Source organism: Streptococcus downei MFe28, from assembly GCF_900459175.1.
Classification (GTDB): Bacteria; Bacillota; Bacilli; order Lactobacillales; family Streptococcaceae; genus Streptococcus; species Streptococcus downei.
The window spans coordinates 1,842,746-1,958,088 of the sequence record NZ_UHFA01000002.1 but is presented as its reverse complement, the minus strand read 5'-3'; the positions used below and the strand labels follow the sequence as shown (position 1 = coordinate 1,958,088).

Sequence of the window (115,343 nt, the reverse complement as noted above, 5' to 3'; positions counted from 1 at the left end):
TGAGGCCTACCAAGCTGAAGTTGGCCACCCAACAACGCGTGAAGACTTCTATGCCTTATTAAAGAGGCATGGCTGGCGTAAAGCAACTCCTCGTCCCGAACATCCTAAGAAGGCAGACGCCCAAACTATTGAAGCGTCTAAAAATAAAATCTCTATTCAGGAAGACTAGAAAGCGCTTTAAACACAGTCGTCGGTATCGAAAAGTCCGTCTGATGTATCAAGATGAGGCGGGATTTGGCCGTATCAGTAAACTAGGGGCATGTTGGGCCCCTAAAGGTTATCGGCCTCACGTTGCTAGCCACTATATCCGAGAGTACCGTTATTGTTATGGAGCGGTTGATGCTCATACTGGTGAGTCTTTCTTTATTATTGCAGGTGGCTGTAATACTGAATGGATGAATGAATTTCTAAAACAGCTGAGTTGTGCTCACCCAGATGGGTACATTCTTTTAGTCATGGACAATGCCATTTGGCATAAGTCTAAAACTTTAGAAGTTCCTAATAATATTGGTTTTGCCTTTATACCGCCCTATACCCCTGAAATGAATCCGATTGAACAAGTTTGGGCTGAGATAAGAAAGCGTGGCTTTAAGAATCGTGCGTTTAAAACATTAGAGGCAGTGATTGACCAACTGCAAGAAGTAATTCAGGGATTAGACCGTTTCACTCTGAAAAGCATCGTTCGGAGAGATTGGATAACTTTCTGATTTTGATTTTTAAATAGTATAAGAAAGGCATCTGCCATCAATCCACTAGATGCAGCGACTTTTTGTCAAACCTACTTGGAGGTATAAAATGAGGACTGGTTCTTAGGGTCCCCCTCCCAATTTCGTATAATCTCGGCCTTGCAGGATTTCTCTGATTATCTTTTTTACAATCTCTAAATTCTTTACTATAATGAAGCTATGACAAAAGCATTAGAACTCAATCAAGAAATTCTTGACCAGCTGGACTTGCAGGAGGGGGAGACGGTCAAGGCAGAGCTTTACGCCGATCGCTTGGTCCTCCATAAGCAGGATGAACTCAGCCCCAAGTCTCTCCCCTTCTGGCACTATCTGGGGGCTAGCTCTCTTGCTGCCTTGATTTTTTATCTAGCAAGTTGGCTCCAGCACTTGCATCAGGTTCCCTTGTCAGGTGACTATTCCATCATCACCTTTTTGCTGGCCTTTGGGGGTGGTCTGGGAATTCTCTTTTTTACGGCTACATTTATTAAAAATCGTCGCATCTTCCTAGCTGGCAATGAAAATATGGTTTTCTGGCGAAATCTACCTGTCATTGTCCTAGCCTTCTCAGTTATCCTGCTACTGGTCCTCTTGGGCTTTTCTTGGCTACTCAGTCAGATTTTTAAGGGAGCTTCCTTTGATAAATTTACCGCTGCCTTGATTTTTGGGGTCAGCCTTAATGCGGTGATTATTGTTTGGGGGCAGATGGCCGAGCGAATTCGGGCGACCTGGCTGACTAGTGTTTTTACGGTGATTATGATTAGCGGGGTTCTGCTAGCCATGGCCACCAATAGTAACCGTCACTGGTGGCAGTTTAACCTCAGCTTTCTAGGAACCAAACGGGCGGCCAATAGCTGGCAGTTCAACCTCACCTTGATTTTGGCGGCACTAGTCCTGATTGCCCTGGTGGATTATACCTTTGTGGCTCTCAGACAGAAGTACGGCAAAAGTTGGCGGTTGACCAGCTTAAGAATCCTTTTGACCCTCCTAGGTCTGGATTTGGCAGCCGTTGGTTACTTTCCCAATGATGCTACTTATCATAGCCTGCATACCAAGTTTGCAGGTTATCTGGTTTATATCATCATCGCCTTGATTATCAGCGTTCCGGTCCTCTTGCCCAAGGTGACCAAGGACCTGCTCTTGACCTCCTTTGCTATCGGTGGTGTCTTGGTCGGACTGCAGTTCGGCTTTCAAGAGGTTCACTATCTTTCTTTAACAGCCTTTGAAATGTCAGCCTTTATCCTGGCCTTCACCTGGCTAGTCTTGCTCTTCAATCATTTGGAAGGCCTCTTAATTCCTGAAAAAAGGAAGATTGAGCTCAGGCTCCGTTAATGGGTACAGGAAAATACTAAATTTGTAGACAAGATTCTAGGTTTCTTGAAGGTGGAAGAAGTCTGAGAAACTAGCGCTAATACTTAATGAAAATCGAAATTAGTTGAGACGGAGAACTGCAGGCAGTACTGGAGTATGGCAAGGTGAGTTAGTGACGGAAAATTTTGATTTTCAAAGAGTATAAATCAACGGAATTCAGTCCCAAACTAAGTTCTGTTTTTTTATTTGGAAAAGTCATTTCATCCTTCCTAACCAGAATAAAGCTTGAAGTAGGTAGGCGGAAAACCTAGTTGAAGGAAAATTTTTCAAAAAGTTCAAAAAATTCTTGACATCTAAAAATAATGGCGTTAAAATATGAACTAAATCAGAAAGTACTTCTCTTAAGTTTTCAGGGAGCTTGTGGTGACTGCGAACAAGTAGCGGCGGCGAAGGAAATTGGGCTGATTCTTATCAATTGGAAATAAGACATAGTTTTCAGGTTGGCACCCCTTACCGTGCAATTCCTTGTTAGAGGAGTTAGAGATGACGATTATTGATAATCGTTAAGTTGAGGTGGCACCGCGTTACAAATCTGACGCCCTCGCACAGATGTTTTTTTCTGTGCGAGGTTTTTTGATGTAAGTCATCATAATTCGATAATAATTATAATGACTTACTAATGCGGGAAGTAGGAAAAGTCCTCTAGGATTTTCCGTTAGTTTCTCGCAGCGAGTCGTAGATTCCAATTCAAATTGTTGAATTTTAAGATATAAAAATTCAGGTCAGCACTCCTTACCGTGCAGCTCCTTGCTAGAGGAGCCAGAGATGACGATTGTAATAATCGTTAAATTGAGGTGGCACCGCGTTACAAATCTGACGCCCTCGCACAGATGTTTTTTTCTGTGCGAGGTTTTTTGACGTAAGTCATCATAATTCGATAATAATTATGATGACTTACTAATGCGGGAAGTAGGAAAAGTCCTCTAGGATTTTCCGTAGGTTCCCGTGGACGTTGAGAGAAAAAGTTCGACGATAACTTTTTCCTAATACTAATGCAGTGAGCAGAGAAGGCCCCCTAGGGCTTCTCGTAGCGAGTCGTAGATGTTTTCCAAACAAAAATTCAATAATTAAGCAGCCGTTTTTTAAGGAGGAAGCTATGGCACAAACATTAGCTGAAGTTCGCCAGGAAATAGACCTTTTAGACCAGAAGATGGTTAGATTATTAGCCGAGCGTCAAAAATTGGTTGAGGCGGCAGGCCGTTTAAAACCTCGTCAGGATGCTGCAGCGGTTGCTGCGCCTGATCGTGTTGCTCAGATAATCCGTGAACGTCGCAATCAAGCAGCGGAAGTGAACTTATCGCCAGACCTTGCTGAAGCTGTATGGCGGTCAATGATAGAGGCTTTTATTCTATTAGAGAGCAAAGTTAACGAACAAGGTGAGTCTTGATCACGAAAACAGTCCATAAAATCTTCAAAAGACTGATGAGATAGTTTAGAAAGGAAATACCATGCAAAAGATTTTAAATGCCGATACCTTGACACCAATTTTAGCCTATATGCGGGTGCAAGGTGAGCACAAGGTCATTCTGGAATCCATTCCCCGAGAAAAAGAGAATGCCCGTTTTTCAATCGTCGCCTATAACCCTGTTTTTGAATTGTCCTATCAGGATGGTAAGCTCTATAAGAATCAGCAAATTCTTGATGGAGTGGATCCCTTGGATTATCTCAGTCAATTGACCACAAGAGGTAAGGAGGCTGCTAAGTCAGACCTACCTTTTGCTGGCGGAGCTATCGGTTTTGTTGGCTATGATATGATTGGCCTCTATGAAGACCTGGGTCAAATTCCCCAAGACACCATAGGAACGCCGGATATGCACTTTTTCATCTATGAGTCCTACCTGATTTTTGACCATAAAAAAGAGAAGGTCTATGTTGTGGAAGATAGGATTTATAGTGGGCGGGATAATGATAAGGCCCGCCAGGCTCTTGGACAGGTGGTTAAGGATTTACAAACCCAAGCTCCAAATGAATTTAGCCCTCAGGAATTACGGCCTCTGGACTTTCAAAACCATCTAGAAAAAGAGGCCTTTGAGGCCATGGTGAATAAGGCTAAGAGTTTGATTCGCCAGGGAGACATGTTCCAATGTGTGCTTAGCCAACGCTTCTCAAGTGATTTTTCTGGCGACCCATTAGATTACTACCGCAATCTGCGGGTAACCAACCCTTCAAATTACCTCTATTTTTACGACTTTGGTGACTACCAAATCATCGGAGCCAGTCCTGAAAGCCTAGTCTCTGTCAAGGGAGACCGTGTGGTGACCAATCCCATAGCTGGCACAAGACCTAGAGGTAAAGATGAAGCTGAAGACCAACAATTGGCTCAAGACCTCAGCACAGATGTTAAAGAAACGGCTGAGCACCGGATGTTGGTTGACCTGGGTCGCAATGATATTGGCAGGATTGCCCAGACCGGCAGTGTTCTACTGACCAAGTATATGGAAGTTGAACATTTCCGCTATGTCATGCATCTGACCAGCCTAGTGCAAGGACAGCTTAGGCCGGATTTGGCAGCTATAGATGCCTTGAAATCAACCTTGCCAGCCGGTACCGTTTCCGGAGCTCCCAAAATTCGGGCCATGCAAAGGATTTATGAGCTAGAGAAGGAAAAGCGCGGCGTCTATGCAGGAGCTATCGGCTACCTGTCGGCGACCGGCGATATGGATTTTGCCATTGCCATTCGGACTATGATTCTCAAAAATCAAAAGGCCTATGTTCAGGCAGGGGCTGGCATTGTTTACGACAGCCTTGCAGAAAATGAATTTTATGAAACCCTTAACAAGGCCAAGGCCATGACCAAGATAGGAGAAGCTTGATGATTTTATTAGTTGATAATTATGATTCCTTTACTTATAACCTCCTACAATATCTGGGAAGCTTTAGTCAGGTTCAGGTTGTACGAAATGATGCTCCAAATCTATTTGAACTAGCCCAGAAAGCTGATGCCCTGGTTCTCTCCCCAGGACCTGGTTGGCCAGCCGAGGCTGGCCAAATGGAGGACCTAATTAAGGATTTTGCCAGTCAAAAACCTATTTTAGGTATCTGTCTAGGCCATCAGGCCATTGCTGAAAGTTTTGGTGGCAGGCTCGATCTAGCCAAGAGAGTCATGCATGGCAAGCAGTCCTGTCTGGACTTGGCCAGCCCATCACCAATCTTTAGGGGGCTGGAAAATGGGATAGAAGTCATGCGTTACCATTCCATCGTGGTTGAAGACCTGTCCCAGGAGTTCCAGGTGACAGCTAGGTCCAAGGATGACCAAGAAATTATGGCCATCCAGCACCGTCAGCTTCCCATTTTTGGCTTGCAGTTCCATCCTGAGAGTATTGGCTCTCCCAGCGGTCTAAAGATGTTGGAGAATTTTGTTAAGTTAGTAAAGGAAAGGGTTTAGCCCGCTAATGATGAGGTGAAAAATATGAAAGAAGTCTTTAATAAATTAGTTGCACGTAAGGATTTAACTGCTGAGGAGATGGAAGCCATCTTTGATCAAATTTTACAGGGGCAGATCTCAGAAAGTCAGATTTCAGCCCTGCTTTTGGGCTTAAAAATGAAGGGAGAAACCGCTGAGGAGATTGCAGGTGTGGTCAGGGCCCTACGCTCTCACGCCCAGACTTTTGAGAATCTTCCCCAAGGTCTCATGTGTAACTGTGGCACAGGGGGCGATCAATCCTTTACCTTCAATGTCTCAACGACAGCCTCCTTTGTGCTAGCGGCTGGAGGCATCCCTATCGCCAAGGCTGGCAATCGTTCGGTATCGTCAAAATCAGGCTCTGCTGATGTTTTGGAAGCCCTAGGCATCAACATTTCTGCTGAACCTGAGAAGCTAGAGCATGCCCTTAAGGAGGTGAGTCTGGCCTTCATCTTTGCCCAATCGGTCCATCCAGCCATGCGTTTCATCGGCCCTGCCAGACAGGCTCTAGGAATTCCGACTATTATGAATCTGGTTGGTCCCCTAGCCAATCCTGTGGACTTGGAGAGTCAGTTGATGGGCATCTATCGGGAGGACCTGCAAGAAGTTGCGGCTGAAGCTATGAGGGCCCTAGGTCGCAAGCGGGCCATTGTTGTCACAGGTCCCGACCAAATGGATGAAGCAGCCCTTTATGGCGAGAATACCTACACCCTCTTAGAGAATGGTCAGCTGAGCCAGCATCGTTTTTCCTATAAGGATTTAGGGTTAGCCAAGGTAAGCTTAGAGGAAATCAGGGGAGGCGATGCCAAAGAAAATGCTCAAATCTTACTGAGTGTCCTAAAAAATGAACCCAGTCCTTTTCTGGAAACAACGATTCTCAACGCAGGTCTAGGTTTCTATGCTAACGGGAAGGTAGACAGTTTGCAGGCTGGTGTCGACCTAGCCCGTCAGTTATTAGCTTCGGGTCAGGCCCTAGCCAAACTAAGAGCCCTACAGGAGGTGCAAGTATGAGTCAAACCTTTCTTCCAAAAATTTTAGAGCAAAAGGCAAAAGAAGTTTCTGCCATGGAATTAGAGAAGTTGGGCAGCTTACGTCAGACTTATTCCTTTTACGACTACCTCAAAAGCCACAGCCAGCAAATGCAGGTCATTGCTGAGGTCAAGAAGGCCAGCCCCAGTTTGGGGGATATTAATTTAGGGGTGGATATCGTTTCCCAGGCCAAGGCCTATAAGGTAGCCGGTGCCGCCATGATTTCGGTTTTAACCGATGAGCACTTTTTCAAGGGGAAGATTGATTATCTCCGTCAGATTTCCAGTCAGGTCAGCATTCCAACCCTGGCCAAGGATTTTATCATTGATGAGAAGCAGATTGTTCGGGCTCGCAATGCTGGAGCAACAGTCATCCTCTTGATTGTGGCGGCTCTGACTAGGGAACGCTTACAGGAGCTCTATCAGTATGCGACTGGTCTGGGACTAGAAGTCCTGGTTGAAACCCACAATGCTGGCGAATTAGCGGTTGCCCATGCCCTAGGTGCCAAGATTATTGGGGTCAATAACCGTAATCTGGTCACCTTTAAAACCGACCTGCAAACCAGTCTGGATCTGGCCGACCATTTCCATGAGGAGCCCGTCTACATTTCCGAATCTGCCATCCAAAGTGGCCAAGATGTTTCCAGAATCGCCCCCTACTTTGATGGTATTCTAGTGGGTACAGCCCTGATGACGGCTGCTGACCCGGCCCAGAAGTTAAAGGAGTTGCGTGTTGACAAAGGTTAAAATATGTGGACTATCTAGTCCAGAGGCGGTTGCGACCGCAGTCAAGTCTGGGGCAGATTTCATTGGTTTTGTCCTTGCCAAAAGTCCCAGGCAGGTCAGCTTGGCTCAGGCCCATAATCTAGCCAAGGATCTCCCTGCCTCCACTCAGGCCGTTGGTGTCTTTGTCAGCCCCAGCCTGGCTAAGTTGGAGGAGGCTATCGCTCAGATTCCCCTGGACTTGGTTCAGATTCATGGCGAATTTGCAGAAGACCTGATTCCTCAGGTATCAGTGCCCGTAATTCGGGCTATAAATATCTCTCAAGAGCCGGCTAGTCTCTCGAGCCAAGCAGCCCACCTCCTCTTTGATGCCCCCTTAGCAGGCTCCGGCCAGACCTTTGACTGGCAAAGTTTAGACACTAGCCAGATTAAACAGCCCTTCTTTATTGCTGGCGGGCTAACTAGCCAGAATGTCGCCCAAGCTATTAAGACATTTGAGCCCTATGCCGTCGATGTCTCCTCGGGCGTGGAAACAAATGGACACAAGGATTTAAGAAAGATAAAAGTATTTATAGAAAGTGTGAAACGATGACTTATCAGCAACCTGATGCCAAGGGATTTTACGGAAAATTCGGTGGCCAATTTGTACCAGAAACTCTGATGACAGCTATTTTAGAGTTGGATCAGGCCTACAAAGAGGCCAAGCAAGACCTTAGCTTTCAAGCGGAATTAGATGCCCTCTTAAAAGATTATGTTGGGCGTGAGACCCCACTTTACTACGCCAAACGGTTGACCCAGCATATCGGTGGGGCCAAGATTTACCTCAAGCGTGAGGACCTCAACCACACGGGGGCCCACAAAATCAATAATGCCCTGGGGCAGGTTCTTTTGGCCCGTCGGATGGGCAAGAATAAGGTGATTGCCGAGACAGGTGCTGGTCAACACGGAGTGGCCACGGCCACCGCAGCCGCCCTCTTTGATATGGACTGCACCATTTACATGGGAGAAGAAGATGTCAAACGCCAGTCCCTCAATGTTTTCCGCATGGAGCTTCTGGGAGCTAAGGTAGAGGCTGTCAAGGACGGTTCGCGTGTGCTCAAGGATGCCGTCAATGCAGCGCTTAGGGCTTGGGTGACCAATATTGAAGATACCCACTATATTATGGGCTCAGCCCTAGGACCAGCCCCCTTCCCTGAAATTGTTCGGGATTTCCAATCGATTATCGGTAGGGAAGCTAAGCGACAATTTGCGGAAATTTCCGGTGGCCAGCTACCCGATGCTGTCATGGCCTGTATCGGTGGTGGTTCCAACGCTATCGGTATGTTTTATCCCTTCGTCAATGATACTAGCGTTGCCATGTATGGCGCTGAGGCCGCTGGACATGGTCTGGATACAGACCAGCATGCAGCTACCTTTGCCAAGGGACGGCCGGGCGTTTTGCATGGCTCCTTGATGAATGTTCTTCAGGACCGCCACGGTCAAATTATGGAGGCCTTCTCGATTTCTGCTGGCCTTGATTATCCAGGTGTTGGCCCTGAACATTGCCACTTTAAGGAAATTGGCAGGGCTAGCTACCAGGCCATTACAGACCAAGAAGCCTTAGAAGCCTTTAGTCTCTTGTCCCGCCTGGAAGGTATTATTCCTGCCTTGGAATCCAGCCATGCCATTGCCCTAGCCCAGAAGGTCGCCAAGGATATGAGTCCAGACCAGAGCCTCCTTATCTGTTTATCGGGTCGAGGGGACAAGGATGTCATCCAAGTTAAGGAACGTTTTGAAGCTGAAAAAGAAGGGAAGTAAGCCATGACAAAAACATTAAGCAAACATCTTCAAGCCATAAAATCTTCAGGTCAGGGTTTGGTCATTCCCTATATCATGGCTGGGGACCACGAGCGAGGTTTGGACGGTCTCTTTGATACGATTAACCTGCTAGCAGATGCTGGAGCTTCCGCTATTGAAATCGGTGTTCCCTTTTCCGACCCTGTTGCCGATGGCCCCATCATCGAAGAAGCAGGCCTGCGAAGTCTGACCAAGGGGACCAATCTTGAGGCCATCGTAGAGGAGCTCCAGCGTCAAGCAAGCCCTATCCCCCTTGTTCTCATGACCTATTTTAATCCTATCTACCAATATGGCCTTGAGAGATTGGTCAAGGACTTGAGTGGAACTTCTGTCAAGGGTCTGATTATTCCCGATTTGCCCCATGAACATACGGACTTTGTCCTTCCCTATCTGGAAAATCATGACCTCTGCCTGGTTCCCCTCATCAGCCTAACAACCGGCTCTGAGCGCCAGAAAGAATTGTTAGCAGATGCCCAAGGCTTTGTCTACGCTGTAGCGGTCAATGGGGTTACGGGTAAGGCCAGCAACTATCGCTCAGACCTAGACCAGCACTTACAAAACTTAAAAGACCTGACCTCCCTACCAGTTCTGACAGGCTTTGGCATTTCCAGTCAGGAAGACGTGGAGCGTTTCAATCAGGTCTCCGATGGCGTCATTGTTGGCTCTAAGATTGTCCAAGCCCTCCACCAAGGTCAGACAAGTCAGGTCCAAAACTTTATCCGCCAAGCCAGCCAAGTGAAAAAATAAAACGTCAAGATGTTTGATAGTAAAAAAGTAAGGAGTTAAGGACTTTTGTCCCTAACTCCTCTTTAGGTTAGTATCAAGCGCTCACTCTAGCTAATTTTCAAGCTATCCCCCTCATCAAATGAGGCAAAACGTGCTATAATAGGACTACTATGGCAAAATCGAAATCGACAAAAGCAAGTAAAAAATCCAATAAACAGAAGGCGCAAAATAAACGCCCAACTAAGAAGGAAAGAGAGCACAAAAAGGCCGTTCGAAAAATGATGGTCGCCTTTTTGATGGCTTTTATCCTCTTTTTCGCCATTATCCGCCTAGGTGTCTTTGGGATTACCGCCTACAATCTCGTTCGGGTAGTGGTTGGTAGCCTAGCCTACCCAGCTATCTTTGGTCTCCTCTTTTACCTCTTTGCGGGCAAGTGGTTGCAGAAGCACACGGGTTTTATGTCAGGCTATATCTCTGCCATGGCTGGTCTCATGCTGATTTTCCACGCCTATCTCTATTCCATGGACGTTATGAAAGAGCGCTCTATCATTGGGGGAACCTTCCGTCTAGTAACGGCCGATTTAAAAAATGTGGCTGTCACCCATTTCCTAGGGGGTGGCATGATTGGTGCTGTCCTTTATAAGCCAATTGTTTTCCTCTTCTCTAACATCGGTTCCTATCTGGTCGGTGGTCTTTTCATTATTTTGGGCCTCTACCTCATGAGCTCTTGGGATGTCTATGATGTCATGAATTTCTTCAAGAAGACTGGTAGCAATCTCAGCGACAAGATTGACCAAACCAGCCTGCAGATGGAATCCCGTCGGGAGCAAAAGCGTCAGGCCAAGGCTCAGGCTAAGGCTCAAGCACAAGAAGATCAGGAAGAAGCTCAAGCTGGGGAAACTCCATCAGACTTTGATGGCCTAGTTGACCCAGAAACAGGGGAAATCCTATCCGCCAGCCCAGCTCAATTAGCTCCGAGATCCGAGCCAGAAATTCTGGGCGGCTATGATGAAGAAGAGGCTGAGGATGGCTATTCTCAGCAAGACTTCAAGAATTATCATTTTCATTATCCTGACGAGGAAAATGAGGTTGAGGCACCGACTTCCTCACCAGCTGAGACAGCTCCAGCCAGTCCAAATCCAGCCCAGAACCAAGAAGACGATGATGAGCCTGTGCAGGTGGATTTCACCCCTAAACAGCACCTGCTCTACAAATTGCCAACCATTGACCTCTTCGCCCCTGACAAGCCTAAGAACCAGACCAAGGAAAAGAAGATTGTCCGCAAGAACATCAAGATTTTGGAAGAAACCTTTGCCAGCTTTGGCATCAAGGCCACAGTCGAACGGGCTGAAATTGGCCCTTCTGTCACCAAGTATGAAATCAAGCCGGCTGTCGGCGTGCGGGTCAATCGGATTTCTAATCTGGCTGACGATTTAGCTCTGGCTCTGGCTGCCAAGGACGTGCGGATTGAGGCGCCTATTCCTGGGAAATCTCTGGTCGGTATCGAAGTGCCTAACTCAGAGATTGCTACCGTCAGCTTCCGCGAGCTCTGGGAGCAGGCCAAGACCGATGCCAACAAGCTTTTGGAAGTGCCTCTGGGTAAGGCGGTCAATGGCTCTGCCCGTAGCTTTGATTTGGCCCGTATGCCCCACCTTCTGGTGGCTGGGTCGACTGGTTCAGGGAAATCCGTTGCCGTCAATGGCATCATTGCCAGTATCCTGATGAAGGCTAGACCTGACCAGGTTAAATTTATGATGATTGATCCTAAAATGGTCGAACTGTCAGTTTACAATGATATTCCCCACCTGCTCATCCCCGTCGTGACCAATCCGCGTAAGGCCGCCAAGGCCCTGCAAAAGGTGGTTGATGAGATGGAGAATCGCTATGAGCTCTTTAGCCATGTCGGTGTCCGCCATATCGCTGGTTACAATGCCAAGGTAGAATCCTTCAATGCTGACTCTGAGGAGAAGAGGATTCCCCTGCCTTTGATTGTAGTCATTGTGGATGAGTTGGCTGACCTCATGATGGTGGCCAGCAAGGAAGTAGAAGATGCCATCATCCGCCTGGGACAAAAGGCTCGGGCGGCTGGTATCCACATGATTCTGGCGACGCAACGACCTTCGGTTGATGTCATCAGCGGTCTGATTAAGGCCAATGTGCCTTCTCGAATTGCCTTTGCCGTTTCATCGGGTACCGACAGTCGGACCATTCTGGATGAAAATGGAGCAGAAAAACTGCTGGGGCGTGGGGACATGCTCTTCAAGCCCATTGATGAAAACCACCCTGTCCGCTTGCAAGGCTCCTTCATTTCTGACGATGATGTCGAGCGCATTGTTGACTTTATTAAGGATCAGGCTGAGGCCGATTACGACCACAGCTTTGACCCTGGGGAAGTCTCTGAAAATGAAGGTGACTCCGGATCAGCTGGTGGTGATTCGGAAGGAGACCCACTCTTTATTGAGGCCCGTGCCTTGGTACTTGAATCACAAAAGGCCTCGGCTTCTATGCTTCAAAGACGGCTTTCCGTCGGCTTTAACCGAGCTACCCGCCTCATGGAAGAACTAGAAGAAGCTGGTGTTATCGGCCCAGCCGAAGGTACCAAACCCCGCAAGGTCCTTATGCCACCAGAAGGGTAAGATATTAAAATATTAACAAGACTATAATTTTCAAAAGCCATTCGGACGGTAATAAGTCAGAATGGCTTTTTAGCCTCCTAATAGAAGCATTTTTCAGTCAAAATATAGTCTATTGAAACAAGGCCAAGACAAAAATACTTCGAGGAAAGTATCGCAAGCTGGCCATACTTTTTTGAGATGCTTTTTTGTAGTACAACCTCTTCGTTCACAATAGTCGAGAACTTTTTGATGAAATCCACTGAATATACTGCCATAATTCCATTACAACCTCTTCGTCCTGCTTTTAATTCAGGTTACTATACTTTACTAACTTTTTAAAATAATTAAGTAATTCTGAGACTATATTTTTAGTTCAAAGATTAAAGGATGAAAGCGGTTAATTTATGTTAAAATAGCGACGAATTAAAGATTAGGGGGTTGCTCATGGATGACTTTAAAAACTTTAATAAAGCCTTGGAATTTATCGATAATCATTTAGATTCTGAAATTACTGAAAGGGATATCTATCAACTGACCTCTTATTCTTATAATGTTTTTTCTAGAATTTTTTCAGTATTAAGTGGTATTCCTCTGGGAGAATATATCCGCTCTAGAAAATTAAGTGCAGCAGCTATTGAATTACAGGAAGAACATACCAAAGTTGTGGATGTAGCAATGAAATATGGCTATCAATCTTCTGATGCTTTTTCCTATGCTTTTAAAAGTTTTCATGGTTGCTCCCCATCAGAAGTGAAAAAAGGAGAGGGGTTCCATATTGCCCAACCGTTAAGATTTTCTTTGACAGTCCGCGGAGGCCAATTTAAAACAAAAATTGAGGTGAAAGAGGGTTTTCGTTTGGTTGGCATATGCGCCGATGTTCGTCCTGAGCAAATGTCTGTCGAAATTTGGAAGGAACTAAGTAATCAGTTGGTGATGAAATGTCCGCGAGACTGGGCTGAAAACAATCAACTTTATGGCTTATTTTTTCATGGAGAGTCTGAGGGAACAATTCATTATATGATAGGATTTAGGATTTCAGATTCTATTGAGGAGGTTGATATACAAAAGTTGGGCTTAGATAGGATTGATATCCCAGAAGAAAAATATGCGGTTGTCAATCTTGGAGGAGAACTTCCTAATAATATTCATCAAGCTTGGAGCTACTTATTAGGGATTTTCTTGCCACAGGAGGGATATAGGCATGCTGGCAGCTATGATTTCGAGCTATACTCCGGTTACGAAGTGAATTCTCCTGATTTTTCTATTGAACTATGGGTTCCCATTGTAAAGCAAGTTTAGGAGGAGTAGAAATGACAGAGATTATTATAACCGTGGAAAATTTAACAGTCAATTATAAAGAAATATCCGTACTTAATCACATTAGTCTTTCGTTAGAAAAGGGGAAGGTCTACGGTTTAGTAGGAGAAAATGGTTCAGGAAAATCAACCTTAATCGGCTGTATGTTGGGACTTCTACCTTGGGAGCGAGGAAACATCACTCTATTTAATAAACCGATTAGCTTCTCTAAAGATAAGAATTATGTTTTCTCTAGGTGCAGTGCTGTACTACAGGATGTTGCCTTACCCAAGAGATTAACTGTTAAAGAATGTCTATCCTTATTTTCTGTCCTTGGAAATGGCCAGAAGGACATGTTTGAGATCATTCATTTGTTACATCTTGAGAATCAAATTGATAAAAAATTTGGGGATTTATCTTTTGGACAGAAACAACGAGTATTGATTGGAACGGCACTCCTGCAAGAATTTGATATTCTATTTTTGGATGAACCAACCAATGGTTTGGATAAAGAAACAAGAGAGAACATATTTTCTATCATAGAAACTTTAAGAGGTCAAGGAAAAACGATTATTTTTATCTCACATCGTGAAGAAGAAGTGAACCGCATTTGTGATGAGATTTTACTGATTTCACATGGAAAGATTCGTATTCATAAGGAGGAAGCTTCATGAAAAAACTACAAGCAATGACCTTATGTGAACTAAAGACTTTTATACGTGAACCAATGGGAGCTAGTTTTATTATTTTTTTCCCTTTAATCATGTTTATTAGTACTTTGATTTTACAGGGTCAAAAGGTTTTATCTAGTACCTTGCCTGGGAACCTTGGAATGACGATAGCGGCAGCAGGGCTACTTGGGGTTACCATTAATTTAGCAGTCAACCGTGAGAACAGAGTTTTAAAGAGATTTCAAACAACATCAGTGTCGGCCTTGTTGATTATTATTTCTGATTTTATTGTTTTATGCATTTTCTCTTTAGCAGGTATTGTTTTACAAGTACTCCTAGCTTTTCTTATCAGTCCTAAAGATTTAATGATTAACTTAACACTGTTTACAATAGATTTGTTGATAGCATCAGTTTATTTCTTTTCCTTGGCATTTTTTATCAGTTCCTATATAAAAAATGTTAAGTCAATTCATGCTATAACTTCAAGCTTGTTTACCATTATGCTTATTTTTAGTGGCACAACTTTCCCACTGGATAGTATGCCTCTTTTTACTAGGTGCGTATCAAGCATTTTACCTTTAACACAGGTTAATCTGCTGTTCAGAAATGATCTTTTAGCAATTCCTTATCAGTACAGATGGATTTCTTATTTATATATAGTCATTAGCAGCTTACTATTTTTGATTATAGGAAAGAGAACTTTTAAGTGGGAGTGACAATATGTTGATACAAACAAACTACCTAAATAATTCTAGTACATTACTAAGATATTTTACTAGTGAGGAGGATGCAAAGTCTACAGAGGTATTTCACAAATGTACGCATTTTTTGGGTCTCGTCAAGTATTTGAAAAATTAAATAGTGAGTTGAAACTGGTAATGCAGCTTGCTGGTACAAAGAATATTGAGGATATAAAGAACTATAACCTTAGAGTTAATGACTAGGAATTTAGAAAATTATTTCCTACTGAAAATTTGGAAATAAGTCCGGAAATCAATATCAGCTCTCGTCGAATAGAAGTTGAAGATAATATTAATACTCTTAAAGACTGTTTAATTTTCAAGTAGCAAAAAAGCTAATCTATCATTGCCTATTACTGGTTAGAGCAAGTAGAAAATTGTTAAATTTTTATAGATGTACTAACTCATTCAATAGAAAACTCCATCCAAATATTCAGTTCGGATGGAGTTTTTCTACGGATAGGGATTGCTAGTCCATATCATGGTCTTTCAGCCAGCTTTGATATTTTTCAACCAGATTGACGGCATACTGAGTTGCCAAGGCTAGCGAAAAGGCCTCTGTGCCTTCGGTTTCTTCATCGGCTACCTCGATTTTGGTCTCGTCATAGATGGCTTTTAGGTTCTCGGTTGATAAGGTGTTTTTGAAGGCTTCGAATCCTTTATTCATTGATTTGTCCTCTTTCTATCATTATCTTTAGTTTCCTATATTATACCATGGGCAGGGTCTGGTTTTTCTACAGAAACTGTAAAAAGTTGACGCTCTTTGCAAAAATTGGGCTCCTTTGTTATCATAAGACCATGGTTCAAACATACAGTAAAAATGCTAATCATAATATGCGCCGCCCCGTGGTCAGAGAAGAGGTGGTCAGCTATATGCGGACCCACCAGAAGCAGGAAGTTGGGCACTTAAGAGAGTTGGCAGACTTTGCCCGTCAGGAGAATATTCCCATCATCCAGCCAGAGGTGGTAGCCTATTTCCGTCTTCTCATGCAGACCCTGGCACCCAAGTCCATCCTAGAAGTTGGGACAGCTATTGGCTTTTCAGCCCTGCTCATGGCTCAATATGCTCCCCAGGCGAAAATTACAACCCTGGAGCGCAATGAAGAAATGCTGACTTTGGCTAGAAAAAATCTGCAACGCTACGATAGCCGAAAGCAAATCAAGCTAGTAGAAGGGGAAGCCCTTGATATCCTACCGACCTTGGAGGACAGCTATGATTTCGTCTTTATGGATTCGGCCAAGTCCAAGTACATTGTCTTTTTACCCCAGGTTCTGGAGCGCCTTCGGGTCGGTGGCCTTGTCCTGATTGATGATGTTTTTCAAGGGGGCGATTTGGCTAAACCAATCATGGAAGTCAAACGCGGTCAGCGAACCATTTACCGAGGGCTACAAAGACTCATGGATGCTACCTTAGACAATCCAGATTTGACAGCCAGCCTCCTACCGCTTAGCGATGGTCTCTTGCTGATTCGCAAAAACGTCCCAGATGTCACTCTACCAGACTAGGCAAGATTGAAAAAAGTATGTTATAATGGATAAGTTAATGATAAGGACAGTAATGTCCTAACAAGAAGGAGTAGAATATGGCTAATAAGCGAGCATTTCAGGATGAAGTGAAAAACAAAAACCGACGTGCTAGAAAAGACCAGAGAAAGAAGAAAAAGAAAACCCAAGGCAGCTTTTCAAATTCAATGGCTACCATCTTTGGTAGCAAGATTTTTAGGAGCCTGCTTGTCTTTGTCTTAGCAATGGCTATCGGTGGGGTTGGCACCTATCTTTATATGAATAGTCGTCCATCTGAGAAAACCGTTTTGGCTAGTATGAAGGGCAAGGAAATCACCGTTGCTGACCTTTACAATCGTCAAAAAGGAAATCAAGCGACCAAGGAAGCCCTTCTGGAAACCATTTTGTCAGACATTTTGGAAGATAAATATGGTAAAAAAGTCAGCCAGGATGAAGTCAACAAGCAATACCAAGAATCAGCTCAAAAGGCAGGCTCAAACTTCTCTAGTATGTTGGACCAATATGGCTACACCCAAGATAGCTATAAGAACCTGATTCGTCTGCAATTGTTGCAAAACTATGCCTTGAAGACCGCTGCTAAGAAGGATTTGACCGAGAAGAAACTCAAATCTCTCTACAAGGACTACAATCCAGATATCACAATCAGTTTTGTTAAGACTGATGATGAAAGCAAGGCGAATTCCCTCCATGACCAAGCGACAGCTGACGGGGCTGACTTCAGCCAAATCGTCAAGGATAATAATGGTCAAGAAAATGTCAGCTTTGACTCTGGGGACAAATATGATTCCAATAAGTCAAGTAGTCTGCCACCAGAAGATGTGCAAAAGGCTGCCTTTAAGCTAGACAAAGATGGCGTGTCTGATACCATCAAGGTTCAAGAAACCGACAACTCAACCTCTTACTACGTTGTCAAGGTGACTGCTAAGAATGAGAAGAATCCTGACTGGAAGAACTATAAGAAACGTTTGACAGACATCTATGTTAACCAAAAGAATAGCAACTCTAGCTTCAAGACTCAGGTCATTTCTGACCTTCTGAAGGAATACAATGTAACGGTCAAGGATAAGACCTACAGCTCACTCTTCAGTCAATACGGTCTCAATGGCACATCAGCTTCAAGTTCTAAAAAATAAGTAACAAAGAATAGCCTAAGTAAACCTTTGTGTTTCAGAAATCTGGCGGTTGCTGTGAGCCAGACCAAGGACTCAGGCTTGCTACTTTGTTAATAGACAATCGCATAATCAATGAAGAATGACAAGTTCATTAAATGGAGGTGGTACCGCGGCCATGTTCGCCCTCCCCATTCTTGAACTTGTCTTTTTTCTCGTTTGATTGTTAAGGAGCATCGTCCCAAAGAGGAGGTCTTTATGTCTCAATACTCGATTCAACTATCAAATTTCAGGCCCAATCAGAATCTTTCCTTCTCCTATGAAATAGTGGATGAGGCTGGGAATCTTGTCTGTACTTTTCAGGGCAATCGTAAGGAAGACAGGCTGATTGATAGCCAAACAGGTCAGGTACTTGCCCAAATTCAAAGAGAGAAGAAGGGCCTAGCCAAGCCGACTTATCACATCTTGATGGCGAATGGCTACCAGTTTGATTTGCTGGTCACGGGTAGAACTCGTTTGGAGTTGGGAAATTCAGTCCTAGGCCTGACAGGAAATCTCTTCAAGATGAATTTTCAGATTTTCAACGGTCAGGAGATGGTTTCCTATGTTGGCTCCTCTGTCAATCTATTGAAAACCAGCTACCTGATAAACGTTTTGAATGAAGCCTATCGGGATGTTACCCTGACTGACCCTTGCCACCACAACGCTAATGGCCATCACCGCAGGCTATAATGAAGTCCATTTTGAAGCTAGATTTTAAATGGTGACCCCATACTCAATAAAAATCAATCTAGCCAAGGCAAGGAGCAATGACATCAAGTCACTAAAGTGACTGATGTCAAACGGCATTCTCCATAGCGATTGCCTAACTCCCTTACTAACCTCACAAAGTTGGTGAAATTGACCAACTTTGTGAGGTGTCGCACGAACTGCAGGCAGCTCAAAAGGTCTGGGAGACCCTTTGAGGTTGGAAATAGGAAAGCTTTGCTTTCCTCAGTAAGTACGGCAAAGTGAGTTAACGACGGATAGTTTTGATTTTTGAAGAGTATCAGGAAGCACTTTGAAAAGCTCCTAAAGATTTCTAGCTACCGGATCTATTACAAAAGGGAAACAGAAAACTTGGGGGATCCCATTTGCTTGAAAATTCTGGGGTCTGTCCCTATCCGACTAGAAAGGTAGAAAAATTGGTATGAAAACTTTTAAAATTAAACAAAAACTTTTTTCGCTGGGAGGCAAGTTCACCATCAGCGATGAATTGGGCCTGCCCTGCTATCAGGTTGAGGGCAGCCTCTTCAAGATTCCCAAGACCTTTAAAATCATGGATATGCAGGGTAATCTGGTTGGCCAGATTGATAGGCAGTTCTTTAGTCTTCTGCCCAAGTTCCAAGTTAACTTGGCCAATGGCCAGTCTTTCACTATCAAGAAGGATTTGACCCTTATCAAACCTCACTATTCCATTGCCAACCTAGGCATGGAGGTGCAGGGTAATTTCTGGGATATGAATTTCCAGCTCTATCAAAATGGTCAGGCGATCGCTCGAATTGACCAGGAGTGGCTGAAATTGACTTCTACCTACAATATCCAGGTCTTTGATGACGCATACTGTGATCTAGTCATTTCCCTAGTTATCGCCATTGACTATGTCAAAGAGCAGCAAGGAAGGGCTTCGGCTGCCTCAGTTAACTAGATAACTTTTAACACTCTTAACACTTCACAACTTTCAACTTCCAGTTCTAACTTTGCTAAATCTTGCTTCAAATCCCCTAGAATTTAGCCGTAAGGATAATATGATACTTTCGCTAAAGTGGTATTCTTAGCAACAACCGTAGGTGTTGCTAAGAACGGAAATTTTCGAGACAGAGGCTCGAAAATTAGTGATGAAACGCCATTTGGCGTTTGCTTGCGTCCGCACTTTTTAAGAAAGTATCAAAATTGAAAGTTCTGACTTTAGCTTAATATAACTACAAGATTATAAACAATCAGAGAGGAATATATTTCAATGAAACAACTAAGCTCAGCACAAATTCGTCAAATGTGGTTGGATTTCTGGAAGTCCAAAGGCCATGCCGTGGAACCATCCGCTAATCTGGTTCCAGTCAATGACCCAACCCTACTCTGGATTAACTCTGGTGTTGCCACCCTCAAGAAATACTTTGATGGCTCTGTCACTCCTGAAAATCCCCGGATTACCAATGCCCAGAAGTCTATTCGGACCAATGATATTGAAAATGTCGGGAAAACAGCCCGCCACCATACCATGTTTGAAATGTTGGGGAATTTCTCAATCGGGGACTATTTCCGTGATCAGGCCATTGAGTGGGGCTATGAACTCCTGACCAGTCCTGACTGGTTTGATCTGCCTAAGGATAAGCTCTTTGTCACCTACTATCCAGACGATAAAGATACCTATAATCGCTGGATTGCCTGCGGTATGGAGGCCAGTCACATGGTGCCGATTGAGGATAACTTCTGGGAAATCGGTGCTGGCCCTTCAGGACCTGATACGGAAATCTTCTTTGACCGCGGTGAGGACTTTGACCCAGACCATGTCGGTCTTAAGCTCTTGGCGGAAGATATTGAAAATGATCGCTACATTGAAATCTGGAACATCGTTCTTTCCCAATTCAATGCGGATCCAAAATTGGACCGTAAGGACTACCAAGAGCTGCCAAGTAAAAACATTGATACGGGGGCTGGTCTGGAACGTCTGGCTGCCGTTATGCAGGGGGCTAAGACCAACTTTGAAACCGACCTCTTCATGCCTATTATTCGCAAAGTTGAAAAGCTGTCTGGCAAGACCTATGATCCCGATGGCGACAATATGAGCTTCAAAGTGGTGGCTGACCACATTCGGGCCCTCAGCTTTGCCATCGGTGATGGGGCCCTACCAGGAAATGAAGGCCGAGGCTATGTTCTCCGCCGTCTCCTTCGCCGGGCAGTCATGCACGGTCGCAAGTTGGGCATCAAAGAAACCTTCCTCTACAAGTTGGTGCCAACGGTTGGAAAAATCATGGAATCCTACTACCCAGAAATTCTGGAAAAGCAAGACTTCATCCAAAAGATTGTCAAACGTGAAGAGGAAACCTTCGCCCGAACCATTGATGCGGGTACCGGTCACCTCGAAGAGCTCCTGGCCCAACTCAAGGCAGACGGCAAGGACACCCTAGAAGGTAAGGACATCTTCAAACTCTACGATACTTATGGTTTCCCGGTTGAATTGACCGAAGAAATGGCCCAGGATAAGGGCTATAAGATTGACCATGCTGGTTTCCAAGCAGCCATGAAGGAACAGCAAGAACGGGCTCGGGCAGCCGTTGTCAAGGGTAGTTCCATGGGGATGCAAAATGAGACCCTAGCAGGAATCGTAGAAGAGTCTACATTCAGCTATGAAAAAGAGGCTCTGGACTCCAGCCTTTCAGTCATCATCGTTGATAATAAGCGTGTCCAAGAGGCTGAGACGGGACAAGAGGCCCTCCTGGTCTTTAAGGAGACCCCCTTCTATGCAGAAATGGGTGGTCAGGTAGCTGACAAGGGTGACATTCAGGACAAAGCTGGCCAAGTTCTAGCTCGTGTCCTCGATGTCCAAAAGGCCCCAAATGGTCAAGCCCTTCACAAGGTTGAGCTCTTGGCTGACTTACAAGTTGGTCAAACCTACCACTTGGAAATTGACCACAAGCGTCGCTATGCGGTTGAAAAGAACCACACGGCGACCCACCTCCTCCACGCCGCCCTCCACAAGGTTATCGGCAACCATGCTACCCAAGCTGGTTCCCTCAATGAGGAAGAATTCCTGCGCTTTGACTTCACCCATTTTGAAGCTGTGACTGCTCAAGAGCTCCGTCGCATTGAAGAAGAAGTCAACCAGCAAATCTGGCAGGCCGTAGCGGTTAAGACCATTGAAACCGATATTGATACCGCTAAGGAAATGGGTGCTATGGCCCTCTTTGGTCAAAAATATGGCAAGGAAGTCCGAGTGGTTATGATTGGCGACTATTCCATTGAGCTTTGTGGGGGTACTCACTTGGGTAATACCTCGGAAATTGGCCTCTTCAAGATTGTCAAGGAAGAAGGTATCGGTTCAGGGACCCGTCGGATTCTAGCCCTGACTGGTCAGCAAGCCTTTGAAGCCTTCCGCAAGCAAGAAGATGCCCTCAAGAAGGTAGCAGCTACCCTCAAGGTCCCTCAGTTAGAACAAGTACCAGCCAAGGTTGCCAGTCTCAATGAAGCTAACCGTGACCTGCAAAAAGAAGTAGCAGAGCTCAAAGAAAAGGCAGCTGCAGCTGCTGCAGGCGATGTCTTCAAGGATGTTAAGGAAGCAGCTGGCCACCGCTATATCGCCAGCCAAGTCCAAGTCTCTGATGCCGGAGCCCTACGGACCTTTGCGGATAAGTGGAAGCAAGCCGATTACTCCGACGTTCTCGTCCTGGCTGCAGCTATTGGCCAAAAGGTTAATGTCCTGGTTGCCAGCAAGGACAAGGCTGTACCAGCTGGTAAGCTGATTAAGGAGCTGGCTCCAATCGTCAGTGGCCGTGGTGGCGGTAAACCAGACATGGCCATGGCAGGTGGTTCAGAGCCTTCTGCCATCCAAGCCCTCCTGGACGCCGTAGCCGACAAGCTTTAAGTCTATTCTTAATATGAAATAGAGACTAATGACCAAGTTCAATCGAGCTTGGTTTTTCTATAGCTCTTAACGAGGTGAGTTGATTTCAACGAAGGCGAGAGATATTGATGCAGTTCGAGCAGTGGCGAGAACTAGGTTCCGTAATTTGACAAAGTTCTATTAAAACTATATAATCAGTTTTACTGATAATCAGAAAGGGTGATTAAGTTTTGATAGTAGAAAATTCTTGGGGTTATAACTTGAGTAAAGTTGCACAGAAAATGGACAGTCAGTTTGCTCAACAGCTGGAAAAGATTGGATTAAACTACCGAGATTCTCGCTATTATGGGATTCTTCTCGCTATTCATAGCTATCCTAATTTAACTCAGGTAAAACTGGGAGAGGAGTTGAACCTAGATAGGACGACGATTGGGCAGTTGATTGACCAGCTTGAAGAGAAGAACTTTGTTGCAAGGGAACGTAACCCTAAGGATAGACGACAAAATATTTTGGTCTTAACTTCCAAAGGAAAAAAGGCCGTGAAGGAGATGTGGCAAGAAATGCGTGCCGTTGAAATGGCGGTTATTGCCAATTTAAGTGATAACCAAAAGGCAACCTTCTTAGCCATCGCTAAAGCCATAAGGAGGAAATAAAATGACAAAACTTGAACTATTAGAAACCTACCTAAGCCTTTATATTAGCCATTTTGAAGTGCTGAAAGCTATGGAAGCAGAAGAATCACCCTACGTTATTTTAGATGTACGAAATGCACCAGCTCAGGTCAAAAAAGATCAGATTAAAGGAGCACTGGCGATTCCTACCAAAGACCTAGCTAATCAACTGGAGAGTTTAGATAAAAGTAAAACCTATGTAGTTTATGACTGGAATAGTGGGACGACTCTAGGTAAGCAAGCGCTTTTCATCTTATTATCAGCTGGCTTTGAGGCTTATGAACTCTCAGGTGCCCTTGAAGGTTGGAAAGGTATGAATCTACCAATTGAAGCAATCCAGTAATTTTGAACCAAGCCTGGATGAGCTTGGTTTTTTCTATGTGCCTTAGCGAAATAAGGCAGTAATGCCGAAGTAAAGCTTAGGCACATTGATGCAGATTTCACATTGTGAAATCTACGTTCCGAAACTTCCTTAGCGACTGCGGAGCAGAGCTTAGGGGCATTGACCCAGTTCGAGCAATAGCGAGAACTAGGTTCCTTAATATTCTTAATGAAGCAATCTAGAGTGGCGAAGCAAAAACTCTGCCCCGAATACCTATTAGACCTTGTCAGGAAAGCCGCAATAATATACAATAAAATTGAAAACGTTTACTAAAACTCTTTGCCCGACTGTAAGAAATACTGACTTTAAAATCTCATGCAACTTCAACCTCCCCCCCAAAAAGTTCATTAGAAAAGGAGGACATTCCTATGACCCTACTCCAAGAAATCAATGTTAGGGATAATAAGTGGCTGATTGTGGGCCTGAACGTCGCTGCTTTCCTGGCTGTATTCCCTTTTATCTTTTTCTTTCTTTGGATTTACAGTCTGATAACTGGCAGTCCAGAGATTCGTTTTAGCTTTAATCTCTGGGATCCCTTCCTGCTCCTTTTTCTCTTGGCTCTTATCCTCATTTTGCATGAAGGTATCCATGGTATCTTTTTCAAGCTCTTTCAACCTGATAAGACGGTCAAGTTTGGTGTCATTTGGCAATCCTTCATGTTCTATGCCACCAGCCCAGGTTCCCTCTATTCTAGAGGTCAAATGATGGTCATCGGTTTGGCACCTTTCCTTGTCAATAGCCTCCTCCTAACCCTTCTTCTAGCTCTAGGCTGGCTGACGGCTCCATTCTATCTCTTCCTAGCCACCTTTCATGCAGCCGGTTGTGTCGGTGATTTTTACTATGCTTATGTCTTGGCATGGAAGCATCGCCAGCATAAGATTATTGCAGAAGATACAGAAAATGGCCTCAAAATTTTTCAAGCCTAGACAAGTCTAATTAGATAGCACGGACCAAGTTCATGAGAGCTTGGTCTTCTTTAACAGAAAATTTCCAGTTTTTTTAAGTTCAGAATAATCAGACAATATATTTTGTGCTAAAATAGAGGCAAGTTTGACCTGAAGGGTGGTATTCTATGCGTATTTCTCTGATTCAGATGGCTATTTCTTTTGGCCAGCCCTCAAAAAACTTTCAGCAGGTTTTGGAGCTCCTACATCAGGCAGTCCAAGAAAGTCCTGATGTCATTGTTCTGCCCGAAATGTGGAATACGGGCTATGCCCTGGCTGACCTCTCCCAGCTGGCGGATAAGGAGGGTCAGCAAACTCAAAGATTGCTCAGCCAGTTTGCCAGAGAGCATAAGGTTGCTCTTGTTGGTGGCTCGGTGGCTGTCGAGGAGAATGGTCAATTTTTCAACCGAACATATGTTTATGGCAAGGACGGTCAACTCCTGACCAGCTACGACAAGGTCCACCTCTTTGGCCTGATGGCGGAGGACCGTTACTTGGCAGCTGGTCAGCAAGAAAGCCATTTTCAAGTGGACGGCGTCAAGGCCAGCAATGTCATCTGCTATGATATCCGTTTTCCTGAATGGCTGAGGACCCTCATGGCTGACGGGGCCAAACTTCTCTTTGTCGTTGCCGAGTGGCCGGAGTCTAGGGTCCAGCAGTGGGAGATACTTCTTAAGGCTCGGGCCGTGGAAAATCAGGCCTTTGTAGTAGCGGTCAATCGGGTAGGAGATGACCCTGATAATCATTTTAATGGTCACTCCCTAGTTATTGACCCTCTGGGGCGGGTCATTCTGCAGGCCTCCGATGATGCGGAAGGTATCTTTACGACAGACGTAGACCTAAGCCAGGTGGAGCAAGTTCGTGGTCACATCCCTGTCTTCGACGACCGTCGGCCAGATCTCTACCATTGAGGAGGAAGCTTATGAAATTTGAAGAATCTGAATTATTAAAGGGGCTACCCAAGCAATTTTTTGCCAATCTAGTGGCTAAGGTTAATGCCAAGATTGCTCAGGGGGCCGATGTTATCAACCTGGGTCAGGGTAATCCCGACCAACCCACCTATGATTTTATCGTGGAAGCCTTACAGGCCTCAGCAGCCAAGCCAGCTTCCCACAAATATTCCCTCTTTCGGGGCAATCCACCTTTTAAGAAGGCGGCTGCTAGCTTTTACAAGGAAAATTATGGGGTTGACCTTGACCCAGAAAAAGAAATCTGTGTCTTGGCTGGCTCAAAAATTGGTTTGGTTGAACTGCCCTGGGCCTTGATGAATCCTGGCGACCTCCTCTTGTTGCCGGATCCAGGCTATCCCGACTATCTTTCAGGCGTGGCTTTAGGGAAGGTAAATTACCAGACCTTTCCTCTGCTGGCTAAAAATGACTTTCTGCCAGATTTAGCGGCCATTCCTGAAGAGACTGCCCGTCAGGCTAAGTTTATCTATATCAATTACCCCAATAATCCAACTGGGGCCGTTGCGACAGCAGAATTCTACCAAGCCCTGGTCGCTTGGGCTAAGAAGTACCAAGTGGGTGTCGTCAGCGACTTTGCCTATGGTGCCCTGGGCTACCAGGGCTATGAAAATCCTAGCTTCCTGTCTACACCGGGGGCCAAGGAAGTCGGCATTGAGCTCTATACCTTTTCTAAGACCTTTAACATGGCAGGTTGGCGCCTAGCCTTTGCGGCTGGAAATGCGGATATGATTGAAGCCCTTAACCTCATCCAAGACCACCTTTTTGTCAGTGTCTTTCCTGCCATTCAGGATGCAGGAGTAGCTGCCCTCTTAGATCCGAGAGCCAAGGAAGCCATCGCCCAGCTCAATCATCTCTACGACCAAAGACGAGAGGCCTTTGTATCGGAGGCCGTTAAAATCGGCTGGCAGGCCTTTCCTTCCAAGGGTTCCTTTTACGCCTGGATGCCAGTTCCTAAAGGTTACACCAGCCAAGGCTTTGCGGATCTCCTGTTAGAAAAGGCCCATGTGGCTGTCGCACCAGGACTAGGCTTTGGTCAAGCAGGTGATAGCTATGTCAGAATCGGTCTCTTGGTCGAGCCAGAACGCTTGACTGAGGCTGTCCAACGGATTGCGAGTTTGGACCTGTTTTGACAAATATCTGAAAAGTCACCAGGTTTGAAACTCTAAGCCAGCCTTTTCACCCCTACTCAGCCAATCTCTATATCCGGCCACGTTTGCTCGAGCTTGGCTTTTTCTTGAGAAATCAAGCAAATACTGGCTTAAAATCAAAACCTGAAAATTCCTAAAGAAAAATTTCGTCAATCATTCAGATTTTAATTTTTGTTGAGTGCAAAGTCCTTACTCATTCACTGGCCTCTGAAAAAGAAAATGTAAAGCCGGTTTTCACATTTTTTGAAAGATTCTTGCTCTGAATTTCAATCTAAGATTGGCAAAATAGCAGGGACGTGATACAATAAAGGAGAATTATTAAAGAACGAGTGAGTTCCCAAAGGGTAGAATTGAAAAGAGAGATGTGGCGGGAGATGCCCAGATGAAATTGGTTGAGGATTTAAATTTATTACAAAGAAAGGCGTTATCAATAGGGCTTTGTCTAGGGAGCCTTTTTCTTTGTCTGCCCTTTTTTCTCTTTTTCTCTTGGTTGGCCAAACTGATTATTGGGGTGTCAAATACTTATCTGAACTACTGGTGGGAGCCCTTTTTCGCCCACTTTGCCCTAGCCCTCTTATTGGTTATTCACGAAGGGATTCACGGCTTTTACTTCAAGCTTTTTCGGCCTGAGAATCCTCTCAAGTATGGAACCAGCTGGCGTTTAGGTCTCTTCAATGCGACCAGCCCTGGCTCTCGTTATCCTAGGGGGCAGATGCTGATTATCTACTTAGCCCCCTTTGTCTTGACTAGCCTGCTTTTGACCCTGCTTTTGGCCCTAGGGAGCCTGTCTCCCCTAGCCTTTATCTTTTTGGCAGTGGTTCATACAGCCATTTGCGTGGGTGATTTTTATTTCTCCTACCTCTTACTTTGGAAATACCGTAGGCATAAAATTCTCGTCGAAGATACAGAAGAAGGCCTGAAAATATATCAACTGGACTAAGGCTGGTGCCTCTATCTGAGGAGCCCAAGATATAGAAAGCCCCTGGCATGAAAAAGAATCATGTCAGGGGTTTTTTATACTCTTCGAAATCAAAATTTTCCCACGGATAAAGTCACTCTATGATTTCTCATTAGAGTGACTATGGAGCTGGGCAAAAACTCAAAAACCCACTAATTTTCTCAGATTTTAAAAATAAGAAATTGCATGAAATCAGCGTTTTTAAACGAAAGATTTCATGCGATTTTGTTAATTCAGGACTTTTTGCCCAGCCCCTTCTTTTAGTTTGCCATCAAAAAGCGTTTGATAAAGGGGTAGAGTAGAAATAAGGCAATCAGGCAGGCCAGGGTCTCGCCTAGAAAAGATGAGCCATTGATGATAGCTGAATAAACAAGAGCAGATTGTCCCTTAGGAGCATAGCTACCCCAAAAGAGTAGGCCCGCTATAAAGTGGATAGTATAGCGAGTTAGGCTACCAATGAGGGCTCCTAAAGCCATGAAAGTCAGGCTTTGCAGGGTTCTTTCTTTTCTCAAAGATTTGTTGAGCCAGGGCTTGATAAGGCCAGCCAGCCCAATCAGGCTAAAGGCGACAAAATATTCTAGGAAGCCCTGCCATAAATTGAGCCAGCCCCCAGCCGCTTGCCCAAGAGCAACCTGTAAAATTCCCCAGATAAAACCAGCCATCATGGCAGGTCTGGTTCCTCGGCGAAAGGCAAGCAGAAAGATGGGAGTCATCTTAAAGGACAGGGAAATCCAAGGGCCAATGGCTAAGGGTTGGGTGAAAACATCCAAAACCATAGCTAAACCTGCAAAAATAGCGATTTCCGCCAACGTCGCAACATTTGATTTTTGCATAAAAATCCTTCCTAACCCAGTTGGACTGGGCAAATGTAAATTGATTTGCCACAATCAAAACTGGGATGAAGAAGGTTGTTTTTTCATCTCTGGTTTGCACATCCCTTACGCAGGCATTATCCTGTTCAGGTTCAAAGAGTTTAGGCGATTCCTGGAAGTTTTTCCCAAGGTTCAAACAGGGATAAACCTCACAGTCAGCCATTCTCAGCAAAAGCTCCTCTTGTGACATAAGTCCATACTAGCAAAAATAGCTAGAATGAGCAAGTCTATCTTAACTGCGATGACCAGTGAAGTTTCTGTCTATTTGATAAAAATATGGCCAGTAACCAACTAATAGTTCTTTCTGTCCCTCATAATTTCTCCCTAACTTTTGCTATCTTAGAAAATAGCAAAAAGGTTTCTGATTTTAATTCAGTATAAAATAGGCGGACAGGTTCATTCAAGCTTTTGATTAGGAGCACATCCATTTGAGAAGCCAGGAGCATTAGTCAACTCAAATTCGCCTAATGAATTGGCGATTATTCTCAGATTGAGAATAGTCCCCTGTGTTAATATAGGATTAAAAAACGAATTAAACACAAAACATTAATTTAAACTTAATAAACGAAGGAGGTGATAAGCATTAATTGACTAAGATTAGAAAAATTGGTAACATAATAATAATGTGACGTATCATTTGCGAAATGTTACAGAAAAAATACTAAAAATAAAGAGCAGAGAAATGAGAGAAAAACGAGAAACTTTCGGGTTTCGTAAGAGTAAAATCAGTAAGACCCTTTGTGGCGCCCTCTTGGGAACTGCTATTTTAGCTTCAGTAGCAGGCCAAAAGGTACTTGCTGAGGAAACCAGCACAACTAGCAATGTCGACACCGCAGTCGTTGGGATGGAGACTGGGAATCCCGCAACCAACCTGCCAGAAAAACAGGACAATCCGAGTTCGCAAGCTACTACTAGTCAGGAACAAGCCGGTCAAAAGACAGGTTCCATGTCAGTTGATGTACCCACAAGTGAGCTTGACGAAGCTGCTAAGAGTGCTAAGGAAGCTGGCGTGACCGTTTCGCAGGATGAGACAGTCGATAAAGGGACAGTAGAAAGTTCTGACGAAGCTAGCCAAAAAGAAAGTGAAATCAAGGATGACTACAGCAAGCAAGCCGCAGACATCCAAAAGACAACAGAAGACTACAAGGCAGCTGTGGCTGCTAACCAAGCCGAAACAGACCGAATCACTCAAGAAAACGCGGCTAAGAAGGCCCAATACGAACAAGATTTGGCGGCCAACAAGGCAGAAGTGGAACGCATTACCAATGAGAATGCGCAAGCCAAGGCTGATTACGAAGCTAAGCTGGCTCAATATCAAAAGGACCTAGCAGCCGTTCAACAAGCTAATAATGACAGTCAAGCAGCCTACGCTGCGGCCAAGGAAGCCTACGACAAAGAATTGGCTCGGGTTCAAGCTGCTAATGCCGCTGCTAAGAAAGAATACGAAGAGGCTCTAGCTGCCAACACCGCTAAGAATGAGCAAATCAAGGCAGAAAACGCCGCTATCCAGCAACGCAATGCCCAAGCTAAGGCAGATTACGAAGCCAAGTTGGCTCAATATAAAAAAGATTTAGCCGCAGCCCAGTCTGGTAATGCTACAAATGAAGCGGACTACCAAGCTAAGAAGGCAGCTTATGAACAAGAGTTAGCGCGCGTGCAAGCCGCTAATGCAGCTGCCAAGCAGGCCTACGAACAAGCTCTAGCTGCCAACACGGCCAAGAACGCCCAAATCACGGCCGAAAATAAGGCTATCCAGCAGCGCAATGCGCAAGCTAAGGCTGACTATGAAGCTAAATTAGCCCAATATCAAAAGGATTTGGCCGCAGCTCAATCTGGTAACGCCGCTAATGAGGCAGACTACCAAGAAAAATTAGCAGCCTATGAAAAGGAACTGGCTCGTGTGCAAGCAGCCAATGCAGCTGCTAAGCAAGAATATGAGCAGAAAGTTCAGGAAGCTAATGCTAAAAATGCCGAAATTACGGAAGCCAACCGTGCTATCCGTGAACGCAATGCCAAGGCCAAGACAGACTATGAACTCAAACTGTCTAAGTACCAAGAAGAGCTTGCTCAGTACAAGAAGGACCTAGCGGAATACCCAGCTAAACTCCAAGCCTATCAAGATGAACAAGCCGCAATCAAGGCAGCTCTGGAAGAGTTGGAAAAGCACAAGAATGAAGATGGGAACCTCAGTGAGCCCTCAGCCCAGAGTCTGGTCTATGACTTGGAGCCCAATGCTCAGATTTCCCTAGTGACCGATGGGAAGCTACTGAAAGCCTCCGCCCTTGATGAAGCCTTTAGCCACGATACTGAACAATATAACAAACACAACCTGCAGCCAGATAATCTAAATATAACCTATCTGGAGCAGGCTGATGATGTGGCCTCCTCAGTAGAGCTCTTTGGTAATTTCGGTGATAAGGCTGGTTGGACAACCACTGTCAGCAATGGTTCAGAAGTTAAGTTTGCCTCTGTCCTCCTCAAGCGTGGCCAGAGTGCTACAGCCACCTATACCAACCTGAAAAACTCTTACTACAATGGTAAGAAAATTTCTAAGGTGGTCTACAAGTATACGGTTGACCCTGACTCCAAGTTTCAAAATCCTACTGGTAACGTTTGGTTAGGTATCTTTACTGACCCAACCCTAGGGGTCTTTGCCTCAGCCTATACGGGTCAAAACGAGAAGGATACCTCTATCTTTATCAAGAATGAATTCACCTTCTACGATGAAGACGGTAATCCCATCGACTTTGATAATGCCCTCTTGTCAGTTGCCTCCCTTAACAGGGAACACAATTCCATTGAGATGGCCAAGGACTACAGCGGTACCTTCGTTAAGATTTCTGGCTCATCCATTGGTGAAAAAAATGGCATGATCTATGCGACCGACACCCTCAACTTTAAAAAGGGTGAAGGCGGTTCCCTTCACACCATGTACACCAGAGCAAGTGAGCCTGGTTCAGGTTGGGACTCTGCTGATGCTCCTAATTCTTGGTATGGTGCTGGTGCTGTCAGAATGTCCGGCCCCAACAACTACATCACTTTGGGGGCAACCTCAGCGACCAATGTTCTCAGCCTAGCTGAAATGCCACAGGTACCTGGTAAAGATAATACTGCTGGTAAAAAACCAAATATCTGGTATTCCCTTAATGGTAAGATTCGGGCAGTCAATGTCCCTAAGGTGACCAAGGAAAAACCAACCCCACCAGTTGAGCCAACCAAGCCAGACGAGCCAGTCTATGAAGTTGAGAAGGAATTGGTAGATCTGCCAGTTGAACCAAGCTACGAAAAGGAACCAACACCACCAAGCAAGACTCCAGACCAAAATATCCCAGACAAACCAGTAGAGCCTACTTATGAAGTTGAAAAGGAGCTGGAACCGGCACCAGTTGAGCCAAGCTACGAAAAGGAACCAACCCCACCGACCAAGACTCCGGATCAATCCATTCCCGAGAAACCCGTTGAGCCAACCTATGAGGTTGAAAAAGAGTTGGAACCAGCACCGGTAGAACCAAGCTACGAAAAGGAACCAACCCCACCTCAGTCTACCCCAGACCAAGAGGAACCGAAAAAACCCGTCGAGCCAAGCTACCAAAGCTTGCCAACCCCACCAGTTGAACCTGTTTATGAGACTGTCCCTGGCCCCGTCAGCGTGCCAACGGTTCGTTACCACTACTATAAACTAGCGGTCCAACCCGGCGTCACCAAGGAAATCAAAAACCAGGATGACCTGGATATTGACAAGACCCTGGTGGCTAAGCAGTCGACGGTTAAGTTCCAATTGAAGACAGCAGACCTGCCAGCCGGTCGTCCAGAAACGACCTCCTTTGTCTTGATGGATCCTCTGCCAAGCGGTTACCAACTTAATCTGGAAGCTACCAAGGTCGCCAGCCCAGGCTTTGAAGCTAGCTATGATGCCATGACCCATACGGTAACCTTCACAGCGACCGCTCAAACCTTGGCTGCCCTTAATCAAGATCTGACTAAGGCCGTGGCGACTATCTACCCAACAGTTGTGGGACAAGTCCTCAACGATGGCGCTACCTACACCAATAACTTCACCCTGCTGGTCAATGATGCTTACGGTATTAAATCCAATATCGTTCGCGTGACCACACCAGGGAAACCTAACGACCCAGACAACCCAAGCAACAACTACATCACCCCGCACAAGGTCAACAAGAATGAAAACGGTGTGGTGATTGATGGTAAGTCCGTCCTAGCTGGTACCACCAACTACTATGAATTGACTTGGGACCTGGACCAATACAAGGGCGATAAATCGGCCAAGGAGACCATCCAAAAAGGCTTCTTCTATGTGGATGACTATCCTGAAGAGGCGCTGGACTTGCGCACCGACCTGATTAAGCTGACCGATGCCAACGGCAAGGCGGTCACTGGTGTCAGCGTGGCTGACTACGCCAGTCTGGAGGCCGCACCAGCAGCTGTTCAAGACATGCTCAAGAAGGCCAACATTACCCCTAAGGGAGCCTTCCAAGTCTTTACCGCTGACGATCCTCAGGCCTTCTACGATGCCTATGTGGTTACCGGAACTGACCTGACCATCGTCACTCCAATGACGGTCAAGGCTGAGATGGGCAAGATCGGTGGTAGCTATGAAAACAAGGCCTACCAGATTGACTTTGGTAATGGCTATGAATCTAATATTGTGATTAACAATGTGCCGCAAATCAATCCTGAAAAGGATGTGACCTTGACCATGGATCCAGCGGATAGTACCAATGTGGATGGACAGACCATCGCCCTCAATCAGGTCTTTAACTACCGTCTCATCGGTGGTATCATTCCAGCGGACCATGCCGAAGAGCTCTTTGAGTACAGCTTCAACGATGACTATGATCAGACTGGTGACCAGTACACGGGCCAATACAAGGCCTTTGCCAAGGTTGACCTGACCCTCAAGGATGGTACAATCATCAAGGCGGGTACTGACTTGACTTCATATACAGAAGCGCAAGTTGATGAAGCTAATGGCCAAATTGTTGTGACCTTCAAGGAAGATTTCTTGCGGTCTGTGTCTGTAGACTCGGCCTTCCAAGCGGAAGTCTACCTGCAGATGAAGCGGATAGCCGTCGGGACCTTTGCCAATACCTATGTCAATACGGTCAATGGAATTACCTATAGCTCTAATACGGTAAGGACCAGCACACCAGAGCCGAAGCAGCCAAGTCCAGTGGATCCTAAGACCACTACTACGGTAGTCTTCCAGCCTCGTCAGGGCAAGGCTTATCAGCCAGCGCCGCCAGCAGGAGCTCAATTGCCAGCCACAGGGGATAGTAGCAATGCTTACCTGCCACTTTTAGGCCTCGTAAGCCTGACTGCTGGCTTTAGCCTGTTAGGACTGCGCCGGAAGCAGGACTAAGAAAAACTGAAAAACAAAAATGGGAAAGCCAGTCTTTCTCATTTTTTATATTCCCAGCTAGCTGAAGTAGTCGAGAAGTACTCTTAGAAAACCCTAGAGAACATTAGCTAACTTTTCCAAACCGATAGACGTTTATTTTAGTCTAAGTATGGTATAATAAGTAGGTTGCACAAGTGGGTGTAACCTATTTATAATTTATACTCCTAAGGGCTGGACAGGCTTAGGTGGACACGGTTCCTCTGAAGGTCTCTACCTCCCCTTTAAAGAGTATCAAGCTTGATAAGGTGGCCTCGCACCACCTTTTAGAAAGAAGAATTCATTGAAATTTACTGAATTACATTTAGCAGAAGATATTCTGCAAGCCGTTGAAAAAGCTGGTTTTGTTGAACCATCCCCAATTCAAGAAATGACCATTCCCCTAGCCTTAGAAGGCAAGGATGTTATCGGTCAAGCCCAGACAGGGACGGGTAAAACGGCGGCTTTCGGTCTTCCAACCCTAAATAAAATTGCTATTGACAATAATGTCATCCAGGCCTTGGTCATTGCCCCAACACGGGAATTGGCTGTGCAAAGCCAGGAAGAACTTTTCCGCTTTGGCCGTGAAAAGGGCGTTAAGGTTCGCTCAGTTTACGGTGGCTCTAGTATTGACAAGCAAATTAAGGCCCTGCGCTCTGGTGCCCACATTGTTGTCGGGACACCAGGTCGTCTCTTAGACTTGATTAAACGCAAGGCTCTCAAGCTCAATCATGTTGAAACCTTGATTTTGGATGAGGCCGATGAAATGCTTAATATGGGCTTCTTGGAAGATATTGAGGCCATCATCAGCCATGTTCCTGATGAGCGCCAAACCTTACTTTTCTCAGCTACCATGCCTGATGCCATCAAGCGAATTGGTGTCAAATTCATGAAAGAGCCTGAGCATGTCAAGATTGCGGCTAAGGAGTTGACCAGCGATAATGTTGAGCAATTCTACATCCGTGTTAAGGAACGCGAAAAATTTGATACCATGACCCGACTGATTGATATCGAACAACCAGAATTGTCGATCGTCTTTGGTCGGACCAAACGTCGGGTGGATGAATTGACCCGTGGCCTCAAGTTGCGGGGTTACCGAGCAGAAGGAATCCATGGCGACTTGGACCAAAACAAGCGTCTGCGGGTTATTCGTGATTTTAAAAACGATAATCTGGATATCCTCGTGGCCACCGATGTGGCTGCCCGCGGCCTCGATATTTCTGGCGTAACCCATGTCTACAACTATGATATTCCCCAAGACCCTGAAAGCTATGTCCACCGGATTGGTCGGACAGGTCGTGCCGGAAAGTCTGGTAAGTCCGTGACCTTCGTTTCTCCAAATGAAATGGGCTACCTCTCCATTATTGAGAATCTGACCAAGAAACGCATGAAGGGCCTCAAACCAGCGACAGCTCAAGAGGCCTTCCAGGCTAAGAAGGCCGTTGCCCTCAAGAAGATTGAACGGGATTTTGCGGATGAGACGATTCGCTCTAATTTTGACAAATTCAAGGGTGATGCCATCAAGCTGGCAGGCGAGTTTTCTCCAGAAGAATTGGCCCTCTACATCCTTAGCCTAACCGTTCAGGATCCAGAAACCATGCCCGAGGTTGAAATCTCACGGGAACGTCCTCTGCCATTTAAACCATCAGGTTCTAACCGTGGTGGCGGAAAGGGCGGTCGCAATAGTCGTGGTCGTGGTGGTCGTGATCGCTACCGCCGTGACAATCGGGATGGTAATGGCCGTCGCGACTTCAAACGCAAGTCCAACAAGAACTTCAAGGACTTCGACAAGAAGGACAATAAGCGTCCCCACCGCACCTCCAGCGAAAAGAAAAATGGTTTTGTCATCCGCAACAAGGGTGACCGCTAAACCAGTATTGAATTGGAAGTAAAAGGCCCGACCATTTTCCGGTCGAGCCTTTTTCCTTTTCGAAAACCACTAGCAATGCTTTTGATTTTCTTTGTCTGATATAGAAAAAGTGGTCCTATCAAGCGATAGGGCTACTTTTAGAGATGTGTAATAGTTATAGTCAATAAAAGTCAAAAATAGCCAAGGCAACGAACTGCAGGCAGTACTTGGGTACGGCAAAGTGCGTTAACGATGGATAGTTTTGGTTTTTGAAGAGTATTAGCTAAAAATCTGTACCAGGATACCACCCAAAATCAGGACGATAGCACCCCCTAGACGGTTGGCCATTTGGGCGAAGGCAATCATTTCCATCCGGTCAGCAGCTGACAGGACGGCGATATTTCCGGTACCACCCATGGAGTTGTTAATCATACCGGCACCGATGGCTGTTTCAACAGGGAAGAGGCCAAAAATCTTGCCCAGGAACCAGCTGGCCAGTCCCATGGAGACAACAGATGTCAGGCTGAGAATGGCAAAGCTAGGCGTCATGGTCTTGACCAGGATACTCAAGTCCATCATAGCCAGCCCGATACCAGCCAGAACCGCATGGGTTAGGTTAGTCATGATGACCTGGTTGAACATGACCACGCAATCTTCCAAGGATTTTGGCACGGCATTAGTGGCCTTGAGGATGAAGACAACAATAATCATGAAGGCATAACTGTGAACCTTAGGGACAAAGTTATTGAGGATGACTCCCACCAGAGCAATTCCAAAGGCAAACATGAGACCGACTCCGATTTTGCTGGCATCCAGCTCCATTTTTGGTTTTTCTAGCTCCGACTTGTCTACATCAATCAAGACACCGTGGCCATTGTACTTGGTCTTGGCAAAGCCTCGGGCTAGAATGATGGCTCCGATGATAGCAAAGAGGTTACCCAGGGTTGTAGCAGGAGCTAATTGACTAAAGATAGACTGGCTACTAGTGTGGAGAGCACTAGAGTAGATTTGCGATAGAGGGGTAATCCCAGCCCCAACACCACCAGCCATTTGCGCCATAGAGATATAGAGGACGGAGTGGCCAAAGCCCTGGCCTAAGAGGACCCCCATTCCACCAGTTGCTAGAAAACCAATGACCATGGTAACGAGAGAGATGGGAATAAAACGAGCAGAGGCCTTGACTAAAAGGTTGCGGTTCATGCCCAGAATAGCGCCACAGATGAGGGCCGCAATGTAGAAGTCTAGGAAGCCTCCCCCATTCATAAAGGTATTGGTAGCTGTTACTACATTTTTTGGAATAATGTGAAAGCTATTGAGCAGGGCTGCTAGAAGCAGGGTCATGACTGATCCGCCACCGAGATAGGTGTTGAAGATTGGTGTTTTTTGGCCAATCCAATAAAAGAGGTGACCTAGCAGCACTAGCATAAAGGTGATGCCCAGCATATTTAGGGGCAACTTACCAAGAGCGATGGCGATAGCCAGGATTAGGACTAAACCAGCGTAGAGGGGTAGACTGATACCTGAAATTTTAATCTCATTAAGTTTTTTCATAATGGGTCGCAACCTCCAGCTTAGTATTGAGGATACCACTTGAGGTCACGCACGGCCTTGGCCATATCGGTTTCTTTAGCCTGTGCTAGTCCTTGTTCTTGAGCCATCTTAGCGACAGCTTCGGCCACCTTGATAGAAACTTCAGCCACGTATTGGAATGGTGGAAGCACAGGAGCCCCTGCTTGGCCTGGGTCAACCAGACCACTGAGGGAATGAGCTGCTGCCCCGATCATTTCATCGGTCAGGAGCTTGGCTTCAGATGCCAACATACCAAGCCCAAGGCCTGGGTAGATGAGCGCATTGTTGGCTTGACCAATTTGATAGTCAACACCCTTGTAGGAAACCGTTCCAGAAGGCACACCTGTTGCGACAAAAGCCTTACCGTCAGACCATTGAATCACTTGCTCAGCCGTAGCTTCCAATTTCTTGGTTGGGTTAGAGATTGGGAAGATAACTGGGCGCTGCGTATTTTGACACATAGCCTCAACCACTTCCTTGGTGAAGGCACCAGCATCGGTAGAAGTGCCGACCAGGATGGTTGGTTTAACGGTCTTGATAACTTGGAGCAGGTCGGTCAGCTCATCAGCATTAGCAAAGTCGGCACGCTTCTTGGCAAATGGTTTTTGAGCTGGCGTCAAATCGTCCATATCGTCAAAGAGCAGACCCTGTTGGTCAATCATAAAGAAGTGTTTGTAGGCTTCTTCTTCAGAAAGACCTTCGGCTACCATTTCGGCGTGAACCCGTGACGCAATACCAGCACCAGCAGAACCGCCACCGTAGCAGAGGTAGACTTGGTCAGTTAATTTTTCACCAGTGATGTCCAGAGCACCAAAGATACCACCGAGAACCACGATACCAGTTCCTTGGATATCATCGTTGAAGGTTGGAATGTCTTTCTTATACTTATCAAGAATGGTTGCGGCATTAGAGCGACCGAAGTCTTCCCAGTGCAGGTAGAGTTTAGGAAAGAGACTTTCTGCGGTTTGGACGAATTTATCGATGAAGTCGTAGTACTTGTCACCGCGCACCCGTTGGTGACGGTTACCCAGATACATGGGGTCATCCAAGAGTTCTTGGCGATTGGTACCGGCATCAATCACTAAAGGCATGACAGATGCTGGGTCGATACCAGCAGCAGCGGTATAGACCATCAGTTTACCGACAGAGATATCCACCCCTTGGACACCCCAGTCACCGATACCCAGAATCCCTTCGGCATCGGTCGCCACAATCAAGCGAATATCTCGGTCGCCAGCCGCATTTTTCAGGGTTTCTTCAATATTTTCTGGATGGTTGATGTCCAAATAAGCGGCATACTGGGGATCGACGAAAAGTTGGCTGTAGTTCTCAATGGTGTCAGCGATAGTTGGATCGTAGACGATTGGGTTGAACTCAACAATATGTTGGTTGAAGAGGTAGTAGAAGAGGGTGCGGTTGGTATTGAAAATTTCCATCAAGAAAAGGCGTTTTTCCAAATCCGATGGTTTTTGCAGGTAGTGCTGGTAGGCTTGGTCAGCCTGTTCTTCAATCGTTTGAACATAAGGTGGTAAGAGACCAATCAGGCCATTTTCTTTACGTTCTTCCATAGTGAAGGCAGTCCCTTTGTTAATGAAAGGGTTGTTTAAAATTTCATGTGCTTTCATGAATCAGTTCTCCTCTGATTAAAATTTAATTGGGTAACTCTCGACGAGTTGTCGCCATTATAGCCCCCAAAAATTCTTATAGTCAAACAGGAGAATTATTATAAATTTTATTTATAAGGACTAGTGCATGTGGTAAAATAAGGCTGGAGGCCCTCATGAATTTAAAAGATTTTTACTATTTTCAAGAATTAGCCAAACTCAATTCCTTTACGGCGGTGGCCCAGTCTTTTAAGGTCAGCCAGCCCACCATTACCTATGCAGTCAAGAGGTTGGAAGACTATTTCAATTGTGACCTTTTTATTAAGGATCCCTCCCATCGCTCGGTTATCCTAACCCAGCAGGGGCAAATTTTAGCCCAACATATTGAGCATATTTTAGAAGAAGTCAGGCAATCCAAGAAGGAAATTGGGCGGGCCAATCAAAAGGTCATCAAGCTTGGTTTTCCTCCTATTATCCGTGCTAGAATACTCTCCCAGCTGATTGGCCGAGGGGCAGACCTCTCCTTTTTATCAGCCTTTAGCATGGTGGGAGACGGATCCCTTGACCTCTTGCAGGAGCTGGTTGTTGGCGATTTAGATTTCAGTCTGCTAGGTAGCCTGCGGACTTTGGACCATCCCAAGCTAGTGACCAAGGAACTCTATCAACGCTCCTTTTACATTATGGTCTCGGAAAAGCACCCTCTGGCCAAGAAAAAAAGCCTCTCCTTCCAAGAGGTTCTGAGCGAATCCTTTATCCTCTTGGATGAAGGCCATACCCATCTTGAAGCCTTTAACCAGCTAAATGAAAAATACCACAACCAGGCCAAGGTCCTCCTCAAACTCAGTGAAGTCTCCATGATTGGCCAGTTAGTCCGTGAGAATTTAGGCCTCATCTTCCTGACCGATTTTGTCCTCTTCTCCGACATTGAGGGCCTAGTCAAAATCCCCCTCGTCCCAGAGGATAATTTCACCTTTCATGTCTCCTATGCCTATCCCAAACAGGCCCTTCTGGCTGATGCTACCAAGCAACTGATTGAACTCCTGGAGGTGGTTAAGGAGTGAAAAGGACAGGATTTGTTATGAAAAAACTTATTAAATCGACTCTAGATTAGAAAAAATGGCTTAATAAGTAAAAAACTTTCCATCCTAGGTCGAAGATAAATTAGAGAAAAACTATGGTCTGTTTTTTCTTTTGCTTTGATAGAACAAAAAAATTGAAAATAAAACAAGGAGCAGGCACCTAGCCTACTCCTTATTCTTATGTTCTTGAATGTATTCTAATTTTTCGTCTCGAGTCTTGAGTTTGAATTTGGCTTCAGCCGACATGGCGGCGTTCTTGTGGTTGAAGGTCTCGTAATAGAGCAAGTCGACTGGCAAGCGTGACTTGGTGTATTTGGCTCCCTTACCGGCATTGTGGGTGGCCAGACGTTTGTCCAAATCGGTCGTATAACCGGTATAGAGGCTACCATCGGCACACTTGAGAACATACATATAATAGGCCTTGTGGTTGGGACCAAAATAGATGTCATGAATGGCATCGGTGTAGTCACCATTAGGCTTGTGAACAACCAGCGGTGGCAAAATCTTGAGCCCGTCAGGCGAGCCATCCTTAATGGCTTCAACCAGAATCATATTGGCTTCCTTATCGGCCTTGGGATAGACAAACTGAACCCGCTTAGGTGCCAACTTATATTTTTTCAGGGTGTCCAGGATTTCTAAAAAGCGGTCGGGTCTGTGGACGAGAGCTAAGCGTCCCTTGGTTTTCAGGGCCTGTTGGCTGACCTGACAAATTTCTTCAAGGTTGGTGGCAATTTCATGGCGAGCCAAGAGGTAGTGCTGGCTGGCATTTTTCTTAGAGGTCTTTGTCGCCTTAAAATAGGGCGGATTGCAGAGAATCAGGTCCACCTTTGAGCGAGGGGTGTGGTCCATGAGATTTTTTAGGTCATCGTTAATCATGGTCACTTGCTCAGAAAGTCCATTGAGCTCAATGGAGCGCTGGCCCATATCTGCCAGCCTTTCCTGCAGTTCCACCTCCATAATCTTGGCCTTGGTTTTGGTGGAAGCAAAGAGGCCAACCGCCCCGTTGCCAGAGCAGAGGTCAACAATCAGTCCCTTGGCAGGAAATTTGGGAAAACGAGAAAGCAGAACCGAATCCACTGAGTAGCTAAAAACTTCCTTGTTTTGAATAATTTTTACATCAGTTGAGAAGAGCTGGTCAATACGCTCCCCCTTGAGCAGATTTTTCTTAGTCATGGGAATTATTATAGCACGCTTTGCCCGCTAGGCCTAGGGCTGTAGTTTGTCGGGACTAGCAGACAGAGAAGCAGGAATGTTCAGCCTAAGAGCTGGCATCATAAATTTGACCAATCTTCTTGCCAATAAAAAACGATCCAGTAAATTTTCACCTAGCCAGCTGTGGGAGGAGAAGAGGTCATAGGCCATTATCGGAGGATTATGGACCATCATGGTTCTAGGGGGCAGGCAACCAGATCTTGAATCAGAAGAAAAAGTAAAGCAGGTGAAGAGCCCGGCCTGATTGGCTCAGTAGGCATTTATAGAAAGGCAGAAACCTATCATGAAGTACAATCTTTTTATTCTTTGGCTACTTTTGGTCATTTTAACGACCATTTTCAATAGGCGTTCCAAAAATGAGAAATTAAAGGCCCTATTTTCGGTCTCCCTATTCTTATTGATAATACTTCTAGCCCTCTATGCCCTGACTTGTTCTGGTCTTAGACGAAGGGGGCTATGGACCATATTTACTACTATCAGCTTCATGATGACTAAAGGATAAAAAAGTTGTTCCTATCTGACGAGTGTTAGGATGGATGGGGAGAACAAGTTCTATTGGCCAATTTTGCCTAGTCCCAAAGGGAACTAATAGTGTAAAAATCAAAGACGAAACTATAATTCAACCCTTGCTTTTTTGTTATTGTCTTGTAATTTGTTTAGTAGCTAAGGCCCCCCATCTTTAGCATTAATTGTCAGAAAATTTATGTTTTTTTATGGAATATTAACGTTCTAATTAAAGCTTCCGAGAAGGTCTTGATTGAGAAAAAATTAAGTGATAGGATGAGGGACGTAAAAGATTTCGTTGCTAGAGAGACTTGCTGAAACTCTGGTGACTTAGAATAAAGAGAATTTTATGAATACAGCAGCATTGGATACCATGGCTTTTGATAAGTTTGAAGTAGCGGATATGGATTATTTGACATCTATTGAAGCTGGAAGTTTTAGTTGGAAGAGCTTCAACGATGCCGTAGGTAATGGAGGACTTGCCGGAGCTGCTACCGGTGCTACCGAAGGAGCTATGGTAGGAGCAATGGGAGGGACTGCCGTTTGTCCTGGTGTAGGAACTGTAACAGGTGCATTTGCTTGTGGTGTTGCAAATGGATTTATTGGTGCAATCGTTGGTGGAATTGGCGGAGGCGTGAACTATTTACTGAATTGCTGAGGTTAATATGAAATATTACATTACGGGAGCTATCACAGCGCTAGTTGTCATAATAATTATACAGTTGGTCAATCGGAAAAAACCAAAATAACTTGTTGTGAAGATTATCTTTGGTTACCTCAGGGTAGCTAGCTATCTGCACAAGAAACTAATGATAAAGTACTAGGAATCTAGTCTCAGCTAGGTTCTTTTTGTCTGATCAGGCCAATTGCTCTGTCGTTTGGACCAGCTCCTTTCCTTGATTTTTAGGGGGATTTGCTTTAGAATGGAAGAGCTAAAAAAGAAACTTGGCGATTGATTTTTTCAATCGCAGAGGAGATAGATATGTCAACAAATGTCAAGAAACGTCCTGAGGTGCTCTCACCGGCTGGGACCTTGGAAAAATTAAAGGTTGCCGTTCTCTACGGGGCCGATGCTGTCTTTGTTGGTGGCCAACAGTATGGCCTACGTAGTCGAGCTGGTAACTTTAGCATGGAAGATATGCAAGAAGGGATTAACTTTGCCCATGAGCATGGGGCTAAGGTCTATGTAGCGGCCAATATGGTCACCCACGAAGGCAATGAGCAGGGAGCTGGCGCTTGGTTCCGCCAATTGCGAGACATGGGACTGGATGCGGTCATCGTCTCTGACCCAGCCCTGATTGAGATCTGTGCGACCGAGGCACCAGGTCTGGACATTCACCTGTCCACTCAAGCCTCAGCTACCAATGTTGAAACCTTCAAATTCTGGAGCAACTATGGCCTGACTCGGGTTGTTCTAGCTCGTGAGGTTAACATGGAAGAGCTGGCAGAGATTCGCCGTCGGACCGATGTCGAAATTGAAGCCTTCGTCCACGGGGCTATGTGTATTTCTTATTCAGGTCGCTGTACCCTGTCCAATCACATGAGCCACCGCGATGCCAATAGGGGCGGTTGTTCCCAATCCTGTCGCTGGAAGTATGACCTCTATGATATGCCTTTTGGCCAAGAGCGGCAAAATCTTAAGGGAGAAATTCCCGAGGACTACTCCATGTCAGCCGTTGATATGTGCATGATTGAGCATATTCCAGATATGATTGAAAATGGTGTGGATAGCCTGAAAATCGAAGGTCGGATGAAGTCTATCCACTACGTCTCAACCGTAACCAACTGCTATAAGGCAGCGGTGGATGCCTATATGGAAAGTCCAGAAAAATTTGAGGCTATCAAGGAGGACTTGATTGACGAACTCTGGAAGGTGGCCCAACGCGAATTGGCTACTGGCTTCTATTACCAAACGCCAACTGAAAACGAGCAACTCTTTGGGGCCCGTCGCAAGATTCCTCAATATAAATTTATCGCAGAGGTTGTCTCTTTTAATGAGAAGACCATGACGGCCACCATTCGCCAGCGTAATGTTATCAAGGAAGGTGACCGGGTTGAGTTCTACGGTCCAGGCTTCCGTCATTTTGAAACCAACATCGAAGACCTACATGATGCCAAAGGCAATAAAATTGACCGCGCCCCAAATCCTATGGAACTCTTGACCATCACAGTTCCCCAGGCTGTTCAACCAGGTGACATGGTTCGGGCCTGTAAGGAGGGACTGGTTAACCTCTATCAAAAGGACGGCTCTAGTAAAACCGTTCGAGCTTGAGCTAGGTTTTCTGAGCAATTACGAATAGATAAGTGAAGCCGTCTGCAGGTGTTAGATAAGTCCAGCTAGGCGGCTTTATTTAAAAGTTAGCGACAGTCAGATAAGCGAACCGATAACGCTCGATTATCTGGCTTATTGAAAGGATAAACCTATGGCAGAATTTACATTTGAAATTGAAGAAAAGCTCTTGGTACTCTCGGAAAATGACAAGGGCTGGACCAAGGAACTCAATCGGGTGAGCTTCAATGGGGCCCCAGCCAAGTACGATATTCGTTCTTGGAGCCCCGACCACACTAAGATGGGCAAGGGCATTACCTTGACCAATGAGGAGTTTAGGACCCTAGTTGAAGCCTTTAAAAACTAATGCTCAATAAAAATCAAAAATAGCCAAGGCAACGAACTGCAGGCAGTACTTGGGTACGGCAAAGTGAGTTAACGATGGATAGTTTTGATTTTTGAAGAGTATAAGATCATCTGAGGAGGCCCTGCCCAAAAAGCAGTGGTCGCCTTTTTTTGTGACTCCATTTGCCCAGCCTCTAAAAAGTCAAAATCCTCTCACAGCTACAAGATTTTCCAATCAGCACCACCTCAAAATGTTTGGTGGTAAGAAAGTAAAAGGTTAAGGACCTTTGTCCTTGCCCCTGTCTTTAACAGTATTATCTTGACAAAGTTTTCTGAAAGAGGTTACAATATTAAAAGTAAGCCAAGGAAAAAGGAACAGGTGGCCAATGAAAGAATTTGAGGATGATTACAGGCAGGCAATCGGTAAAAGCGGTGTCCAGGGTCTGGGAGACCCTAGAGTTAAAAAGGAATTGAAAGATCGCGTCACCCGTCTGCAAGATTCTCTAGCCTCTGCTAGCGATGACCAGTCCCGTCAGGAGATTAAGTTTCTTCTGGATAGAGCCAAGGGCGATTATCAGAAGTATGTGACGGCTGAGAAGAAGATGGTAGCAAAGATTCGTTACGATATGCGCTTGCAGGAAACCTATGCCAAAAAGAAGAAGCAACAGACGACCATCATCATTGCTTCTATTGTAGGTGTTCTTTTGTTGGCACTCTTTATCTTTTTGCATTTTAATGCCTCCCACCGTGCTGCTCAGAACGAGGCAGCAGCCAAGGCCGCCTTCCAGCAAAAGTCCAGCCAAGCTTCCTCCAAGCCAGATGCCGGAGATACCTTGGGAGATGCTGAATTGCTTCCCAAAAATCTCATCGGCACTTGGACGGGAACACAGGGTGGGGCGACCATTAGTTTGACCTTTGCTGAGGATGGAACGGTCAGCGTGACGACTCAACTCAGCGATGGTAGCTACACGCAAAACTCTGGTGCTATTACCTCAACCCTCCCCGTTGATGACACGACCTTTAGGGTTGTCCAAGCATCGGGAAATGTTTTTCCAGGTCAATTGACAACGGGCTCAGGTTATGACTTAGGCTATAAGTTGAGTGATGATGGTCAGACCCTCTACCCTATCCAATGGGAGAATCAAGGCGGTCAAGATATTGACTATAGCCAGTATAAGTATGACAAGGCTAATGCCTTCACCAAATCAAAATAAATTTTCATAGGCTAGCCAGTCAGGCTGGCTTTTTTGCGCCATTTCGCTGGGCTCAAGGATACCAGCTAATCAGCTTACAGAAAATGCAAAGCTGTTTGAGGAAATGACAGCCAGCTTTCTTGGTTCTAGCTAAGGCTGGCTGACCCTGTATAAATTTGAAAGTTTCCCCCTTTTTAAGCCTAATAATATACATTTTCATGGCTCTCTTAGCTAAATTTTGCTATAATATAAACTAACATTTACTCTTGAAAGAGTTGGGAGGTAGCCCTTGTCGGATTATTTGTCAGTCAGTTCTCTGACTAAATATCTTAAATTAAAATTTGACCGAGATCCATATCTGGAGCGGGTTTATCTGACGGGACAGGTTTCCAACTTCCGCAAACGGCCCAACCACCAATACTTTTCCCTCAAGGATGAGAAGGCTGTCATTCAGGCCACCATCTGGGCAGGTGTCTTTCGCAAGCTAGGTTTTGAGCTTGAAGAGGGCATGAAGATTAATGTTGTTGGTCGTGTCCAACTCTACGAGCCCAATGGTTCCTACTCCATCATTATTGAGCGAGCTGAGCCAGATGGCATTGGCGCTCTGGCTGTCCAGTTTGAACAACTCAAGAAAAAGCTGACTCAGGCTGGTTATTTTGCGGCCGAGCACAAGCAGGCCCTGCCACAATTTGTAAAAAAGATTGGCGTGGTTACGTCCTCTAGCGGGGCTGTTATTCGCGACATCATCACAACGGTTAGCCGACGCTTCCCGGGGGTGGAAATCCTTCTCTTTCCCACCAAGGTTCAGGGTGAGGGCAGTGCTCAGGCTGTAGCTGAAAATATTGCCCAGGCTAATCAAAGAGAGGACCTGGACCTTCTCATTATTGGTCGGGGGGGCGGTTCGATTGAGGACCTCTGGGCCTTCAATGAGGAAGTCGTAGTCCAGGCCATTTTTGAATCCCGTCTGCCTGTTATTTCTAGTGTTGGTCACGAAACGGACACAACTCTGGCAGACTATGTGGCCGATAGACGGGCAGCCACGCCAACAGCAGCCGCTGAATTGGCTACGCCTGTTACCAAGGCTGATATTCTGGCTTGGTTGCGAGAGGCTGGACAAAGGGCCTATCAGGCCACCAATCGCAGGATTGGCCAAGAGGGTGAACGACTGGCTAAATGGAGTCAATCGGTTATCTTTCGCCAACCGGAGCGACTCTATGATGGTCATGCGCAAAAGCTGGATCGCTTGACAGATGATTTAAGTAAGCAAATGCGTTACCGCTTAAGCCAGGCCCAGCAAGATCAGGGCCTGCTTAGCCAAAGGCTTGCCAGTATTGATTTGCAGGGGCGTTTACAGCTAGTAAAAGAGCGCCTATCTCAGCAGGAACGCCTGCTCAAGGCCAATATGGCCAATCAATATGATAGCCGCCTGGCTCGTTTTGAAAAGGCTCAGGATGCCCTCTTATCCCTAGATACCAGTCGGATTGTGGCTCGAGGCTATGCCATTGTCCAAAAAGATAAGAAGCCCATTACTAGTGTCACGGACCTCAAGCAGGGGGACCAGTTGACCCTGCAGATGAAGGATGGTCAAGTAGAAGTAGAGGTGGAAAATGCCAAGCAAGAAAAAAACATTTGAAGAAAATTTACAGGATTTAGAAGCCATCGTCACTAGATTAGAGAACGGCGATGTGCCCTTGGAAGAGGCTATTTCGGAGTTTCAAAAGGGCATGGTGCTTTCTAAGAATTTGCAAAAGACTCTAGAGGACGCTGAAAAGACCCTGGTTAAGGTCATGCAGGCCGATGGTAGTGAAGCAGAAATGGAAACAAATGACTAAGCTTGAAAAAATTGATGCTGCTTTGAAGGAGTTTTATGAGCAGAGCCAGGTTTCCCCAAGACTTATGGAGGCTATTCTCTATTCGGTCCATGCAGGTGGGAAACGAATCCGTCCCTTGCTTCTTTTGGAGACCCTAGAAGGTTTCGGAATTGAGCTGACCAAGGCCCACTATCAGGTCGCAGCTGCCCTTGAGATGATTCATACCGGCAGTCTGATACATGATGACCTGCCGGCCATGGATGATGATGATTACCGTCGGGGGCGTCTGACCAACCACAAGCAATTCGATGAGGCAACAGCTATTTTAGCAGGGGATAGTCTTTTTCTGGATCCTTATGGCTTGATTGCCCAGACAGACTTGCACCCCAGTATTGCTCTGGCCTTGATTGCTGACTTATCCCAGGCTTCAGGAAGCTTTGGTATGGTTGCTGGTCAGATGTTGGATATTGAGGGGGAAGAGCAGACCCTGACCCTAGATCAGGTTTATACCATTCACAGTCACAAGACCGGTAAACTTCTAGCCTTTCCTTTCAAGGCAGCTGGCCTTCTAGCCCAGCAGGATTCAGCAATTCTGGCCCAGCTGGAAGAAGTTGGCCTCCTGGTTGGTACAGCCTTCCAGGTTCGGGATGACATTCTTGATGTGACCGCTTCTTTTGAAGAGTTGGGGAAAACGCCTCAGAAGGATGTGGCAGCGCAAAAGGCCACCTATCCTAGCCTTCTTGGGTTGGAGCAATCCTACAGCATCCTGAATGATTCCCTTGATAAGGCAGGGGCTATTTTCCATAAACTAGAAGTAGATAGGGACTTTAATCCTGAGAAGATTTTAAAAATACTAGAAAGGTTGCGTCTCCATGCCTAAGGAAAGAGTAGACGTTCTTGCCTATAAGCAGGGGCTCTTTGATACTAGGGAGCAGGCCAAACGGGGAGTCATGGCTGGCCTGGTTGTCGGCCTGCTTGACGGTCAACGCTTTGATAAACCAGGTGAAAAAATTGCCGATGACACAGAGCTACGTCTCAAGGGACAAAAGCTCAAGTATGTCAGTCGCGGTGGCCTCAAATTAGAAAAGGCCCTCCAAGTTTTCGACATTTCGGTTGCTGGCCTGACAACTCTTGATATTGGTGCCTCAACTGGTGGCTTTACCGATGTCATGTTGCAAAATGGGGCCCACTTAGTCTATGCGGTTGATGTCGGCACCAACCAGTTAGTCTGGAAATTACGGCAAGATCCAAGAGTCATCAGCATGGAGCAGTACAATTTTCGTTATGCCCAAGCCCAAGATTTTAAAGAGGGGTTACCCACCTTTGCCTCCATCGATGTCAGCTTTATCTCGCTTGAGCTTATCCTGCCAGCCTTGGCTAGTCTGTTGACTGAGGGCAATCGGGTCATTGCCCTAGTCAAGCCCCAATTTGAGGCTGGCCGCTCCCAGATTGGCAAGCATGGCATTGTTAAGGAAAAATCAGTCCACATCGCGGTCCTGGAGAAGGTGACGGATTTTGCTCTCGATTTTGGCTTTACTTGTCAGGGGCTGGATTTTTCTCCCATTCAGGGTGGCCATGGCAACATTGAATTTTTGCTCTACCTAAAAAGAAGTGACCAAGCTCAAAATTTGATTAGGTCTGCCATTATACCAACAGTAGAAAAAGCACACGAGGAATTTAACAAGAATGAAAAAGCATGAACGTTTAGATCTTCTGCGTAAAATTGTTTTAGAAAATGAAATTGAAACCCAGCACGACTTGGTTGCCAAATTAGAGGCCCATGGTCTCAAGTCAACCCAGGCGACCATTTCCCGTGACATCAACAGTCTCGGTATCATCAAGGTGCCAGGTAAGTCTGGCAAGTATGTCTATGGCCTATCTAAGGAGTCAGCTCGCAAACTCATGACCCCGCTTCAGCAGGCCTGCGAGAATATCAGAGACTTGTCTGACCCAATCAAGGGCCTGGAACGGATGATTGCTATCTCGGTCGTGCCGGGTAATACCAGATACCTAAAGCGCCTCTTGATAAAGGACTACCAAGAGGAGATCTTTAGCATTATTGCGGATGATGATTCGATCTTACTGATTATGAAATCAGCCAAGCAGGCCAAAGAATTGGGCCAAAATTTACGAAACTGGGTGCAGCAACACCACTAATTGAGGACAGCCTATGTTATTAGAAATTTCCATTAAGAATTTTGCCATTATTGAGGAAATTTCCCTCAATTTTGAGAAGGGGATGACAGTCCTAACAGGTGAGACCGGTGCAGGTAAATCCATTATTATTGACGCCATGAACATGATGCTGGGGGCTAGAGCCAGTACGGAAGTTATCCGCCACGCTGCCCCAAAGGCTGAGATTCAGGGCTTTTTCACGGTAGAAGAAAGTCCGGCCCTCAGCCAGGTCATGGAGGAACATGGCATTGATTTTAGTGATGAACTGATTATTCGACGGGAAATTTTTCAAAATGGCCGGAGCGTCAGTCGGATCAATGGTCAGATGGTCAATCTAAGTACCCTGCGCTCGGTTGGCCAATATTTGGTGGATATCCATGGCCAGCATGACCAAGAAGAATTGATGAAGGCTCCCCAGCACATCAAACTTCTAGATGAGTTTGGGGATGAGAACTTTCAAGCCAGCAAGAGAGCCTATCAGACTAGTTTTGAGGCCTATCGCACCCTTCGCAAGCGGGTCCTTGACAAGCAGAAGAATGAGCAGGAACATAAGGCTCGGATTGAAATGTTAGAATTCCAGTTGGCTGAGATTGAGGCTGCTGACCTTAAACCAGGCGAGGATGACAAGCTCAACCAGGAGCGCGATAAGTTACTTAACCACAAGAATATTGCGGATACCCTGACCAATGCCTACGCCATGCTGGATAATGAGGATTTTTCCAGTTTGACTAATGTTCGCTCGGCCATGAATGACCTGCAAACGATTGAGGATTTTGATTCTGACTATAAAGAGGTCTCGTCCAGTCTGGCTGAAAGCTACTACATCCTAGAAGATGTCACCAAGCAGTTATCCGACATCCTTGATAATCTTGATTTTGATGGCAACCGCCTCAATAGCATTGAGGATCGTCTCAATGTCATCAATACCATTACTCGAAAGTACGGTGGCGGTGTTGATGATGTTTTAGACTATCTTGCCACAATCAGTAAGGAATACGACCACTTGACAGGCAATGACCTTGACAGCGATGACTTAGAAGGTCAGCTCAAAACCTTGGAAAAAGACCTGTTGACGTCCAGTCAAGATCTGAGTCAGAAACGGCATGAGCTAGCCCTAATCCTAGAAAGGGAAATCAAACAGGAGTTGACAGACCTCTACATGGAAAAGGCAGACTTTCAAGTAAAATTCAGCAAGTCTAAGTTTAATCACGAGGGCAATGAGCAGGTGGAATTTTACATCTCAACCAACCCTGGAGAAGGCTTCAAACCACTAGTTAAGGTAGCCTCTGGCGGAGAATTGTCGCGACTGATGTTGGCAATCAAATCAGCCTTTGCTCGCAAGGAAGACAAGACTTCCATTGTCTTTGACGAGGTTGACACAGGCGTGTCAGGGCGGGTTGCTCAAGCTATTGCGCAAAAGATTCATAAGATAGGAAGTCACGGTCAGGTTCTGGCCATTTCCCATCTTCCTCAGGTAATCGCAGCAGCCGACTATCAATTCTTTATTGAAAAAGAGAGTAAGGATGACTCGACCGTCTCCACCGTCCGTCTCCTGACAAAAGAAGAAAGGGTAGAAGAGATTGCCAAGATGTTGGCTGGTAACCAAGTTACCCAGGCAGCCCTGAGTCAGGCTAAAGAGCTCCTCAAATAGAAAATCTTATTGAACTACTAAAGAGGCTGATGAATTCTCATCGGTCTTTTCGTTTTCAAAATTAAAAAAATATTCTAATACTACTTGTCAAATCAAGAAATAGATGGTAGAATAATTCCTGCATTTGAGAGAGATAGGGAAAAACAGAAAAATAGTATTGGCATACTAATATTTTGTTAAAAATTTTCTCTAAACTACTAGATATAGTATTTGAAGTTTGGGGGTGACACAAGATGTTGATGACAGTATCAAATGTGCTAAAAGGGACTAAAGAAAGAGATAAAAATCTAAGATTTGATATGCAACTGGCTCTTCTCATTATTGTTGGAATTCTAGTTGCATTTGGCCTGGGTTCAATGGAACACAAGGTCAGCTCAGATACTTCTTCGTCAGAACATCCTGTCGCCCAAACGACTGGTAAGATTTTGCCCTTAGATGTTACCGGTGTCCTCAATGGTGATTACTCAACTGTTGTCGGAACCTGGAAAAGTGAGTCCGGTGCAAGTATTACTTTTGATACGGCCGGTCAAGTCACCTATAAAAGCAAAAAAGGCAAAATTAGTAAGGGCCAAATTTACAATGCTCGCCTCTTGGATGGCCGTTTGGAAGCACAATTCCAAACCAAGGGGGGAGATGTGGTTAGCATCTTCCTTCTACCAACAGGCACGGCTAGTAAATATGAAGGCCAGACCTATCAGTCCGATGCTGTTCTAGTCAATTCCAAAACCTCAGATGACAAACATCCCTTTTACAGATAAATTATGCTTTCCCATTGATGAGTTAATGAGCCTAGGTTCATTAGCTCTTTTTTATTGGACTTTAATCCCTTTCGCTCCTTGTGGGAAAAAACGCAAAACTATCACCATAAAAGGAAAAGGCGAACAATAAGATTAGAATAAATAGAAAATTATTATTTATGCATAATTTTACTTTTTTTATCAAAAAAGACTTGACATTTATACAAAAACACCTTAGAATAATCACATATTTATTCATTACGAGGTGAGGAAATGAAGGTAGCTATTGTCGGTGTAACAGGATATAGCGGGCTGGAGCTGGTCCGTCTCTTGGCTCAACACAGCCAGGTTCAAGTGGCCTCCATCCATGCTACTAAAGAGATTGGTCAGAAGCTCTCTGACCTATATCCTCATCTAAAAGGTATCTGTGATCTAGAGATTGAAGAATTTCAAGCTCTGAATATTATACAAAATACAGATCTTGTCTTCTTTGCGACACCTAGTGGAGTGGCCAAGGAGGCATCGGAGGTCTTTGTCCAGCATGATTTCCCCCTTATTGACCTTTCGGGGGATCACCGCTTATCGGCTTCTAGCTATGAAAAGTGGTATGGCAAGGAGGCAGCCAGCCCTGCTATTTTGAACAAGTTTTCTTATTCTTTAGCAGAATTTGCTGAGGGGCCTATTGGAAAATTCATTTCCAATCCCGGATGCTATGCTACAGCAACAGAATTGTCCTTGATTCCACTTATGAATTGGGACAAGGTAGACTTGGACTCTATCATTGTAGATGCTAAGAGTGGATTGACAGGGGCAGGAAAGAAGTTGGCTGAGTCGAGTCACTTTGTCAATGTTCATGATAATTATATGACCTACAAGGTCAATCAGCACCAGCATATTCCTGAGATTGTTCAGGAGCTAAAGAAATTCAATCCTGATTTTCAGCACCTGCAATTTTCAACCTCTCTTTTACCTATCAACCGTGGGATTATGGCAACTGCCTATATCAGGTTGACCAAGGACGCTAGCTGGGAAGAAATTCGGCAAGTCTATCAGAAATTTTATGCAGACAAACCTTTTGTTCGTCTGCAAGCTGGTCTGCCTAACCTCCACGATGTTTTGGGGTCTAATTATACGGACATCGGTTTTGCTTATAATCCTACAACCAAGGTTCTGACCGTGGTCTCTGTTATTGATAACCTAGTCAAGGGGGCTGCTGGCCAGGCCATTCAAAATATGAATCTGGCTTTTGGCTTTGACCAAGAAGATGGTCTCCTGTCAGGTCCAAGCTATCTCTAAGATAGACAAAAAAGCGGGGAAATCCCTCCATGAAAGCAAAGGAGGGCGAGTTTCATCCCCTTATTCTTGAAGATTAGATTGGTTCTGTTTAAGGGTAGGCTCTTTATGAGCAGTTGCCAGAGACTTCTGGCAGAAGCTGATGCAAGACCAGCTCACTATTTAAAAGGAGAAAATGATGGAAATACTTAACGGAAATATTGCTAGCCCTCTAGGCTTTTCGGCTGATGGTTTACATGCTGGCTTTAAAAAACGCAAGCTGGACTTTGGTTGGATTGTTTCGGAATGTCCAGCCAGTGTTGCTGGTGTCTATACGACCAACAAGGTCATTGCAGCTCCCTTAATTGTGACCAAACAATCGGTGGAAAAAGCTGGCCAAATGCAGGCTATTGTCGTCAATTCAGGGATAGCTAATTCCTGTACCGGTGTTCAGGGCATGGATGATGCTCGGGAAATGCAAGCGTTAACAGCCGAGAAATTGGGTCTAGCCCCTGAACTGGTTGGCATCGCATCAACGGGAGTCATCGGTGACCTTCTGCCCATGGGTACCCTGAAAGCAGGCCTGTCTAAGATTGTCATCAATGGGAATGCTGATGACTTTGCCAAGGCCATTTTGACAACGGACACCCAGACCAAGACGGTGGTTGTCAGTCAAGATTTTGGCAAGGATACTGTTACCATGGCAGGTGTTGCCAAAGGTTCAGGGATGATTCATCCCAATATGGCTACCATGCTAGGCTTTATCACCTGTGATGCTAATATTTCAAGTAGCACCCTGCAGAAGGCCCTATCCAGCAAGGTGGAGACAACCTTTAACCAAATTACGGTGGATGGCGATACTTCAACTAACGATATGGTTCTGGTCATGGCTAATGGCTGTGCCAAAAATGATGAAATTCTCCCTGATACGCCTGAGTTTGACCAATTCCTTGCCATGTTGGAATATGTCATGGCAGGTCTGGCTAAGAAAATTACCCAGGATGGTGAAGGGGCTACCAAGCTTATCCAGGTTGATGTTGAGGGAGTAGAGAGTGCTCTAGATGCTCGTATGCTGGCCAAATCGGTTGTGGGTTCCAGCCTAGTTAAGACGGCCATCTTTGGTGAAGACCCAAATTGGGGCCGGATTCTTGCCGCTCTGGGTTACGCTGGGGTTGACATTCCAGTAGACAATATTGATATTTATCTGGGACATTTGCCAGTCATGTTGGCCTCTAGTCCGGTTTCCTTTGATAGTGAGGAAATGGACGAGATTATGCAGGCAGATGAAATTCAGATTAAGGTTGACGTCCACGCTGGTCATCAGTCTGGTCGGGCTTGGGGCTGTGACCTCTCCTACGATTATGTAAAAATCAATGCCCTCTATCGGACCTAATCAAGAGTCTAAGAAAGGATTGCCATGTCGAATACAATCGTTATAAAAATTGGTGGCCGGGCCAGCCAGAACTTGACCGATGATTTCCTCCAACAGCTGGCTAGCTGGAAGAGTCAGGGAAAATCCCTAATCGTTGTTCATGGTGGTGGCTATGCCATCAACCAACTCATGGAAGAAGCCCAAATTCCTGTTAAAAAGATTGACGGCTTACGGGTGACAGACAGTCAGTCCTTGGGCTTAGTCAAGACGGCCTTGGTTGAGGTGGTTGGAAAAAATATTCTTGCCAGCCTGACTCAAGCTGGACTCCCTGCTCAACAGGTTCTAGAACAATTACCAGACCTTGTTGAAGCAGAATTTCTGGACCAAGCCAAATATGGTTATGTGGGTCAAATTAGTCAGATTCATGGTCAGGCGCTGGAGTCTCTATTGGAAGAAGGGGTAATTCCTCTGATTCCATCCGTGGGTTATCAAGAAGGGCAAACCTTACTTAACATCAATGCTGATTACCTGGCAAGGGGGCTTGCCATTGCCCTTCAGGCAGAAAAATTGATTCTCATGACCGATGTTCCTGGTGTCAAAGAAAATGGCCAAGTTCTGCCTAGCTTAAAAATCGACCAAATTTCTCATAAGATAGAGGCAGGAATCATCACAGGTGGCATGGTTCCAAAACTAGAAAGTGCAGCCCAAACGGTTCAGGCAGGTGTTAATCAGGTACTAATTAGTGATAATTTGGCCAGTGGCACCCTGATTGAAGCCTAGCTAGGTCAGCAGAGTAAACATGAAGAGAGCGGTAGTATCACATTTTTGGAGGTTAAGATGAGCAAGTTATTTTCAAATTACAAAAGAGCAGACATCGAATTTGTCAAGGCTCAAGGCAATGAATTGATTGATAGTCAGGGCAAACATTACTTAGATTTTTCAACAGGTATCGGGGTCACCAATCTGGGATTTCATCCGCAAGTTAAGGCGGCCTTGGAAAAACAGGTCCAGGAAATCTGGCACACGCCCAACCTCTATCAAAATAGCCTGCAAGAAGAGGTGGCTAAGAAGCTAATCGGTGATTACGATTATCTGGCCTTCTTCTGTAATAGTGGTGCTGAAGCCAATGAGGCTGCCATTAAGATTGCCCGTAAGGCTAGTGGAAAGCAGGGCATTATTACTTTTGAAAATTCCTTCCATGGTCGGACCTTTGGCTCTATGTCGGCAACTGGCCAAGATAAGATTAAGACCGGGTTTGGTGATGCCGTCCCCCATTTTAGCTATGCCAAATTCAATGATTTGAACTCTGTTAAGGCTTTAGTCAATGAAGATACCGCTGCTGTCATGCTGGAGATGGTTCAGGGAGAATCTGGAGTTCTTCCAGCAGATCAGACCTTTGTCCAAGAGCTAGCTAGCTTTTGTCAGGATAAGGGCCTCTACCTGATTGTTGATGAGGTCCAAACAGGAATGGGTAGAACAGGTACGCTCTTCTCTTTTGAGCACTACGGTATCATTCCCGATATTGTTACCCTAGCCAAGGGGCTGGCTAACGGTGTTCCAGTCGGAGCCATGCTGGCCAAGTCGTCCTTGAGCCCGGCCTTTTCATACGGTAGCCACGGCTCCACCTTTGGTGGCAATAAGTTGGCCATGTCAGCCAGCTCGGCTGTTCTTGATCTTATGAGGGCACCAGGTTTTCTCGACCAAGCTTGGGAAAATGGGAATTATCTCCAAGACCAGCTCAAAAAGGCCTTAGGCGCTAATCCCAAGGTCAGTGATATTCGTGGTCTGGGTTATATGATTGGTATCCAGACGACCGAAAATTTGGCAGACCTGGTCCAGGCAGCTCGTGATGAGGGTCTGATTGTTCTGACGGCTGGAACCAATGTCATTAGACTCCTGCCACCTCTGACCCTGAGTAAGGAAGAGATTGATCAGGGCGTGGCTATCCTAGCAGAGATATTTCGCTAGACAAAAAAGAAATAGGACCTGAGACACACAGTTATACTCAATAAAAATCAAAAATAGTCAAGGCAACGAACTGCAGGCTGTACTTGGGTACGGCAAAGTGAGTTAACGATGAATAATTTTGATTTTTGAAGAGTATTAATTGTCACCAGCCAGGTGGTTACAGAAAAAAGCATAGCCAATCGTGAAGACTGGCTATGCTTTTTGGAATAAGTTGATTTCCATTAAGAAAAGTCTTTATTTCAAAATCAACTGGGCCACAATCGGGCTGATGATGACATACATGACACCAGTGATACCGATGGCTAGGCCTGCCATAGCTCCTTGAATCTGACCGTATTTGAGGGCTGCGCCTGTTCCAATAGCGTGACCGGTTCCACCTAGGGCCAAGCCAAAGGCAATAGGGTCTTTAATCTTGAAGGCCTTGAGGACAGAAGGGCCGATGACACTGGTTAAGATACCTGTCATCACCACGACCGCTAGGGTCAGAGTCGTCAGCCCACCCATTTTCTGACTAATACCGATAGCCATGGCCGTCGTAACTGATTTTGGAAAAAGAGAGACCGCAAAGAAGAAGTCCAAGCCAAAAAACTTTGCAATCAAAGCCGTGTAGATGGTATTAAGGAGCGTAGCAATCCCAGTTCCCAGAAGAATACTGCGATAGTGGTGCTTCATCAAGGGGAAATTCCGATAGAGAGGGATGGCCAAAGCAACTGTCGAGGGGACAATTAGAGAATTGAGATAAACGCCACCCTTGTAATAATCGGCATAGGAAATCCCAGTCACCTTTAAAAAGACGATGAGGACGACCGTTGCCACTAGGAGGGGAGTCGTGGCGGGATGAGGAAAGCGCCTAAAGATTAAAAGGCCAATCAGATAGGCAAAAATTGACAAGGAGAGACCAAAGATGGGATTAGTATAAATAGTTGACATGACTTACCCCTTATAATCGCCTTCGAAGCGACTCTTTATCCAGGAAACGACAAAGCCGATGGTCAATAGATTCAAGACTAAGGCCCCTAGCGTAATGATTAAAATAGGCAGGAGATTAGGAATAATGACATTGAAATATTGCATAATACCTACACCAGCTGGCAAAAAGAGAATGGTCATATTGTTGAGTAAAAATTTACCTACCGTATAGATATGCCGCAGCCTCACCAGCTTTAATTCTAAGGCGATAAAGAGAAGAATTAAACCGATAATACTGCCTGGTACAGGCAACTTAAAGACCGTTGAAATAATTTCTCCAGCCAGGGAAAACAGAAGAATAATCATGAACTGGACGTATAATTTCATAGGAGCCCCCTCAAAAATCTAATCTTACAATCAGTTTACTACTATGAAAAAATAATGCAAGACGGTGAAACGTTTTTAGAGAAAGTATGAAAACATTCAGGCCTAGTTGGAACAAAAGAAAGACCTTCCCAAGTCGTTGGGAAGATTATAGGCTTTAAAATCAGAACCTGAAAGCTTTACCAAGTTCTGATTTTTGTTGAGTAGTAAAGCAGGTCTAAGCGAGATTTTTACTTAGAGTCCGTAGTTATAATCATCATCTTGCATAGCTTCAACAGTACCCAGGAGATAACCGTTACCAACTTGCGAGAAGAAGTCGTGGTTTGAGGTACCTGTTGAAATACCATTCATGACGATGGGGTTGACGTCATCAGCTGTATCAGGGAAAAGAGGATCCTGACCAAGGTTCATCAGGGCCTTGTTGGCATTGTAGCGCAGGAAGGTCATGACTTCCTCGGTCCAGCCAACCTCATCGTAGAGGGTCTTGGTGTAGAGCTCTTCATTTTCATAGAGTTGGTAGAGAAGGTCATACATCCAATCGCGAAACTCGGATTGTTCCTCTTCGGACAACTCATTGAAGCCCAGTTGGAACTTATAGCCAATATAGGTTCCGTGGACGGATTCATCCCGAATAATCAACTTAATGATTTCAGCCACATTGGATAACTTATTGTTACCCAAGTAGTAGAGGGGCGTGAAGAAGCCTGAGTAGAAGAGGAAGGTTTCTAGGAAGGTTGAAGCCACCTTCTTTTGGAGAGCGCCCCCGTGCAGATAGATTTCATTGATAATCTCTGCCTTCTTTTGCAGATACTCATTATTATTGGTCCAGTCGAAAATTTCTTCGATTTCAGACTTGGTGTTGAGGGTCGAGAAGATGGAGGAGTAGGACTTGGCATGGACCGACTCCATGAATTGGATATTGTTGAGGACAGCTTCCTCGTGTTGGGTACGAATGTCACCACGAATGGCTTCAACACCTGTTTGGGATTGCATGGTATCCAGCAGGGTCAAGCCACCGAAGACCTTACCCACCAAGTCTTTTTCCGCTTCTGAGAGCTTGCGCCAGTCATCCAAATCATTGGAAAGCGGAATCCGCGTATCCAGCCAAAATTGCTCCGTCAACTTTTCCCAGGTTGACTTATCAATCACATCTTCAATTTCATTCCAGTTAATGGCTTTATAGTATGTTGTCATAATATTGTTCCTAAAGTAGTTGTATAGATTAGACTTGTTCGGAAGGCATATTGATTTAAATCAAATTTATTATTTTGATATTTTCTTAGGTAGTGCGGACGGAAGCGACCGCCGTCGGCGTTCCATTCCTATTTTCTGAGCCTAGGGTCTCAAAAAATCCATTATAAGTGACACCGATGGTATCACTTATAATGCCACTACAGCGAAAATATCGTCTAGGTTCAATTTGTTCACCTCTACCACCCTAAACTATAAATTAAATAGCCCTATTTTTTCTTCTAAGGGGGATTTGAGGTAAGTAAACTTATTTCGAACAAGTCAATTATTGGTACGTTTAGTTATAAACTTGTATTTTAAATTCCAAGCTAAGCATTGTCGGGTTATTAGTGGCTTTAGACACAATAAGTCTCACTAAATCACACAGCTTTCACACTGATTAGCGCCAACTTCATCACCGTTATCGGTAAAGGTGCGGATGTAGTAGATGGACTTGATACCCTTGTTGAAGGCGTAATTCCGCAGGATGGACAGGTCGCGCGTGGTTTGCTTGCTTTCAGTTTTCCATTCGTAGAGCTCCTGTGGCAATTCACTGCGCATGAAGAGAGTCATAGACAGTCCTTGATCCACATGCTCGGTTGCAGCGGCGTAAACATCAATAACCTTGCGCATATCCATATCATAGGCCGAGGTGTAGTAGGGGATGGTATCAGTTGAAAGTCCACTGGCAGGGTAGTAGATCTTACCGATTTTCTTTTCCTGACGTTCTTCAATCCGTTGGATAATAGGGTGGATAGAAGCCGACACATCGTTGATGTATGAAATGGATCCATTTGGTGCGACAGCCAGGCGGTTTTGGTGGTAGAGACCATCCTTCATCACAGCCTGCCGCAAGGCTTCCCAATCCCCAGCTTGAGGAATAAAATGCTTGGCAAAGAGTTCCTTGACCTTAGCAGATTTTGGTTGGAATTGGCCAGTTACATATTTATCAAAGTAAGTACCATCCGCATACTTAGACTTTTCAAAGCCTACAAAGCTTTGGCCACGTTCACGGGCGATAGCGTTAGATTCCACCAAGGTCCAATAGTTCATCAGCATGAAGTAGATGTCAGTAAACTCAATGGATTCAGGGCTACCATATTCCATATGATGGCGAGCCAAGAAGGAGTGGAGTCCCATAGCTCCCAGACCAAAGGTGTGGGCTTGGGCGTTACCATTCTTAATGGTTGGCACGGCTTCGATATTTGAAGAATCGGTGACAAAGGTCAAAGCTCTGGTCATAGCCTTGATAGAGCGACCAAAGTCAGGAGAGGCCATCATATTGACAATATTGGTTGAGCCCAAATTACAAGAGATGTCGGTACCCATTTGAACAAATTCCTGAGCATCGTTAATCAGACTAGGCTTTTGCACCTGGAGAATTTCCGAACAGAGGTTGGACATGACAATCTTTCCGTCAATCGGGTTAGAGCGATTGGCCGTATCCACATTGACGACGTAAGGGTAGCCAGATTCTTGTTGGAGTTTAGAAATCTCTGTTTCCAATTCACGGGCAGAAATTTTCGTCTTAGTAATATTAGGATTAGCCACCAGCTCATCATACTTTTCAGTGATGTCAATGTAGTTGTATGGAACCCCATATTCTTTTTCGACCGTATAGGGACTAAAGAGGTACATATCCTCATTCTTGCGGGCTAATTCATAGAATTTATCAGGTACAGTCACACCCAAGGACAAGGTTTTTACCCGAATCTTTTCATCGGCATTTTCCTTCTTAGTGGATAAGAAGCTGAGAATATCTGGGTGGAAAACATCCAGATAAACGACCCCAGCCCCTTGGCGTTGGCCCAGTTGGTTAGAGTAGGAGAAGCTATCTTCAAAAAGCTTCATAACAGGAACAACGCCGGAAGCCGCCCCTGCATAACCCTTGATAGGAGCTCCAGCTTCCCGCAGGTTACTGAGGGAAATTCCAACCCCACCACCGATACGAGACAGCTGCAGGGCTGAGTTGATGGAGCGGCCGATAGCGTTCATATCATCGGTCACCTGAATCAAGAAACAAGATACTAATTCACCGCGGCGGCTGCGCCCGGCATTGAGGAAAGAAGGGGTTGCTGGCTGATAACGTTGAGCAATCATTTCCCTAGCTAAATCCTGAGCCAAAACTTCATTACCATCAGCGAAGTAGAGGGCATTAAAGAGCACCCGGTCTTCAATGCTTTCCAGATAAGCAGTTCCATCGTTGGTTTTAAGGGCATACTGTTGGTAGAATTTGTAGGCCGCCATAAAGGATTGGAAATGAAAGTCTGCTTCCTGCAGGTCTTTAGCTAGGCTCTCAATAAATTCTGACTTGTATTTCCCAATAAATTCAGCTTCGATATAATCATTTTCAATCAGATAGTTGATTTTCTGGCTGATAGAATCAAAGACCATGGAGTTGGGAAGGACATTTTCCTTGAAGAAGGCCTCCAAGGCCTCCTTATCCTTATTAAGAGGGATTTGGCCATTGACTGGTCGGTTAATTTCATTATTGAGGCGGAAGTAGGAGACATCGCCTAAATTTTTGAGACTCATAGTTTTTCCTTCTCTATTCGTTTTGATTTTTGCTTAAGAAGGACCAAGCCCACTTGCTGGACTTGGCCATTTTATTTATTCCCTAGACAATTTCCTTCAATTTAGCTGGTTGGAAACCTGAGAAGGTCACATCGCCAGCCTCAATAACTGGTGCTGCTGTGAAACCTAGACTTTTAACGTAGTCAATTTTTTCTGGGTACTCATCAATGTTGATTTCCTCATAGTCAGCCCCATTTTGATCCAAGAATTTCTTGGTCATCTTGCATTGCATACAGTTGTTTTTTGAAAATAATGTGATTTGTGACATTGTTCTCTCCTCTTATTTAGTACTTTCCTAGGATACCCAAATCGTCCTAAAAAATCAAGCGATTTTACTCAAAAAACACAATATTTTGTGTTTAAGCTAAAGTTAACCCCCAACATCTTGTGGTTACTTTCATTCATTAAAATATCTATTCTAAGGCTAGTCCCAGCAAGGGCTCAGCAAGATTGTCCCTTAAAATGAATGGCATTTTTCTTCTATATAGATAAATAAGCCTTAGAACAGTTAGCCAAAAATGCCCCTCCTCTTTGTCGCTTGCCTAGAAATATTACTTGCCCGCTTTCAGAAAAACAAGAATTTTTTTCTGAAGGGAAGCCTTGAAAACTCGGTCTGAAATAATTGGGAAAAGGGTTTCAATTTTTTATGTAAAGTTGGTTTAAGTCTTGAAAATGACAGGGTGATGTGATATAATCCTATTTTGTAAGGGTTATCATAAGATAGTCCAAATATTTACATTAGAAAAAAGGAGAACCACTATGGCTTCTAAAGATTTCCACATTGTTGCAGAAACAGGTATTCACGCACGTCCAGCTACCTTGCTTGTTCAAACAGCTAGCAAGTTTGCTTCAGACATTACTTTGGATTACAAGGGTAAATCAGTAAACCTTAAATCAATCATGGGTGTTATGAGCCTTGGTGTTGGTCAAGGTGCTGATGTTACTATCTCAGCTGAAGGTACTGATGCTGATGATGCTATCGCAGCTATCGAAGAAACAATGACAAAAGAAGGATTGGCATAAGATTATGACAGAAATGCTAAAAGGAATTGCAGCATCTGATGGTGTTGCCGTTGCTAAGGCATATCTGCTGGTTCAACCGGATTTATCATTTGAAACTGTATCAGTTTCAGATACAGATGCAGAAGAAGCTCGTCTAGACGCAGCTCTAGCAGCGTCTCAGGACGAGCTTTCTCTTATCCGTGAAAAAGCAGTAGGAAGCCTTGGTGAAGAAGCTGCAGCCGTATTTGATGCCCACCTGATGGTGCTGGCTGACCCAGAAATGATTGGTCAAATTAAGGAGACCATCCGGGCCAAGGAAGTCAATGCAGAAGCTGCCCTGACTGAAGTGACCGACATGTTTATCACCATCTTTGAAGGCATGGAAGATAATCCTTACATGCAAGAAAGGGCGGCAGATATTCGTGACGTGACCAAGCGTGTCTTGGCAAACTTATTAGGTAAGAAATTGCCAAATCCAGCCTCTATCAATGAAGAATCAATCGTTATCGCTAACGATTTGACCCCTTCTGATACCGCACAGTTGGACAAGAAGTTTGTTAAGGCCTTTGTTACTAACATTGGTGGACGGACTTCTCACTCAGCTATCATGGCTCGTACTTTGGAAATCGCTGCGGTACTTGGTACTAATAATGTCACCGAAGTGGTTAAACAGGGTGATGTCGTTGCTGTTAACGGTATTACTGGTCAAGTAATTGTTAACCCAAGTGATGAGCAAGTAGCTGAATTTAAGGCTGCAGGTGAAGCCTATGCTAAGCAAAAGGCTGAATGGGCTCTGCTCAAAGATGCTGAAACCGTAACAGCTGATGGTAAGCACTTTGAATTGGCAGCCAATATTGGTACGCCAAAAGACGTTGAAGGTGTTAATGCCAATGGTGCCGAAGCTGTAGGTCTATATCGGACTGAGTTCCTCTATATGGACTCACAAGACTTCCCAACCGAAGATGAACAGTATCAAGCCTACAAGGAAGTCCTTGAAGGTATGAATGGTAAGCCAGTAGTGGTTCGGACTATGGACATCGGTGGTGATAAGGAATTGCCATACTTTGACCTACCAAAAGAAATGAATCCATTCCTTGGTTTCCGTGCTTTGCGTATTTCTATTTCAGAAACTGGCGATGCTATGTTCCGTACGCAAATTCGTGCCCTTCTTCGTGCTTCTGTTCATGGTCACCTGCGGATTATGTTCCCAATGGTTGCCCTGCTTAAAGAATTCCGTGCTGCTAAGGCAGTCTTCAATGAAGAAAAGTCTAAATTGCAGGCAGAAGGCGTTCCAGTGGCAGACGATATTGAAGTTGGTATCATGATTGAAATCCCTGCTGCAGCCATGTTGGCTGACCAATTTGCTAAGGAAGTGGATTTCTTCTCCATCGGTACTAACGACTTGATTCAATACACCATGGCTGCTGACCGGATGAATGAACAAGTTTCTTACCTTTATCAACCTTACAACCCATCTATTCTGCGCTTGATTAACAATGTTGTTAAGGCAGCACACGCAGAAGGCAAATGGGCTGGTATGTGTGGAGAAATGGCTGGTGACCAAAAGGCAGTCCCTCTTCTCGTTGGTATCGGACTTGATGAGTTCTCTATGTCTGCGACTTCCGTACTTCGGACACGTAGCCTGATGAAGAAACTAGATACCAAGAAGATGGAAGAATTGGCGCAACGTGCCTTGACCGAATGTTCTACTATGGAAGAAGTTCTGGAACTTGAAAAGGAATACGTTGACGTTGACTAGGTCTTCGACTAGAGATCAGAGCCCAGCTCTGGTCTTTTTCTTTTCCTCTTAGCCAAATGAGCCGTTAGAAGATGGTGAGCTTAGAGATATTGCCCCGGTTATTAGCGCAGAGCGTCAACTAGTTTTTTAAATCATCCCGACCATCAATAAATGCCTGACCTACCTTCGTGACTGGATTGGAACTGCTGAGGGTTGAAGGCTACTTTAAAAAATAGGAGCTTTCAAAATATTCTGATTATTAGCGTAGTGGATATTGGAAAATTGTTAGAAAAGTGATAGAATAAATCTATCAGAAGTAAAAGGAGAATTAGATGACAAAGCAATACAAAAACTATGTCAACGGTGAGTGGAAGTTATCTGAACAAGAGATTACCATCTATGAGCCTGCGACAGGTAAAGAGTTGGGGACAGTCCCATCTATGAGCCATGAAGAAGTTGACTATGTCTATGCATCTGCTAAGGCTGCTCTACCAGAATGGCGGGCACTCTCTTATATTGAACGTGCGGCCTATATTCATAAGGCAGCTGATATTTTGGAACGCGATGCGGAAAAGATTGGTTCTGTTCTGTCTAAGGAAATTGCTAAGGGGCTTAAATCAGCTATCGGTGAAGTCACTCGGACTGCAGAAATTGTCAACTTTGCTGCAGAGGAAGGGGTTCGTGCTGAAGGGGAAGTCCTTGAAGGTGGTAGCTTTGATGCTGCCAGCAAGCGTAAAATTGCTGTCGTTCGTCGCGAACCCGTTGGCCTAGTCTTGGCTATCTCACCATTTAACTACCCAGTTAACCTGGCTGGATCTAAGATTGCTCCTGCCTTGATTTCAGGAAACGTTGTGGCCTTTAAGCCACCAACGCAAGGATCCATTTCTGGCTTGCTCTTGGCTGAAGCCTTTGCTGAAGCTGGTCTTCCTGCCGGTGTCTTCAATACCATCACTGGTCGTGGTTCCGTTATCGGTGACTACATCGTTGAACACGAAGCTGTTGACTTTATCAACTTCACAGGTTCTACACCTGTTGGTGAAAACATTGGTAAATTAGCTGGTATGCGTCCAATCATGTTGGAACTTGGTGGTAAGGATGCGGCTATCGTCTTGGAAGATGCCGACCTTGAATTGACGGCTAATAATATCGTTGCTGGTGCCTTTGGTTACTCAGGTCAACGTTGTACTGCCGTTAAACGTGTTCTGGTTATGGACAGCGTGGCTGATCAGTTAGTTAAATTAGTTACTGAAAAGGTTGAAAAGCTATCTGTTGGTATGCCAGAAGAAGATGCTGACATTACACCATTGATTGATACTAAGGCAGCCGACTATGTTGAAGGTTTGATTCAAGAAGCGGCTGATAAGGGTGCGGTCGCTACAACACCAATCAAACGCGAAGGCAATACCATTTACCCAACGGTCTTTGATAAGGTGACTACGGATATGCGTTTGGCTTGGGAAGAACCATTTGGTCCTGTCCTACCAATTATCCGAGTGAATTCTGTTGATGAAGCTTTGGAAATTGCTAATGAGTCCGAATACGGTCTGCAATCATCTGTCTTCACTAACAACTTCCCATTAGCCCTTAAGATTGCTGAGCAGTTGGAAGTTGGTACTGTCCACATCAACAACAAGACCCAACGTGGTACTGATAACTTCCCATTCTTGGGAGCTAAGAAGTCTGGTGCAGGTGTTCAAGGGGTTAAATACTCTATCCAAGCCATGACGAATGTTAAGTCAGTTGTCTTTGATATTGCAAAATAAGATAAATAAAGGCTAATAAAAGAGCTATCCGTCTGGATGGCTCTTTTTGAGATCTCAATTTAAAACTTGCTTGTTTGTTTATGACCGGGCTTGAAAATCCTTGCAGCTCTGAAGCGCAAAGTTACTTGCCCAACTGACTTTTAGCCCAAGTATTATCTGTCTTTAGGGTGCTAACATCAGTATAGGCCATGCGGTAGACATTGTAGACTTGTCCGGGTTTATAAGGGTTTATAGGATAGTCATAGTCGGTTAGGTGGTAGATTTTGATGAGATGGTTGAGTTTGGCATTATAGCTGGTATCGGTAGCATAGCGACCAGTTAAAGCCTGGGTAGCTTCCTGGTAGCTGCTTGTATTGGATTTTCTAGCATCGGCATAGAGGTTCTTGCTGAGAATATCTGCATAATCTTCTAGGGATTCGCGATAAGAGGGGTATTTTCGGAAAGCCGCATTAATCTTGTAGGTGTTGCCCTTGCCATCATCCTCCCAGGTTTGAAAGGTAGCTGAACTTCCCTTGTAGTTACCCTTGATTCCAAACAAGTTATAGTTGGGAGCGGAACCCAATTTGGAAGTTCCATGATTACTTTCTAAAATCGCCTGGGCGATCATGACAGAGGCGTAGAGGTCATTGTCCTCAGAAATGGATCGAGCATCTTCGCCAATACTGTTGATGAAGTAGAGAACGGAAATATCTCGATTGTCTTGGCTGACTTTAGGGGGCTGGGTATCAATGATGGTCAGCCGACTGTAGAGGCCGTAAGCTAGGAAGAGTAGGATAGCTAGGATGAGTATGAGTGTCAGGTTAAAAGATTTACGGTTCTTCTTGCTGACCTTAAAAAATTTTTTCCATTTGGTCCGATGAGAATTTTTCTTTTTAGCCATTCCTGCCCCCTTTCCTAGTTATCTGAATTTAAATCGTTAAGAACTAGTATAGCATAGTTGTGGGCATTTCGGTGGGCAAAAAGAGATAAAGGGAGTTTCGTCATTCTTTTTAAGTTAGCAGTAAAAGGTATGAGTGAATATGATAAAATAAGGAGAAGACCTATCAGGTCTGACATCGCTATTATTAGTTTTATCAACTAACTGTAAGGGCTATTGCAATTAAAACGGAGGTCTTTCATGCGAGATAACCACCTACATACTTATTTTTCTTATGATTCTCAGGCTAAATTTGAGGAGTATTTAGAAGCCTACCCTGGTCAAATTGTGACAACCGAGCATTTTGACCTTTCTAATCCTTATACTGGGCAAGATGATGCGCCAGATTACCAGGCCTATAGTCAGGAGATTGAGCGCCTCAATCAAATCTACGGCAATCGTCTTAAGCGAGGCATTGAAATCGGCTATTATCAGCCTCGTGAAGCGGATATTCTAGCCTATCTGGCAGATAAGGAATATGACCTCAAGTTATTGTCGGTCCACCATAATGGTCAAAATGATTATCTGGATGATGAGATAGTAGAGCGCCGTAGGGATGAGGTTATTACAGAGTACCTAGACTTACTTGAGAAGGCTATTGGGCGAGTGGATGCCCATGTCTTGGCCCACTTTGATTATGGCTTTCGCCTCTTTGATTTGGAGGTCAGGGATCTGCAAGTTTATGAGCAAAAGCTGATGGCTATTTTCAAAAAGATGATTGAGGAGGGGCTGGCCTTCGAGCTTAACAGCAAATCCATCTATCTCTATCATCACGAGGACCTTTACCGCTATGCTCTGGGTTTACTTAAGGAACTTGGCTGTCACAAGTATTCCCTAGGGTCTGATGGCCATAAATTGGAGCATTTTCGCCTAAACTTTGAAGGTTTAGAAAAGATTCTTGCTGACTTTAATATTAGCCAGGAACAGCTGATCTAATGGTCTGGATCCTTGAGAAAAATCTGAGTAAATCTTTAAATGCCCTATGATTTATGGTAGAATAAAGGGGTAAAAAAAATTAAAAGAAGAGGTATGTGAAATGTCACGTAAACCAATTATTGCCGGTAACTGGAAGATGAACAAGACTGCAGCAGAAGCTCGCGAATTTATTGATGCGGTTAAAAATAATATCCCATCAAATGAACTTGTTGACACTGTTATCGGTGCACCAGCTATCTTCCTTGAAGGAATGAAAAAAGGTGTGAAAGATACCGAATTGCAAGTTGCAGCCCAAAACTGTTACTTCGAAGATTTTGGTGCTTTTACTGGTGAAAACAGCCCTGCAACTATCGCAGCACTTGGTGTAGAATATGTTATTATCGGTCACTCAGAACGCCGTGATTACTTCCATGAAACTGACGAAGAAATCAATAAAAAGGCTCATGCTATCTTTAAACATGGCATGACTCCAATCCTTTGCTGTGGTGAATCTCTTGAAACTTATGAAGCTGGCAAGACAGCAGAATGGATTGAGGGGCAAATTACTGCCGACCTTAAAGGCTTGAGTGCAGAACAAGTATCTCACTTGGTTATCGCTTACGAACCAATCTGGGCTATCGGGACTGGTAAATCAGCTGACGCGAATATTGCTGATGAAATTTGTGGCGTTGTTCGTTCAACTGTTGAAAAACTTTACGGTAAGGAAGTCTCTGAAGCTGTTCGTATCCAATACGGCGGTTCTGTAAAACCTGAAAATGTTGCCGAATATATGGCTAAAGAAAACGTTGACGGGGCTCTCGTGGGCGGTGCTTCACTGCAAGCAGACAGCTTCTTGGCACTTTTGGACTTTGTAAAATAATCAATAAGCAAAAATAGTTAAATAAAAAAATAGGTTAGAAGTTATTTGTACTTCTGACCTATTTTTATGGAATTTTAGACTCATAAAAATCTATAAGATTACTAATGGAAAATCAGTGCAACTACTGTAATTAGACTATTGAAGCCGATGTGAGCTATAATACTGTATTTTATCGTTCTAGTTTTCCAATAAATCAAAGTAAAATATAAACCACTTATTAGATAACCAAAGAGATTAAAATTGAATGAATAGGTGTGTAGGAAAGCAAAGTAAAAAGCGACTAAAAGAACGACAATGATCTCAGATTTGGGAAATAGCTGTAGCAAAATTTCTTGTAAAAAACTTCGAAAAAGTAGCTCTTCTAAAATAGGAGCCATTAGATTTGTAGCAAACAGCATGAAGTAAAATTTATCAGAGAATAACCCGTGGTGCTAGTTCACAATAAAATAGCTCAGATTATAGGTTAGTATAATTTGTTCTAGCATTAGCTGAATCCCAGCTAGACCTCTGGCTCATGTATGCTCGATTCCAAACAAACTACAGAGCTCGGAAAAGCGTGTCTCAATGGTTCTACGCATGGCTAGTAACTTCCAGTTGTTGTGTTCAGTTGAACCCTGCATATTTTGTCGCCAAGGTGTCCATAAGTGATAGCCCCTCTTGTTTAGTTCCTCTTTAAGGGACTGACTAAGGTAACCTAAATCTCCTAGAATAAACGGTTGCCTACAGTTTTCAAGTAATTCATCAACAGCTCTGATATCATGAACAGAGGCTGGCGTGACAACATAGTTCAAAATATAGCCCGATAAAGTCACTAACATGTGAACTTTAAAGCCATAAAACCACATCTGCTTGGAAGCATTGTAGCCAATATCCGCTAACCCATTGAGGAGGATTTTGACCCTATGATTGCGAACGGGTTGACAAAGAGGCAAGGGAAAGCTATCAATAATGACAATGGAATCTGCTGGTATTTGTTGGTTCAGGCCTTGTCGAATCAACTGAATGAGCCAAATCAGATTTTGGGATCGACGATTGAAGCGACTTCTTTTGAGTCTCTTTTCCAAGCAAAATAGATGACACATCTGGTAAAAGTGATGTTGTGACTTAATTCCCAGTTCTGCTTGTAGGACAAGTAAGGTTAAGAGGGACTCATCGGAGACATGAGCTAATTTGACATTATGTCGGTGCTTAATAGCTTCTGGACAATAGTTTTGATAGAACCAATGACAAATTTTGGACAATTGCTTCACCTTATATTGTAAGTGATGACAATTAGCGGTATACTGTAAGTGGCTCATTTGGACAACCTCCTGTTTGATTTTTGCACTTACAGTATAGTCCAATTGGGCTTTTTTCGTAACTTTTTAACTAGCACCACGGGTAGAGAATAGATATTTTATAATAGCTTGATTATTACCCGATTCAGTATATAGTCCTAATTTGATTAGAATACTATTGGCTAACAATTCAAGAGTAAATATGGATATGACCCCAAGTATAATCTTCCAAATAGCCATTGGTTTTCTCGGCAAATGTTTCTTTCTTAGGATTTTCTGTCTAAGCAAAAAGAGAAGTAAGAAAATGGTACAAGCGACGATTAATGCTATAAAAACTTCCTTCATATCAAGCCCAGCCTGATTCATTTTCTGAATGACAATATAAGTCGGAAGTTGGATGAGGATAGATAAAATAAAGGTAATAATTACTAAAGAGACAGATCTGATGATTTTCATATTTATTGCTTTTCTAATGGAATGGAGGCAGAACTGTTAAATTAAAGAAGATAAAAAATAAGAAGCCCTAGCCTAATCTGTTAGTAAGCTAGGGCTTCAAAAGATTTATATTAGTACCAATGCACTTTTAGCAGTGACCACGACGGCGTTTACCATTCCAACCATCAGCCAATCCACAAAAGGATCTTAAAAGTTGATTATAGGTTGGAAGTGTAGGAATTAAGCCTCCACCACCACCAACGATTGAGACAGTTCTACAGCAGTCATATTTTGATAGTTTTTCATAGTATTACTCCTTTCTTTTACCCTTTACACCAGTTAGACCAATTACAAAAGCCACGATATTGTTGTCGAGCCCATTTTCCAATACCATACCAGAAGTTATATCCCTCATCTCCTCCACCCTTTATTTTAACCAGTTGAGTATTATCCAAAGTTTCAAAGTTACTAAGAACATCTTTATTCATAACAGACCTCCTATTTCTGTGTTTTGAGCTTCTGTAACACCAAAATGTCGCGACTCAATAAGGTATAATTGAAAAAGCTTTGATAGATATTTTTTTGTCTTATGCACCAGACACTTGTATAATATCACAGAAAAAGGGTGAAAATTCATCTATGTCGTGAAACGGCCTAAATTTGTCATGAGATGAATTTTCTAAGAAAATTTCGATTTTTTAATCAAGGGATTTGATGCTCTTGTCAAAAATTTTTGAACTAAAAAAGACTGGGAGTCTGGAACTCTCAGTCTTTCTCGTTTTATTGGCGGCCCAAGACCTTCTTGATGGTCTTGAGGGCTTTGAATTTGAGGGGACTTGGGTAGTAGCGAAAGGTTCCCATCTTACGGGTGATGTAACCGTTGAAGTTTTGTTTGAAACGTAGAACGCCGTCAGAGCCATCGAAGATACCTTCGATTCCTAAAAAGTTATAGCTGGGGATGCCACGCTTGATGGCTTCCAGCATGACATGCTCCTGCAGGAGGGCAGGGGCATAGAATTTATTGAATTCGGTATAGGAGCCTGAAAAGAGGTAGATGGCTTCCTGCTTGGTATAGACAAAGAGGCTTCCAGCTAGGACCACATCTTGACTGCCATGCTGGTCAAGCAATTCTTGAGCCTCCTCTAAACGTTTATCAAAGGTGCTCATTTGCTGGTCTAACTCTTTTTTCTGACGTTGGTACTTAGGTGATTCCAGATTATTGGCATGGGTCTGGGCTAGCTTATCCAGCTTGGCTCCAAGCTTGGCCTGTCCTTCCTTGAGATGGTCGGCATAATCCTGAAAATTAAGGCTAGCAACCATGAACTCAGCCTGGTCTCCCCAGCTGTCAAAGAAGTCTTGATAGTAGTCTAAATCCTTATCGGTGTAATCCCGACGATCAGAAGTAGCAGAGGTGATGTCCTTAAAAATAGGGAGCTCTTCACGACTTAGTTTCTTCAGCTTGGTTCCAAAGGTCTTGGATTTTTTAACCAGGGGCCGTCCCTTTTTGCTAAAGGATTTCATGAGGTTATCAGCAGTAATTTCCCGCATATCCTTGACATAATGCCAATCAGGCTCGCCACCAGGATAACCGGTTTGCAGGCCATCGTGGCTGAAATCTAGGTCAGTTAAGGTTTTAATCAGCTCTGGACGTTCATCATCAATGGGCTTGCCATCGCTATCGAAAGTTTGATAGGTGTCATAGGGTTTAACCAATAATTCTAGAGCGCCCTCACTCTTAGCATAGTCCTTGAGGCCTTGATAGAAGTCACTCAGGTATTTGTGGTCTGTGGAGAAGGGGCCAGAGTTGATTTCCATGTGGAGGCCACCCGTCATGGGCATAGAATAAACTAAGGCAGCCACCTGCAAAGCTCCATCGGCTTTGAGGCCAACATAGGCAATGCTATAGCCACGTTTCTTAAAGAGCTCAGCCATCTGACTTGATTGCATAAAGGACTTGTAGGCAACCCTTTGACTGAAGGTCTCAAAGGCTTCCTTGCTTAAGATTTCAAAGCTCATTCGTGGTTACTCCTTGCTTGTTTACGTTTATTGTAAGCGTACATAGCTGGTTTGTAGAGGAGGCTGGTTGGAATGGTGAATTCTCCAATGAACTCCTCGATGGTCGGATTGAAGTTGGACTTGAATTTGGTCAAGCCATCATCTAGACTTCCTTCGACACCGCCCATATTGGCCCATTTGATACCGTCAGCATAGGCATCTTCGAAGACCTTGGGATAGAGAGAGTACTGAGGGTAGAATTTCTTGAACTCATCATTCATGCCCGCGTAAAGCATTTCCATGACATTACTGAAACGGACTGACAGGATACCCGCAATAATCAATTCATCGTCGTATTTATCGACAAATTCTTCAAATTCGCTGATGTATTTTTGGACAGAGTTTTTTTGTTGAGTCAGCTTGGTTAGGCGTTTCTTTTGATTTTCAGCTGTTTCTGATAAATCCTTTTCAATCTGAGCCAGTTGCTCCTTGTATTCAGCCAAACGCTTAGGCAGGTTGACTTTAGCCAGGTGCAGATAGGCATTGTCGCCATAGATGGTCATCATCTTCTTGAAGTAATCATAGTTACGCAGGGCTACCCCTTTACGGTTTTCAGTCAGGGCAACCACATCCGCAAAGGCTTGGACATCATCAATGGTTCCACGGCTGGTAATCACTCCCCGCTTTTGAGCATCCTTCATTAGGCGCTTGGTATGTTTAGGGAAGGTTGACTTTATGTCCTCTTGGGTGTAGACATTCGCTTGGAAGCGCGGTTGGATACTATCAGCAATTGCCATAGTTCGACCAGACCACTCAACCCCAGCCTTTTGCAGGTTATCTAGGGCAACTAGAGTCTTGGGCTCTTCCTCAACTTCCTCACCAATCTTATAGGCCTTAAGTAGCAGTTGAGGGTCAAATTTGATGAAGAGGGCGTGCTTGGAGCGCGCATATTTCTTAAGGGACTTAATGACAAAGTCAACAATTTTTTGATCTTGATAGTCCATAATTGGTCCGCGAGGGATATAGAGTATGGTCATTCCCAGTGGCAGACGTTTAATCAAGATGGAAGCAGAAGCAATCATGTCCCTATCTTCAAAGAAACCGAGGCGTTCATTGTCCCAGTTATCCTTGACCTTGGCCCAGTCAGCACTTTGAAGGACGTTAGTTTGGCCACTGGATTTAACAAAATCTTCGTGTTGTTGAGCGGAAATTCCGACTTTATACGTATACATTAATCTAAAACCCACTTTCTAATGGCGTAAGCAACACCGGACTCTTCATTGGACTTGGTGATATGGCGAGCGATTTTTTTCAGTTGGGGATTGCCATTTTCCATAACAACGGGATGGCCGACAACCTCCAACATGGCTCGGTCATTTTCTTCGTCACCGATGGCCATGGTTTCCTCAACTGAAATTCCCAATTTTTCTGCCAAATGGAGGACAGCAGTTCCCTTATTTGAAGTCTTATTGAGCAATTCAAGATAGAAGGGAGCTGATTTAACAATAGTGAAGCGTTCATAGTATTCCTTGGGAATTTTAGCAATGGCTGCATCAAGGATAGTCGGCTCATCAATATACATGGTCTTGACAAATTCCCGCTGGCGATTTTCTTCTGGCGTCCGATAGAAAATCGGCATACTAACAAGGGTGGCTTCATGAACCGTGTAGTGACCAATGTTGCGGTTGCTGGTGTAAATGCCATCTTTGGTGACAGCATGGGAATGGACCCCTAACTTGGTGGCTAGCAGCTCAATATCCAGATAGTCCTCATAGGTCAGAGCATCCTTAATGACTTCTTGGCCACTAGCTGTCTCTTGAACCAGGGCTCCGTTAAAGGTAATGACATAGTTGTCAGGTTCATTCAATTTAAGCTCTGCTAAGAGGTCTTGGACCCCAGCAATGGGGCGACCGGTTGTAATAACAATCTTCACACCAGCAGCCTTGGCCTCTTGGATGGCCTGGTAGACCTCTGGGGTGATTTTTCGCTCATTGTTGACTAGGGTGCCGTCAATATCAATGGCAACAAGTTTGATTGACATGGTTATTTTCTCCAATTTAATAGGTAATACTCAATGAAAATCGAAAGTAGCCGAGGTAAGGAGCAAAGCTATCAGCCACTTTAGTGGCTTGATAGCTTACGGCAATCTCCATAGCGATTGCCTAGCTCCCTTACTAACTTCACAAAGTTGGTGAAATCGACCAACTTTGCTCTGCATCGCACGAACTGCAGGTGGCTCAAAAGGTCTGGGAGACCTTTTGAGGTTGGAAATAGGGAAAACTTTGCTTTCCTCAGTAAGTACGGCAAGGTGAGTTAACGATGCGACATGGAGTAAAAACTGTCACTATTACAGTTTTTATGAAATTAGTCAGGGATATAGAAAACTACAGTCGTAGTTTTCGTAGTCACTCGAATGAAAAATCATAGAGTGACTTTATCCGTGGGAAAATTTTGATTTTCGAAGAGCATAAATAAAGTAAAAGCCCAAGCACTCAGAAGCTAGGACTTGAGGGCTGATACATCCCTACTATTTTACTAAAAATCAGGCTATTTGTCAGCTGGGATAAGAGTCCTTCCAGTCACTAACGGTGCAAGAAGGACATAAAGAACTAGGGCATCAGGTAAAAAGAGCGGAATCTTCAATAGGAGGTATTGAAGGCTTAAAAATAAGGCTGCTATCGTAACTGTCTGTCTCAATGGTACTTTTGGGTGAAGACAATCTTCCTTATTAGATTAAGAACCAGCCACGGCTTATACTCAATAAAAATCGAAAATAGCCAAGGCAAGGAGCAATGACATCAAGTTACTAAAGTGACTGATGTCGAACGGCAATCTCCATAACGATTGCCTAGCTCCCTTACTACCCTCACAAAGTTGGTGAAATCGACCAACTTTGCTCTGCATCGCACGAACTGCAGGTAGCTCAAAAGGTCTGGGAGACCTTTTGAGATTGGAAATAGGGAAAGCAACGCTTTCCTCAGTAAGTACGGCAAAGTGAGTTAACGACGCGACACGAGGTACAAACTGTCGTTGCCACAGTTTATACAGAGTTAGCCAGGGATATAGAAAACTACAATCGTAGTTTTCGTAGTCACTCGAATGAGAAATCATAGAGTGACTTTATCCGTGGGATAGTTGTGATTTTTGAAGAGTATTAGTTTGCAGTTGGTTAGATCCGTTAAAGCAGGACATCATTTTTGATATGACTGAGGAAGTCCTCTTTTTCCCCAGAAAATAGGTCATCCGTTAGCAACATTTCTGCTGGAAAGTAGAAGCGTTTGTCGCCATGAACCGTTCCTGTCAGGGCCTTAACTAAATCAGATTCCTGGCTCAGCTCCTTGAGGCTACCATCCTTTTGCAGCAACTCAATCTGGGTGCGGGGATTTTCCTTTTCCGGTCGATAGATATCGTAGGGCAGGTCAAAATTTTTGTGTTCAGCCGTATAGTAGTCAGGGTCGTAGCCAATAGCTGCAACTTGTTTTTTCAGCTCTTTGAGTGGGGTTTGGCTTTGCTCGGTTAAAATAACCGATTTGAAGACTCTACGGTTAATAAAACGATTAGCCAAATCAGCCAGGATAGCATCGTCAGCAGTCATCCAGCTTTGGAAATAGGTATTCATGACCCCATCGTCCAAGCGCAGATAGTCCTGTAAATTATAGTACTTTTCAAAGAAGGGGACTAGACAAGGAGCGGTTCTTTCAAAATAGGTCTTCTGACTAGGGTAGAGTAGCTTGGCTCGCTTTAGCAGGTTTTGCAGGAGAACTTCCATTGCACGACTAGCGGGGTGGAAGTAAACCTGCATATACATTTGGTAGCGACTGACTAGGTAGTCCTCAATCGCATGGGTTCCATTGATGGTAAAGGCAATGCCATTACCATGGGGACGAATGACGCTGAGAATCCTTGTCAAATCAAAGCGACCATAGCTGGCGCCAGTATAGTAGGCGTCCCTCAGAAGATAGTCCATGCGGTCACAATCAATTTGGCTGGAAATCAGCTGTTCAACCTGTTTATTGGGATAGGTATGATTGATGACGCTGGCTACCTTGTCAGGAAAGTCAGGTGAGACCCGTCGCAGGACAGCATTAACTTCTGTCGCTGGATTGGTGATAATTTCCTGGGTGACGGCCTCATGGTCTGTTCCAAAAAGTCGCTCAAAGGTATGAGAATAAGCCCCGTGGCCTAGGTCATGAAGAAGACCAGCAGCCATGGTTAAGAGGCTATCTTCACTATTCCAGTCCTTAGGATAGTGCTTTTCAAAAGATGCAACCACTTGGTTGGCCAAATGATAGACTCCAAGGCAGTGAGAAAAACGGCTGTGCTCAGCTCCATGAAAGGTATAGCTGGTAGTCGCCAACTGTTTAATCCGCCGCAGACGTTGAAATTCGCTGGTATTTATCAAGTCATAAATCAGGGATTCTGTCACCGATATATAGTTGTGAACGGGGTCACGAAAAATCTTTTCATTCATGATTTTAGTATAGCAAAAATTGCCAAGAACTGCTGAAATTGGTAGAATAATAAGGCCAAAAGACAGACTTAAACCGATTGATAAGAGAGCGGAACAAAAATCGCGATTTCCCAGAAATCGATTTTGTCGTCTCGCCTCCGCACAGTTGATTAGGATGGCCGCTATCACTTGCCTAGCAAGGGATAAGTACCTCCAATCAACCACTGCGTCAATGTGTCTAATCTTGAAAAAATAACGAGGCTAGGACCTTTTTATACGTAATCTTCCAAGATTACACGTTTTTGTGGGTGAGGGTAAAGCCATCATGAGTGTCTGTCCCAACCTCTGATTTATAAGAGTTGAGAATATTAAATAATACTCAATAAAAATCAATCTAGCCGACACCTTAAAATGAAAAGGTGTGAGGCGTCGCACGAACTGCAGGTAGCTCAAAGGGTCTGGGAGACCTTTTGAGGTTGGAAATAGAGAAATCTTCGCATTCCTCAGTAAGTACGGCAAAGTGAGTTAAGGATGCGACATGGAGTAAAAACTGTCACTATTACAGTTTTTATGAAATTAGTCAGGGATATAGAAAACTATAATCGTAGTTTTCGTAGTCACTCTAATGAAAAACTATAGAGTGACTTTATCCGTGAGATAGTTTTGATTTTTGAAGAGTATAAGATGACAATGTGTGAGGTAAGAAAAAAGTGCAGATTAAAATTTACAATACCATTCAGATGGAAGACCAGACGGAGTTGATTGAGGAAATTCATGAGTGCCAGTGGATACAAAAAGGAGGCTTTGACTATCTCATTCACCAAAATAGCCAGGATGAAAAAGTCGTCATTAAGCTCAATCATGAGGAGTTAGTCATGACCCGCTTTTCCAATCCCAAGTCCGTCATGCGCTTTGTCAAGGATGACCTGGACCTTGCGGCCATTCCAACCTCTATGGGGACCCAGCGCTTAGTGACCAAAACAAAGACCTTTGACCTAAATCGTGAAGAAGCAAGACTTCACCTGACCTATGACCTTTTGACTGAACCCGAGGCCACCAGACCCTTAGCCTCCTACGATTTGCGGATAATTTGGGGGGAGTAGGTTATCCGAGAGCTTATGACAAAGGAGATTTTGATTCAAGTGATACCTAATTAGCCAATCCAAACTGATAAATTAATCAAAAGAAATGAGCAGAGTAAGTTCTAAGTGGTAGGATACTAACCCTGTTCATTTTTTGCTTTCATGAAGGACTTTATAAGTAGCTAGGCTAATACTTATGTTTACATAAACTGTTCATAATTGAAACGATAAAACTCTATCTTATAATTTTGTTGGACAACGTAAAATGACGTTCACTATTTAAACAAAAAATAAGGTTGTAGCCTATACAACCACCTTTTCACTGGATAGAATAAATTTGTAAAGTAATTTGAAAATAAAAAAGTGAAGAGGTGTTATTATGACCTTACAGATGTGTCTGGCTCTGGGTATTCTTGTGCTCATGATTGTTATGATTATGTCCGATAAGTTTGCCTTTGGGGCTCCGCCAATTTTTGCCTGTTTACTCCTAGTAGTAACGGGTTTATCAACTGTCCAAGAAGCTTTCGCAGGATTTATCAATCCAAGCGTTGTTATGGTTGCCGGATTTATGGTGGTCATGGCAGCAATGATGAAGACTAGTTTCATCGCAAGAGTTCAAGAGATTATGTTGAATTTGGTTGATAAAGGTGGCTATCGTAGCTATGCCTTATTACTGCTGGTTGTTATGTTAGGAGCTAGTCTTGCTGGAATGGGATCGACAGGTTATTATGTCTTAATCTTATCCTTGGTTTCGATGATTCCATACAATAAGAAACTGCCTACTTCAAAGTTGATGATGCAACTTGGATTTGCAACCAATCACCCTTTGATTCCTGTAAATGTTGCTTTGACCTATGGCTTAACTGTAACAGTCCTGCATTCGGCAGGCTATATGCATAATGTTTCTATTATTCAGTTCGCTCTGGTTAACCTTGTCCTATCCCTTGCTTTTCTGGCTTGGAGCTTGGTTGCTTGGCGCCTGCTACCAGATCATCCAATGGCTTCCGATGCGGATGAAGAAATTAAAAAGGAGCAGGAGTTAGCTGTAACAATGATGTCCCCCTTCCAAGAGAAGGTTACTATTTTAATGTTTATTGTCAGTGTTGTTGGGATGATGATGAATCAATTGGGCAATATTGCCTATGTTGTTCCTGGACTGGCAGCAGCCGTTATCCTCTTTGTCGGTGTCCTTGATTTTCGCTCTGTTAGGGATAATATGGGAGCTCCAGTTATCCTCATGATGGCGGGTGTTATCGGTGTTGCGGATGCCTTATCCAATTCTGGTTTTACAAAATTGGTAGGGGATTCTATTGCCCACTCACTTGGCGGTAGTATCAACCCATTCTTATTGGTTCTCCTACTCGTTTTTCTGACCAGCATGTCAGCTACCTTTACTGGTTCAAATATGGGATCAGTGTTTGTCTTTGCTCCAATTGCAATTTCGACCTGTGTTAGTTTGGGTTGGAACCCAACGGCAGCAGCTGCAGCTGCTGCTGTAGTAATTTCTGGTTGGAACGGAGGCTATATGCCCCTAGATGGGATGCCTGCTATGATACTCGGTATGGGTAGTTACAAGTTACCCGACTTTTGGAAATTCTCAGTTCCAATGTACTTTGTTCGTATCTTTGCTTTAACAGCAGGTGCTATGCTATTCTTCCCACTTTAAGTAAAAATTGAAATAAAGGTAGGAGTTGTTGTGAACCCTACCTTTTATGATTCCTGCGAAATTGAACATTGCCCCCCTGGGAAAATATGGCCGTCTTGAATACTAGTGATTCTTCACCAACCTTCTCCCTCACATTTTTCTTCTTAAGTCAGAGCTTAATACTTTCCCACCCGTTGTGCTAGTTAACACTATCCAAAATAAAAAACTTTGCCTATCATAAACTCAGAACAACCACGAAGTGAGGGAATGATAGGCAAAGCCAAGACTATTATCTCGCAAATCCACATCAAACACAAGATATTTTTTCAGTTTTGCTAACAAAAGTGAGTACACTTTATGACCGGTTCGTTCCCTACTGCGTGAGGCATCGGCGAAACGTTCACTCACAGAAGCAACCAGATGTCGTTATTATAGCTAGTTATCTCTGGGCCATTCAAGAGGGGTGCCGAACAGCCAGCGCAATTTATCGAGCCATTCGTCATAGCCTTTTTCCTAATGACTTTCCAGAACGTTCCCGCTTTTGTCGGATTTGTCAAAACCTTTCCCAAAGCATCCAACGCATGCGCTACTTTATGGTATCCTCCCTTTGTGAGACCTCTTCATTTGGCCTGATTGACAGTTTTCCCTGTGCCTTATGTCATCCCATCCGTAATCTAAGAGCTAGCCTTTTATCAGAAGTCGCTAACATCGGATACAACGCCACGAAGAAGATTCACTACTACGGGGTGACGTTCTCCGTTTTAGTCAGCGATAGGGGCTTTCCTTTGGATTATATAGTAACGTCAGCCTCTGTTTACGATAGCCAAGTGGCTTTTGAATTACTGGAACACAGCTCTATTCCACTGATTTATGGAGACAAGGGCTATATTGACAAGCAGGTTAAGAAAGAGTTGGCCAATTGTGGTATCACCTTAATTTCTCAACTCAGGAAAAATCTGGCGGACTATTCTTGGTTTGAGAACTATAAAATTAGCCGATTGCGCCAACCGATTGAAACCGTCTTTTCGAGCTTAGAACAGTTTGGTATTGAGAATTTACGCTGTCGAAACCTTCGGGCATTACAGTTTAGAGTAGAAGCTATTTTACTCATCTATTCACTCATGCTGGAAAATAGTCAAAATGAATTTGGGCTGAGTTTGAAATATTCTAAGGCTTATGCCTGATTAACTAGCACAACGGGGAACTCTATATCAAACTAAGGATGGTCTCCTTCACTTACTTTATGCGTACTATAATAGACTTTGTGTCAAATACGTTCGCTGTCGTGTAGAAGATATTTTCGGTGAAAAACGTGAAGCGGAAGCGGTCTACAATCCAACGTCTGGTCAAGGTGTTGAGAAGTAATAGGGAATTTGCTATAATAGTTGTTATATCAAGGGAGTAGCAGACGATTGGCGGAGCGATTGAAAGCCCTGCAATCGTGTCACTGTCGTCATTACGAAAGAAATTTCCGGCACTGACTTAAACAGCGAGACTTGTTTTTAAAACAGGTCTCTTTTTTTACTGGAAAAGTTGGCCTGATACTCAATGAAAATCGAAATTTGCCAAGGCAACGAACTGAAGACAGTACTGGAGTACGGCAAGGTGAGTTAACGACGGAAAATTGTAATTTTCGAAGAGTATGAATTTGAGATGAGCCCAGCTTGTCCCTATATTTTTACCAGTAATGTAGAAAGGAAAATTATGCACAAAGAACAAGAAAGACTTCCCTATCATGTTCAAACGGGAGAAGAAGTTCTCAAGGAAGTCGACAGCACAAAAGAGGGCCTGAGCACTAGCCAGGCGCAAAGTCGATTAGAGACTTACGGAAAGAACGAATTGGACGAAGGTGAAAAACGAGGCATTATTACCAAGTTTATTGACCAGTTTAAGGATTTGATGATTATTATCCTTTTGGTTGCTGCTGCCTTGTCGGTGATTACCGAAGGGATGGGTGGCCTGACTGATGCTTTGATCATCGTGGCTGTTGTCATTCTCAATGCCGCTTTTGGTGTTTATCAGGAGGGGCAGGCAGAAGCAGCGATTGAAGCCCTCAAAGATATGTCCAGTCCCATGGCCCGAGTCCGTCGAGATGGCCATGTGACCGAGATTGATTCTAAGGAATTAGTTCCAGGGGACATGGTTCTGCTAGAGGCTGGTGATGTGGTCCCTGCTGATATGCGACTGCTGGAAGCGGCCTCCCTCAAAATTGAAGAAGCAGCCCTGACAGGGGAATCCGTTCCAGTTGAAAAGGACCTGAATGTTGATGTAGCGGAAGATGCTGGAATTGGTGACCGCCTCAATATGGCCTACCAAAATTCCAATGTCACCTACGGACGTGGCTCTGGTGTTGTGGTCAACACGGGGATGTACACCGAAGTAGGTAAGATTGCTAATATGCTGGCCAATGCTGATGAGACTGAGACTCCTCTCAAACAGAGTCTGACTCAGCTTTCCAAGGCCTTAACCTACTTAATTGTCGTTATCGCCTTGATTACCTTCTTAGTTGGTATTTTCATCCGCGGTGAGGAACCTTTGAACGGACTCATGGTAGCTGTGGCCTTGGCTGTTGCAGCAATTCCAGAAGGACTGCCCGCTATCGTTACCATCGTCTTATCCATGGGAACTAAGACCTTGGCTAAACGTAATTCTATTGTGCGTAAACTACCAGCTGTTGAAACACTGGGTTCAACTGAAATTATTGCCTCAGATAAGACAGGTACCCTGACCATGAATCAGATGACCGTTGAAAAAGTTTATACCAACGGTCAACTCCAGTCATCAGCAGCGGATATTGCGGCCGATAACAATACCCTGCGGATTATGAACTTCGCCAATGATACCAAGATTGACCCCCAAGGAAAATTGATCGGGGACCCAACCGAAACGGCTCTAGTTCAATTTGGCTTTGACCACAATTTTGATGTGTGTGAAGTCCTGCAGAGCGAGCCTCGTGTGGCTGAGCTGCCCTTCGATTCGGACCGTAAGCTTATGTCTACTATCCACAAGGAAGCGGACAATTCCTACTTTGTTGCGGTCAAGGGGGCCCCAGACCAATTGCTCAAACGGGTAACTCAGATTGAGGAAAACGGGCAAATTCGTCCGATTACGGATGTGGACAAGAAAGCCATTCTAGCTACCAACAAGGACTTGGCGAAGCAAGCCCTGCGGGTGCTGATGATGGCCTACAAGCGGACGACAGACATTCCGACCTTGGAATCTGAGATTGTCGAAGCTGACCTCATTTTCTCTGGCTTAGTTGGTATGATTGACCCTGAGCGGCCAGAAGCCGCGCATGCAGTTGCGGTCGCCAAGGAAGCTGGTATTCGTCCAATTATGATTACGGGTGACCACCAAGATACAGCCGAGGCTATTGCCAAACGTCTGGGTATTATTGAAGAAGACGGCCGAAGTCATGTCTTGACAGGTGCTGAGCTCAATGAACTGTCAGACGATGATTTCCAAAAGGTCTTTAGGAAATACTCTGTCTATGCGCGGGTATCACCAGAGCATAAGGTGCGGATTGTCAAGGCTTGGCAAAATGAAGGCAAGGTCGTTGCCATGACTGGTGACGGGGTCAACGATGCACCATCCCTCAAGACCGCTGACATCGGTATTGGTATGGGAATTACTGGTACAGAAGTTTCTAAGGGAGCTTCTGATATGGTTCTGGCGGACGATAACTTTGCCACCATTATCGTTGCGGTTGAAGAGGGACGTAAAGTCTTCTCCAACATCCAAAAATCTATCCAATACCTGCTGTCAGCCAATATGGCCGAAGTCTTCACTATCTTCTTTGCCACCCTCTTTGGCTGGGATGTCCTCCAACCTGTTCATCTTCTGTGGATTAATCTGGTAACCGACACCCTACCAGCTATCGCCTTAGGGGTCGAACCAGCAGAGCCTGGTGTCATGAGCCACAAGCCACGTGGTCGCAAGTCTAACTTCTTTGATGGGGGTGTCTTTGGTGCAATTATCTATCAAGGTCTCTTGCAAACGGCTCTGGTTATTGGTATTTATGGCTGGGCCTTGATGTTCCCAGAACATACCGATAGTCAGATGATGCATGCGGATGCTTTGACCATGACCTTCGCAACCCTAGGTCTGATCCAACTCCTCCATGCCTTTAATGTTAAGTCGGTTTATCAATCGATTTTCAAGGTTAGACCATTTAGTAACCCAACCTTTAACTGGGCGATCCCAGTGGCCTTTCTAATTCTCATGATGACTATCGTAATTCCTGGTTTTAACAAGCTCTTCCACGTTACTCACCTCGATACGGCTCAATGGTTAGCTGTTATTGTTGCCAGTCTCCTCATTGTCGTCCTCGTTGAAATAGTCAAGGCTGTTCAAAGGGCCTTAGGACAAGATAAAAAAGCTATATAATGTTTAAAACACACTAGTGACTGAAATGCTTCTTGAAGCAATGGTCTGGGTGTGTTTTTCTTATGTACTTAACTGAGATGCTATACTCTTTGAAAATCAAAACAATACATCGTTGCCAATTGAACACGCCTACGACTCTGTAAAATTAGGGAGTGAGACAGAAATCTTGATTTCGTCGTCTCACCCCCGCACAGTTGATTAGGGTGGATGCTATCGTGAAGCGATAAGTACAGCCAATCAACTACTGAGGACGCACCCTTCTAGAATCTTGCTGATTCTTCGTCTTAAGTCGTGGAGAAAGATAGACTGAAAATGAGATAAATTGCCATGATATGATGCATCCTTACCCACAAACCTTGGCAATCTCTGAAGATTACGTATAAGAAATCAGCAGACGAAGTCTTGACGTTAATGCCTAAGCTTAGTTTGAAATCCGCTGTGAGAGCATTTCAACACTGACTCTGTGCAGTTTCATTAGGATTCGCCAGTCTCCAAGCTGTGAAGGATGAAGAACCCTAATGAATTACGTATATTTTACAGAATATGGAGTCTTCTCCTCCTCTTTAGATTATCTGCGTTTTATTGTCATTTCTGCTTTAATTTTCTCTAGTTTTGGTGGGTAATTCAAGCGTCTGATATAGCTAATAACTATATCTGCTGCTATATCTATAGTTGTAGACTATATGAGAGGATAAAAAATAAAAATCCATAGATTGTTGATTTAAAAAGGGATATCTAGTATGATTTTTATCATAAAACAAAAAATAGATTATAGTTTTAAATTAATGAATTTCTTTATATTAACTTAAAAACTATAGGGAGGGTAAAATGACAAAAATTTCTAGTTTAGGCTATCCGCGTTTAGGAGAAAATCGTGAATGGAAAAAGCTGATTGAATCTTACTGGTCAAAAAAAATCACTCAGCAAGAACTATTTGAGGGTGCTAAAGCATTGCGCACAGATTTTTTGAAAAAACAGCTAAATGCAGGATTAGATTTAATTCCGGTTGGTGATTTTTCCTTTTATGATCAGATTTTGGATTTGTCTGTGCAGTTCAATATTATTCCTAAGCGCTTTTCTAAAGAAGAAGTAGATATTGATTTATACTTTTCTATTGCACGGGGAAATAAAGAAAATGTCGCTTCTGCCATGAAGAAATGGTTTAATACTAATTATCACTACATCGTTCCAGAGTGGACAAAACAACGTCCTAAACTTAATAATAATCGGCTTTTGGAACTTTATTTAGAAGCAAGAGAGATTGTGGGAGAGAAAGCAAAGCCCGTTATCACAGGCCCTATTACCTATGTAGCCCTGTCATCGGGGGTTGAAGACTTCACTGCTGCTGTAAAAAGTCTCCTGCCGCTCTACAAACAAGTCTTCAAGGAATTAGTTGACGCAGGTGCAGTCTATATTCAGATTGACGAGCCTATCTTTGTGACTGATGAGGGGTCTGAATATCTTGAAGCAGCAAAAGGCGTTTATGGTTATTTTGCTAAGGAAATTCCTCAAGCTAAGTTTATCTTTCAAACTTACTTTGAAGCTTTGATCAATGCCGAAAGCCTATCTCAACTCCCTGTTGCAGCTTTTGGACTTGATTTTGTCCATGGTCTTGAAGAAAATCTTGCAGCTTTGACATCAGGACTTTTTAAAGGTAAGGAAATCTTTGCAGGTGTGATTGATGGCCGTAATATCTGGAGTTCTGATTTTGTGAAGACTGCTGAACTCTTAAAGACGATCAAGGAAAATACTGCTGAGGTGATCGTACAGCCTTCTTGTTCACTTTTGCATGTGCCTGTGACTGCTAAAAATGAGACGGGTTTGGAAACTGTTTTACGAAATGGTCTGGCCTTTGCTGATGAAAAATTGCAGGAAGTCAAACTTTTGGCAGAAAAGCTGGACGGCCGAGAAACACCTGCTTATAAAGAGCATATCGCTCATTTTGAAGCCCTTCAAGCTGCCGATTTCAGAAATGTTGAATTGGAAAATGCAGAGCAAGCAGCGACTAAGCGTGCCAGCAGTTTTGAAAAGAGAAGAGATCTGCAGCAGAAAAAACTGCATTTACCGCTTTTGCCAACGACAACGATCGGTTCTTTTCCGCAGTCGCAGGAAATCAGACGGACGCGTTTAGCTTGGAAACGCGGCAGAATCAGCGATGAGGATTATCAAGGCTTTATAAATGCTGAGATTAAACGCTGGATCAAGATTCAGGAGGATTTAGACCTTGATGTTTTAGTGCATGGTGAATTTGAGCGAGTCGATATGGTCGAATTTTTTGGTCAGCAGCTGGCAGGTTTTGCTACGACAAAGCTTGGCTGGGTGCAGTCTTACGGTTCTAGGGCTGTGAAACCGCCTATTATTTACGGAGATGTGCAGCACATAAAACCCTTGACCGTCCGTGAAACGGTTTACGCGCAGAGTTTGACTGACCGTCCGGTCAAAGGCATGTTGACAGGGCCGATTACAATTACCAACTGGTCTTTTGAACGCACAGATATTCCGCGAAGACAGCTCTTTGATCAAATTGGTCTAGCCATCAAAGATGAAATCAAACTTCTGGAAGATGCCGGTATTGCTATCATCCAAGTCGACGAAGCTGCCCTTCGTGAAGGGCTACCACTGCGCAAGGCTAAGCAAAAGGCCTATCTTGATGATGCCGTTCGGGCCTTTCATATTGCTACATCTTCCGTTAAAGATGAAACGCAGATCCACACGCACATGTGCTATTCTAAATTTGATGAAATCATTGATTCTATTCGGGCACTTGATGCGGATGTGATCTCTATTGAAACTAGCCGCAGTCATGGGGACATTATCGAATCTTTTGAGACAGCTGTCTATCCACTGGGCATAGGCTTAGGTGTTTACGATATCCACTCACCGCGTGTACCGACTAAAGAAGAAGTTATTGCTAATATCGAAAGGCCTCTTCATAAACTATCTCCTAAACAGTTTTGGGTCAATCCTGACTGCGGGCTGAAAACCCGCCAAGAGCCTGAAACGCTTGCAGCTCTCAAAGTTTTAGTCGCAGCAACCAAGGAAGTTCGCAGAAAACTAGGAAGCTGAAATAAGGAGATCATTCATGTCTAAATTACTAGATAAATTAAAAACTGATATCTTAGTGGCAGATGGTGCTATGGGCACCCTTCTTTATGCGGAAGGGCTGGAATCTTGCCATGCCTACTATAATATTAGTCACCCAGAACGTATTTTAGCCATTCATAAGGCTTATATTGATGCTGGTGCTGATATCATTCAGACTAATACTTATGATGCCAAACGCCACCGCCTTAAAAGTTTTGGCTATGACAATGATGTTAAGCAAATCAATCAAAAAGCAGCTGAGATCGCTCGTCAGGCTGCAGGAAGAAATGTTTTTGTTCTAGGGACGATAGGAGCTTCGCGAGGGCTAAGACAGTGCGATCTTAGCTTGGAAGATATTGTCAAAGAGACTGTTGAGCAGGCACAGGCACTATTAGAAACTGAGCAGCTGGATGGTTTACTGTTTGAAACTTACTATGATAGAGAAGAATTAGAGGCTGTCATAAAAGCGATAAGGCCATTGACGGATTTACCCTTGATAACCAATATGGCACTCCATGAAGCAGGCATCACAGAAGATGGTCGCCCCCTAGTGGAAGCCCTCAGCCATTTGGTCATGCTGGGTGCTGATATTGTTGGATTAAACTGCCACTTAGGACCTTACCACATGATTCAATCCTTCAAACAGGTTCCGCTTTTTGCACAAAGTTATCTGTCTGCTTATCCTAATGCCAGCCTTTTATCATTTGCTGGTGACGATGAAAAAGGCCAGTACCGTTTTAGTCAGAATGCAGATTATTTTGAATACTGCGCTCAGCTTTTTGTGGAAGAAGGGGTCCGTTTAATTGGCGGCTGCTGCGGAACGACCCCAGATCATATAAGAGCCATTAAACGCGGCATCAAAAATTTAAAGCCAGTTGAACGTAAGACTATTACCCCATTGATTACTGAAGAAGAACTCATTGATGAAATTGCTAAAAAAGAAACTTTGGCAGATAAGGCTAAAAAGGAAGTTACGATTATTGCTGAGATTGACCCACCAAAAACCTTGGCCATTGAAAAATTTATTGAAGGGATTAAAGCCTTAGATAAAAAGAATATTGCTGCTATTACTTTAGCAGACAATTCTTTAGCCAAAACACGCATTTGTAATCTTAGTCTTGCTTCCCTACTAAAAAATGAAATAGCAACGCCATTTTTACTCCATATCGCTTGTCGCGATCATAACATGATAGGTTTGCAGTCACGCTTGTTGGGAATGGATGTGTTGGGGTTCAATCAACTTCTGGCTATTACAGGAGATCCCACAAAAATTGGTGATTTTCCCGGAGCTACTAGTGTTTATGATGCTACCAGTTTTAAATTACTATCCCTAATTAAACAATTAAATCACGGAAAAGGCTATAGTGGAGCCAGTTTGAAAAGGGCAACCCATTTTACAACGGCGGCAGCTTTTAATCCCAATGTTCGTCAGCTCGAAAAAAGCAATCGCCTTATTGAACGTAAAATTAAAGCAGGAGCAGATTATTTTATTACACAACCTATTTTTAGTGAAGAAATTATCCATCAACTGGGAAGTTTAACAAAAACTTATGAACAGCCTTTTTTCATCGGCATTATGCCTATAACATCCTATAACAATGCTGTTTTTCTCCATAATGAAGTACCGGGAATTCATTTGTCAGAAGCCTTTCTGGAAAAGCTAGAAACTGTTAAAGATGACAAAGAAGCCTGTCAGGCAATTGCTTTGGCAGAAAGCAAGAAATTAATCGACTGCGCTTTAGAGTATTTTAATGGAATCTATCTGATTACGCCTTTTCTACGCTATGATTTAACCTTGGATTTAATTGACTATATTCAAAAAAGAAAACCCTAATGTTCCAAAACTAAAAATTATTGATAAGAAAACGAATGATTCTAACGCCCAAATAATAGGAGATAAGAACCATTCGTTTTTGGTTATAGCTAAATCAAACATGAAATTTGGTAAAGAAATTCTAGAGAAACCATCATCCATTGCAGTAACTTTTATCTAACTTCTAAAAAATGGATTGAAAGTTTTCTCATGACCAATAGTGGTATCAAAACCGTGGCCGGGATAAACTTGGTAGTGGTTAGGTAGCGTAAAAAGTTCTCTGCGAATGGAGTCCAGGAGCTGCTGGCCATTGCCAGTCGGAAGATCAGTTCGACCAATGGTCTCGCAGAAGAGGGCATCGCCCGAAAAGACAATCTCATCAGTCCTGAAAATTAGGGAGACGCTGCCCCAGGAGTGTCCGGGTGTCGGGACAACTGAGAAATTAAAGCCAGCCAATTCATAGTTCTGGCGGTAGCGGTAGAAGTGATCAGCAGGTCTAGCTGTGACATCTGCCATATCATCATGGCGGGGGAGGCCTGACAGGTTGTCGACAGGACTGCCTAGCCAACTAGCCTCTTGCTCAGAAATATAAACAGGCGGTTCTTGGAAGTGGTCGCGAACAGCATCCAGACTTATGATATGGTCATAGTGAGCATGGGTCAAAAGCACTGCGGCGACAGGCTTAGCCAAGTCAGTTAGCTTAGTCAGAATTTCTTGACCATTGCTGCCAGGATCAATAACTAGAAGCGCGTGCTCATTTTCCAAAATATAGGTGTTTTCAAGAGCAACTTGATTTTTAATGGTATAAATTTTCATAGGGACCTCGATTGAATGGATTTGTCTTTATTATAACGCAGCAGCTGGTAAATGTCTTAGGCTGGGACTTTCTTTACCAAGAGAATTTTCAGAAAAGTCTGTCAAAACAGCTTGAAAGATGGTAGAATAAAGATAACGATAATGGAGGAGGCTCAAATGACAAGACCCTTAAATTTTGTAATGATTTCCCCCCATTTCCCAACGAACTTTGAACCCTTTGCCCACCGCCTAAGGGCCAATGGTTTTAATACGTTGGGAATTGCGGATACTCCCTATGAGGAACTGAGTGACAGCTTGAAAACTGCTTTAACCGAATATTACCGTGTGGACAATATGGAGGATTACGATCAAGTCTACCGAGCAGTAGCCTACTTTGCCCATAAGTATGGTCGTATTGACCGCATCGAGTCCCACAATGAATATTGGCTGGAGTTAGACGCCCGTTTGCGGACAGACTTTAATGTTTTTGGTTATAAAAATGACGATATGCTGTCCATTAAGACCAAACGGCAAATGAAGGAAATTTTCCGCCAAACTGGTATTAAGGTTGCCCGCGGAGAGGTTTTTCACAGTGATGATGAGGCACGCAACTTGGCTAAGGAACTGGGCTTTCCGGTTATTATCAAGCCCAATTCAGGAGTAGGAGCTTCTGACACCTATAAGATTAAGTCGCAAGCTGAACTGGAGGATTTCTTAGGCCATCAGACGCCTAATGTTGAGTATGTCATGGAAGAATTTATTGATGGTGATATTATCACCTTTGATGGTTTAACTGACCATGATGGTAACATCGTCTTTTACTCTGGCTTAGAATACTCTGAGGCTGTTCTGGATACCTTAGATCATGATAATGATATGTTCTACTATATTCCGAGGAAATTTTCACCGGAGTTGATTGAACTAGGAAAGCAGTGTGTCAAGGCATTCAACGTAAAAGAACGTTTCTTCCACTTTGAATTCTTCCGTGTCAAGAAAACCAAAGATCTCATGGCCCTTGAAATCAACTGCCGTCCGCCAGGTGGATTGACCATTGATATGTGGGACTATGCAGATGATTTTGATATCTTTGACCAGTATGCCAAGATTGTACGGGACAATCAATTTACCGCTGATGTTCAGCATCGTTATAATGTGGTTTATATCTCTCGTAAGGCCAATCGTAATTATGCTCATAGCTTAGAAGATATTCAAGCCCATTTTGGTGATAAGATTATTTTGATCCAGTCTGTTCCAGGTGTCTTCGCTCAAATCATGGGAGAAGTTGGTATCTTAGCTAGAACCCAAACGATGGATGAGCTTAGAGAATTAGTCGGCTATGCCCAAGAGAAACGTCGCAATTAGAAAGGAATAGCAGGAGCCTTTAATCCTGCTGGGGAATTTTATGCATTTTGAAAACAGAAGTCAATGGTCGGGGGAGCTCGGCCGTGAGATGTATTTTAATGTTTATGGCCATGCTGGAAAACCCATCATTGTCTTTCCTTCCTCTGGGGGGAGCCAAAATGAATATGGGGACTTCGGGATGATTGAGGCCTGTCAGGAATTTATTGACCGTGGTCTGGTCAAATTTTATACACCAGATTCGCTTGATAATGAGTCCTGGCTCTGTGAAGGAAAATCTCCTCATGATATGGCTCTAGCCCATGAGGCTTACGACCGCTATATCGTCAATGAACTAGTGCCTTTGATTCGCTATGAGTCAGACTGGCAGGGGCCTATGATGGCCACAGGTTGTTCAATGGGGGCCTTCCATGCCATCAATTTTGCCCTACGCCACCCAGACCTCTTTGATATTGCGGTTGCTCAGTCAGGTGTTTATGATGTTCGCTTCTTTACGGGGGAATACAATGGGGATCCTGCGGTATACTACAACTCACCTCTGGATTACCTCTGGAATCAGGATGACCCTTGGTTCTTGGAGCGCTATCGGCAGAATGCCTATATCGTCTCTGTCGGCCAAGGGGACTGGGAAGCTCCGCATATTTCTGACACCATGCGTTTGGAAGATGCTTTTTCTTCCAAGGGTATCCCAGGTTGGTTCGATTACTGGGGCAATGATGTTGCCCATGACTGGCCATGGTGGCGCCAACAAATGCCTTATTTCCTAGGAAAATTAGAAGAAGACGGCCGGATTTGACCGAGAACCCAGCCAGGGCAGGAATCTTGCAGGCCGTCAGCCGGTTAGTCCTTGCCTAGGCATAAACTAGACTGGCATAAAAATCCCGCTTGGTATTTATAAAGAAGCAAAAAGACTTGAGCTCAAATGTAGCCCAAGTCTTTTTATGTCATTCTTTCAGGGTAAATTTCAAAAATTCTAAAAAGTGGTCTGCCCAGTATTTCTCGTGGTGGATTTCGTTGGCCATGACGCGTAGGTCAAGATTTTCCATCGGGCTACCAGTTCTCAGAAGTGATTGGTAGTAGTGGAGGCTACAGTCAATATAAGCCTGGTTCATATTAGGAGCAAAGGCTTCATCAACCTCGTCTCCCTCCTTAGTTCCCACTTGAATATAAACCTTAGTACTTTTATCTAGGGGATGGCTGTCGCAGTAACGTAGGAAATCTCGTTCACTAAACCAAGAGGCTAGAGAGAAGACCCCTAGACCCCCAAAAGTTTCTGGGTAGGCAGCCCCCATATAGGCAGTAATAATGCCTCCCATGGATGAGCCTGCCAGCAGGGTATGCTCGCGGTCAGGCTTGGTGCGGTAGGTTTTGTCAATGAAGGGCTTGACCGTATTGATTACCCATTCGCCATAGGCCATGCCATCGCCACCAACACTAGCGGTTTCAGGTGTGGTGCCGACATCGGTCATCCAAGGAGCATATTCATTGAGGCGGTTGCCTTCAGCATTGTCAATGCCGACGATAATCAACTTAGGCAATTCCTTATGCTTCTTGATGGTCGGGATAATCTTCCAGGAGTAGCCAGAGAAGGATTCCTTGCTATAGAAAATATTTTGACCATCGTGCATATAGAGAACAGGGTAGCTGGCCCAGTCTTCCTTGGCATAGTCCTTGGGCAGGAGCACCCGAATTCGCCTTTCCTCATCATAGTAGGGGACATGCAGATAGTGCTCTTCCATTTCTAAATAATAATTGTTGAGCTTGGTTCGTCTCATGATTTACCTCGATTAACTATTTGCTCTTATTATAGCATAGAAGAAGTCTAAACTAAACAAGATTAGAGATTGGAAAATCTAGGATAGTCAGCTGACCACGCCAAAAAAGCAAGTTGGTCCAAACGGACTTCTAGAACAAGGCTAAGAGGAGAGGAGCTAGTTAATGGATTTTCTGGCCAGAGCTCCTTGAGTGAGATTGGCTGAGTTTGGTCACGCTTGTTTTGGGGAAGATTGAAGTAGGACTCCCAGCCCAAGTTGGAGCGAAATAATTCCCGAAAAAGTCTCACAACATGAAAACAGTTGACATCTACCCAGCTCAATCAACTAGCCCATTTCTGTAGTTGGCTGGCTCTTCCAGATCAATCAGCCAGTCCATTTCGTAGTAGTATGGCCCTTCGACCTCAATCAGCCAGCCCAAGATTAGGACATTCATGCTATAATAGAAGCATTATGACGGACAAGAAACAAGGACGAAAATATGCCGTCGTTGATTTAGAAGCCACCAGTGCCTCTACGACGGCTCAGATTATTCAGGTTGGGATTGTCATTGTTGAGCAGGGTCAAATCGTCCAGACCTACCAGACCGATGTCAATCCTCATGAGGCCTTGACCCAGCATATTATTGACTTAACCGGTATTACCGACCAGCAACTGGCCCAGGCACCTGACTTTTCCCAGGTAGCCGGAGACATCTTCCAACTGATTCAGGACTGTATCTTTGTTGCCCACAATGTGAAATTTGATGCTAATCTTCTAGCAGAACAACTGTTTTTGGAAGGCTATGAGCTAAGAACGCCAAGGGTGGACACAGTTGAGCTTTCTCAAGTCTTTTTCCCCACGCTGGAGCGCTATCGCTTGTCGGATTTGGCCAAGTACTTGGACTTGGACCTGACCCATGCTCACACGGCCATAGCAGATGCTTACGCGACCGCTCAGTTACTCATCAGTATTCAGGAAAAAATTGCAAGTCTCCCTCGCTTGACGGTTGAACGGATTTTGGATTTTGCGGACCATCTCATCTATGAATCCCGTCTTCTTATTGAAGAAGTCTATCAAGGCATGCCGACCATGGTCCCTAAGGATTTTGTGGAAGTCCATAATCTCCTTTTAAGACGAGAGCCTCCTCTTTTAAAGGAGCGCCACCTCTCAAAAGACTTTGCGACCAATCTGGCCCTTCTAGATTTAGAAGAAAGACCTCAGCAGGAAGCCTTCGCTGACAAATTAGCCCAATACTATGACCAGCCCAATCCCCTTTTCATTCAGGCCCAGACTGGCCTAGGTAAGACCTATGCCTATCTCCTAACGCTCCTGACTAAGGTCAAGGACCAAAAGATTATTGTGACTGTCCCAACCAAGGTGCTCCAAGATCAGATTATGGAGCAGGAAGGCCAGCGCCTAGCCCAAGTTTTTCAGATTAATTTGCACAGTCTCAAAGGTCCGTCCAACTATATCAAACTGGATGCCTTTGTGGCTAGTCTAGCAAAGGAAGACAGCAACCGTCTGGTTAATCGTTATAAAATGCAACTGCTGGTCTGGCTGACCCAGACAAAGACGGGTGACTTGGATGAAATCAAGCAAAAGCAACGCTTTGAGGCCTATTTTGACCAGATTCGCCATGATGGTGACCTCAGCCAGCACTCACCTTTTTGGAATTATGACTTTTGGAACCGCTCCTTTGAGCGGACCAAGCACTCGCGAGTCATTATTACCAACCACGCCTACTTTTTGACTCGGGTCGAGGATGATAAGGACTTCATCAGGAATCAGGTCTTAGTGGTTGATGAGGCCCAGAAGCTTTTCTTGAATTTGGAGCAGTTTTCCAGACGTCAGGTCAATCTCACTAGGGTTATGAAGGAGCTTCATAGTCATCTGGAAAATCCTGCCAGCCACTTACAAGGGCGGATAATGGAGAGCCTGCAATTTGAATTGTCCCAAGTCAGCCAAAACTATTATAAAAATCATCAGGTCAGTCTACAAAAAACTGCGGTCAACCAGATTCGCCAAGACTTAGCAGAGCTAGATGGCCATGATTTTCAGGAGCTCAAGGAAGCCTTTGCTCCTGTCTTTTCTGATTTTTGGCTCAGTCAAGATTGGTCGGCGGAACACCGTGTGACCAAGTTAAATAGTGCCCGCCTAGATTTTATGAATTTCCAAAAATTCTTACCTGAGACGGCAAAAACCTACTTTATTTCGGCCAGTCTAGATATTAGTGAGCGTCTTAGCCTGCCAGACTTGCTGGGCTTTGAGGCCTATGACTATCTCAATTTGACTCAGGAGCCGATTAGGGGTCAGAAAATCTGGCTGGATAGTTCCATGCCCAATATTCCTGACCTATCAGCCCAGACCTATGCGCAGAAGATTGCTAGGAGAATGTTGGACCTATCCCAGCTCAAGCAACCTATTTTGGTTCTGTTTAATGCCAAAAAGCCCATGTTTGATGTTTCTGAAAAGTTGGAACAAGCAGGTCTATCCCATCTCTGCCAGCACAAGAATGGTTCCGCAGCCAATGTCAAGCGACGCTTTGACAAGGGAGAAGCGGGAATACTCTTGGGTACCGGCTCTTTCTGGGAGGGAGTAGATTTTGCCAATCAGGACAGCCTGATTGAGGTGATTACCCGCCTGCCCTTTGATAATCCTGAGGACCCTTTTATCAAGAAGATTAATCGTCAACTTAGGGAGCAGGGCAAGCACCCCTTTTATGACTATAGTTTGCCGGTGACCATCTTGAGGCTCAAACAGGCTATCGGTCGTAGCAAACGCTGGGAGCAACAAAGGTCAGCTGTCATCATTTTGGACAAGCGAATTTTGACCAAGCATTATGGCTCTCTGATTTACCAGTCCCTGGCTCAAGAATTCCCCTTGGCAGAGGGAAAATTTAGCGGAATATTGCCAGAATTGGCTCATTTTTTCAAAAATATTTGATATAATAAAAAGGATTAACAGTTGAGAAGGTTGGTAGTATGCAAGAGCCTAAAAAAAGACATTTTTGGCGGTATTTTTTCAGTATTTTAGGGCTGGTAATGCTTATCATTGCCTTGACAACGGTCTTTTTAATTGGAGCCATCAGACCCCACAAGCAAGCCCAAAGTCAGGCCATTCAGACGGCTAAGGAATACGCGGACTTCAGTAGCATAACTAGGGTTGAACAGTACAATGGCAGGGAGGTCTTCTACACGGTCTTTGGCAAGGATAAATCTGGCCAAAAGATCATGGTTACCATTAATAAGGCCCACGCTGGTCAGGTCTATGTCTATCAGGCTAGCCAGGGTATTAGCGCCAAGGATGCTCAGAAAATTGCTAGGTCCAAGGGAGCTAAGACCATCCAAAAGACAACCTTCGGCATGGCCAAGGGAGTTCCCATTTGGGAGGTCCGTTCCAATGGTCTTTACTACCTCATCGACTTTAAATCCGGTGATTTGATTCAAAGGGAGGGCTTATGACTTATTTATCCAATCGTGTTTTAGAAATGGCAGAAAGTGTCACCCTAGCAGCAGGAGCTAGAGCCAAGGAGCTCAAGGCCCAGGGCCGAGATGTGCTCAGCCTCACGCTAGGTCAGCCTGATTTTGTCACACCCAAGAATATCCAAGAGGCTGCCATTAAGGCCATCCAGAGTGGACAGGCTTCTTTCTATACGGTAGCTTCTGGTCTACCTGAACTCAAGGCGGCCATCAATAGCTACATGGAAAATTTCTATGGCTATTCGGTTGAGGCCAATCAAGTGGTAGCAGGTACAGGAGCCAAGTTTGTCCTCTATGCCTTCTTTATGGCGGTTCTTAATCCGGGAGATGAGGTTATCATTCCGACCCCTTATTGGGTTTCCTATGCAGACCAGGTCAAGGTAGCCCAAGGTCAGCCTGTTTTTGTCCCAGCCAAGGAGGAAAATCATTTCAAGGTGACCGTAGATCAGCTTGAAGCTGCCAGAACCGACAAGACCAAGGTCCTTCTCCTCAATAGTCCTTCCAATCCAACAGGTATGATTTATGAGGCAGATGAATTGCGGGCCATCGGAGATTGGGCTGTTCAGCATGACATCCTAATCCTAGCCGATGACATCTATGGTCGTCTGGTTTACAACGGGGCTAAGTTCACCCCGATTTCGACCCTATCTGAGGCCATCAGGCAACAGACCATCGTGGTCAATGGTGTTGCCAAATCCTATGCCATGACCGGTTGGCGGGTCGGCTTTGCGGTCGGCAATCCTGAAATTATTGGCGCCATGGCGAAGATTATTGGTCAGACGACCTCCAATCTGACAACGGCCTCCCAGTATGCGGCTATTGAAGCCTTCACAGGAGACCAGACGACGGTTGAAAGCATGCGCCAGGCCTTTGAAGAAAGGCTCAATACCATCTATCCCTTGCTCAATGAGATTCCTGGTTTTACTACAGTTAAGCCCCTGGGAGCCTTCTACCTCTTCCCAAATGTCAAGGAAGCGATGAAAATCAAGGGCTACACCGATGTCACCGCCTTCACCACCGCTATCTTGGAAGAGACGGGCGTGGCTCTGGTGACTGGTGCCGGATTCGGAGCACCTGAGAATGTTCGCCTCAGCTATGCCACCGATTTGGATACCCTCAAGGAAGCCGTTAGACGCCTCAAAGCCTTTATGGAGGCCTAGGCTGGCTAAGATTTTTAAGCACTAACTTTTGGGTCTGGGTCTCTACTCAATGAAAATCGAAATTGGCCGAGGCAAGGAGCAATGACATCAAGTCACTAAAGTGACTGATGTCAAACGGCAATCTCCATAGCGATTGTCTAGCTCCCTTACTAACCTCACAAAGTTGGTGAAATCGACCAACTTTGCTCCGCATCGCACGAACTGAAGACAGCTCAAAAGGTCTGGGAGACCTTTTGAGGTTGGAAATAGGGAAAGCTTCGCTTTCCTCAGTAAGTACGGCAAGGTGAGTTAACGACGGAAAATTTTGATTTTCGAAGAGTATTAATTGGAATTATGACAAAAAATCGTAACAAGCATCACTTTCTGCTAGTATTTCTCCTCATTCTAGTTCTAGGATTAGCCTATGTCAGTATTAGCAGTCGGATAGAATTGCATCAGCTTAAAACCAGCCAATCATCTTCTAGTTCTGATTCTCAGGATGAAGTTAGAAAGGCGAAGCGAGAGCTGGATAGGGTGAGACGAAAGGCTAGTAATCTGGCCTATGACCGTGATGACCTGCAGATTCAAAAAAAAGGATAATCATTTCAAGATTAATCTCATTCAAAATGGCTCTACAGGCTACAGTTGGGAAATCAGTCAAGTATCTAAAAACCTGCAGCTAAGCAAAATAAAGTCTGAGGATGTGACTTGGTTTGACCCAGATTATGAAAAGCAAGATGATGCTTCTGGACTGGCTTATGTTGAGGGAAGTGTCAACCAAGATGGTCACTATCAGTTTCAGCTGGACAGCCAATTTGGTGATGGGAAAGATTCAAAGCACCCGACCACTGAAAGCTATCTCATTAGTATCGATTGTCAAAACGGTGTCAGCACAAAGATAACCCTTGAGGACAAAAATCCAGACCATAAATAAGAAATAAAAGAAAGAGAAAATTCATGTCAAAAGAGCTCGTATCAATTATTGATGTTAAAGACCACCTTGGTCAAGAAGTTACCATCGGTGCCTGGGTGGCTAATAAGTCAGGTAAAGGAAAATTAGCCTTCCTCCAATTGCGCGATGGCACGGCCTTTTTCCAGGGCGTGGCCTTCAAGCCTAATTTTATTGAAAAGTACGGCGAGGAAGAAGGACTGGAAAAATTCAACCAAATCAAGCACCTGAGCCAGGAAACCTCTGTCCTAGTGACTGGTACCATTAAAGAAGATGACCGCTCCAAGTTTGGTTATGAAATGGATGTGATCGATGTTGAAGTAATCGGCCAGTCCCATGACTATCCCATTACTCCTAAGGAGCACGGAACCGACTTCCTCATGGATAACCGTCACCTCTGGCTACGCTCTCGCAAGCAAATGGCCATCATGCAAATCCGCAATGCCATCATCTATGCGACCTACGATTTCTTTGATAAGAATGGATTCATCAAGTTTGATAGCCCTATCCTGTCGGGAAATGCAGCAGAAGACTCAACGGAACTTTTTGAAACCGACTACTTCGGGACACCAGCCTATCTCAGCCAATCTGGCCAGCTTTACCTTGAAGCCGGTGCCATGGCTCTAGGTCGGGTCTTTGACTTCGGCCCTGTTTTCCGGGCAGAAAAATCCAAGACCCGCCGTCACCTGACCGAGTTCTGGATGATGGATGCGGAGTATTCCTTCCTCAACCATGACCAGTCAATGGATTTGCAAGAAGCCTATGTTAAGGCCCTCATTCAAGGTGTTTTGGACAAGGCTCCCCACGCCCTAGAAATCTTGGAGCGCGATGTGGACTTGCTCAAGAGCTACATTGAAAAGCCCTTCAAACGAGTTTCCTATGATGAGGCTATCGACCTTTTGCAAGCGCACGAAAATGATCCCGATACGGACTACGACCACCTGGAACATGGGGACGACTTTGGATCCCCTCATGAAACTTGGATTTCCAACTACTTTGGAGTGCCAACCTTCGTGGTCAACTACCCAGCCAGCTTCAAGGCCTTCTACATGAAGCCAGTTCCTGGCAATCCTGACCGAGTTCTCTGTGCCGACCTCTTGGCACCAGAAGGCTACGGCGAAATCATCGGTGGCTCCATGCGGGAAGATGACTACGATGCCTTAGTTGCCAAGATGGATGCCCTTGAAATGGACAAGTCAGAATACGAATTCTATCTAGACTTGCGTAAGTACGGTTCCGTCCCTCATGGTGGCTTCGGAATTGGTATCGAACGGATGGTCACCTTTGTCGCCGGCACCAAACACATCCGCGAAGCCATCCCCTTCCCACGGATGCTGCACCGGATTAAACCATAAGATACTAAGCCGTTAAGCAACTCAAAGAATTTTAGGGAAATCAACGAAGGTGCTTGCACCTAGGTGATTTCATCTAAATTCAAAGAGTTGTAGGCGTGTTCAATTACCGTAAGATACTAAGCCGTTAAGCATCCCAAAGGAAAATAGGAAAATTGGCGAAGAAGTACTGAACTTCGAGACAAGTTTTCTCTTTTTCCAAAGGGATGTAGGCGTGTTCAATTACTAGCGAATAAAGTTTAGCTGAGACTACAGCCTTGTTAAACTATGCTAATCACTATTGTGGATTAGCCGTATCCCAGCTTAATACACAAAAGAGGAGCAATATCGGCTCCTCTTTCTTCGTGTCGTAAGCTACAATGGTGCACAGTCATCTAGTTTCTTAAGAAGTAACAAATGATTGACGACAGTCACTCTATGATTTGATTTCTTTTTAGAGTGACTACGAAAACTTCTATTTGAAGTTTTCTATGTCCCTGACTAACTCCGATAAAACAGTATTAACAGCTGTTTTATCTTCGTGTCGCAAAACCGTTAAGCATCCCAAAGGAAAATAGGAAAATTGGCGAAGAAGTATCGGACTTCGAGACAAGTTTTCTCTTTTTCCAAAGAGTTGTAGGCGTGTTCAATTACTAGTAGCTAAAGTTAAACTCGACATTTTCAATGTCGGTTTAACTACGGTGACCGCTAGAGGCGGCTCACCTATAGCGACCACTAACTCCAAAAGAGGAACATTATCGGTTCTTCTTTCTTCGTGTCGTAAGATACAAAGTAAAATATAATTAAAAACGAGGAGCTAAATTGCTTCTCGTTTTTTATATCATCAATTTTTTCAAAAACTAGCCACCTTATACTCTTTGAAAAACAAAATTAGCATTTGGGATATTTTCTTAGGTTGTGCGGACGCAAGCAACCTCCTCCGGAGTTTCATTGCTAAATTTTGAGCCTAGGGTCTCAAAATTTCCGTTATTCTCAACAGCGCAACTGTTACGAATAATACCACAACGGCGAAAGTATCCCAATTTGTCCATTCTGTTTATATAAACTGAGATTAGAACAGTGGATATTCTTTGTAATAACTGCTATTTTTGAATTTAAATGAGTATTAATTAAAAAATGATTAGTTTTCTATATTTTACTTTGTTCCAGATTGATAAAGTCGATAAATTCTTGTTTAAAAATAGCTATTTCCTTGTTCTCTTTTCGGTGCATTAAGTAAGTAAAGGAGACAGGAGTGGTTACTGCTTGAGGGAGTTGATAAGCAATGTCAGATTGAAAGTCATTTTTCAGGTAGAGTGGAAGATAAGAGATACCTTGCTCCATTTCAATCAACTTTTCCGTTATTGGTATATCTTTAATAGCTAAAAATTCAGTCTCTGGGACTAAAGATTTAATCTCCTCCTTTAGAGAATCCCAGTAATGAGGGTGATTATCAGATAGCACCTGATATTTTTGAAATAATTCTATTTCTTCGAGACCTGTATCAGACTTTGGTAAAAATAGAGCAATTTTACCTTCGCAGATTTTTTCAGTATAGAGATTCTTTGTGAATGGCACCTCTCTATCAATACCAATATCAAATTGGTTGTTTTCAAGAGCTAAAGTCATATTTCGTGCTACTACTGAAATAGTTATTTTTATATCTGGGTGCTTCTGAAGAAATGCTGGTAAAAATTTTGGTAAGAGGTATGTCGAGATATAAGGGGAGACAGCGATATCGAGTTGCTTGGATAGATTCCTATCTTTTAATTGAATTGTTTTTATTCCATCTTCATAGGTTTTTATAAGTCGTTCAGCAATAGGTATAAACTCTTTTCCGGTGGTTGTTAGAGTTAACCGTCTACCAATGGTTTCAAATAATTTAACTTGTATGTGTTTTTCAAGTTTTTTGATTTGCTGGTGTAGGGTCGGCTCAGTTAAAAAAAGCTCCTCACTTGCTTTTCGGTAGTTCAAATGTTTAGCAAGAATAAGAAAAGTATAATACCAGTCTAAATTCATAATAATTCCAATCTAACAGAAGTTTTTCCTAATGGTTTATAAAGTTTTTTCAAATGGTTTTGAGGTTTATATTGAGATATGATGGGGATAGGTAAATTATAGCGTATTTATGATTAAAAGGAGACAATCATATGCAAATTAGAACGAAATTTAAGAACAATGTATTACCGCATTCTTATGGCAAAAAGGCTGATGAGAAAGATATTTTGATGGGAAATCCCGTACGGTCATTCCCCTTTGAGGTAGAAAATTTGCCTAGAGGAACCAAATATTTAGCCTTTTCACTGGTTGATTATGATGCCATTCCAGTTTGTTCATTTCCGTGGATTCATTGGTTAGGTGCTAATTTATCTGTGAGTGGAAGCAGTTATTCGGTTCCTGAAGATTTAAGTCGTAATACAGGTGCTGAATTTGTTCAAGGAAAAAACAGTTTCTCTAGTCCACTTTTGGGAGAAGATTTTTCAGAAATCGCAACTTTATTCGTAGGTCCAACACCACCTGACAAAGATCATAGATACACACTTACTGTTTATGCACTTTCAGAACCAGTCAATCTTCAAGAAGGATTTTATCTGAATCAGCTATTGGATGCAGTTTCTGATAAAATTTTATCTAGTGCTCAGATCAATTTGATTGGTCAGTTTTAAATATAAAAGAGGTCGAGAGTTAATCTCGGCCTTTATCTTATTAGCCCCCTTCCCTTCTGTTTAAATCTTCTGAATATTTTGCTATAATAGGGGCAAATCAGCAAGGGAAGCCCTCGGGCTTCTCCGATATTTTTGTCACCGCCAGCCTGACGATGGCAAAGTAATGGTTAGGAGGAAATCTTATGACGACGACAGTAATGGCCAATTATAGTGTCGGTGAGGATTGTTACCAAGAAATACCTCAGGTGCTTAAGCCCTATAGTATCAAGAGCGTTGTCCTGATTGGTGGAAAACGGGCTCTTGGGGCAACCGAGGATGAGGTGCGTGCCGTTCTGGATAAGGCTGGCATTGAAGTGACGGGAAGCTTTGTCTATGGAGTGGACTCCACCCAAACCAATATTGATAAGTTGGTTGCTAATCCTGCCGTACAAAAAGCCCAGGCTATCTTTGGTTTTGGTGGTGGGAGAGCCTTGGACACGACCAAGATGGTCGCCAAAGCGCTGGATAAGCCCACCTTTACCTTCCCAACCATTTGCTCCAACTGTTCTGCAGGAACAGCCATAGCTGTGGTCTACAAGGATGATCACTCGGTTCTTCGTTACGGTTACCCAGATTCTCCCTTGCATATCTTCATCAATACTCGTGTCATTTCTCAAGCTCCTAGTAAGTATTTCTGGGCTGGCATTGGTGATGGGATTTCCAAGGCGCCAGAAGTGGAGCATGCAGTAGCAGAGGCTAAGAAGAGGGGCTTGACCGACCTGCCCCATACAGCTAGCTTGGGCTATGCTGTTGCCTTATCTTCTAAAGATGCCTTCTATCATTATGGTAGGCAAGGTCTGGAAGATGTTAAAAATCAGAAAAACTCTAAGGCCGTTGAAGAGATTGCTCTGGACATTGTCGTGTCAACGGGCTATGCCTCAAACTTAGTCAACCAGCCTGATTTTTACTACAATTCTTGCCATGCCCATGCTTTTTACAATGGGACAACGGCTGTGCCACGTCAGGGTGAATACCTGCACGGGGTTGTGGTTTCCTATGGTGTCTTAGTTCTTCATGCCTATTTTGACGAACAAGAAGAATTGGAAAGGGTAGCCAAGTTCAATAAATCTCTTGGCCTACCAACCACCCTCAAGGAATTGGGGCTAAGTCAGGCTGATGTTCCAAAGATTGTTGAGGTGGCTCTGACGACCAATGAATACAAAAATACTCCTTTTGATGCTGAAAAATTTGCCCAAGCCATTCTAAGTGTTGACCAACTCGGACAAAAACTAGCCTAAATTAGAAAGTGTGATTTTCATGAAAACCTTCCATACCGAAAAAGCGCCCAAGGCCCTCGGCCCTTATGTTCAAGCCAAGCAAGCTGGCAATCTCCTCTTTGCCTCTGGCCAAGTTCCCCTCTCACCTGAAACAGGTCAAGTGGTGGGGGACACGATTGAAGAGCAGACCCGGCAGGTCCTGAAAAATATCGGGGCTATCTTGGAAGCCGCTGGAACTGATTTTGACCATGTGGTCAAGACCACCTGTTTCCTGAGTGACATCAATGATTTCACAGCCTTCAATGAAGTTTACGCGACAGCCTTCAAGGAAGAATTTCCAGCCCGCTCCTGTGTGGAAGTGGCCCGTCTGCCAAAGGACGTCAAGGTTGAAGTCGAAGTGATAGCAGAACTTGCCTAATAAAAAGGGATTGGAGTAAGAGCTCCAGTCTTTTTTATGCTTTGGGGCCATTCAGACAAATCAAAAACAAAAGCTGAAATCTAGAAAGGACAACTCTATCAAACATTGGGCTTGATTTCCTTTGACTATTAGTTCCTCTCTTAATTATGGTATAATTGAGGCTAGAAAGTAGGTAAAATATGCCAGAAGACAAGCTCGTTTATGACGCCTTAAACCAACAACCCTATCATTTAACTGAAGGGGTCTTTTTATCGGAGATTGATGGCCAGCTAAAAAATTTGATTAAGCATGACCATCCCCAACTGACTGATGAAGATTTCATCTCCAATAAGATCTTGCTCCACTATCGTCTGATTTTCCTGGATAAGACCATCGAACGCGCCCAGGTGAAAAATGACTATATTCGCGAGACGGTCTATGATGTCACGAAAAAAGGTGACTACCAGACTCTGGATGTCCAAGAGGCTTTGGATCGCAAGGTCACTTTTGGCCAAAGAATTGCCGATGATGTGGCTCGGTTTGGTGGTTCTTGGACCTTCATCATCAGCTTCACCCTCTTCATGGCTATTTGGATGGCGATTAATGTCTACAAACCTTTTGGAATCCAGTTTGATGCCTACCCCTTTATCCTTTTGAACTTGGCCCTATCGACACTGGCGGCCATTCAGGCGCCTCTAATTATGATGAGTCAGAACAGGGCTAGCGATTATGATCGTTTACAGGCCAAGAATGACTTTAATGTCAATAAAAAATCCGAAGAAGGCGTTCGACTCCTGCACACCAAGCTGGACCACTTGGTTCAACAAGACCAGTCAGACCTCCTGCAAGTGCAAAAATTACAAACTCAAATATTGGCCTCAATCACCCAGCAATTGGATGATTTACAAAAGACCAATTATGAGCTTAGGGAGCAACTGGCCACTAAAGATTAAGCATCACTTTTAAAAATTGAAGCTTTCTTCTAGGTTCCCTGCCCCTAGCAAAGGCAGAAAGGAGCATTGACTTTTCAGGGAGAGTCAAAGGTCGAAAAATACGGGAGAGACAAGGCCTAAAGTTTTGGGCCTAATCCAAGGAAGGGAGAAAATTATGACAAACCCCATTAATCTTGTGATTGTAACAGGGATGAGTGGTGCCGGAAAGACTGTTGCCATTCAATCCTTTGAGGACATGGGTTACTTTACCATTGATAATATGCCTCCAACCCTAGTTCCCAAATTCATGGAGCTAGTTGGTCACAGTGAGGAAAATGACAAGGTAGCCCTCGTTGTTGATATGCGTAGCCGTCTCTTTTTCAAGGAGATTAACTCCATCTTAGATGAACTGGACAAAAATCCAGCCATCGATTTCAAAATTCTTTTTCTAGATGCAACGGATGGCGAGCTGGTAGCCCGCTATAAGGAAACCCGTCGCAGTCACCCTCTAGCTGCCGATGGTCGGGTAATGGATGGCATTAAGCTGGAGCGCGAACTTTTGGCCCCTCTCAAGAGTCTGAGTCAAAACGTTGTCGATACGACTGAATTAACCCCACGGCAGTTGCGCAAAACTATCTCCGAGCAATTTTCATCGGAAGATGATGCGACGCCATTTCGGATTGAAGTCATGAGTTTCGGCTTCAAATACGGCCTGCCCCTAGATGCAGACTTGGTCTTTGATGTCCGTTTCTTGCCAAATCCTTATTATATTCCCGAATTACGCAATCAAACGGGACTTGATGAAGAAGTGGCTGATTATGTCATGAACCATGATGAGTCCGAAGACTTTTACCACCACTTGCTGGATTTGATTAAACCAATTTTGCCAGGCTATCAGAAGGAAGGTAAGGCTATCTTGACCATTGCTGTTGGCTGTACGGGTGGGCAACACCGTAGCGTAGCCTTTGCCCACCGCCTGGCTCAGGATTTGAAGGCTGACTGGCCTGTCAATGAAAGCCACCGCGACAAGGATAGACGTAAGGAAACGGTGAACCGCTCATGAGAAAACCCAAAATTACTGTAATCGGTGGTGGAACGGGGATTCCAGTCCTCCTCAAAAGTCTCCGTCATGAGAATGTTGACATCACCGCTATTGTGACTGTGGCTGACGATGGGGGCTCTTCGGGCGAGCTCCGTTCTGCCATGCAGCTGACTCCGCCTGGTGACCTGAGAAATGTCTTGGTTGCCATGAGTGATATGCCCAAGTTCTACGAGAAGATTTTTCAATACCGCTTTAATGCGGACGACGGTGCCCTGTCTGGCCACCCTCTGGGGAATCTGATTATTGCTGGCATTTCTGAGATGCAGGGTTCAACCTATAATGCCATGCAGATCCTCAGCAAATTTTTCCATACAACAGGCAAGATTTATCCTGCTAGCGAGGATGCCCTGACCCTACACGCTGTCTTTCAGGACGGTCACGAGGTGGTTGGCGAGTCCAGTATTGCCGATTACGAGGGTATGATTGACCATGTCTTTGTCACCAATACCTACAATACCAAGCAGCCCTCGGCCAGTCGTAAGGTTGTTGAGGCCATCCTGGACAGCGATATGATTGTCTTGGGACCTGGTTCACTCTTTACCTCAATCTTGCCTAATCTGGTCATTCCTGAAATCAAGCAGGCCCTTTTGGAGACCCAGGCAGAAGTGGCTTATGTCTGTAATATCATGACCCAGTACGGGGAAACCGAGCAATTTTCTGATGCAGACCATGTGGCTGTTCTCAATCGCCATCTGGGTGCAGATGTCATCGATACTGTTCTCGTTAATATTGAGCCTGTTCCCAAGGACTATATGGATACCAATAAGTTTGACGAATATTTGATTCAGGTTGACCATGATTTTGAGGGCCTGCAGAGCCTGGTCAAACGGGTTATTTCGTCTAATTTTTTGCGTTTGGAAAATGGCGGAGCCTTCCACCATGGGGAGCTAGTCGTTGAAGAATTGATGCGTTTAATTAAGAGGAGAAAACGATGAGTTTTACCACTCAGGTCAAAGAGGAAGTTCTGGGTCTAAGCGATAGAGGGCGCAGTCAATTGTCTGCCATCATTAAGATGTCTGGCAGTCTGGGCCTGACAAGTGCTGGTTTGACCCTATCTATCCTAACGGAAAACGCCAAGATTGCCCGTCATATTTATTCCCTTCTGGAAGACCTCTATGGCAGTCATCCCGACATTCGTTACCACCAAAAGACCAATTTGAAGAAAAATCGGGTTTATACCGTCTTTCTTGATCAGGAGGTCGAGGCCATTCTCTCTGACCTGCAATTGGCAGACTCCTTTTTTGGGATTGAGACTGGTATTGCCCAGTCTATCCTCCAAGATGATGAGGCCGGTCGGGCTTATTTGCGAGGAGCCTTTTTAGCCAATGGCTCTATTCGTGACCCCGAATCAGGCAAGTATCAATTAGAAATTTTCTCAGTCTATCAAGATCACGCCGAAGACCTAGCCCAACTCATGCGAAAATTTATGCTGGATGTCAAGGTTATTGAGCATAAAAATGGAGCGGTAACCTACCTGCAAAGGGCAGAGGACATCATGGATTTCCTGATTGTTATTGAGGCCATGCAGGCCAAGGCTAATTTTGAAGAAATCAAAATCATGCGAGAGACCAGAAATGACCTCAACCGGGCCAATAATGCGGAAGCCGCCAACATTGCCCGCACGGTCAAGGCCAGCATGAAAACCATCAATAATATCATCAAAATTATGGATACCGTTGGTTTTGACAGCCTTCCCTCAGACCTCCGTCAGGTCGCCCAGGTTCGAGTGGCTCATCCAGATTATTCTATTCAGGAAATTGCTGACAGCCTAGAAACACCCTTAAGCAAGAGTGGCGTCAACCACCGCCTCCGCAAAATCAATAAAATAGCAGAGGAACTGTAAGATACAAAGGGCCGAATCGCTTTAGCGATCTTTCTGTAGAAAAATAGGAAACTGACGATGTGCGAGAATCGCACAAGGAGGTTTATCTTTTTTCCTAAGAAAGAGGCCCGTGTTCAATTAACAAGATACAAAGCCGTTAAGCACTTTGAATGATTAAAAAGGTCTGGGAGACCTTTTTAACCCGAGCTTGAAAATGAAAAAGCGAAGTGGAATTCTGACGAAGGCGATGAAACGCCTAGGAAGAATTATCTATTTTTAAAGAAGTGTAGGCGTGTTTAATTAATAAGATACAAAGCCGTTAAGCAATTCAAAGAATTTTAGGGAAATCAACGAAGGTGCTTGCACCTAGGTGATTTCATCTAAATTCACAGAGTTGTAGGCGTGTTCAATTGAGCAATTTCACTAAGTGCTAAAAAACTTGTTCAGCTACGGTTGTCGCTAGAGCGAGCAACCTATACCTATCACTAATGCCATTATCGGCCAACCGATATATGCATCGTAATTAGAAAACTGTCTCAAGGTAGTTTTTGATTTTAAGGGATGTAAGTCTGAATTTTCTATTCTCTGAAAAAATGATTTCGCTAATAAATTTTTCACAAAAGGCTTGCACTTTTGTTTTTTTATGATATACTTAACCAGTAAATAATCTAATTAACCGGTTAAGGAAGGGAGAAAAATGAAGAAAAAAAGACTAATGACAGTTGCAATCCTGATGATTCTTGCTTGTGTGGTGATTGGTTTTACCTGGTTCCGTGAGCAAGAGAAGCAGAAGTCTGGTGATATTCAGGTGGTCGCAACTTTCTATCCCATGTATGAATTTACCAAAAATGTTGTTGGGGACCAAGGTCAGGTTCAGCTTCTTATGAAGGCGGGCACAGAGCCCCATGACTTTAATCCGTCCACAAAGGACTTGGCTACTATTCAAAAGGCCGACGCCCTGGTCTATGACAATGAGAGCATGGAAACCTGGATTCCTAAGGTTAAGAAGTCTATTGGCAAGGGAAAGACCGATTTTATTCGAGCTACTGGTAATATGGTCCTCCTAACAGGTAGTGAAGAAGAGGGGGAAGAAGGGCATGAGGGACACCATCATGATTATGATCCCCACGTTTGGTTATCGCCAAGTCGCTCCATTAAGTTGGTAGAAACGATTCGCGATAGTCTCTCTAAGAAGTACCCTCAGAAGGCGACGATTTTCAAGAAGAATGCTGCTAAGTATATTCAGAAATTGAAGGGCTTGGATAAGGACTACGCATCTGCCCTAACTACTGCCAAACAGAAGAGTTTCATCACCCAGCACGCGGCCTTTGCTTACCTAGCCCTGGATTACGGCCTCAACCAAATCCATGTCAATGGCATTTCAGCTGAAAGCGAGCCGTCTGCTCAACACTTGGCTAGCTTGAGTCAAGAGGTCAAGAATTCTGGCATCAAGTATGTTTATTTTGAAGAAAATGCCTCATCCGCCGTTTCCGAAACCTTGGCCAAAGAAGCTGGCGTTGAGACCCTAGTTTTGAATCCAATTGAAAGCCTGACCCAAAAGCAGATGGATGAGGGAGAAGATTATTTCTCCATCATGCGCCAAAATCTAAAAAACCTCCGAAAAACGACCGACAGCCAAGGACAAGAGATTCCTGCCAAAGAAGCCCCAAAGACTGTTCAAAAGGGTTACTTTAAAGATAGCGATGTCAGCAATCGAACCTTATCAGACTGGTCAGGTGACTGGCAATCTATTTATCCCTATCTCAAGGATGGGACTCTGGATCAGGTCTGGGATTACAAGGCCAAGCTCAATAAGGATATGAGCGCTAAGGCGTATAAGGAATACTACACCAAGGGCTACAAGACGGATGTGGAAGCTATCTCAATCAATGGCAAGAAAAATCAAGTGACCTTCACTCAAAATGGGAAAAGTCAGACCTTTACTTATAAGTATGTTGGTTATAAGATTTTGACCTATAAAAAGGGCAATCGTGGTGTTCGTTACCTTTTTGAAAGCAAGGATAGCAAGGCCGGAGAGTTTAAGTATATCCAGTTTAGTGACCACAATATTTTCGATACAAAGGCGGAGCACTTCCATCTCTTCTGGGGCAATAGCAGTCAGGATGCCATTTTAAAAGAAATGGACAACTGGCCAACCTATTACCCAGCCGACAAGTCTGGTCATGATATTGCTCAAGATTTGGTCGCCCATAGTTGACTGGCAAATCAAAAACTCAATCTGATATAGAGTCCGGAGACTGGTGTCCCGGGCTTTTATTCTACCTGCATTAGAATCATTCTAGAATAAGCGTCTTTGCTCCTGTAAGGCCAATTCTGCCAATCATTTGTGATAGAATTAAACCGTACTCAAAAGGAAGTAGAGGCCAGCAGATTTTCTTGAGTTTGGTGGGCTGATAGGTGAAGTTCCCAGAAGGTGGGCCTCTTTTAGCCTGTCATTCAATGAAATTTTTCGACTGACCTAGCTCTTTCTTCCAGAGTATAAAATAAGTTTTATTTCCGAAAGGATGATATAGATGACTAAAAAAGAAGTTGGTCACAATTTTCTTGCCAGACTAGGCAAGAAACGCTTGCGTCCTGGTGGTATCACCGCCACTAATTGGTTGATAAAGGAAGGAAGATTTAGCAGGGACAGTCAGGTTTTAGAAGTCGCCTGTAACAGGTGCACGACCTCTATAGAACTGGCCCAGACCTTTGGCTGTCAGATTAAGGGAATTGACCAGGATAGGCGGGCTCTAGAAGAGGCCAGGAAATCTATCCAGGCTGCCCATCTGGAGGAGTTCATTCAGGTTCAAGAGGGCAATGCTATGAAACTGCCCTTTCCTGACAATAGTTTTGATATTGTTGTCAATGAGGCCATGCTAACCATGTTGTCAGAAAAAGCGAAAATCAAGGCCGTCAAGGAGTATTATCGGGTTCTCAAGCCCGGTGGACGGCTCTTGACTCACGATGTTTCCTTTAGTGATAAGCATCTGGAAGATAAATTGACCCAATTGAGGCAGACTATCAACGCCAATGTTAGTCCCCTACATGTGGACAAGTGGCAGGAACTCTTTAAATCCTGCGGTTTTTCGCAAGTTAATTATCACACTGGTAAGATGACATTGATGTCAATAACTGGTATGATTAAGGATGAAGGGCTCCTGGGAGCCTGTCGGATATTTTACCGAGGAATGAAAAAAGACAATCGCCAACAATTTCTGAAAATGTACGGCTTCTTTAACAAGACGGGTAAAGAGTTGGGTTACATTGCTGTGGCAAGTCAAAAATAAGGAGGAAGAAGATGGCCTATATTGAAAAGTTAGCACCAGCCAAGGTAGTCGATTTGAAGGATGAAGTACCGATTGAGGAAGAACAGATGCTCAGTCGGACCCTGGTTCAGCGAAAGGATTTAGGGATGACAGTCTTTTCTCTTGATAAGGGCCAGGAGATAGCCCGTCACAAGTCGCCAGGTGATGCCATGGTTAATCTACTTTCCGGTCAGGCAAAAATCGAAATTGGCGATGAAGAATTCCTAGTCAAGGCTGGCCAAACCATTCTGATGCCAGCTGGCATTCCCCATGCCCTCTATGCGCAAGAGGCCTTCCAGATGTTGCTGGTTGTCGTTAAACCGGAGGCCTAGGCATGAAATTACAGCCTTTAGATTTGGTCAATTACCATGACTATCAAATTAGCAGTCGGAGCCTAAGTAAAAAGCTCTCCATCAACCAAGCCTTGACCCTCTATGCCATGGATAAGGGGGAGACAATCAGCCAAGAAAGTAGCCCTCAGACTAGGCTCCTGCAAGTTCTTGAAGGACAATTAGAAATTAGCCTTGCAGACGGAGTCGTTCAGTCTCTGCTTCCTAATGAATTACTATCGGTGCCTGCTTTACAGGTACACGCCATCAAGGCGGTTGAAAAAACAAAATTTTTGCAGTTAGAATTAGACTAAGCAAAGCCAGGGCCCAAATTCGGACCTTGGCTTTGCTATGTGCCTTAGCGAAACGAGGCAGTAATGCTGAAGTTAAGCTTAGGCACATTGATGCAGTTTGAGCGGTAGCGAGAACTACGTTCCGAAACACCCTTAGCGATTGCGAAGCAGCACTTATAGCCAACGAAGTGTCTTGAGCGATAGTGGGAACTGGGGTCTTTTATGCTTAAAGGCTTCTGGCTTTAAAATATTCCTAGAAAAACTGATTAAGAAATAAATCTCTTGATTTCCGATTTTTTGTAAGAGGTGGTCAATCAGAAAAAGGAAAGGTGAAAATTTTGACAAAAGAAAAAGAAGTCCGAAGACTCCTTTTAAAATTCTTATTTGAGACCGTATTTCTTGTTGAAACGATCGACACGTCCGTCTGCTTGAGTGAATTTTTGACGGCCAGTGTAGAATGGGTGTGAATCAGAAGAGATTTCAACACGTACCAATGGGTAAGTTTCCCCTTCAAATTCAACGGTTTCGTTAGATGCTTTAGTAGAACCGCTGAGGAACTTGTAACCCGTAGTTGTATCTAAGAATACGACTGGGCGGTACTCTGGATGGATATCTTTTTTCATGATGTAAAATTTTCCTTTCTGCCATAGCTTTCCTAAGCCATAGTTAATAACTACTCTAGTTTATCAAAGTTCCCTAGCTTTGGCAAGACTTTTAGCTCAATTCCTTGAGATTTTAGTCATGTCTCCTGCCTGCTTTTATTCTCCTCTATTAGTGAGACGAAGCGCCAGAAGTAGCATCTGCTGCAGACTCGGCACCACCGTGGCCACCAGATGATGAAGCACCAGAAGTAGCATCGGCTCCTGCCCCACCAACTAAATGTTGACCAGTAGTTTCTAGATACCAATCCAACCAAGGCTTGAAGTTGAAGACAATTTCATTGATACCAGCATAGGAGCCGTCTGGGTAGTACATGGCCTGATAGTTGTGAGTATTGAGAACGGCTGGGTTCGGGTTAGGAATCAAGGTGCGAACGACTTCCTGATTACCATTGCGGAGCGTTCCGATAACCCATTCCACATTTTTCATCCGAGCGGCTGGCAGGCTGTTGTGAACTGTAGACAGGCGGCTACCTGATTGGGACGAAACCCGTTTAGCGTACATGGTTTCAGGATCTTGGTGGGCATTGTTGTAGTAGAGGAATTGGTTATTATCATCGGCATAGGTCAATTCAAAAGGCATGGACTTGAGAAACATGTTGATTTGATCAACTGTCAGGATACCATGATCCAGCTTGACATAGGTATCACCAGAGACAGCCCCAGTAATTTCAGCCACCTTTTCAACCCATTCAGGGTCATCTGGGTCAACCTCAGTTACAGTAGTAGCAATCGGATGGTTACAATCCAAGTCTTCTGGTTCAATTGGTTTTGGTTTTTTCAATTTGGAAACGACCTCCACATATTTAATAAAGTTATCTAGGCAAGTAGATAGGAAATCGACCGTTCCTTGGTTGATGATGTCCCCATTTTCATCAAAGGCTTCCTTGGCCTTGCCCAAAAGGAATTCATTTCCTGGCAAGGTATAGGCGCTGACACCCGGGGCATCCAGAATTTTGCGCAGGTGTACCTGAGCCCGTGAAGTCCCTTGGTCATAGTAGGAGGCTCCGACAATCATGACAGGCTTATTTTCAAAGGGGTGCAGGTTGAAGGAGAGCCATTCCAAGGTGCTCTTGAGGGCAGGTGTAATGGTGTGATTGTGTTCGGGCGTGGCAATAATCACGCCATCTGCTCGAGTAATCTTATTGTAAAGGTATTGAACCGCAAAGGAATCTGACTGGTCATCATCCTGATTGAACATGGGAACATCCTTGATTTCCAAGACCTCTAGTTCAAATTGATATTTAAAGTGACGACGAATATATTCCAACAACATGCGGTTATAGGACTTTTCGGCATTGGAGCCAACGATTCCGACGAATTTCATAAAAGTATTTCCTTCCTATTTTAGGTTTTCCCAATCAAAATTTTCAGCCTCTTTTTTTAGAAGCGCTTTAGCATGGGACAATTTCTCAGTCATCTTAACGAAGAGACGGAAGTCATCAAAAATGGCATCTAGTTTTTGGCTGGTTTCGATGTCAATTAAGTCCCCCTTGGCATCAAAGGCCTGGAGAGAGTGGGACAGAAGAAATTCATCTGGCAAAACAGAAGCTTGAAGTTCTGGTGCATTGAGAATTTGTCGCAACTGGAGTTGGGCGCGTGATGAACCCAGAGTTCCATAGGATGCTCCTGTAATCATGACAGGCTTATTGAGCATAGGATAGATGCCGTAGGATAACCAAGCCAGAGCGTTCATCAATACTGCTGGGACTGAGTGGTCGTACTCAGGTGTCCCGATAATGACACCGTCAGCAGCTTCGATTTTAGCCGCTAAGTCTTTAACAGACTCAGGTAAAGTGCGGTCCGCAGGCTTATTGAAGAAGGGTAGGTCTTTAATTTCGACCAGCTCAATGTCAGCCTTGTCCTCAAAGTGCTTTTGAATGTATTGCAAGAGTTGTCGGTTTGTGGATTTTTCGGAATTTGTTCCAACAAGTCCGATAATTTTCATAGTGGGCCTCCTAATTTGTGATGCAGATTTAAACCCTAAGCTTAAGACCTAGTGAGTTTTAGCAAGAAACTTGCCACTCCCTTTAATTTCTCAAATTTAGGGCATCTGCTTGATTGAAAAACTAAGGTGATTATCCAAAACAGCCAGCCTCCCACTAACTAATAGGCTAGAAAGACAAATGACTTAAGGCTAGACTTTTCCTCAGTTTATTCAGCTGATTTCATTGTAACAAAAGAGCACTCTGTTTGAAAGTGCTTACAGTGATTTTGATTCGATTTCAACTTCTGGCAATAGCTAATACTCAATGAAAATCAAAATTGGCCAAGGCAACGAACTGCAGGCAGTACTGAAGTACGGCAAAGTGAGTTAACGACGGATAGTTTTGATTTTCGAAGAGTATAAACTGGGACTGGCTAAAATTCCATTGTCCTTATCTACTACAAAGGCCTCTATTCCAGGCTCTTGACTAACTTCTGTCATAATGGCTTGACTGGGCTTGCCAAAGAGACGAGTCGTCCAGATTTCCCCATCAACCGATTGCTTAGAAATAATGGTCAGGCTGGCCGTTTGACTTTCCACAGGATAACCTGTCTGGCTGTCAAAGATGTGGTGGTAGGTCTTGCCTCCATAGCTGAAGGTTCGCTCGTAGATACCCGAGGTTACGACCGATTGGTCGCGAATCTTGAGAATGGCCAAGTGGTTGCCTCGAGGAAGTTGCGGATTTTGAATGCCAATTCGCCAATTTTGGTCAGGATTGTGGTAGGCTGGCCCAAAGGTGAGGACATTTCCTCCTAGGTTAATCAGACCAGCTGGAACGCCTTGGTCTTTTAAAAAATCCACAATCCGATCAGCAATGTAACCCTTGGCTAGGGCCCCCAGGTCAATTTTCATACCGGACTTGGTTAGAAAGACAGAAGACTTGGTTGGGTCTAGGATAATCTGCTGGGGGTCAATTAAGTTCAGCTGGGCCTCGATTTCCTCTTGAATGGGGACCCTGGCATCAGAAAATCCGATACGCCAGATCTGAATCAGAGG

The 115,343-nt window shown here is 44.3% G+C and carries 95 protein-coding genes and 5 pseudogenes (2 of these 100 running past the window's edge); 74 read left to right on the top strand and 26 right to left on the bottom strand.

The window, feature by feature from the left end; genetic code table 11:
* The 14 genes and pseudogenes from DYE66_RS09360 to DYE66_RS09295 form a co-directional block, all read left to right on the top strand.
* Positions 1-707 (top strand): annotated as a pseudogene (locus tag DYE66_RS09360) (IS630 family transposase); it begins 325 nt to the left of the window's first position.
* 198 nt (positions 708-905) lie between these two features.
* Entirely contained in the window at positions 906-2,054 is a 1,149-nt protein-coding gene (locus tag DYE66_RS09355; protein WP_002996783.1) for a hypothetical protein, read from the top strand.
* Positions 2,055-3,189: 1,135 nt separating this feature from the next.
* On the top strand, positions 3,190-3,480 hold the full coding sequence (locus DYE66_RS09350; RefSeq protein WP_002997036.1) for a chorismate mutase: 291 nt from the start codon (positions 3,190-3,192) through the stop codon (positions 3,478-3,480).
* 61 nt (positions 3,481-3,541) lie between these two features.
* Entirely contained in the window at positions 3,542-4,906 is a 1,365-nt protein-coding gene (gene trpE / locus DYE66_RS09345) for an anthranilate synthase component I (protein WP_002996533.1), read from the top strand.
* Positions 4,906-5,478 carry an aminodeoxychorismate/anthranilate synthase component II gene (locus DYE66_RS11070; protein WP_002996711.1) on the top strand — a complete coding sequence of 191 codons (573 nt, stop codon included), beginning with the start codon at positions 4,906-4,908 and terminating at the stop codon, positions 5,476-5,478. Before trpE ends, DYE66_RS11070 begins: the two co-directional genes overlap by 1 nt.
* 24 nt (positions 5,479-5,502) lie before the next feature.
* Entirely contained in the window at positions 5,503-6,507 is a 1,005-nt protein-coding gene (gene trpD, locus DYE66_RS11065) for an anthranilate phosphoribosyltransferase (RefSeq protein ID WP_115325138.1), read from the top strand.
* Positions 6,504-7,271, top strand: a complete 768-nt coding sequence (gene trpC / locus DYE66_RS09330; protein ID WP_002997373.1) for an indole-3-glycerol phosphate synthase TrpC — start codon at positions 6,504-6,506, stop codon at positions 7,269-7,271. Before trpD ends, trpC begins: the two co-directional genes overlap by 4 nt.
* Positions 7,258-7,839 carry a phosphoribosylanthranilate isomerase gene (locus tag DYE66_RS09325; protein WP_002996630.1) on the top strand — a complete coding sequence of 194 codons (582 nt, stop codon included), beginning with the start codon at positions 7,258-7,260 and terminating at the stop codon, positions 7,837-7,839. Before trpC ends, DYE66_RS09325 begins: the two co-directional genes overlap by 14 nt.
* On the top strand, positions 7,836-9,044 hold the full coding sequence (gene trpB / locus DYE66_RS09320; RefSeq protein WP_002996826.1) for a tryptophan synthase subunit beta: 1,209 nt from the start codon (positions 7,836-7,838) through the stop codon (positions 9,042-9,044). The genes DYE66_RS09325 and trpB overlap by 4 nt, the downstream gene beginning before the upstream one ends.
* Before the next feature lie 3 nt (positions 9,045-9,047).
* Positions 9,048-9,830 (top strand): tryptophan synthase subunit alpha, encoded by a 783-nt coding sequence (gene trpA, locus DYE66_RS09315; protein WP_002997156.1) that lies wholly within the window; start codon positions 9,048-9,050, stop codon positions 9,828-9,830.
* Positions 9,831-9,979: 149 nt separating this feature from the next.
* Positions 9,980-12,445, top strand: coding sequence for a DNA translocase FtsK (locus tag DYE66_RS09310; protein WP_115325137.1), 2,466 nt, complete (start codon positions 9,980-9,982; stop codon positions 12,443-12,445).
* A gap of 423 nt (positions 12,446-12,868) precedes the next feature.
* Positions 12,869-13,723, top strand: a complete 855-nt coding sequence (locus tag DYE66_RS09305) for an AraC family transcriptional regulator (protein ID WP_002996555.1) — start codon at positions 12,869-12,871, stop codon at positions 13,721-13,723.
* An 11-nt stretch (positions 13,724-13,734) separates the two neighbouring features.
* Positions 13,735-14,394 carry an ABC transporter ATP-binding protein gene (locus DYE66_RS09300; protein ID WP_002996815.1) on the top strand — a complete coding sequence of 220 codons (660 nt, stop codon included), beginning with the start codon at positions 13,735-13,737 and terminating at the stop codon, positions 14,392-14,394.
* A complete protein-coding gene (locus DYE66_RS09295) occupies positions 14,391-15,107 on the top strand; it encodes an ABC transporter permease (protein ID WP_019770509.1) in 717 nt (238 codons plus the stop codon). The genes DYE66_RS09300 and DYE66_RS09295 overlap by 4 nt, the downstream gene beginning before the upstream one ends.
* 493 nt (positions 15,108-15,600) lie before the next feature.
* On the opposite strand, the gene DYE66_RS09290 is transcribed toward DYE66_RS09295, so the two are convergent.
* The gene (locus DYE66_RS09290; protein ID WP_002997249.1) at positions 15,601-15,798 is read right to left on the bottom strand and encodes a hypothetical protein; all 198 of its coding nucleotides are present in this window, start codon (positions 15,796-15,798) and stop codon (positions 15,601-15,603) included.
* Between the two features lie 131 nt (positions 15,799-15,929).
* Between DYE66_RS09290 and DYE66_RS09285 the strand changes: the two genes are divergently transcribed.
* The 11 genes from DYE66_RS09285 to DYE66_RS09235 all read left to right on the top strand — a co-directional run bounded on the left by DYE66_RS09285 (position 15,930) and on the right by DYE66_RS09235 (position 27,417).
* Positions 15,930-16,637 carry an O-methyltransferase gene (locus DYE66_RS09285; RefSeq protein WP_044123747.1) on the top strand — a complete coding sequence of 236 codons (708 nt, stop codon included), beginning with the start codon at positions 15,930-15,932 and terminating at the stop codon, positions 16,635-16,637.
* A 77-nt stretch (positions 16,638-16,714) separates the two neighbouring features.
* On the top strand, positions 16,715-17,788 hold the full coding sequence (locus DYE66_RS09280; RefSeq protein ID WP_002996737.1) for a peptidyl-prolyl cis-trans isomerase: 1,074 nt from the start codon (positions 16,715-16,717) through the stop codon (positions 17,786-17,788).
* A gap of 234 nt (positions 17,789-18,022) precedes the next feature.
* Positions 18,023-18,496 carry an LURP-one-related/scramblase family protein gene (locus tag DYE66_RS09275; protein WP_002996484.1) on the top strand — a complete coding sequence of 158 codons (474 nt, stop codon included), beginning with the start codon at positions 18,023-18,025 and terminating at the stop codon, positions 18,494-18,496.
* 457 nt (positions 18,497-18,953) lie between these two features.
* Entirely contained in the window at positions 18,954-19,451 is a 498-nt protein-coding gene (locus DYE66_RS09270; RefSeq protein WP_002997128.1) for an LURP-one-related/scramblase family protein, read from the top strand.
* A gap of 312 nt (positions 19,452-19,763) precedes the next feature.
* Positions 19,764-22,385, top strand: coding sequence for an alanine--tRNA ligase (alaS, locus tag DYE66_RS09265; protein ID WP_002996596.1), 2,622 nt, complete (start codon positions 19,764-19,766; stop codon positions 22,383-22,385).
* A 209-nt stretch (positions 22,386-22,594) separates the two neighbouring features.
* On the top strand, positions 22,595-23,017 hold the full coding sequence (locus DYE66_RS09260) for a MarR family winged helix-turn-helix transcriptional regulator (protein ID WP_044123720.1): 423 nt from the start codon (positions 22,595-22,597) through the stop codon (positions 23,015-23,017).
* 1 nt (position 23,018) lies between these two features.
* Positions 23,019-23,378 (top strand): rhodanese-like domain-containing protein, encoded by a 360-nt coding sequence (locus tag DYE66_RS09255; RefSeq protein ID WP_002997425.1) that lies wholly within the window; start codon positions 23,019-23,021, stop codon positions 23,376-23,378.
* Positions 23,379-23,785: 407 nt separating this feature from the next.
* The gene (locus DYE66_RS09250) at positions 23,786-24,343 is read left to right on the top strand and encodes a DUF3267 domain-containing protein (RefSeq protein WP_002996537.1); all 558 of its coding nucleotides are present in this window, start codon (positions 23,786-23,788) and stop codon (positions 24,341-24,343) included.
* Between the two features lie 146 nt (positions 24,344-24,489).
* Positions 24,490-25,272, top strand: coding sequence for a carbon-nitrogen family hydrolase (locus DYE66_RS09245; RefSeq protein WP_002996755.1), 783 nt, complete (start codon positions 24,490-24,492; stop codon positions 25,270-25,272).
* 11 nt (positions 25,273-25,283) lie between these two features.
* Positions 25,284-26,459: a pyridoxal phosphate-dependent aminotransferase gene (locus DYE66_RS09240; protein ID WP_002996720.1), complete on the top strand. Its 1,176-nt coding sequence runs from the start codon at positions 25,284-25,286 to the stop codon at positions 26,457-26,459.
* Positions 26,460-26,859: 400 nt separating this feature from the next.
* On the top strand, positions 26,860-27,417 hold the full coding sequence (locus tag DYE66_RS09235; protein ID WP_115325136.1) for a DUF3267 domain-containing protein: 558 nt from the start codon (positions 26,860-26,862) through the stop codon (positions 27,415-27,417).
* 278 nt (positions 27,418-27,695) lie between these two features.
* On the opposite strand, the gene thiT is transcribed toward DYE66_RS09235, so the two are convergent.
* The gene (gene thiT, locus DYE66_RS09230) at positions 27,696-28,268 is read right to left on the bottom strand and encodes an energy-coupled thiamine transporter ThiT (RefSeq protein ID WP_002997015.1); all 573 of its coding nucleotides are present in this window, start codon (positions 28,266-28,268) and stop codon (positions 27,696-27,698) included.
* A gap of 721 nt (positions 28,269-28,989) precedes the next feature.
* On the opposite strand from thiT, the gene DYE66_RS09225 reads away from it, so the two are divergent.
* Both DYE66_RS09225 and cshA read left to right on the top strand, forming a co-directional pair.
* Positions 28,990-33,687, top strand: a complete 4,698-nt coding sequence (locus DYE66_RS09225; protein ID WP_002996622.1) for an antigen I/II family LPXTG-anchored adhesin — start codon at positions 28,990-28,992, stop codon at positions 33,685-33,687.
* A 319-nt stretch (positions 33,688-34,006) separates the two neighbouring features.
* Complete coding sequence (gene cshA / locus DYE66_RS09220; protein WP_002996680.1) at positions 34,007-35,572, top strand: degradosome RNA helicase CshA; 1,566 nt, start codon at positions 34,007-34,009, stop codon at positions 35,570-35,572.
* 258 nt (positions 35,573-35,830) lie between these two features.
* Here the strand turns inward: cshA and DYE66_RS09215 are convergent, their stop codons facing one another.
* Both DYE66_RS09215 and DYE66_RS09210 read right to left on the bottom strand, forming a co-directional pair.
* Entirely contained in the window at positions 35,831-37,102 is a 1,272-nt protein-coding gene (locus DYE66_RS09215) for a 2-hydroxycarboxylate transporter family protein (RefSeq protein WP_115325135.1), read from the bottom strand.
* Positions 37,103-37,122: 20 nt separating this feature from the next.
* Positions 37,123-38,745, bottom strand: coding sequence for a malolactic enzyme (locus DYE66_RS09210; protein WP_002996757.1), 1,623 nt, complete (start codon positions 38,743-38,745; stop codon positions 37,123-37,125).
* A 155-nt stretch (positions 38,746-38,900) separates the two neighbouring features.
* On the opposite strand from DYE66_RS09210, the gene DYE66_RS09205 reads away from it, so the two are divergent.
* Positions 38,901-39,785 carry a LysR family transcriptional regulator gene (locus tag DYE66_RS09205; protein WP_115325134.1) on the top strand — a complete coding sequence of 295 codons (885 nt, stop codon included), beginning with the start codon at positions 38,901-38,903 and terminating at the stop codon, positions 39,783-39,785.
* Positions 39,786-39,968: 183 nt separating this feature from the next.
* On the opposite strand, the gene DYE66_RS09200 is transcribed toward DYE66_RS09205, so the two are convergent.
* On the bottom strand, positions 39,969-40,976 hold the full coding sequence (locus DYE66_RS09200) for a GIY-YIG nuclease family protein (RefSeq protein WP_002996725.1): 1,008 nt from the start codon (positions 40,974-40,976) through the stop codon (positions 39,969-39,971).
* A gap of 892 nt (positions 40,977-41,868) precedes the next feature.
* Here DYE66_RS09200 and DYE66_RS09185 point away from each other — a divergent pair.
* The 15 genes from DYE66_RS09185 (at position 41,869) to DYE66_RS09110 (ending at position 56,312) form a co-directional block, all read left to right on the top strand.
* Positions 41,869-42,177 carry a hypothetical protein gene (locus DYE66_RS09185; protein WP_002997207.1) on the top strand — a complete coding sequence of 103 codons (309 nt, stop codon included), beginning with the start codon at positions 41,869-41,871 and terminating at the stop codon, positions 42,175-42,177.
* Between the two features lie 324 nt (positions 42,178-42,501).
* A complete protein-coding gene (locus DYE66_RS09180) occupies positions 42,502-43,791 on the top strand; it encodes a peptidase U32 family protein (RefSeq protein ID WP_002996507.1) in 1,290 nt (429 codons plus the stop codon).
* A 151-nt stretch (positions 43,792-43,942) separates the two neighbouring features.
* Positions 43,943-44,155, top strand: coding sequence for a YdbC family protein (locus DYE66_RS09175; protein WP_002996811.1), 213 nt, complete (start codon positions 43,943-43,945; stop codon positions 44,153-44,155).
* Between the two features lie 364 nt (positions 44,156-44,519).
* Complete coding sequence (locus DYE66_RS09170; RefSeq protein WP_002996792.1) at positions 44,520-45,347, top strand: hypothetical protein; 828 nt, start codon at positions 44,520-44,522, stop codon at positions 45,345-45,347.
* 268 nt (positions 45,348-45,615) lie between these two features.
* Entirely contained in the window at positions 45,616-46,959 is a 1,344-nt protein-coding gene (gene xseA / locus DYE66_RS09160) for an exodeoxyribonuclease VII large subunit (protein WP_002997326.1), read from the top strand.
* Positions 46,934-47,158: an exodeoxyribonuclease VII small subunit gene (locus DYE66_RS09155; RefSeq protein ID WP_002997378.1), complete on the top strand. Its 225-nt coding sequence runs from the start codon at positions 46,934-46,936 to the stop codon at positions 47,156-47,158. Before xseA ends, DYE66_RS09155 begins: the two co-directional genes overlap by 26 nt.
* Complete coding sequence (locus DYE66_RS09150) at positions 47,151-48,017, top strand: polyprenyl synthetase family protein (RefSeq protein WP_002996466.1); 867 nt, start codon at positions 47,151-47,153, stop codon at positions 48,015-48,017. Before DYE66_RS09155 ends, DYE66_RS09150 begins: the two co-directional genes overlap by 8 nt.
* Positions 48,010-48,837 carry a TlyA family RNA methyltransferase gene (locus tag DYE66_RS09145; protein WP_002997273.1) on the top strand — a complete coding sequence of 276 codons (828 nt, stop codon included), beginning with the start codon at positions 48,010-48,012 and terminating at the stop codon, positions 48,835-48,837. The genes DYE66_RS09150 and DYE66_RS09145 overlap by 8 nt, the downstream gene beginning before the upstream one ends.
* The gene (locus DYE66_RS09140; RefSeq protein ID WP_002996882.1) at positions 48,824-49,294 is read left to right on the top strand and encodes an arginine repressor; all 471 of its coding nucleotides are present in this window, start codon (positions 48,824-48,826) and stop codon (positions 49,292-49,294) included. The genes DYE66_RS09145 and DYE66_RS09140 overlap by 14 nt, the downstream gene beginning before the upstream one ends.
* 13 nt (positions 49,295-49,307) lie before the next feature.
* A complete protein-coding gene (gene recN, locus DYE66_RS09135; protein ID WP_002996752.1) occupies positions 49,308-50,963 on the top strand; it encodes a DNA repair protein RecN in 1,656 nt (551 codons plus the stop codon).
* A 233-nt stretch (positions 50,964-51,196) separates the two neighbouring features.
* A complete protein-coding gene (locus tag DYE66_RS09130; protein WP_002997455.1) occupies positions 51,197-51,721 on the top strand; it encodes a DUF6287 domain-containing protein in 525 nt (174 codons plus the stop codon).
* 252 nt (positions 51,722-51,973) lie between these two features.
* A complete protein-coding gene (argC, locus tag DYE66_RS09125) occupies positions 51,974-52,996 on the top strand; it encodes an N-acetyl-gamma-glutamyl-phosphate reductase (RefSeq protein WP_002997297.1) in 1,023 nt (340 codons plus the stop codon).
* A gap of 175 nt (positions 52,997-53,171) precedes the next feature.
* Positions 53,172-54,365, top strand: coding sequence for a bifunctional glutamate N-acetyltransferase/amino-acid acetyltransferase ArgJ (gene argJ, locus DYE66_RS09120; RefSeq protein WP_002997006.1), 1,194 nt, complete (start codon positions 53,172-53,174; stop codon positions 54,363-54,365).
* A 24-nt stretch (positions 54,366-54,389) separates the two neighbouring features.
* On the top strand, positions 54,390-55,124 hold the full coding sequence (argB, locus tag DYE66_RS09115) for an acetylglutamate kinase (RefSeq protein WP_002996830.1): 735 nt from the start codon (positions 54,390-54,392) through the stop codon (positions 55,122-55,124).
* A gap of 57 nt (positions 55,125-55,181) precedes the next feature.
* The gene (locus tag DYE66_RS09110) at positions 55,182-56,312 is read left to right on the top strand and encodes an acetylornithine transaminase (protein ID WP_115325133.1); all 1,131 of its coding nucleotides are present in this window, start codon (positions 55,182-55,184) and stop codon (positions 56,310-56,312) included.
* 234 nt (positions 56,313-56,546) lie between these two features.
* Here the strand turns inward: DYE66_RS09110 and DYE66_RS09105 are convergent, their stop codons facing one another.
* The 5 genes from DYE66_RS09105 to nrdH form a co-directional block, all read right to left on the bottom strand.
* Positions 56,547-57,242 carry an LrgB family protein gene (locus DYE66_RS09105; RefSeq protein ID WP_002996487.1) on the bottom strand — a complete coding sequence of 232 codons (696 nt, stop codon included), beginning with the start codon at positions 57,240-57,242 and terminating at the stop codon, positions 56,547-56,549.
* Between the two features lie 3 nt (positions 57,243-57,245).
* Positions 57,246-57,608 carry a CidA/LrgA family protein gene (locus DYE66_RS09100; protein ID WP_002996746.1) on the bottom strand — a complete coding sequence of 121 codons (363 nt, stop codon included), beginning with the start codon at positions 57,606-57,608 and terminating at the stop codon, positions 57,246-57,248.
* Between the two features lie 231 nt (positions 57,609-57,839).
* Positions 57,840-58,799 carry a class 1b ribonucleoside-diphosphate reductase subunit beta gene (gene nrdF, locus DYE66_RS09095; RefSeq protein WP_002996991.1) on the bottom strand — a complete coding sequence of 320 codons (960 nt, stop codon included), beginning with the start codon at positions 58,797-58,799 and terminating at the stop codon, positions 57,840-57,842.
* A gap of 411 nt (positions 58,800-59,210) precedes the next feature.
* The gene (nrdE, locus tag DYE66_RS09090) at positions 59,211-61,370 is read right to left on the bottom strand and encodes a class 1b ribonucleoside-diphosphate reductase subunit alpha (protein ID WP_002997226.1); all 2,160 of its coding nucleotides are present in this window, start codon (positions 61,368-61,370) and stop codon (positions 59,211-59,213) included.
* Between the two features lie 82 nt (positions 61,371-61,452).
* Positions 61,453-61,677, bottom strand: coding sequence for a glutaredoxin-like protein NrdH (gene nrdH, locus DYE66_RS09085; protein WP_002997382.1), 225 nt, complete (start codon positions 61,675-61,677; stop codon positions 61,453-61,455).
* Between the two features lie 491 nt (positions 61,678-62,168).
* Between nrdH and DYE66_RS09080 the strand changes: the two genes are divergently transcribed.
* From DYE66_RS09080 to DYE66_RS09070, 3 genes are all read left to right on the top strand, one after another.
* The gene (locus tag DYE66_RS09080) at positions 62,169-62,432 is read left to right on the top strand and encodes a phosphocarrier protein HPr (protein ID WP_002996544.1); all 264 of its coding nucleotides are present in this window, start codon (positions 62,169-62,171) and stop codon (positions 62,430-62,432) included.
* Positions 62,433-62,436: 4 nt separating this feature from the next.
* Positions 62,437-64,170 carry a phosphoenolpyruvate--protein phosphotransferase gene (ptsP, locus tag DYE66_RS09075; protein WP_002997029.1) on the top strand — a complete coding sequence of 578 codons (1,734 nt, stop codon included), beginning with the start codon at positions 62,437-62,439 and terminating at the stop codon, positions 64,168-64,170.
* Between the two features lie 311 nt (positions 64,171-64,481).
* Positions 64,482-65,912, top strand: a complete 1,431-nt coding sequence (locus DYE66_RS09070; RefSeq protein WP_002997261.1) for an NADP-dependent glyceraldehyde-3-phosphate dehydrogenase — start codon at positions 64,482-64,484, stop codon at positions 65,910-65,912.
* 121 nt (positions 65,913-66,033) lie between these two features.
* Here the strand turns inward: DYE66_RS09070 and DYE66_RS09065 are convergent, their stop codons facing one another.
* The gene (locus tag DYE66_RS09065) at positions 66,034-66,792 is read right to left on the bottom strand and encodes a glucosaminidase domain-containing protein (RefSeq protein WP_002997247.1); all 759 of its coding nucleotides are present in this window, start codon (positions 66,790-66,792) and stop codon (positions 66,034-66,036) included.
* A gap of 237 nt (positions 66,793-67,029) precedes the next feature.
* Between DYE66_RS09065 and DYE66_RS09060 the strand changes: the two genes are divergently transcribed.
* Together DYE66_RS09060 and tpiA are read left to right on the top strand one after the other, a co-directional pair.
* Positions 67,030-67,764 (top strand): PHP domain-containing protein, encoded by a 735-nt coding sequence (locus tag DYE66_RS09060; RefSeq protein ID WP_002996449.1) that lies wholly within the window; start codon positions 67,030-67,032, stop codon positions 67,762-67,764.
* A gap of 100 nt (positions 67,765-67,864) precedes the next feature.
* Positions 67,865-68,623: a triose-phosphate isomerase gene (tpiA, locus tag DYE66_RS09055; RefSeq protein ID WP_002997154.1), complete on the top strand. Its 759-nt coding sequence runs from the start codon at positions 67,865-67,867 to the stop codon at positions 68,621-68,623.
* Positions 68,624-68,724: 101 nt separating this feature from the next.
* On the opposite strand, the pseudogene DYE66_RS09050 reads toward tpiA, so the two are convergent.
* From DYE66_RS09050 to DYE66_RS09015, 8 genes and pseudogenes are all read right to left on the bottom strand, one after another.
* Positions 68,725-69,045 (bottom strand): annotated as a pseudogene (locus DYE66_RS09050) (CPBP family intramembrane glutamic endopeptidase); the annotation flags it as partial.
* Positions 69,046-69,054: 9 nt separating this feature from the next.
* A pseudogene (locus DYE66_RS09045) lies at positions 69,055-69,921 on the bottom strand (IS982 family transposase).
* Positions 69,922-69,999: 78 nt separating this feature from the next.
* Positions 70,000-70,356, bottom strand: a pseudogene (locus DYE66_RS09040) (CPBP family intramembrane glutamic endopeptidase); the annotation flags it as partial.
* Positions 70,357-70,658: 302 nt separating this feature from the next.
* On the bottom strand, positions 70,659-70,823 hold the full coding sequence (locus DYE66_RS09035; RefSeq protein WP_019768808.1) for a ComC/BlpC family leader-containing pheromone/bacteriocin: 165 nt from the start codon (positions 70,821-70,823) through the stop codon (positions 70,659-70,661).
* A gap of 292 nt (positions 70,824-71,115) precedes the next feature.
* Positions 71,116-72,351 (bottom strand): aminoacyltransferase, encoded by a 1,236-nt coding sequence (locus tag DYE66_RS09030; RefSeq protein ID WP_002996885.1) that lies wholly within the window; start codon positions 72,349-72,351, stop codon positions 71,116-71,118.
* A complete protein-coding gene (locus DYE66_RS09025) occupies positions 72,348-73,562 on the bottom strand; it encodes an aminoacyltransferase (RefSeq protein WP_002997204.1) in 1,215 nt (404 codons plus the stop codon). The genes DYE66_RS09030 and DYE66_RS09025 overlap by 4 nt, the downstream gene beginning before the upstream one ends.
* Positions 73,562-74,371 carry a sugar-phosphatase gene (gene yidA / locus DYE66_RS09020; RefSeq protein WP_002997448.1) on the bottom strand — a complete coding sequence of 270 codons (810 nt, stop codon included), beginning with the start codon at positions 74,369-74,371 and terminating at the stop codon, positions 73,562-73,564. The genes DYE66_RS09025 and yidA overlap by 1 nt, the downstream gene beginning before the upstream one ends.
* Before the next feature lie 1,137 nt (positions 74,372-75,508).
* Positions 75,509-76,801 carry an HD domain-containing protein gene (locus tag DYE66_RS09015; RefSeq protein ID WP_002996897.1) on the bottom strand — a complete coding sequence of 431 codons (1,293 nt, stop codon included), beginning with the start codon at positions 76,799-76,801 and terminating at the stop codon, positions 75,509-75,511.
* A gap of 689 nt (positions 76,802-77,490) precedes the next feature.
* On the opposite strand from DYE66_RS09015, the gene DYE66_RS09010 reads away from it, so the two are divergent.
* The 7 genes and pseudogenes from DYE66_RS09010 (at position 77,491) to DYE66_RS08980 (ending at position 88,811) form a co-directional block, all read left to right on the top strand.
* The gene (locus tag DYE66_RS09010) at positions 77,491-77,883 is read left to right on the top strand and encodes a YwiB family protein (protein ID WP_002996796.1); all 393 of its coding nucleotides are present in this window, start codon (positions 77,491-77,493) and stop codon (positions 77,881-77,883) included.
* A gap of 358 nt (positions 77,884-78,241) precedes the next feature.
* Positions 78,242-79,528: an SLC13 family permease gene (locus DYE66_RS09005; RefSeq protein ID WP_044123718.1), complete on the top strand. Its 1,287-nt coding sequence runs from the start codon at positions 78,242-78,244 to the stop codon at positions 79,526-79,528.
* A gap of 299 nt (positions 79,529-79,827) precedes the next feature.
* Positions 79,828-80,691 (top strand): IS982 family transposase, encoded by an 864-nt coding sequence (locus DYE66_RS09000; RefSeq protein WP_115325132.1) that lies wholly within the window; start codon positions 79,828-79,830, stop codon positions 80,689-80,691.
* A 19-nt stretch (positions 80,692-80,710) separates the two neighbouring features.
* Positions 80,711-80,872 (top strand): annotated as a pseudogene (locus tag DYE66_RS08995) (sialidase family protein); the annotation flags it as partial.
* Between the two features lie 339 nt (positions 80,873-81,211).
* Positions 81,212-83,893: a cation-translocating P-type ATPase gene (locus DYE66_RS08990; RefSeq protein ID WP_002997287.1), complete on the top strand. Its 2,682-nt coding sequence runs from the start codon at positions 81,212-81,214 to the stop codon at positions 83,891-83,893.
* Positions 83,894-84,721: 828 nt separating this feature from the next.
* Positions 84,722-86,959 carry a 5-methyltetrahydropteroyltriglutamate--homocysteine S-methyltransferase gene (gene metE / locus DYE66_RS08985; RefSeq protein WP_115325131.1) on the top strand — a complete coding sequence of 746 codons (2,238 nt, stop codon included), beginning with the start codon at positions 84,722-84,724 and terminating at the stop codon, positions 86,957-86,959.
* Positions 86,960-86,975: 16 nt separating this feature from the next.
* Complete coding sequence (locus DYE66_RS08980; RefSeq protein WP_002997040.1) at positions 86,976-88,811, top strand: bifunctional homocysteine S-methyltransferase/methylenetetrahydrofolate reductase; 1,836 nt, start codon at positions 86,976-86,978, stop codon at positions 88,809-88,811.
* Between the two features lie 156 nt (positions 88,812-88,967).
* Here DYE66_RS08980 and DYE66_RS08975 read toward each other — a convergent pair whose 3' ends face one another.
* Complete coding sequence (locus DYE66_RS08975) at positions 88,968-89,606, bottom strand: MBL fold metallo-hydrolase (RefSeq protein WP_002997344.1); 639 nt, start codon at positions 89,604-89,606, stop codon at positions 88,968-88,970.
* Between the two features lie 156 nt (positions 89,607-89,762).
* On the opposite strand from DYE66_RS08975, the gene DYE66_RS08970 reads away from it, so the two are divergent.
* Both DYE66_RS08970 and DYE66_RS08965 read left to right on the top strand, forming a co-directional pair.
* Positions 89,763-90,947: an ATP-grasp domain-containing protein gene (locus tag DYE66_RS08970; RefSeq protein ID WP_002997107.1), complete on the top strand. Its 1,185-nt coding sequence runs from the start codon at positions 89,763-89,765 to the stop codon at positions 90,945-90,947.
* A gap of 40 nt (positions 90,948-90,987) precedes the next feature.
* Complete coding sequence (locus DYE66_RS08965; RefSeq protein ID WP_002997396.1) at positions 90,988-91,740, top strand: esterase family protein; 753 nt, start codon at positions 90,988-90,990, stop codon at positions 91,738-91,740.
* Positions 91,741-91,888: 148 nt separating this feature from the next.
* Here DYE66_RS08965 and DYE66_RS08960 read toward each other — a convergent pair whose 3' ends face one another.
* Positions 91,889-92,719 carry an alpha/beta hydrolase gene (locus DYE66_RS08960; protein WP_002997245.1) on the bottom strand — a complete coding sequence of 277 codons (831 nt, stop codon included), beginning with the start codon at positions 92,717-92,719 and terminating at the stop codon, positions 91,889-91,891.
* A 450-nt stretch (positions 92,720-93,169) separates the two neighbouring features.
* On the opposite strand from DYE66_RS08960, the gene DYE66_RS08950 reads away from it, so the two are divergent.
* The 6 genes from DYE66_RS08950 (at position 93,170) to asnS (ending at position 99,620) form a co-directional block, all read left to right on the top strand.
* Positions 93,170-95,641, top strand: a complete 2,472-nt coding sequence (locus DYE66_RS08950; protein WP_002996845.1) for a bifunctional DnaQ family exonuclease/ATP-dependent helicase — start codon at positions 93,170-93,172, stop codon at positions 95,639-95,641.
* 38 nt (positions 95,642-95,679) lie between these two features.
* Positions 95,680-96,159, top strand: coding sequence for a cell wall elongation regulator TseB-like domain-containing protein (locus DYE66_RS08945; protein ID WP_002996632.1), 480 nt, complete (start codon positions 95,680-95,682; stop codon positions 96,157-96,159).
* Positions 96,156-97,337 (top strand): pyridoxal phosphate-dependent aminotransferase, encoded by a 1,182-nt coding sequence (locus DYE66_RS08940; protein WP_002997076.1) that lies wholly within the window; start codon positions 96,156-96,158, stop codon positions 97,335-97,337. The genes DYE66_RS08945 and DYE66_RS08940 overlap by 4 nt, the downstream gene beginning before the upstream one ends.
* A 333-nt stretch (positions 97,338-97,670) precedes the next feature.
* Positions 97,671-97,916: a hypothetical protein gene (locus tag DYE66_RS08935; protein ID WP_019783658.1), complete on the top strand. Its 246-nt coding sequence runs from the start codon at positions 97,671-97,673 to the stop codon at positions 97,914-97,916.
* Complete coding sequence (locus DYE66_RS08930) at positions 97,879-98,250, top strand: hypothetical protein (protein WP_244914170.1); 372 nt, start codon at positions 97,879-97,881, stop codon at positions 98,248-98,250. The genes DYE66_RS08935 and DYE66_RS08930 overlap by 38 nt, the downstream gene beginning before the upstream one ends.
* A gap of 23 nt (positions 98,251-98,273) precedes the next feature.
* Positions 98,274-99,620 carry an asparagine--tRNA ligase gene (asnS, locus tag DYE66_RS08925; protein ID WP_002996922.1) on the top strand — a complete coding sequence of 449 codons (1,347 nt, stop codon included), beginning with the start codon at positions 98,274-98,276 and terminating at the stop codon, positions 99,618-99,620.
* 1,125 nt (positions 99,621-100,745) lie between these two features.
* On the opposite strand, the gene DYE66_RS08920 is transcribed toward asnS, so the two are convergent.
* Entirely contained in the window at positions 100,746-101,615 is an 870-nt protein-coding gene (locus DYE66_RS08920; RefSeq protein ID WP_115325129.1) for a LysR family transcriptional regulator, read from the bottom strand.
* Between the two features lie 131 nt (positions 101,616-101,746).
* Between DYE66_RS08920 and DYE66_RS08915 the strand changes: the two genes are divergently transcribed.
* From DYE66_RS08915 to DYE66_RS08860, 11 genes are all read left to right on the top strand, one after another.
* Positions 101,747-102,262 (top strand): YbhB/YbcL family Raf kinase inhibitor-like protein, encoded by a 516-nt coding sequence (locus tag DYE66_RS08915; protein ID WP_002997462.1) that lies wholly within the window; start codon positions 101,747-101,749, stop codon positions 102,260-102,262.
* A 182-nt stretch (positions 102,263-102,444) separates the two neighbouring features.
* Positions 102,445-103,539 carry an iron-containing alcohol dehydrogenase family protein gene (locus tag DYE66_RS08910; protein WP_002996660.1) on the top strand — a complete coding sequence of 365 codons (1,095 nt, stop codon included), beginning with the start codon at positions 102,445-102,447 and terminating at the stop codon, positions 103,537-103,539.
* Positions 103,540-103,558: 19 nt separating this feature from the next.
* Entirely contained in the window at positions 103,559-103,936 is a 378-nt protein-coding gene (locus tag DYE66_RS08905; RefSeq protein ID WP_002996492.1) for a RidA family protein, read from the top strand.
* 179 nt (positions 103,937-104,115) lie between these two features.
* Entirely contained in the window at positions 104,116-104,868 is a 753-nt protein-coding gene (locus DYE66_RS08900; RefSeq protein WP_002996600.1) for a DUF1003 domain-containing protein, read from the top strand.
* Between the two features lie 154 nt (positions 104,869-105,022).
* Positions 105,023-105,910 (top strand): RNase adapter RapZ, encoded by an 888-nt coding sequence (rapZ, locus tag DYE66_RS08895; RefSeq protein ID WP_002996431.1) that lies wholly within the window; start codon positions 105,023-105,025, stop codon positions 105,908-105,910.
* Positions 105,907-106,884: a YvcK family protein gene (locus tag DYE66_RS08890; RefSeq protein ID WP_002996713.1), complete on the top strand. Its 978-nt coding sequence runs from the start codon at positions 105,907-105,909 to the stop codon at positions 106,882-106,884. Before rapZ ends, DYE66_RS08890 begins: the two co-directional genes overlap by 4 nt.
* Entirely contained in the window at positions 106,881-107,792 is a 912-nt protein-coding gene (gene whiA, locus DYE66_RS08885; protein WP_002997030.1) for a DNA-binding protein WhiA, read from the top strand. Before DYE66_RS08890 ends, whiA begins: the two co-directional genes overlap by 4 nt.
* A gap of 676 nt (positions 107,793-108,468) precedes the next feature.
* A complete protein-coding gene (locus tag DYE66_RS08880; RefSeq protein ID WP_002997415.1) occupies positions 108,469-109,989 on the top strand; it encodes a metal ABC transporter solute-binding protein, Zn/Mn family in 1,521 nt (506 codons plus the stop codon).
* 316 nt (positions 109,990-110,305) lie between these two features.
* Positions 110,306-111,061 (top strand): class I SAM-dependent methyltransferase, encoded by a 756-nt coding sequence (locus tag DYE66_RS08870; protein ID WP_002996709.1) that lies wholly within the window; start codon positions 110,306-110,308, stop codon positions 111,059-111,061.
* Positions 111,062-111,072: 11 nt separating this feature from the next.
* Positions 111,073-111,411: a cupin domain-containing protein gene (locus DYE66_RS08865; protein WP_002997010.1), complete on the top strand. Its 339-nt coding sequence runs from the start codon at positions 111,073-111,075 to the stop codon at positions 111,409-111,411.
* A 2-nt stretch (positions 111,412-111,413) separates the two neighbouring features.
* Entirely contained in the window at positions 111,414-111,722 is a 309-nt protein-coding gene (locus DYE66_RS08860; protein ID WP_002997236.1) for a cupin domain-containing protein, read from the top strand.
* Between the two features lie 359 nt (positions 111,723-112,081).
* On the opposite strand, the gene DYE66_RS08850 is transcribed toward DYE66_RS08860, so the two are convergent.
* The 4 genes from DYE66_RS08850 to DYE66_RS08835 form a co-directional block, all read right to left on the bottom strand.
* Positions 112,082-112,324: a type B 50S ribosomal protein L31 gene (locus DYE66_RS08850; protein ID WP_019784033.1), complete on the bottom strand. Its 243-nt coding sequence runs from the start codon at positions 112,322-112,324 to the stop codon at positions 112,082-112,084.
* Between the two features lie 148 nt (positions 112,325-112,472).
* Positions 112,473-113,687 carry an NAD(P)H-dependent oxidoreductase gene (locus DYE66_RS08845; protein ID WP_002996531.1) on the bottom strand — a complete coding sequence of 405 codons (1,215 nt, stop codon included), beginning with the start codon at positions 113,685-113,687 and terminating at the stop codon, positions 112,473-112,475.
* Between the two features lie 15 nt (positions 113,688-113,702).
* Entirely contained in the window at positions 113,703-114,308 is a 606-nt protein-coding gene (locus DYE66_RS08840) for an NADPH-dependent FMN reductase (protein ID WP_019783691.1), read from the bottom strand.
* A gap of 366 nt (positions 114,309-114,674) precedes the next feature.
* Positions 114,675-115,343, bottom strand: the 3' portion of a protein-coding gene (locus DYE66_RS08835) for an FAD:protein FMN transferase (protein WP_002996453.1). The gene runs 279 nt beyond the window's last position; only the last 669 of its 948 coding nucleotides appear in the window; its start codon lies off the right edge, out of view; the stop codon is at positions 114,675-114,677.

Bases quoted from the DNA above. Each gene is read 5' to 3' on its own strand.
- DYE66_RS09355 (WP_002996783.1), top strand. From the start codon at position 906: ATGACAAAAGCATTAGAACTCAATCAAGAAATTCTTGACCAGCTGGAC.
- whiA (WP_002997030.1), top strand. From the start codon at position 106,881: ATGAGTTTTACCACTCAGGTCAAAGAGGAAGTTCTGGGTCTAAGCGAT.
- rapZ (WP_002996431.1), top strand. From the start codon at position 105,023: ATGACAAACCCCATTAATCTTGTGATTGTAACAGGGATGAGTGGTGCC.
- argB (WP_002996830.1), top strand. From the start codon at position 54,390: ATGTCGAATACAATCGTTATAAAAATTGGTGGCCGGGCCAGCCAGAAC.
- nrdF (WP_002996991.1), bottom strand. From the start codon at position 58,799: ATGACAACATACTATAAAGCCATTAACTGGAATGAAATTGAAGATGTG.
- DYE66_RS09350 (WP_002997036.1), top strand. From the start codon at position 3,190: ATGGCACAAACATTAGCTGAAGTTCGCCAGGAAATAGACCTTTTAGAC.
- DYE66_RS09185 (WP_002997207.1), top strand. From the start codon at position 41,869: ATGAATACAGCAGCATTGGATACCATGGCTTTTGATAAGTTTGAAGTA.
- DYE66_RS08880 (WP_002997415.1), top strand. From the start codon at position 108,469: ATGAAGAAAAAAAGACTAATGACAGTTGCAATCCTGATGATTCTTGCT.
- DYE66_RS09080 (WP_002996544.1), top strand. From the start codon at position 62,169: ATGGCTTCTAAAGATTTCCACATTGTTGCAGAAACAGGTATTCACGCA.
- DYE66_RS08980 (WP_002997040.1), top strand. From the start codon at position 86,976: ATGTCTAAATTACTAGATAAATTAAAAACTGATATCTTAGTGGCAGAT.
- nrdE (WP_002997226.1), bottom strand. From the start codon at position 61,370: ATGAGTCTCAAAAATTTAGGCGATGTCTCCTACTTCCGCCTCAATAAT.
- DYE66_RS08975 (WP_002997344.1), bottom strand. From the start codon at position 89,606: ATGAAAATTTATACCATTAAAAATCAAGTTGCTCTTGAAAACACCTAT.
- DYE66_RS09200 (WP_002996725.1), bottom strand. From the start codon at position 40,976: ATGACTAAGAAAAATCTGCTCAAGGGGGAGCGTATTGACCAGCTCTTC.
- DYE66_RS09270 (WP_002997128.1), top strand. From the start codon at position 18,954: ATGAAAACTTTTAAAATTAAACAAAAACTTTTTTCGCTGGGAGGCAAG.
- thiT (WP_002997015.1), bottom strand. From the start codon at position 28,268: ATGCAAAAATCAAATGTTGCGACGTTGGCGGAAATCGCTATTTTTGCA.
- DYE66_RS09130 (WP_002997455.1), top strand. From the start codon at position 51,197: ATGTTGATGACAGTATCAAATGTGCTAAAAGGGACTAAAGAAAGAGAT.
- DYE66_RS08900 (WP_002996600.1), top strand. From the start codon at position 104,116: ATGCCAGAAGACAAGCTCGTTTATGACGCCTTAAACCAACAACCCTAT.
- nrdH (WP_002997382.1), bottom strand. From the start codon at position 61,677: ATGTCACAAATCACATTATTTTCAAAAAACAACTGTATGCAATGCAAG.
- DYE66_RS09155 (WP_002997378.1), top strand. From the start codon at position 46,934: ATGCCAAGCAAGAAAAAAACATTTGAAGAAAATTTACAGGATTTAGAA.
- alaS (WP_002996596.1), top strand. From the start codon at position 19,764: ATGAAACAACTAAGCTCAGCACAAATTCGTCAAATGTGGTTGGATTTC.
- DYE66_RS08840 (WP_019783691.1), bottom strand. From the start codon at position 114,308: ATGAAAATTATCGGACTTGTTGGAACAAATTCCGAAAAATCCACAAAC.
- trpE (WP_002996533.1), top strand. From the start codon at position 3,542: ATGCAAAAGATTTTAAATGCCGATACCTTGACACCAATTTTAGCCTAT.
- DYE66_RS08960 (WP_002997245.1), bottom strand. From the start codon at position 92,719: ATGAGACGAACCAAGCTCAACAATTATTATTTAGAAATGGAAGAGCAC.
- DYE66_RS08915 (WP_002997462.1), top strand. From the start codon at position 101,747: ATGCAAATTAGAACGAAATTTAAGAACAATGTATTACCGCATTCTTAT.
- argJ (WP_002997006.1), top strand. From the start codon at position 53,172: ATGGAAATACTTAACGGAAATATTGCTAGCCCTCTAGGCTTTTCGGCT.
- DYE66_RS09295 (WP_019770509.1), top strand. From the start codon at position 14,391: ATGAAAAAACTACAAGCAATGACCTTATGTGAACTAAAGACTTTTATA.
- DYE66_RS09030 (WP_002996885.1), bottom strand. From the start codon at position 72,351: ATGAGCTTTGAAATCTTAAGCAAGGAAGCCTTTGAGACCTTCAGTCAA.
- DYE66_RS08935 (WP_019783658.1), top strand. From the start codon at position 97,671: ATGACAAAAAATCGTAACAAGCATCACTTTCTGCTAGTATTTCTCCTC.
- DYE66_RS09035 (WP_019768808.1), bottom strand. From the start codon at position 70,823: ATGAATAAAGATGTTCTTAGTAACTTTGAAACTTTGGATAATACTCAA.
- DYE66_RS09025 (WP_002997204.1), bottom strand. From the start codon at position 73,562: ATGTATACGTATAAAGTCGGAATTTCCGCTCAACAACACGAAGATTTT.
- DYE66_RS08940 (WP_002997076.1), top strand. From the start codon at position 96,156: ATGACTTATTTATCCAATCGTGTTTTAGAAATGGCAGAAAGTGTCACC.
- DYE66_RS08990 (WP_002997287.1), top strand. From the start codon at position 81,212: ATGCACAAAGAACAAGAAAGACTTCCCTATCATGTTCAAACGGGAGAA.
- ptsP (WP_002997029.1), top strand. From the start codon at position 62,437: ATGACAGAAATGCTAAAAGGAATTGCAGCATCTGATGGTGTTGCCGTT.
- DYE66_RS09205 (WP_115325134.1), top strand. From the start codon at position 38,901: ATGAATTTAAAAGATTTTTACTATTTTCAAGAATTAGCCAAACTCAAT.
- trpC (WP_002997373.1), top strand. From the start codon at position 6,504: ATGAGTCAAACCTTTCTTCCAAAAATTTTAGAGCAAAAGGCAAAAGAA.
- DYE66_RS09140 (WP_002996882.1), top strand. From the start codon at position 48,824: ATGAAAAAGCATGAACGTTTAGATCTTCTGCGTAAAATTGTTTTAGAA.
- DYE66_RS09100 (WP_002996746.1), bottom strand. From the start codon at position 57,608: ATGAAATTATACGTCCAGTTCATGATTATTCTTCTGTTTTCCCTGGCT.
- DYE66_RS09275 (WP_002996484.1), top strand. From the start codon at position 18,023: ATGTCTCAATACTCGATTCAACTATCAAATTTCAGGCCCAATCAGAAT.
- DYE66_RS09240 (WP_002996720.1), top strand. From the start codon at position 25,284: ATGAAATTTGAAGAATCTGAATTATTAAAGGGGCTACCCAAGCAATTT.
- DYE66_RS09285 (WP_044123747.1), top strand. From the start codon at position 15,930: ATGGTTCAAACATACAGTAAAAATGCTAATCATAATATGCGCCGCCCC.
- DYE66_RS09170 (WP_002996792.1), top strand. From the start codon at position 44,520: ATGAAAGAATTTGAGGATGATTACAGGCAGGCAATCGGTAAAAGCGGT.
- DYE66_RS09280 (WP_002996737.1), top strand. From the start codon at position 16,715: ATGGCTAATAAGCGAGCATTTCAGGATGAAGTGAAAAACAAAAACCGA.
- DYE66_RS09065 (WP_002997247.1), bottom strand. From the start codon at position 66,792: ATGGCTAAAAAGAAAAATTCTCATCGGACCAAATGGAAAAAATTTTTT.
- trpA (WP_002997156.1), top strand. From the start codon at position 9,048: ATGACAAAAACATTAAGCAAACATCTTCAAGCCATAAAATCTTCAGGT.
- DYE66_RS09310 (WP_115325137.1), top strand. From the start codon at position 9,980: ATGGCAAAATCGAAATCGACAAAAGCAAGTAAAAAATCCAATAAACAG.
- trpB (WP_002996826.1), top strand. From the start codon at position 7,836: ATGACTTATCAGCAACCTGATGCCAAGGGATTTTACGGAAAATTCGGT.
- DYE66_RS09180 (WP_002996507.1), top strand. From the start codon at position 42,502: ATGTCAACAAATGTCAAGAAACGTCCTGAGGTGCTCTCACCGGCTGGG.
- DYE66_RS08870 (WP_002996709.1), top strand. From the start codon at position 110,306: ATGACTAAAAAAGAAGTTGGTCACAATTTTCTTGCCAGACTAGGCAAG.
- DYE66_RS09015 (WP_002996897.1), bottom strand. From the start codon at position 76,801: ATGAATGAAAAGATTTTTCGTGACCCCGTTCACAACTATATATCGGTG.
- DYE66_RS09235 (WP_115325136.1), top strand. From the start codon at position 26,860: ATGAAATTGGTTGAGGATTTAAATTTATTACAAAGAAAGGCGTTATCA.
- DYE66_RS09145 (WP_002997273.1), top strand. From the start codon at position 48,010: ATGCCTAAGGAAAGAGTAGACGTTCTTGCCTATAAGCAGGGGCTCTTT.
- DYE66_RS09305 (WP_002996555.1), top strand. From the start codon at position 12,869: ATGGATGACTTTAAAAACTTTAATAAAGCCTTGGAATTTATCGATAAT.
- DYE66_RS08845 (WP_002996531.1), bottom strand. From the start codon at position 113,687: ATGAAATTCGTCGGAATCGTTGGCTCCAATGCCGAAAAGTCCTATAAC.
- DYE66_RS08860 (WP_002997236.1), top strand. From the start codon at position 111,414: ATGAAATTACAGCCTTTAGATTTGGTCAATTACCATGACTATCAAATT.
- metE (WP_115325131.1), top strand. From the start codon at position 84,722: ATGACAAAAATTTCTAGTTTAGGCTATCCGCGTTTAGGAGAAAATCGT.
- DYE66_RS08865 (WP_002997010.1), top strand. From the start codon at position 111,073: ATGGCCTATATTGAAAAGTTAGCACCAGCCAAGGTAGTCGATTTGAAG.
- DYE66_RS09070 (WP_002997261.1), top strand. From the start codon at position 64,482: ATGACAAAGCAATACAAAAACTATGTCAACGGTGAGTGGAAGTTATCT.
- DYE66_RS09225 (WP_002996622.1), top strand. From the start codon at position 28,990: ATGAGAGAAAAACGAGAAACTTTCGGGTTTCGTAAGAGTAAAATCAGT.
- DYE66_RS09290 (WP_002997249.1), bottom strand. From the start codon at position 15,798: ATGAATAAAGGATTCGAAGCCTTCAAAAACACCTTATCAACCGAGAAC.
- DYE66_RS09005 (WP_044123718.1), top strand. From the start codon at position 78,242: ATGACCTTACAGATGTGTCTGGCTCTGGGTATTCTTGTGCTCATGATT.
- tpiA (WP_002997154.1), top strand. From the start codon at position 67,865: ATGTCACGTAAACCAATTATTGCCGGTAACTGGAAGATGAACAAGACT.
- DYE66_RS09210 (WP_002996757.1), bottom strand. From the start codon at position 38,745: ATGAAAGCACATGAAATTTTAAACAACCCTTTCATTAACAAAGGGACT.
- DYE66_RS08920 (WP_115325129.1), bottom strand. From the start codon at position 101,615: ATGAATTTAGACTGGTATTATACTTTTCTTATTCTTGCTAAACATTTG.
- DYE66_RS09105 (WP_002996487.1), bottom strand. From the start codon at position 57,242: ATGTCAACTATTTATACTAATCCCATCTTTGGTCTCTCCTTGTCAATT.
- DYE66_RS09300 (WP_002996815.1), top strand. From the start codon at position 13,735: ATGACAGAGATTATTATAACCGTGGAAAATTTAACAGTCAATTATAAA.
- DYE66_RS09060 (WP_002996449.1), top strand. From the start codon at position 67,030: ATGCGAGATAACCACCTACATACTTATTTTTCTTATGATTCTCAGGCT.
- DYE66_RS08905 (WP_002996492.1), top strand. From the start codon at position 103,559: ATGAAAACCTTCCATACCGAAAAAGCGCCCAAGGCCCTCGGCCCTTAT.
- recN (WP_002996752.1), top strand. From the start codon at position 49,308: ATGTTATTAGAAATTTCCATTAAGAATTTTGCCATTATTGAGGAAATT.
- yidA (WP_002997448.1), bottom strand. From the start codon at position 74,371: ATGTCAATCAAACTTGTTGCCATTGATATTGACGGCACCCTAGTCAAC.
- DYE66_RS08945 (WP_002996632.1), top strand. From the start codon at position 95,680: ATGCAAGAGCCTAAAAAAAGACATTTTTGGCGGTATTTTTTCAGTATT.
- DYE66_RS11070 (WP_002996711.1), top strand. From the start codon at position 4,906: ATGATTTTATTAGTTGATAATTATGATTCCTTTACTTATAACCTCCTA.
- DYE66_RS08965 (WP_002997396.1), top strand. From the start codon at position 90,988: ATGCATTTTGAAAACAGAAGTCAATGGTCGGGGGAGCTCGGCCGTGAG.
- DYE66_RS09175 (WP_002996811.1), top strand. From the start codon at position 43,943: ATGGCAGAATTTACATTTGAAATTGAAGAAAAGCTCTTGGTACTCTCG.
- DYE66_RS08970 (WP_002997107.1), top strand. From the start codon at position 89,763: ATGACAAGACCCTTAAATTTTGTAATGATTTCCCCCCATTTCCCAACG.
- DYE66_RS08890 (WP_002996713.1), top strand. From the start codon at position 105,907: ATGAGAAAACCCAAAATTACTGTAATCGGTGGTGGAACGGGGATTCCA.
- DYE66_RS08910 (WP_002996660.1), top strand. From the start codon at position 102,445: ATGACGACGACAGTAATGGCCAATTATAGTGTCGGTGAGGATTGTTAC.
- DYE66_RS08850 (WP_019784033.1), bottom strand. From the start codon at position 112,324: ATGAAAAAAGATATCCATCCAGAGTACCGCCCAGTCGTATTCTTAGAT.
- DYE66_RS09255 (WP_002997425.1), top strand. From the start codon at position 23,019: ATGACAAAACTTGAACTATTAGAAACCTACCTAAGCCTTTATATTAGC.
- DYE66_RS09215 (WP_115325135.1), bottom strand. From the start codon at position 37,102: ATGAAAAAACTTAATGAGATTAAAATTTCAGGTATCAGTCTACCCCTC.
- DYE66_RS09250 (WP_002996537.1), top strand. From the start codon at position 23,786: ATGACCCTACTCCAAGAAATCAATGTTAGGGATAATAAGTGGCTGATT.
- DYE66_RS08930 (WP_244914170.1), top strand. From the start codon at position 97,879: ATGACCGTGATGACCTGCAGATTCAAAAAAAAGGATAATCATTTCAAG.
- DYE66_RS09110 (WP_115325133.1), top strand. From the start codon at position 55,182: ATGAGCAAGTTATTTTCAAATTACAAAAGAGCAGACATCGAATTTGTC.
- DYE66_RS08950 (WP_002996845.1), top strand. From the start codon at position 93,170: ATGACGGACAAGAAACAAGGACGAAAATATGCCGTCGTTGATTTAGAA.
- trpD (WP_115325138.1), top strand. From the start codon at position 5,503: ATGAAAGAAGTCTTTAATAAATTAGTTGCACGTAAGGATTTAACTGCT.
- asnS (WP_002996922.1), top strand. From the start codon at position 98,274: ATGTCAAAAGAGCTCGTATCAATTATTGATGTTAAAGACCACCTTGGT.
- DYE66_RS09245 (WP_002996755.1), top strand. From the start codon at position 24,490: ATGCGTATTTCTCTGATTCAGATGGCTATTTCTTTTGGCCAGCCCTCA.
- DYE66_RS09150 (WP_002996466.1), top strand. From the start codon at position 47,151: ATGACTAAGCTTGAAAAAATTGATGCTGCTTTGAAGGAGTTTTATGAG.
- argC (WP_002997297.1), top strand. From the start codon at position 51,974: ATGAAGGTAGCTATTGTCGGTGTAACAGGATATAGCGGGCTGGAGCTG.